Genomic DNA, 105012 nt, shown 5'->3' with positions numbered 1-105012 from the left:
CATGACGAAGTCGATGATCACGCGCATGCCGCGCTGGTGCGCGGCGTCGACGAACTCCACGAAGTCGGCCAGGTCGCCGAACTCGGGCAGCACGGCCGTGTAGTCGGAGACGTCGTAACCGCCGTCCCGCAGCGGGGACTTGAAGAACGGCGGGATCCACAGGCAGTCCACGCCGAGCCACTGCAGGTAGTCCAGCTTGGCGGTCAGGCCCTTCAGGTCTCCGACGCCGTCGCCGTTGGAGTCCTGGAAGGAGCGGACCAGCACCTCGTAGAAGACGGCGCGCTTGAACCACTCGGGGTCGCGGTCGCGGGCCGGCGTGTCCTCGAAGGTGTCCGGAACGGGGTCGTTGACGGTCATGGCGCCGTGGTCCCTCCGGCCTGGGTGTGGACGCCCTCCACGTGGAAGACGTGGGCAGGCCGGACGCCGGGCTCGAGGCGCACGTAGTCGGCGCCGCTCCAGCGGTACGTCTCGCCCGTCAGTTCGTCCCGGAGGGACACCTGCCCGTGCGGGTCCACGCCGAGCAGCGCCGGATCCACGCGGACCGTCGCCTCCTGGGTGTGGTGCGGGTCCAGGTTGGCGACGACCAGGACCGTGTCGTCGCCCTCGCGCTTGCTGTACGCGATCACGGCGTCGTTGTCGGTGGGATGGAACCGGAGGTTGCGCAGCCGTTGCAGCGCCGGATGGTGCCGGCGGATCTCGTTGAGCCGGGTGATCAGCGGGGCGATGGTGCGGCCCTCGCGTTCGGCGTCCTCCCAGTCGCGGGGGCGGAGCTGGTACTTCTCCGAGTCCAGGTACTCCTCGCTGCCCTCCCGGACCGGGGTGTTCTCGCACAGCTCGAAGCCGGCGTAGAGGCCCCAGGTGGGGGAGAGGGTGGCGGCCAGCACAGCGCGGACCTCGAAGGCCGGACGGCCGCCGCGCTGCAGGTAGGCGTGCAGGATGTCCGGGGTGTTCACGAAGAGGTTGGGCCGCAGGTAGTGCGCCGTCTCCCCGCTGAGCTCCGTCAGGTACTCGGTGAGCTCGTGCTTGGAGTTGCGCCAGGTGAAGTACGTGTAGGACTGCTGGAAGCCGACCTGGGCCAGCGTCTCCATCATGGCGGGGCGGGTGAAGGCCTCGGCCAGGAAGATGACGTCCGGGTCGCCGGCGTTGATCTCGCCGATCACCTTCTCCCAGAAGACGACCGGCTTGGTGTGCGGGTTGTCGACGCGGAAGATCCGGACACCGTGCTCCATCCAGAAGCGCAGGACGCGGACGGTCTCCTCGACCAGACCGGGCATGTCCTGGTCGAAGGCGATCGGGTAGATGTCCTGGTACTTCTTCGGCGGGTTCTCCGCGTAGGCGATCGACCCGTCCGGGCGGTGATGGAACCAGTCCGGGTGCTTCTCCACCCACGGGTGGTCGGGGGAGCACTGGAGGGCGAAATCGAGGGCGATCTCCAGGCCGTGCTCGGCGGCCTTCGCCACGAACGCGTCGAAGTCCTCCAGCGTCCCGAGGTCCGGGTGGACGGCGTCGTGCCCGCCCTCCTGCGACCCGATCGCCCACGGCACCCCGACGTCCCACGGCCCGGCCGTCAGCGTGTTGTTGCGGCCCTTGCGATGGGTGCGGCCGATCGGGTGAATCGGCGGAAGGTATACGACGTCGAAACCCATCGCGGCGACGGCCGGGAGCCGCTCGGCCGCCGTGCGGAAGGTCCCGCTGACCGGTGGCCCGTCCTGCGGGACCACGGCGCCCTCCGAGCGGGGGAAGAACTCGTACCAGGCGCCGTACAGGGCCCGTTCGCGCTCCACCAGCAACGGCATCGGCCGCGAGGCGGACACCAGCTCCCGCAGCGGATGCCGGTCCAGCGCCTCCTCGGCCGCCGGGTCGAAGGCGGCGGCGAACCGCTCGTCCACGTCGAGGGAGTCGTCGCCCAGCGCCCGCGCCGCCGCCCGGACCGCGTCCCGCGCCGGCCCCTTGGGAACCCGGCGGGCGGCCCGCGCGAACAGCTCGGCGCCCTCCTCCAGCACCAGCCCGACGTCGATCCTGGCCGGGATCTTGATGCGGGCGTTGCGCCGCCAGGTGGACACCGGGTCGCTCCACGCCTCCACGGTGTACGTCCACGAACCCGTCCGACGCGGTGTCACCAGGGCGCCCCACCGGTCGGTCCCCGGGGACAGCTCGCGCATCGGCGTCCACGGGCCCGGCCGCCCGTCCGGATCCCTCAGCACCACATTGGCCCCGACCGCGTCATGGCCCTCGCGGAAAACCGTCGCCGTGACCTCGAAGGTCTCGCCGACTACGGCCTTCGCGGGACGTCTGCCGCACTCGACCGCGGGACGGACGTCGCGGACGGGGATGCGGCCGATGGTCTGGGGTCGCTTCATGGTTCTGCCTTCGACGTGATCGGAATGCCGGGAGGGGAACGGGGCGGGGCCGGCGGTGCCTACCGGCCCGCGGGCGAACGGCGGCCGTTCGGCGGCCCCCGCCGTCCCGGCCGGGCGGAGGACCGCCGTCCGCCGAGCGGCGGCGGCGCCTTCCGCCGTTCCTCCCGCAGGTAGGAGACGAGACCGGAGCGCAGATACCGCTCGGCGGCGTCCGCCGCCTCGCGCGCACAGCGCTTCCGCATCAGGGCGCACAAGGTGTAGCCCGAGTCCTCGAAGCGGTCGCGCACCGTGGGGTCGGCGGGAGATGCGAGCATCACCCGCTCCCAGGCCCGGTACCGGCTGAGATGCCGGGCCACTTCGGCCTTGGCCGGGAGCAGCATGGGGCGGGCCCCCTCTCGGTGCTTCGGACGTTTCCTGGGCAGGCTTGTCACCCATGGTGCACATGTGACCACGCAGCGTCTTGTTGGGGGTTCAACGACCGCTGGAGTCGTCCCGGGTTGCACGAACGGCGTAAGACTCTCACCCTGAAGGTGACTCAGAAGCGAACAACGCTCACGCTTCGTGTTCGGGGCTCGTGTCCGCCAAGTGGCACGAGGAGGCGGGGAGCTTCGCCGGTGAGGAGCCAACGACGATGAAGACCGCAGTGCCCTGCTACTACCACCTCGACGTGGAGGTCGGTCCGCAACGGGTCGACCAGGTCGGCCGGATCCTGGCCGCCCACCTCCGGTTCTGGAGCCTGGACAACCTCGTCGATCCCGTCCGCCGCGGCGCCGAGGTGCTGCTGCGCGCCATCGACGAGCACGCCATCGACAAGAAGACCTCCATCGAGATGTGGTGGAACGGTCAGCACCTGATCACCGCTGTCGGCCAGAACGACCGCAACCTCCGGCCCGACCTCGAGCTGCGTCCCTGCCTGACCCACATCGCCGCGCACAGCGACGGGTGGGGCTGCTGCGACACGGGCGCCGGCCGGATCATCTGGTTCACCCGGCGCGCCCGCTCCGGGGAACGCGTCCCGCTGGTGCCGACGGGCCCCGACCCGCTGGTCAACGAGGCCCTCGACCTGCCGCGGGAGAGGGAACGCGTGCCGGCCCTGGCCGGCTCCGTGCCACCGCCCGAGGTGGCCGTTGCCGCGGTGTGCGAGAGCGCGGTGACGCGGTGACGGCGCGAAGGACCGAGAGCGCCGGGGCGCCCGTGTGGAGCGGGCGCCCCAGTCCGCTGGGCGCCACCTACGACGGGCAGGGCACCAACTTCGCGCTCTTCAGCGAAGTGGCCGAGCGCGTGGAGCTCGTCCTGGTCGACGACGACGGGGCGTACCGCACGGTGACCCTCCACGAGGTCGACGGCTTCGTCTGGCACTGCTACCTGCCCGGCGTGGGCCCCGGCCAACGCTACGGCTACCGGGTCCACGGCCCCTGGGACCCGTCGATGGGCCACCGCTGCAACCCCCGGAAGCTGCTGCTCGACCCGTACGCCCGGGCCGTGGACGGCATGCCCGACGACCACCCCTCGCTCTACGAACGCGCCCCCCGCGGCCGCTCCTCGGCCGACAGCGCGGGGCACACCATGCTCGGCGTGGTCACCGATCCGTACTTCGACTGGGGCGACGACCGCTCACCCGGACGGCCGTACGCGGACTCCGTGATCTACGAGACCCACGTCCGCGGCCTCACCCGCACCCACCCCGAGGTCCCGGCCCGCCTGCGCGGCACCTACGCCGGCCTGGCCCACCCCGCGGTGATCGAGCACCTCACCTCGCTCGGGGTGACGGCCGTCGAGCTGATGCCGGTGCACCAGTTCGTCCAGGACGGCGTGCTGCTCGGCAGGGGGCTGACCAACTACTGGGGCTACAACACGATCGGCTTCTTCGCCCCGCACAACGAGTACGCCGCCCGCGGCACCCGCGGCGAACAGGTGAACGAGTTCAAGGCGATGGTGAAGGCCCTCCACGCGGCCGGCCTCGAGGTCATCCTCGACGTGGTCTACAACCACACCGCCGAGGGCAACGAGAAGGGCCCCACCCTCTCCTTCCGCGGCATCGACAACGCCTCCTACTACCGCCTGGTCGACGGCGACTGGGGGCACTACTACGACACCACCGGCACCGGCAACAGCCTGCTGATGCGCCACCCCTACGTGCTGCAGCTCATCATGGACTCGCTGCGCTACTGGGTGACCGAGATGCACGTCGACGGCTTCCGATTCGACCTGGCGGCCACCCTGGCCCGCCAGTTCCACGAGGTGGACCGGCTGTCGGCGTTCTTCGACCTGATCCAGCAGGACCCGGTGATCAGCCGCGTCAAGCTGATCGCCGAGCCCTGGGACCTCGGCGACGGCGGCTACCAGGTGGGCAACTTCCCGCCGCTGTGGTCCGAGTGGAACGGCCTCTACCGCGACGCGGTCCGCGACTTCTGGCGCGCCGAGGACCACAGCCTCGCCGAGTTCGCCTCCCGGCTGACCGGCTCCTCCGACCTGTACGAACGCGACCGCCGCCGGCCCCGCGCCAGCATCAACTTCGTCACCGCGCACGACGGCTTCACCCTGCGCGACCTGGTCTCGTACAACGACAAGCACAACGAGGCCAACGGCGAGGACAACCGCGACGGCGAGAACCACAACCGCTCCTGGAACTGCGGCGTCGAGGGCCCGACCGACGACGAGGGCGTCCTCGAGCTGCGGTCCCGGCAGCAGCGCAACTTCCTGGCCACCCTGCTGCTCTCGCAGGGCATCCCGATGCTCTGCCACGGCGACGAACTGGGCCGCACCCAGCAGGGCAACAACAACGCCTACTGCCAGGACAACGAGATCTCCTGGATCGACTGGCGCGGGCTCGGCGAGGAGCAGCGCGAGCTCGTCGACTACACCGGCCGCCTGATCACCCTGCGCCGCGAGCACCCCGTGCTGCGGCGGAGGCGCTTCTTCCGCGGCGACACCCCGGTCCACGAGGCGCAGCCGCTGCCCGACCTGGTGTGGCTGCTGCCCGACGCCACCGAGATGGCCGACGAGGACTGGCACCGCTCCGACGCCCACGCCATCGGGGTCTTCCTCAACGGCGACGCCATCGCGGAGCGGGACTCCTACGGGCAGCGGGTGGTGGACGACTCGTTCCTGCTGCTCCTCAACAGCTACTGGGAGCCGATGACCTTCCGGCTCCCGTCGGCCGCCTACGGCGAACGGTGGACGGCCCTGATCGACACGGCCGACCCGCAGGGCGTCCCCGACGAGGCCGAGCACAAGGCCGGCACCGAGCTGGTCGTCGAGTCCCGCAGCCTGGTGGTGCTGTCCCGGCCCCCGCTCACCGGCTGACGGACCGCGCACGAGGCGAAGAACCGAGAAACACGGGAAGAACCGAGAACACGAGGAGGCGGCGGCGACCCGGACGGGGTCGCCGCCGCCTCCCCGTCGCGCTGGGCCGGCCGGACGGGCCTCAGCCGCCGCGGCCGCCCAGCGGGCCGGTCGGCCGGTGGAAGACGGTGAACAGGGCGCCCTCCGGATCGCGCAGCACCGCCTCCCGGTCGCCCGAACGCAGGACCGAGCCGCCGTGCGCCTCGGTGGCGCGGACGCACTCCAGGACGTCCTGGACCGCGAACTGGACCTGCCAGTGCGGCCGGATCGTGGGGTCGGGGGCGGCGCCGAGCGCGCCGGACTCGATCCGCGCCACCTCCTCCCCGTGGCTCACCACGACCACCTCCGCGCCGTCGTAGCGGACCTCGCAGCTGCCGGGCCGGCCGGAGGCCCAGTCGAGGACCTCCCCGTAGAAGATCGCGGCGTCGAAGGCGTCCCGGGTGCGCAGGCGGATGACCACCGGGGCGGCCTTGCGCCAGGTCTCCCAGGTGGACGAGAGCTCACCCTCCCAGATGCCGAAGGTGGCGCCGTCCCGGTCGGCGAGCAGGGCGGTGCGGCCGATCGGCAGGGAGAGCGGCCCGACCGCGAGGGTGCCGCCGCGCTCCTGGATCCGGGAGGCCGTCTCGTCGGCGCTCTCCACCGCGAAGTACGCCGTCCAGCTCACCGCCATCCGCCACTGCCCGGCGACCGCGGCGACGCCCGCCACCGGCACGCCGTCCACCTCGGCCACCCGGAACGGGTCCCCGAGCTTGATCGTGCGCCAGCCCCAGCCCAGGACGGCCGTGTAGAACTCCTGGGTGAGCGCGAGGTCGTGGCTGGTCAGGCTCACCCAGCCCGGGGCGCCCGAGACGGCCTGGGTGGTGCGCGCCCCGCCGGTGCGGGTGCCCGGGGGCGTGCTGTCGTCGTTCATGGCAGTCATGGCAGTCCACGTCCTGGAGGGGGAGGCGCCCGCGGTGGAGGAGGCGCCCGAGGCGGGGCCGGCGCGCACCGGCCGGACTCCAGTGTCCGGCCGCGCCCGGTCCCGGTGCCTGTCGAGTACCCGGGGCGCTCGGCCGAAACGGTGGCGCCGCGCCGCCCGGTTCCCCCGGTGGCAGGCGGCCGGACGAATGGCGACGATGTAGGTGAGCCCCAGGAGCCCGCGGGAGCCCGTGACGGGAGCCCGGGGAGCCTACGACGGACGCCGGAGGTCACCATGCACACGGAGGGCCGTCCGGGTGGCAGCGGGGAGGACGCGACGCCCGCGGCGCCGCCGCCGGGAACCGTCGCCGGCGCCGAGGCCGACCGCGTCTTCGCCCTGCAGACCGAGGTCGCGCAGCTCAAGGAGGCGGTCACCTCCCACGCGGTGGTCGACCAGGCGATCGGCAGCGTGGTGGCGCTCGGACGGGTGACGCCCGATCAGGGCTGGGCGATCCTCAAGGAGGTCTCCCAGCACACCAACACCAAGCTGCGCCTGGTCGCCGAGATGGTCCTGCTCTGGGCGCGGACCGGCGATCTGCCCGAGGAGATCCGCACGGCCCTGCAGCAGGCTCTGGAACGCCGCCGCCCGGCGGGCCGCCCCGCCGCCGCCCGCCCGCGTTTCAGCGGCGCCGGGCCCGGTCACTCCGGTCACTGAGCTCGCTTTCGAACGGCTCCCGGGACGGTTCGGCAGTGAGCCCGTCCCAGCCGCCCGGCCGCCAGGCCGGGCGACTGCCGTACGGGCGGTGGTCACCAGCCCTCCTCCCCGGACGCGTCCAGCTCCGCCCGCAGCCGGTCGAAGCAGCCGCTGAGCAGCCGTGACACGTGCATCTGCGAGATGCCCAGCTGCTGCGCTATCCGGCTCTGCGTCATCCCGCGGAAGAACCGCAGGTAGAGGATGACCCGGTCGCGCTCGGAGAGCGCCTCCAGACAGGGACGCACCGCCACCCGGTCGACGACCAGGTCGTAGCCGGTCTCCACGGTCCCGAGCGCGTCCTCCAGCGCGTAGCCCTCGGTGCCGGGCAGCTCCGCCTCCAGGGACAGGGCGTGGAAGCACTCCAGGGCCTCCATGCCGGTCCGCACCTCGTCCTCGGTGAGGCCGGTGTACGCGGCGATCTCACCGACGGTGGGCGCACGGCCCTGGGTGGTCTGGGAGAGCTCCTTGGCGGCCCGCCGGACCCGGTTGCGCAGGTCCTGGACCCGCCGGGGCACGTGCAGGGTCCACAGGTGGTCGCGGAAGTGGCGTTTGATCTCGCCGGTGACCGTCGGGACCGCGTACGACTCGAAGGCGCAGCCGCGGGCCGGGTCGTAGTGGTCGACGGCCTTCACCAGGCCGAGGGCCGCCACCTGGTAGAGGTCCTCGAGGGCCTCGCCGCGGCCGCGGAAGTTGACGGCGATGCGTTCGGCCATGGGAAGCCAGGCGCGCACGAGGTCGTCGCGCAGAGCCCGGCGTTCGGGTCCCTCGGGGAGGGAGGCCAGGCGCGCGAAGTCCGCCGCGGTGTCCGGGGCGTCGTCGTGCGGATGGCCGCGGGACCGGGTGGTCCGGGTGCGGGTGGTGCTGGTTGCCGGCATGGGCACCTCCCTCGGCAGGGGCCGGCAGGGCGGTCACCGCGGGAGGGGCGCGCACACGGACAGGTCCGGAACGCCGGGGGTCGTGGCGGACCCGTACCCGCGGACGTGCCTCCTGTCCGAAGCACTGGTGGAGGAATTCCCTCCGATGGAGGAACCGAAACAAATCGGGCGAACAATGCCCCATGTGTTTCGCGAGGGCCGGGATGCCGCCGGGAAGCGGGTGTCGCCGGGGGAGAGGCGCCGCCGGGGAAGGGGCGCCGCCGGTCAGTGCTCGATCGAGTCGATCAGGTCGCGGGCCCCCTGGCGGAGCAGGGTGACGGCGACCGAGGTGCCGAGCGTGGCCGGGTCGAGCGGTCCCGCCCACTCGTGGGCGTTCAGCCGGGTCTTGCCGTCCGGGGTGAAGACGCAGGCGCGCAGCGAGAGCTCGCCGGTGCGGTCGACCCGGGCGACACCGGCGATCGGGCTGTTGCAGTGGCCCTGGAGCACGTGGAGGAACATCCGCTCCGCGGTGGCCTCGCGGTGGGTGTCCGGGTCGCCGAGCGCGCTGACGGCCTCGATCAGCGCGGTGTCCTCCTCACGGCACTGGAGGGCCAGGATGCCCGCGCCGATCGGCGGCATCATCGTCTCGGTCGAGAGCACCTCGGTGATCGTGTCGGTCCGGCCGATCCGCTCCAGGCCCGCCAGCGCCAGCAGCAGCGCGTCGGCCTCGCCCGCCGCCAGCTTCTCCAGCCGCCGGTTGGCGTTACCGCGCATCGGCACGCAGGTCAGGTGCGGGTACGAGGCGGCGAGCTGGGCCACCCGCCGCACCGAGGAGGTGCCGACGCGGGTGCCGGGGGGAAGCTCGTCCAGGGTGAGTCCGCCGGGGTGGATCAGCGCGTCGCGGACGTCGTCGCGCCGCAGGAAGGCGGCGAAGACCGTGCCGGCGGGCAGCGGGCGGTCGGCGGGGATGTCCTTCACGCAGTGGACGGCCAGGTCCGCCTCGCCCGCCAGCAGCGCGGCGTCCACCTCCTTGGTGAACGCCCCCTTGCCCTCGACCTGCGACAGGTCGCCCATCCACTTGTCGCCGGTCGTCCTCACCGGGACGACCTCGGTGCGCGTGCCGGGATGGTGCTCCGCCAGTTCGGCGCGGACGCGTTCCACCTGGGCGAGCGCCATCGGGGAGTCGCGGGAGACGATGCGTACGATCTCGGGAGCCGACATGCCGCCACGATAGCGGCCCGCGGGGGCCGTGGCGCCGGTGCGGCGGGCAATTCGTGGGCCCCGTGCGGTCCGTGGCGCCCTCCGCGCGCCTATCCGCCGTGCGGGCCCGGCGCGCCGGGAGGGGGCGCCGGGCCGGACGGGAGACGGGCCGAGGACTCCTCCGGGGCCAGGTCGGGCCGCAGCCGGAGCCAGGAGGGCTGGCGCAGCATGCCCGCGCGGGTCCGGGTGCTGTAGCGGACCTCGCCGACCAGCCGCGGCACCACCCATCGCGCCGCGGCGGCCTTCGGGGCCGGCGTGAACGGGCAGACGTCCGTCGCCGCGGCGGCCAGCAGCCGCGCCAGATCCTCCCGCTCCGACTCGCTCCACCCGGTGCCGACGCTGCCCACGTAGCGCAGCAGCCCGTCCGCGTCGCGCTGGCCCATCAGCACCGCGCCCGGCAGTCCGGACAGCCGCCCCCTGCCCGGCAGCCAGCCCCCCACCACCACGTCGACCCCGGTCATGTGCCGGATCTTGACCCAGGCGCGGGAGCGCACGCCCGGTTCGTAGACCGAGTCCAGCCGCTTGCGGACCAGGCCCTCGAGGCCGTGCTCCCGGGTGAGGGCCAGCGCCTGCTCCCCGTGCCCGACGACCGCCGAGGGCGTGGACCAGAACGGCCCGGACAGGCCCAGCGCCTCCAGCTCCCGGCGGCGCCGCGCGTACGGGAGCCGGAGCAGGGACCGGTCGTCGCGGTGCATCACGTCGAACAGCACCAGGTGGGCGGGGGCCGTCGCGGCGCGGCGGGCCGCCACGGCGGGGGAGCCGGCCAGGCCCATCCGGGACTGGAGCAGCTGGAAGTCGGCGCGGCCCTGGCCGTCGAGGACCAGGATCTCGCCGTCCAGCACGGCCGCGGACGCGCCCAGGGCGGCGCCCAGCGGGGCCAGCTCGGGGTAGGCGGCCGTGATGTCCTCGCCGGAGCGGGCCCTGAGGGTCAGGCTGCCGTCGCCGGGGAGGTAGACCACGGCGCGCTGGCCGTCCTGCTTGGTCTCGTAGGCCCACCGGTCGTCCTCGGCCGCCGGGGGCAGGCGGCCGGGGGTCGCGAGCATGGGGGAGATCCGGGGCAGCGTCACGGGCGTCACGGGCGTCACGGCAGAGTTCTCCACCACCGGGCGGGCCGCCACGCGGGAGCGCGGGCCGCTTCCCCCGGCCGGCCCACGCCCTCCCGCGCCCGTCAGCCGAGCCGCTCCCGCGCGTAGGCGGCCATGGCGGCGGACAGGAAGTCCGCGAGCTCCGGGTGCTTGGCGTCGTAGCGGGCCCGGAACTCCGGCGAGTCGGCGTACATCCGGCCCAGCCCGGTGAAGGACTCCCGGTCCGGCGTCCAGAAGGCGGCCACCGCGCGGTACTGCCGGTCCATGAGCTCGACGGCGCGCGGGTCGCCGGGAGCGACGCCCGCCTCGATCAGCCCGACCGCGGCGTCCTCCACCGCCTCGTACTCGGCGACGGCGCGGCCGGCCCGGTCGCGGTCCCAGCCGGCCGTGCGGCGGCGGCTCTCCTCGATGTGGTGCCGGGCCTCCTCGCCGAACCGGTCGACCAGCTCGGCCTCGTGCACCGCCTGACGTGCCGGATCGATCCCGTCGAACAGATCCTCGAGTGCCATGTCTCTCTCCCCTTCCAGATGTGCGATGGTCGCCGCCACCGTCTCCACCAGCCGGTCCATCCGCCGCCGCTCGGCGAGCAGACCGGTCAGATGGGACCGCAGCGCCTCGGCGGCGTCCTTCTCCTCGTCGACGATCGCGGCGATCTCGGCCAGACCGAGCCCGAGATCACGGAGCAGGAGGATCCGCTGCAGCCGGAGGGCCGAGGCGGCGCTGTAGTGCCGGACGCCGCCCGGACCCTGGTGGTCGGCGGGCAGGAGGCCGATGGCGTCGTAGTGCCGCAGGGTCCGTACGGTCACGCCGGAGGCCTTCGCCAGCCGGGCGATCGGCCATTCCTCGGGCATGGTGCGCCTCGTCCTTCCTCGCCGGTGGTGTGCCGCGGGTGGCGGCGTGCGTCACGCTAGGCGCTGCCGTTACGTCACCGGCAAGCCCGCTCGGCGCCCCGCCGCGTGGAGGTCAGGGGACGCGGGTCAGGGAGTCGTGCGGGGCGGTGCGGGGGGACGGGAACAGCGGGGGCGCCGTGGGCGTGGACGCGGGCGTGTTCGCCTGCGGGGAAGTCTCCGTCGAAGTGCGCGTGGGCTGCGGCGTCGGCGCGGACGTGGTCGCGGACGTCGGCGTGGCCGGGGGAGGAGCGGGCGCGGCGCGGCGGGCGTGGAGGAGGGCGCCCGCGAGCACGGCACCGGCGATGACGGCCCCGCCGACGACGAGGGCGCCGCGCACCCCCGCCCACTCGATGAGCAGGCCGAGCAGCGGAGGCCCCGCGAGCCCCCAGCCCGTGCTCACGCTGCGCCACACGCCCAGCACCCGCCCCCGCATCCGCGGCGGCGGATCCGTCTGCAGCACCGTCGTCCCCGCCGTGTCGGAGACCGACTCCACGATCGCCATCGGCACCAGCAGCACCAGCAGGACCAGCAGGCTCGGCGACAGCCCCGCCGCGACCTGCAGCACACCCCCCGCCGCCGCCATCGTGCCGACCAGCCGGACCGTCGGCGCCGTGAGCCGCCCGGCCAGCACCGCGCCGACCACGCCGCCGACCGCCAGCACCGTGGAGACCGCGCCGAACTCCGCCGCCCCGCCGGCCAGCGGCCCGGTCACCAGGACCGCCAGGGTCAGCGTGTAGTTGCGGCCGAAGACGCTGCTCAGCGCGGTGATGCCGGCCAGCGCGACCAGGCGGGGGCGCCGCAGGAAGAAGACCAGGCCGTCGCGCGCCCCGGTGCCGCGCCGCCGGGCCGGGGCCGGGGGCGCGCCCGCGACCTTGCCCGCCGCCCGGCCCGGCGGGGAGACCGGTTCGACCGTCACCGCCCCCGCCGCGGGGCGCAGGAACGGGATCACCGCGGCGACGAACAGGAAGGAGAGCCCGTTGGCCGCGTACGCCGCCCCCGCGCCCCACCAGCTGACCAGCACACCCGCCGCCGCGGCCCCGCCGAGACGCCCCACGCTGTGCACCAGCGAGCCCACCGCGATGGCCGAGGGGACGTCGCGCGGCGGCACCAGGTCGTTGCCGAGGAGGGCGCAGGCGGGAGCGTCGACCGTGGCGATCAGCCCGGTGACCACCGCCAGCGCCATCAGCACGCCGACGTTCAGCTGGCCGAGGGCGATCAGCACGGCGGTGACGACCGCGACCACGCCCAGCAACGCCTGGCTGACCGCGGCGGTGAGCCTGCGCGGCCAGGCGTCGACCGCGGCGCCCCCGGCCAGGCCCAGCAGCAGGCCGGGCGCCGCCTGGAGGGAGACCGACAGGCCGGTCATGGCCGCCGAGCCGGTGATCTCCAGCACCAGCAGGTTCTGCGCGGTGAGCTGCATCCAGGTGCCGACGTTGGAGACCAGGTTGGCCAGGGACCACCAGCGCATGGACCGGTGGCGCAGCGACCGCCAGGGGCCACGGCCGCCGGAGGGGCCGCGACCGCGGGAGGGGCGGCGGCCGCTCAGGACGGCGGGGCGGAGGGCGCGAGGACGGCCGGCCGGAGAGGGCCGGCCGGCCGGGGGAGAGGTGAGCACGGGAGGGAACGCCTTGAGGACGGGGCAGGGGAGACCGCCCTGGCGGACGGCGACGGGTAATGATGGCCCGGCGGACCCCGCAGTGCTTTCCGCACGGGTGTCCAGGCAGGCCCCTTTCGGGTCAACTCGCCCGCGGGTCAGGCCGATCCACCGGCGGGTGGCGTTTCTCACAAGGGTGGTCAGGGACCCGGATGAAGGGTCCGGCGGCAGGAGGGGGACGATACTGGGGCACCCCCGCACCGCAGCACTGCACGGAAGGCCCTCGCGCACCCATCCCATGAGCGACTCCCCCACCGCCCACCCGGCGCCCTCGAACGGCGGCCCGGCCCCCACGGCCGTCTGGTACGCCCGCGGCCGGTGCACCCGGCCGCTCGCCGACGAAGCCGTGCGCCTTCACCTGCGCCGCATGCAGGACGCGGCCGTCGTCGACGCCCACCTGGAGCTGGACCCCGCGGAGATCCCGTCCCTGACCCACCCGTCGTCGCCCGCGCCCTCCGCGGGGGAGCGGGCCCCGTCCGGCGGTCCGGCCGCCGACCCCGCGGCGCCCGGACCGGCGGACCACGGCGTCCACTCGTTCGAGGCGCGCTGGCGCGCTCCCGGCGGAGTGACCGTCCGCTCCCGGCTCACCGTGGGACCGGAGGGCGGCTTCCTGCCCGGCGCCGCGCCCGGACTCACCCTGGCCCCGGCCGGTCTGGCGCACGCCCTCGGCCGCGCCCCCGAGGGCCGCGAGTGGCTGCTGGTCGCCGAGGCGGAGACCGTCTGGGACCCGCGGTGGCCCTCGCCCGCCGACATGTTCTGGCCGCGGGAGGACGCCGACGCCTGGGACTGCGTCCACGTGGGGGGACTGCGCGGCGCGGACCTCAGGACCCTGGAGCTCAACCGGCTGCCCGACGACGACAAGGAACTGCGCAGACTCCTCAAGGACTGCGCGCGGGACGGCTGGAACGTCCACGTGGTCGTGCACGAGGCGATGACCCCCGACGCCCGGGGCCTGCGCCCCCTGGTGCGGCGGCTCCCGGCCGGGCTGCGGCACCGGGTGATCGAGCACCGGGCCGCCCCTGAGCAGTACCGCGCGGTCAACTGGGCGCTCAAGGACCACGGCATCGAGGTGCCGCGCGGCGGCGCGGTGATCCTGCCGGGCGACCCGGTCCGCCCCGGCTACGACCGCGCGGACCACACGGTGCGCACCGTCTTCCTGGACGGCTCCGAGCCCACCGCGCTGATCGACGCGCTGCACCGCTTCGTGGCGCTGCCCGCGCCGCTTCCGGAGGGCGCCGCCGAGGGCGTGCGGGTGATGCGGGAGCAGTGGCACCTGGTCACCCTCCAGGAACGCCTCGCCCACGCCGAGCAGCTCGTCGTCATGTACCGGGAGGCGCTGGACGCGATGACCCGCTCCAGGGACCTCTACCGGGAGGCGGCGGAACAGGCCCACGAGGCCCTCGCCGCCCTGCGCGCCTCGGCCGGCCCCCCGGCGCTGCCCGCCCCGCGCGCCGACGCCCCGGCGGACGGCGACGACACGGCGCGGCAGCAGGGCTCCGCCGGTTTCTCGCTCCGCCAGTTCACCCGGTCGCTGGAACGGATGAAGGACGCCCAGAAGGCGCGCCGCGAACGCCCGTAGACGGCCGGCCCGGTCCCCCTCCCCGGGGGACCGGCCCTAAGCTCGTCGAATGGCCAAGTACTTCGACGTTCACCCCGACAACCCCCAGCCGCGCACCATCGCCCAGGTGGCGCAGAGCCTCCGGGAGGACGCGCTGATCGTCTATCCCACCGACTCCTGCTTCGCACTGGGGTGCCGGCCGGGCAGCAAGGACGGCGTCGACCGGATCCGCGCGATCCGGCAGCTCGACGACCGGCACCACTTCACCCTGGTCTGCCGAGACTTCGCCCAGCTCGGCCAGTACGCGCAGATCGACAACGACGTGTTCCGGTCGGTGAAGGCCGCGACGCCGGGCCGGTACACCTTCATCCTCCCCGCCACCCGCGAGGTGCCCCGGAAGCTGGCCCACCCCAAGAAGCGGACCGTGGGCGTGCGCATCCCCGAGCACCCGGTGGTGCGGGCGCTGCTGGAGGAACTCGGTGAGCCGCTGCTCTCCAGCACCCTGCTCCTGCCGGGCGACGAGGAGCCCATGACCATCGGCTGGGAGATCAAGGAACGGCTCGACCACGTGGTCGACGCGGTGCTGGACTCCGGCGAGTGCGGCACCACCCCCACCACCGTGGTCGACTTCTCCGAGGGGTACCCCGAGATCGTCCGCCGGGGCGCGGGCGACCCGACGCCGTTCGAGTAGCCGCCGGGGCCGCCGGTGTCCCCGGCGGCCCGGTCACCACACGCCCGGGGCGCTTCCGGTGAGCGCCTCGGAGGGGCGGCCGTCCACACCCACCGGCACCTCGCCGGCCAGCATCACCCGGTGCATGATCCGCGGGGCGCCGGAGAGGGTGTGGTCCGAGGGGGCCAGGTGGACGGTGGACCGGTTGTCCCAGAAGGCCACGCTGCCCGGCTCCCAGCGGAACCGGACCGTGTACTCGAGGCGTACCGCCTGCTCCAGCAGCATCTCCAGCACGCGCGCGCCCTCCGCCCGGGACAGCTCCCGGATCCGCTCCAGGTAGTAGCCGTTCACGAACAGGGACCGCTCGCCGGACTCCGGGTGGACCCGCACCAGCGGATGCACGCTCGCCACCTGGCGGTCCAGCAGGTGACGCACGTAGGCGTCCTCGCCCGGGCGGGGCTGGTAGCCCACCCCGAGGCGGTGCTCGGCGCGCAGCCCGTCCACGAAGGCGCGCACCGGGGCGGAGAGACCGGCGTAGGCGGCGGCCAGGTTCGCCCAGGTGGTGTCGCCGCCGTACGGCGGGACCCGCTCCGCGCGCAGGACGGTCGCCGCCGGCGGGTCGACCCGCGCCCCGTGGTCGCAGTGCCAGCCCCGCAGCAGGCTGTGGCGGCGTCGGTCCAGCCACTCGTCGTGGTCCATGCCGAACCTGCCGCCGAGCTCCAGCCGGTCCGCCGTGGTCTCCACCTCCGGGTGGCCGGGCGGGGAGGCGCTGCCGCGCCGGGGGAGCACCACCGGTTCGCCGAACCGCCGAGCCAGCGCCACATGGGCGGCGTGGTCGAGGTCCTGGCCGCGGAAGAACAGCACCTTCCACCGCAGCAGCGCCGCCCGGATCCCGGCGACCGCGGACGCGGAGAGTTCGCCCGCCAGGTCCACCCCCCTCACCTCGGCGCCGATGTGACCGGCCACCGGGGTGATCTCGGGCGTTCCCCGCGAGGCGGCTGCCGTACGTGTCGTCACCATGACCTCAGCCTCGGCCGTGCCGGAAAGGCGGCGCAAGAGGGCCTTCCGGCCCCGGAACCTCGGGGTCGGAGCCGGCCGGTCAGACGCCGAACGCCGCGGCGTAGCGGACAGTGCCCGCGGGCAGGGGGTGCTGCGGGTCGAGGGTGAGGGCCATCAGCGCCTCGTCGGGGACGTCGAAGCCCACCCGGATGCCGTACAGGGAGGCGCGCGAGAAGCCGAAGCGCGGGTAGTACGACGGGTGCCCGAGCACGACCACGTGGTGTTCGCCGCGCCGCCCCGCCGCGGCCAGCGCCGCCCGGACCAGGGCCGCGCCCACCCCCTGGTCCTGATGGCCGGGCAGCACCGCGACCGGCGCCAGCGCGAGCGCCGGGGCCGCGTCGATGTGGCAGCGGGTCAGCACGGTGTGGCCCACGACCGCGCCCCGCCCGTCCTCCGCCACCAGGGCCAGGTCGCCGAACCAGGCTCCGGGGTCGGCGCGCAGCGCCTCCACCAGGTCGGCCTCCTCGGCGGTGGGGAAGGCCGCCAGGTCGACCGTGCGGACGGCCGCCGCGTCCGCCTCCGTCTCCGCGCGGACCAGCCAGGGGTGGGTCATGGGGGTGGGGCCTTCCGTAGTGCCGTCGGGTTGTCGGGATGCCGCCAGGGCAGCGTACGGTGCACGCCAACGACACGGCGAAGGGATTGATGGCGCGTGGACGACGTCCTCGGTCCGGTCGTCGCCCTGGCGGCGGAGCTGGTGCGCACACCCAGCAGGGGCGGCGTCGACGACTACGGTCCGGTGCTGGCCGTCCTGGAACGGTGGCTCACGCGCCGGGAACTGCCCCACCGGCGGCTGCGCGAGGCGGACGGGTCCACGGTGGGGCTGCTGGTGGAGATCCGCGGCGGCCGGCCGGGGCCCTGGTGGACGCTCGACGCCTGCGTGGACACCGCGCCCTTCGGCGACGAGCGGGCCTGGTCGTTCCCGCCGACCGCCGCGGACGTGGTGGACGGATGGCTGCGCGGGCGGGGCGCGGCCGACTCCAAGACCGCGGCCGCCATGTTCTGCCGGCTGGCCGGAGAACTGGCCCCGCGTGCCCAGGAGCTGAGCGGCGGTCTGGCCGTGCTGCTGGACGTGGACGAGCACACCGGGCGCTTCGGCGGGGCCCGGGCCTACCTCGCCGACCCCCGGGCGCCCCGGCCGGCGGGCGTGCTGATCGGCTACCCCGGCATCGAGGACGTCGTGGTGGGCGGCCGGGGGCTGTGGCGTGCCGTGCTCACGGTGCACGCCGTCGCCGGCCACTCCGGGGCGCGACGCGAGGTGGCCGGTGCCGTCTCCCGGGCGGCGCGTCTGGTGCGGTCGCTGGACGAGGCCCCGCTGCCGCGCGACGACTTCCCGGTGCCGCCACGGCTCACCGTGACCGCGATCGGCGGCGGCGAGGGCTTCTCGGTGGTGCCGGACCGCTGCGAGGTCGGCGTCGACGTGCGGACCACCCCCGGCTTCGGCCCCGCCGACGCGGAACGCCTGGTGCGGCGGCTGGTCGGGGAGTTCGACGCCGGCTTCCCGGGCCCGCGGCCCACCGAGGTGACCCCGGTGGCCTCCTGGCCCGCCTACCGGCTGCACCGGGACCGGCAGCCCGCCGCCGCCCTGCTGGACGCCGCCGCGGAGGCCGGACTCGCGGTGCGCGCGAAGGTGGCGGGGCCCTCCAACATCGGCAACCTGCTGGCCGGGGAGGGCGTGCCCGCCACCGCCGGTTTCGGGCTCCCCCACGAAGGGCTGCACGGCACCGACGAGCGGGTCCACCTCGCCGAACTGCCCCGCGTGTACCGCGTGTACCGGCAGGCGGTGCTCCGGCTGCTGGGCGCGGCATGAGCTTCGCCGACGACTACCCGGAGCTGTCCGCCCTGCGTGTCGCCTCGCTGGTGCGCGACGGGCGGGTACGGCCCGGCGAGGTGGTGGCCGCGGCGTTCGCCCGGATCGAGCGGGAGGAGCCGCGCACCCGCGCCTTCACCGAACTCTGGCCGCGCCGCGCCGCCGAGGCCGCGGCGGAGGTGGAGCGGCGGCTGCGGGCCGGCCAGGCGCCGCCCCTGGCCGGGGTGCCGATCGGGGTGAAGGCCACCGAAGGGCTCACCGCCTTCCAGACCGTCCGTCTGGTCGCCGCCGGCTGCGTCCCGGTCGGGGCCACGGCCACCCCCGGCCCCGGCACCCCGTGGAGGACCTGGGGCTCCACACCGCACGGACCGACCCTGAACCCGCACGACCCCGGCCGCAGCCCCGGCGGCTCCTCCGCCGGCTCGGCGGCGGCCGTGGCCCGCGGCATGGTGCCGCTCGCCACCGGGAGCGACGGCGCCGGCTCGGTCCGCGTCCCCGCGGCCTGGTGCTCCGTGATCGGCCTCAAACCCACCAACGGCCGGCTGCCCGCGCGTGACCGGGCGGGCCTCAACACGCCGGGCCCGCTGACCCGTTGCGCCGCGGACGCCGCCGCCGTGCTGGACGTCCTGACCGGCACCGGGGCCTTCGGGGGAGTGACGCCCCCCGCCCGTCCGTGGCGCGCCCTGTGGTCGCCCACCCTCGGCCTCGCGGACACCGACCCGGCGGTGGCCGCGACGGCCCGGGCGGCCCTGGACCGGCTCGCGCGGGCCGGGGCGGTCGACGTCCGGGAGGCCGAGGTGCGGCTTCCCGACCCGGCCCCCTGCTGGACGGCGCTGCGCGGCGGCGACCCGGAGGCCGCCGAGCCGCTCCGCCGGGCGCTGACCCGGGCCGTGGACGACCTGTTCGCCCGCCACGACCTGCTGGCCACCCCGACCACGCCGAACCCGCCGCACGGCCACCAGGGACCCGGCGAGATCCTCAGCGTGGCGCTCACCTGGGCGTTCAACATCACCGGCCACCCCGCCCTCAGCCTGCCCGCGGGCACGACGCCGGCCGGCGACCCGGTGGGGCTCCACCTGGTCGCCCGCCCCGGACGGGAGGCGGATCTGCTGGGCGCCGCCGCGTTCGCCGGACGGCGGGCGTGACGGCATGCAGAATGGGCGCCATGCTGAAGATCGGATCGCTGGTCCTGGGCGTCGACGACCTGCGAAGGGCCCTCGCCTTCTGGACCGAGGCGCTGGGGTACGTACCGCGCGAGGAACCCGACGACGACTGGGCGGTGCTGGTACCCGCGGACGGCGCCCCCGGACCCCAGCTGGCCCTCATGTCGAGCGGCACCCCGGTCCAGCCCCACCCCCGGATCCACCTCGACCTGTACGCCGGCGACGCCGAGGACCAGGCCGCCGAGGTGGAGCGGCTGGTGGCCCTCGGCGCCCGGCGGGCCGACTGGGACCGCTACCCGCAGGACCCCGACTTCGTCGTCCTCGAGGACCCGGACGGCAACCGGTTCTGCGTCATCGACACGTCGCGGGACGACTGACCGGGCGCAGCGGATCGTGGCGTGCGGGGGCGGTCACCACGTTCCCGTGGCGCGGGCCGGAACCGGCCGTCAGGGGGCGGCCGGTCCGAGAATCCGGTCCAGGTGGTACGTCAGCACCGCCTCGGCCTCGGCGAGCCGCCGCCGGCCGTGCAGCACGTCGATGCCCAGACCGGTGGCCCCCGCCATCAGCAGGTCCGCCTCGTGGGCCGGGTCCGTGCCCGGCGCCGTGCGGCCCGCGGCCCGTGCCGCCTCCAGCAGGGAGGCGACCAGCTCCTCCAGCGGGTGCTCACCGGGCAGGAACACCGCCGCGAGGGCGGGGTCGGTGAGGCTGCGCGCGTAGTACGCGTTCAGCACGCGCAGCGCGAAGGCCCGTTCCGGGTCGACGGGCAGGAACTCGTGCAGCACGGCGGTCACCAGGGCCCGCGGATCGGCGGTGCCCGAGGGGATCCGCCGCCGGGCCAGCCGCTCGTTCCGCGCGTGCAGCCTGCGCAGCGCGTCCACCAGCAGGGCGGGCTTGGAGGGGTACTGGTACTGCACCATCCGCAGCGACATCCCCGCCGTGTCCGCGATCCGGCGCATGGACGCGGCGTCCAGCCCATGCTCCGCCGCGATCCGCCAGACCGCCTCGGCGACGCGCTGCCGCTTCGCCGACCGGGCCTCGGCCCGCGACACCGCCGGAGCCGCCGCGGGCTCCGTGGCCGCCGCCCTGCGCAGCCGGTAGGCCCTGGCCCGGCAGCCGCGCGAACAGTACAGGGCGGGCCGCCCGCGCCCGGTCACCGTGACGGGAGCGCGGCAGACCTCACAGGGGCGTAGCTCCCCGTCCCGCTTCTCTTCCCGCTTTTCGTCACGCTTTTCGTCACGCACGGCCGGCGCTGCCTCCGGGGAAGGATGTGTGACGAAAGGCCTTCCGTCATGGCTTTCGTCCGCTGTCTCATGGATACGTTCGTAACGTACAGGACATGAGTGACGAGGAGGGACCCGGTGAAGTACGACCTTCTGCAGGTCGCGGGCATGGTGATGACGGTCGTCGGAGGCCAGGGGCTCGTCAGGCTCCTGGTGGACCACCAGGACCTGGGAGTCATGGGCGGGCTCCCCGGCGGTTTCGCCCCGGCGCTCGCCGCCCACGCCGTGCTCACGACGGCCGGGATCCTGCTGACCGGCCTGGCCCACGCGCGCGCCAAGGCGCTCGGCCGCCGCGGCCGGACCGGGGCGCCCTGAGGGCGGATCAGGTCCCCGGAGGCCCGACCGTGGCATCCAGGTCGCCCGCGTAGAAGGCGAGCGCCCGCCGGTAGGCCCGCACCGAGGGGTCCTCGCTGGTGGCGGCCAGGAGCCGGAGCAGCAGGGCCGTCGACTCGTGGTGCTCCCCGGTGTTGTACAGCGCCATGGCGAGGAAGGCGCCCAGCGCGCCGTCGTCCGGGAACTCCCCGATGCCCTGGCGCAGGGTGCGGACGGCGTCGGCGTACCGTCCGAGCACCCGGTAGGTGCTGCCCAGGCCCAGGAGCGCGCCGCGCCGGTCCTCGCCGGGCAGACCGGGCAGGGCGACGGCCCGCTCGTAGAAGGGCACGGCCTCCGCCTCCAGGCCCAGAACGTCGTGCGCCCAGGCGGTCTGGTACGCCACCCGGGCGTCGCCGGGGAACTCGGCGGCCAGGGCGAGCAGCAGCGGCCGCGCCTTCTCCGGCTCGCCCGCCTCGCGCAGCCCGACCGCCTCCGCGAGACGGGAGGCGGCCCACGTCCCCGTGACGACCGCCTCCGCGGCGACCGCTCCCGCGGTGGACACCGCCTTGCGCATCGCGACCCGGGGCCACCGGTCCAGCCCGTGCGCCGCCTCCTGCCGCCGGACCTCCCGCAGCCCGGGGCCCCGGTCCCGCTCGGGGAGCACGGTGAAGCCGAGGCGCGCGTAGTAGGGGGCGTTCCACGGCACCTCGGCGTAGGTCGTCAGGGTCAGCGCGGTCACGCCCTCGGCGGCCGCGTACCGCTCCAGATGCTCGACGAGGGCCCGGCCGATGCCGCGGCGGGCGCTGTCGGGACGGACGGTGACCTGCTCGATGTGGAGCGCGCCGTCCAGGTGGTCGGCCACCAGGTAGGCGACGGGCACGTCCGCCGCGTCCACGGCCACCCAGGCGAGCCCGGCCGTCCGGTACCGGTCGAGACGGTCCAGGGGCAGCGGCTCGTCCTCCGCCACGGACCGCATGCCGGCCTCGGCGAACCAGCGCCCGGCGGCGCGCTCGATGTCCTGCAGCAGGGGGAGTTCGTCCGGGCGGACGGGTCTGATCGTCACCGCGCGATTCTCCTCGAAGAGGCGTGGCGGCTCCACCGGCTTTCCGGGCGCGGCCGGTGATTCCGCCGATGTCCCCCGGAGCCCGCCCGGTCCATCCTGGGCGGGCGGGCGTCCGGCCCGCACAGGACGGACCGGAGAGGAGCCGGACGCGGATGAGCGCACGGCGCAGAACGTCGCGGATCCTGGTGGCCGCGCTGGTGGTGGCCGCGCTGGCCGGGGTGCCGGCCCAGGCGGCCCCGCAGGCGGAGGGGGAGGCGGCCACCGCGGGGGCGGGGACGCCGTCCGTCCGGGTCATCCCCGGCACCGTCCCCGGTGACCCCGCGGCCCCCGACGTCGAGGACACCTACCCGTGGATGTCCACCGTCACGGACCTGGCCTCCGCCGGCTACGTCGAGGAGGAGTTCGAGCTCTCCGGCGAGGCCGACGCCTACAGCACCACCGGCGAACTCCTCGCCGAGGACGTGCCCTACCGCACCCGGATGATCGTCCGCCGCCCCGCGCGGCAGCAGGACTTCAACGGGACGGTCCTCACCGAGTGGCAGAACGTCACCGCCGGGTACGACCTGGACGCGCTGTGGAACCCGGACCAGATCCTGCGCGAGGGCTACGCCTGGGTCGGCGTCTCCGCCCAGCGCGTCGGCGTCGACCAGCTCCGCGGCTGGAGCCCCGCCCGGTACGGCGGCCTGGACGTCACCGGCGGCGGCCGGTTCACCACCGACCAGCTGTCCTACGACGTCTTCGCGCAGGCCGCCCGCGCCCTGGACGGCCGGGCGGGCCGGACGGATCCGCTGGGACCGCTGCGCGCCAGGACCGTGCTCGGCGTGGGCGCCTCCCAGTCCGCGATGCGGATGACCGTCTACCACGACCACGTCCTGCCGCGCACCGCACCGGTCTTCGACGGCTTCGCCTTCGTCGTGGGCAACGCGCCGACCCGCAAGGGCGCCGAACCGGTCTTCCAGATCCTCTCCGAGACCGACGTCCGTACTCCCGCCCGCCGGGCCGACGACGACCGGTTCCGCCGCTGGGAGGTGGCCGGCAGCGCCCACTCCGGCTGCAGCGGCCAGGAGTACCGCCGCCCCGTGCTCACCCGCGACCTCGGCGCCGCGCCCGCCTACCGGTGCGAGCGGCCCCCGTTCAGCCGCGTCCCGCTGCACCACGTGATCGCCGCGGCCTACGGACACCTGACCCGGTGGGCCGAGCGGGGCGTGCTCCCGCCGTCCGCGCCGCCGCTGGAGTTCGCCCCCGACGGCACCAAGGCCCGCGACGCGCTGGGGCTGGCGCGCGGCGGCATCCGGCTCTCGCAGGTGGAGGCGCCCACCGCCCTGAACACCGGTGACAACGCGGGCGAGACCTTCTGCTTCCTCTTCGGACGCCACGAGCCGTTCGGCGAGGAGCGGCTGGCCGAGCTGTACCCGACGCACGGCGGCTACGTCGCCGGCGTGGCCCGCACCGACGCCCGCAACGTCCGCGCCGGCTACCTCCTCGCGGGCGACGCCCGCGACAACCTCCGCGAGGCGGCCACCTCCGGGGTCGGCCGCCGCTGACCCCTCCCGAAACCGCCCCGTGGGCCGGAGGCCGAGGCTCGACTCCGGCCCACGGGGCTTCCACGCGGGGTACGGCCCCGGGTTCAGGGCGTCACGGCCGCCGGGCGACGACCACCGCGGCCCACCCCACCGCGGCGCCCACGGCGTACCAGAACAGGTCGGGCGCGTGGAAGGTCGACCCGAGCACCAGCCGGGCGAGCACGCTGCGCCCCGAGAGCTCGGCGGGGACACCGGTGAGCTGGAAGAACTCCACCGCCCAACTCGCCGCCAGCGCCACCGAGGCGGCCCGCGCCGCGGACGACGCGGGCGCCGCCACCAGGTACAGCACCATCACCATCAGCGTGTACAACGCCACGCCCCCGTACTTGGCGACGTCGCCCCCGGCCACGGCCCGCAGGCCCAGCCCCGCGCAGACGACCACCACCGCCGCGCCGGCCGCCAGGAGGCGGGAGCGTGTCCGACGGGTCGTCACGCGGTCGTCGGGCGGGCACGGCGCGGTCGAGGTCACCGGGCCATCATGCCCGCACGCCGGGACCGGACCGGCCCGCCCCCGATTCCGGAGCGGGCACGGCTCTTCTCAAGCGCGCACCCGCACCGGACAATGGCGGAGTTACCGGCCCTGCCGGTCATTTCGGGCCGCCCCCGTGCGGCCGGGACCCAGGAGAGGACACACGGCGTGGCACACGAGGAGTACGGCGACGGACCCCACACGGTCATCGCCCTGCACGGCTGGCTCGGCTCGGCGGCGGCATGGCGGCCGCTGCACCGGCATCTCGACGGCGCCGCGTTCCGCTACGTCTTCCCCGACTACCGCGGCTACGGGTCGCGGCTGGAGGAGACCGGCGCGTACACGCTCGCCGAGGCGTCGGCCGACGTGCTGGCGCTGGCCGACCGGCTCGGCGTGGAGCGGTTCTCGCTGCTCGGGCACTCGATGGGCGGCACGGTCATGCAGCGGGTGCTGGCCGACGCGCCGCACCGGGTGCGCGCCATGGCCGGCGTCTCCCCGGTGCCGGCCGCCGGGGTGCCGTTCGACGAGCAGGCCTGGGCGCTCTTCTCCGGCGCGGCCGACGAACCCGCCAACCGGCGGGCCATCGTGGACCTCACCACCGGCGGCCGGCTGACCGGGGTCTGGCTGGACGCCGTTGTCGGGCACTCGGTGCGCAACTCCACCCGCGCCGCCGTGGCCGGATACCTCGAGGCATGGGCGAACACCGACTTCCACACCGAGATCAAGGGCAGCGAGGTGGCCGTCAAGGCGATCGTCGGCGAGCACGACCCGGCGCTCGGAGCGGGGGTCATGGAGGCCACCTTCCGGCAGTGGTACCCGCGTTGCGAGGTCGAGGTACTGGCCAACGCCGGGCACTACGCCATGGACGAGACGCCCGTCGCGCTCGCGACCTCGGTGGAACGGTTCCTGACACAGTGGTGAGGGCGCGCCCGGCCCGAGTACGCGCGCCCCCGCGGACGCGTGTCCGGCCGGGCGCGCGGGGCCCGCCCGCCGGTGCGGAGTCGCGGCATGAACACAGCAGTCCCGTCTTCGCCGCCCCCGGTTCGCCCGGCCGGAACGCGCGACCGCACCCGGGCACGGCGCCCGGGCGCCGCCCGTCACGCGGACACGGCTCCCGCGCCGCCGGTCACGCGGGCGCGGCGCCGGCGTCCGTCTCCCCGGGGCCGTCGTGGCTCTCGAACCGGTGCTCGTGGCGGTGCCGGGCGGTGGAGAAGGGGTGCAGCGGGTCGGTGAGGACGCGGTACACGAACTCCGCGGTCGTACAGGCGAACCGCTGCCACGAACCGGGGGTGTCGCCCCGGGCCAGGACGGGCCACCGGTCGGGGTCGGAGTCCTCGGTGAGCCAGAAGAACTCCGCGTCCGCCTCGAACATCCCCCACTGCAGCAGCCCGCCGGGCGCCGGGTGGACGGCGTACGGCTCCCACAGGTCTCCGCCGCCCCGCCCGGCCCACCCGCCCAGCCACCGCGCGCTGCGGACGACGTCTCCCTCGGCGTCACCCGCGCCGGGCACCAGAAGGTGGAGGAGACCGTCGAAGGCGCCGTGCCCGAAGGTCTCGGCGAGCCGCCGGTAGTCGCCGGGGAGCGGGGTCGCGAGCCGGGCCTCCACCGTCGGCCAGTCGATCGCGCGAGCACGCTCGGTGTCCCACCGGGTGACGGCGACGACCCGGTCCACCCAGGACGTCACCCCCGCCAGGTCCACCAGCGGGTCGTCCCGCTCCGCGACGACCACGACGGTGCGCACACCGCCGTCGAGGCGGGCGGCGCCGCAGCCGATCCACCGGCCCGCGTCCGTCCACGCCCGCATCTCCACGATGCGCTCGCCGAACGGCGCCAGCAGGGGGAGCCCGGTCCGGTCGGTCGCCCACGGGTCGGCGTACCCGCCCATCGCGAGACTGCGGGACCGCCCGAACCGGGCGGTGAGCGCCTCGTAGAGCGCCCGCCGCAGCGCCGGAAGGCCGCTCCCGCCCGCCACCAGGCAGGTGTGGCCCGCGGGATGCCCGGCCACCTCGCACCGCAGACCCCCCGCGTCCGTCCGGGTGAGGCGGTCGACGGCGGAGAGGAGCGCTTCGCGTTGATCCATGCCGGCAGTGAAGCGGACACGACCGACAACCCAGGGGCGCATCACGCGGTCAGCCCGCGAGACCGAGGGCGAAGACCGCGAAACCCGCCGCGAGGACGCCGGCCGCAGCGCGCGGCCACACCGCACCGCGGCCGGTGGGCCACGGCGCCTCGAACCGGCGCGCGTACCGCGCGATCGCCACCAGGAGCATGGCGAACACCGGCAGCCAGAGCAGCCGCGCCGCGATCCACGGCAGGGAGTCGGGCGCCTCCGTCAGGCCCGGGACCGTGCCCAGGACGGAGCGCGCGAGTGATCCCGAGGCCGCCACCGTGAACATCGCGGTCTGGTGCCAGCAGAGGATCGTCATCGCGGACAGGTTGATCACGACCACCGGAGCCCAGACCGCGGGCCGCCGCAGGACGCGTCCGATGCGGTCGCGGAGCAGGATCGCCGCACCGCTCTGCGCCGCCGCGAGCGCCAGGACCAGCAGCGACGGCGGGTGCGAGTTGGTGCGGGACTCCCCGGGGACGCCCACCATGGACGCCGGGTAGTCGAAGACGAGCAGGAGCGTCGCGAACAGCGCCGCGCCGCCGATCAGGAGCACCCGGGCGTGACGCTCGGTCAGCCGGTTCCCGCCCCAGCAGACGCCCAGCTGGTAGGCGAACATCCAGCCCGGCAGGATGTTCAGGACGCTCAGCCAGGACGGCACGGCCTCCGCGTACGGGCCGTAGCGCAGGAGGTCGACGACGGCGACCGTGGCCGCAAGCGGGAGCGCGGCCCAGGCGCCCAGGCGTTCCGCGGCGCGGACGCAGTACGGCGTGAGCGCGGTGATCAACGTGTACACGCCGACGAACCAGAGGGGCTGGATCACCAGCGTCGAGCCGGTCCGCAGCGTCGTGACCGGCACGCCGAGGACGTACAGCAGCGGGACCAGCGCGCCCCACACGGCGGTCACGCCGAGCACCGGCCTGCCCAGCCGGGCCACCCGGCCGCGCAGCCACGCGCCCCGGGAGCGTCCGCGCTCCAGCGACCGGCGGTAGGAGACGACCGAGGCGTAGCCGCCCACCAGGAAGAAGACGCCGAGCATCTGCAGCACCCAGCTCGCCGGCGCCAGGAAACCGAACGCCGAGAGCGGGCTGGCGTTGCGCAGGGCGCCGTCCGGGTCGTGCGTGAAGCCGCCGAGCAGCCAGTGGCCCGTCGGCACGGCGAGCAGCGCCAGGGCGCGCAGACCGTCGACCGCGCGGTCCCGGTGGGCGGGCGTGCGGGCCTCGACGGCGGCGGCCGCCCGGGCCGCCCTGCCCCGCAGGCCGGCGGGTGCGGTGCGCGACGTGTCCGACGGCGCCGACGGGGTGGGGAACGTCGTCATGCCGCCACCCCCAGGGCGATCCGGGCGAAGGCCCGCAGCGAGTCCGTGCCGGGCGCGAAGTAACCGGTGTGGCCGACGGCCAGGTCGGCGGGCACCGGTCGCGCGCCGAAGGCCGGGTCGGCCGGGTCGGCGCCGTGGCCGAGGCCCAGGAACTCGACGTGAGGCACGTCGTCGATCCAGTCCCCGGGGGCCTTCGCCGCCCACACCCGCGCCCCCGTCCGCAGCTCCGCGACGGTGTCGGCGCGCATGCCGGGCGACCCGGCGACGACCAGGTCGGCCGCGGGCATCCGGTGCGCCGCCAGCCCGCAGACCACGGATCCGTAGCTGTGGCAGAACACGGCGGGCCGCGGCGAGCCGGAGGCCACCAGGCCCCGCACGAACCGCGCCAGGCGGGGCGCGCCCGCCTCCGCCAGACGGCCGGTGGCGGCGTCGGGCCCGAGCCCCACCGGCGTGGTGTACCCGGCCCAGGCGACGACGGCGGTGCGCGGCCCGGTGGCGGCGTGCAGGGCGCCGGCCATGCCGGCGGGCGTGCCGTACCGGTCGCCGGCCCGGTCGAAGGAGTCCAGATCGATGTCGGAGCCCGGCACGATCACGGCGACGTTCTCGGCGCGGTCCAGATCGCCGAACACCTCGGCCACCTGGCCGCGTCCGCGCGGGTCGAAGGCGAGGATCCGGCGCCCGTCCCGCTCCCCGCCGAGCAGCCGCGCGCAGCGCTCGGCGCGGGCACGCGCCGCCTCCCGCTCCCGCGGGCCGGCCGCCGGGTCCTGGGCAAGGGCCAGTTGCCGGTCCCGTTCCCGCGCCAGGGCCAGGGCGTTCGCCTCGTACCGCAGCGACAGCGGAGCGCCGTCGAGATTGCCCACCACCAGGGCGTGCCGGCGGACGAGTGCCCGCCGCCGCTCGTCGTCGAGACCGGCGAAGAACGCGGCCACCTCGGCGGGCGTCGCCGTCGCCGGATCGGGCAGCGGCACCGGGCCGCCTTCGGCACGCCAGGCGGCGGCGCCCGGGACGGTGCCGGTGACCGCCCGCTGCTCGGTGCCGGCCGCCCACCCGGTGGTGCCGGCCACCACCGCGGCCGTGATCACGGCCGCGACCAGCGTCCTCCTGCCGCGCCTCTTCCACACCTCGGCCCGTGGCCCCATGACCCGTCCCCCTGTCCCGTCCGTTCCGCGTGATGACGGAGGGAAGGTAGGAAGGGGTCCTGCCGCGGGGCGTCACACCGGGGAGCCAAGTCGGGCGTCGTACCAGGGTCTGCCGGGGCGGCGCGGATGCTACCCGGGTAGGGGGTGGGCCGACCGCCGACCGCCGACCGCCGACCGCCGACCGCGGGGGCGGGACGCGGCCGCGTCGCGACCGCCCGGTGTCCGCCGTCAGGCGGTGTCGCCCGGCGCGACCAGCCCCGACTCGTAGGCGAAGATCACCGCCTGGGCCCGGTCCCGCAGGTCCAGCTTGGCGAGCACCCGCCCCACATGGGTCTTGACGGTCTGTTCGGCGAGGACCAGCCGCCCCGCGATCTCCTGGTTGGAGAGCCCGCGGGCCATCAGCTCCAGGACCTCGGTCTCCCGCGGCGTCAGCCCGTTGAGGCGCAGTGAAGGCTTCCCGCGGGACGGGGCGGGGCGCTGCCGCGCGAAGTCCGCGATGAGGCGGCGCGTCACCGACGGGGCGAGGAGGGCGTCGCCGGAGGCCACCACCCGGACCGCGGAGATCAGGTCGGCGGGCGGCGCGTCCTTCAGCAGGAAGCCGGAGGCCCCCGCGCGCAGCGCCTCGTAGACGTAGTCGTCGATGTCGAAGGTGGTCAGCATCAGGACCCTCGGCCGGTGGACGATACCCGGCGGGGGATCGAGCAGCTCCCGGGCCGCCGTGAGTCCGTCCATCTCCGGCATCCGCACGTCCATCAGCACGACGTCGGGGTGGGCCGACCGGCTGACCTCGACGCCCTCTCGCCCGTTCGCCGCCTCGCCGACCACGTCGATGTCGGCCTGTGCGGCGAGCAGGGCGGCGAAGCCCGCCCGGACCATGGCCTGGTCGTCGACGATGATCACACGGATGGTCACGAGGAGCCCTTCGGGAGGTCGCGGGGGTTGCCGGGATCGCCGGGATCGCCGGGGTCGCCGGGGTCCTGGGGTGCGTCCCGGTCGTCGGGTCCGCCCGGGTCGCCGGGTCCGTCGGCGGGGTCGGGACCCAGCGGGATACGGGCCGCGACGCGGAACCCGCCGTCGGGCAGCGGTCCCACGTCGAGCGTGCCGCCGGTGAGACGCACCCGCTCGCGCATCCCGACCAGGCCGTGGCCGGTGCCGCCGTGCTCGAGCGGCGTCACCGCCTCGGCGGCGGGGCCGTTGACGACCAGCACCGTCAGGTCGGTGCTGTCCCCGCGCACCGACACCGTGGTCGGCGCCCCGGGCGCGTGCCGCACCACGTTGGAGAGGGCCTCCTGCACGATGCGGTAGGCCGACAGGCCCACCGCCTGCCCCACCTCGCCCACGTCCGCGGCGAGGGACAACCGGGCGGGTACCCCGGCCCGCACGGTGGCCTCGACGAGCTGCTGCAGCTTCTCGAGGCCCGGCTGCGGGGCCCGTTCGCCCCCGGACTCCTCGTTGCGGAGGACGACGAGCAGGCGCCGCATCTCCGCGAGCGACTCACGCGCCGCCGCGGCGATGCTGCCGAACTCCTCCACCGCCTCGGGCGGCAGCCCCTGGACACGGTACGGAGCCGAGTCCGCCTGCACGGTGATCACCGACATGTGGTGCGCCACCACGTCGTGCAACTCCCGCGCTATCCGCGCCCGTTCCTCGAGCAGTGTGCGCCGGGCGCGCTCGGCCTCGCTGATCGTCTCCTGCTCGGCCAGCCGTTGCCGCGCCTCGCCGCGGGACCGCAGGGCGTAGGTGAGGACCAGCGTGACGCCACTGAGCACGAACAGCAGGAGGTGTATCCCGCCGCCCAGCTCCCGCCTCACGCCCTCGAACGCCAGCCCGGCCGCGCCGGTGGCCAGCCAGACGGCGGTCAGGGTCCGGCGCGACTCACGGAGCGCGAGCAGCACCATCAGCAGCGGGTAGCCCACCACGACCATGGGCGTCCAGGGCCAGGGGCGGCCCTCGGTGCCGGGCGCCGCCATCAGCGCGAGGGCGCCCAGGACGTCCGCGGTGAAGATCACCCACCAGGCCGGCAGCGGCCGGGTCAGGGCGAGGAGCAGCGGCGCGGTCTGCGCCGTGGCGAGCGCGCCCGCGGTCATGCCGTTCACCCCGTAGTCCTGGACCAGGACGGTGACCGTGACGGGCAGCAGGGACGCCACGAACGCGAGGGCCACCAGGTACGGCACGGCACGGACCCACTGCCGGCGGGCCCCGGAGAGCGGAGGCGCACCGGGGGCGGAGGGGGTGACGAGTGCCTGCCCGAACTCCCGGAGACCCTCGCGCAGCGCGCGCCACCAGCCTTCCCCGGGCGGGGGTTGCGGGGAGAGCGGTCGCGATTCCATGGGGTGATCAGGGTAGGCGGACCGGGGGAGAGGTGTCACCTCCACCACCGCGGCCGGGCGGGGGCTCCGCGGCCGGGCCCGGCGGGCGCCCTGCCGTCGGGGGACGCCGGCCCCGTGCCCCGCCGGATCGCCGCTCCGCCGCTACTCCCCGGTCGCCCCGTCGGCCAGTTCCCGCACGACGTCCAGGTGCCCGACGTGCCGGGCGTACTCCTGCAGCACGTGGAAGGCGATCCACGACAGGGTGGGCGTGGGAGCCGTGGTGAACCGGCCGCCGAGCGCGCCCCGCGCCTCCAGCGGATGCGCGGCGAGGATCTCCCGGGTGCGCTCCCCGCCCGCGTGCAGCCGTGCGACCAGTTCCCCGGCCGTCACGCCCTCCGCAACCGCCCAGCGCCCGCCGTCCCGACCGCCCTCGTGATCGCCCCAGGGGTCCTCCACGGGCTCGGCGAGGAACCCCCAGACGAACCACCGCCGCTCCATGTGCACCAGATGGGCGAGCAGTTCGAGCGGCGTCCAGCCGGAGGGCAGCACGGAGGACCGCAGCCGCTCCTCGGGGAGGCCGTCGAGCTTCCGCGCCGCGGCGGCGCGGTAGTAGTCGAGGTACGCGACGAACTGGGCGGACGGGTCGGGGGTGTCGAGCCGGGGCTCGGCGTCGGAGACGGCCATGCCGCCACGCTACGACATCGCGCCGCCGCGCTTGACCTCAACCTTGCTCGAGGTCGCACGCTCGTCCCATGACCACCACGACCGCACACGCGCACCGCCGCACCTACGCCGACCTGCCCCGCCTGATGGGCCTGATGACCGGGGACGAGAAGCACGGCCCTGCCGCCACCTCCACCCTGGACGTCCTGTGGGTGCTCTACGACCGCGTCCTGCGGGTCTCGCCCGAACGGGCCGAGGACCCCGACCGGGACCGGTTCCTGCTCTCCAAGGGCCACGGCCCGATGGCCTACTACGCGGTCCTCGCCGCCAAGGGCTTCCTCCCCGAGGAGTGGCTACCCGGCTTCGGCGCGTACGACTCGCCGCTGGGCCACCACCCCGACCGCACCCTGCTGCCCGGCGTCGAGATCGGCAGCGGATCGCTCGGCCACGGCCTGCCCATCGCCGTCGGGGAGGCCCTGGGCCTGCGCGCCCAGGGACTGACCGGCCCGGCCGTCTGGGCGCTGATCGGCGACGCCGAACTCGACGAGGGCAGCAACCACGAGGCCGTCGCCTTCGCGGGCCCCGCGGCCCTGGACCGGCTGCACGTGGTCGTCGTCGACAACGCCTCGGCCAGCCACGCCCGACCCGGCGGCATCGCCGCCCGCTTCGAGGCGGCCGGCTGGTCCGTGACCACGGCGGACGGCCACGACCACGAGGCGCTCCACGCGGCCCTCACGCGGCCCCACCCCGGCCGTCCGCACGCCGTCGTGGCGCGCGTGCGGCCCCGCGACGCCTGACAACCCATCCGCACGCACGCGGCGGACGCACGCGGCGGACGCACGCCGCAAGCGCACGCACGCCGCAAGCGCACGCACGCCCAACGCACGCCGCGGACGCACGCCTTGAGCGCACGCACGGCCCGAGCACCGGAACGAGAACGGGAGAACCTCAGATGGACACCATGCGCGACCGCTTCAGCCAGGTGACGACGAACCTGCTCGCCGAGGACCCACGCGTCGCCGTCGTCCTCGCGGAGATCGGCCGGGACGGCTTCGCCGAGGCCGCCCGCCGCCACCCCGACCGGGTGATCAACGTCGGCATCCGGGAGCAGTTGCTGATCGGCGCGGGAGCGGGCCTGGCCCTCACCGGCATGCGGCCCGTCCTGCACAGCTTCGGCAGCTTCCTCGTCGAGCGGCCCTTCGAGCAGGTCAAGCTGGACCTGGGACACCAGGGCGCGGGCGCCGTCCTGGTGAGCGCCCTCGGCTCCTACGACTGGCCGGCCGGCGGCCTCACCCACATGTCGCCCGGCGACGTGGCGCTGCTCGGCACCCTCGACGGCTGGACCGTGCACGTCCCCGGACACCCCGACGAGGCCGAGACCCTGCTGCGGCACGCGGTCGCGGCCGGCGACGACAAGGTGTACGTCCGGCTGTCCGCCCAGTCCAACGCCGTTGCCCGCCCCGTGGACGGCGCCCGCTTCCTGCCCGTGCGCCGGGGCCGCGCGGGCGTGGTCGTCGCCGTGGGGCCGATGCTCGAGGCGGTGACGGAGGCCACCGAGGGACTGGACGTCACCGTCCTGTACGCCACCACCGTGCGGCCCTTCGACGCGCGGGCCCTGCGCGAGGCCACCGGGGCCGCGGGATCCGACGTCGTCCTGGTCGAGCCCTACCTGGCCGGCACCTCGACCGCCGCCGCGGCCGAGGCCCTCGCCGACACCCCGCACCGGATCCTCGGTCTGGGCGTGGGCCGCCGGGAACTGCGGCGCTACGGCACGATGGCGGAACACATCGCCGCCCACGGCCTCGACGCCCGCGGACTCCGCGGCCGGATCACCGGATTCCTCGACGGGAACCACTCCCGGCGATCATGACGGACGGAAGACCGGCGGCCCCGGCGGCCCGGGCGGGCCTGTCGAGCGGCGGGCCAGGTGGTCGCCGCCGCCGGGGCGACCGGACCGTGTCGAGACGGCCCGCGGCACCGCGCCCGCGTCGGCCGGCCCTGCCTGACGGCGGCCGGTGGGACGGGCGCCGGGCGTCAGCCGGCGTACTCCTCCAGCAGGCGCCGCTCCCGCTCCGCGCCGAGCCCCGCGCGCCGGGGGCGGTCCAGGCCCGACTCCCGCTCCCAGGCCAGGGTGTCCGCCAGCAGTTCGGCGTACGGGCGGTGCCGCAGGCCGGCCGCCCGCGCCGCCGAGCCGTCGCGGGCCATCCAGCCCTCCCAGCCCTCCTCGACCAGCCACAGCGGCAGCGAGTCCTCGCCCGCCCACTCGGCGACGCCGTGCTCCAGCAGCCACGCGGACGGGGCGCTCACCACCGGACCGGTGTGACCACCGGCCGCCCGTGCCAGCTCGACCCACTCGGCGAAGGTGATCACGGGGCCCACGCTGTCGTAGATCCCGGTCAGGCCGCGCTCCGCCGACTCCACCAGCCACAGGGCCAGGTCCCGGACGTCGACCACCTGCACCGGGCTGCGCGGCACGTCGGGCACCAGCATCGGCTCCCGCGGTGCCCGCGCGGCACGCGCCACCCAGTAGCCGGCCCGGTCGCTGGCGTCCCCCGGACCGCCGATCAGCCCGGCCCGGGCCACCAGCAGCCGGTCCCCGACGGCCTCACGGCACGCCGCCTCGCAGGCCACCTTGGCCTCCCCGTACAGCTCCCGGTCGACCTCCTCCCGGTCGGTGGGGGCCAGGAGTTCGGCCGACTCGTCGTCGCCGAGCGCGGCGTGCGAGGCGTAGACGTTCCCCGTGGAGACGTACGACCAGTACCGCGAACGGTCGCCCAGTGCCTTCAACGCCCCCCGCACGAAGGCGGGTTGCCAGGACACGTCGAAGACCGCGTCCCACTCCCGGTCCAGCAGCCCCTCGTACGCCGACGCCTCCCCGCGGTCGGCCGCCACCAGCCGCGCGCCCTCGGCGACCTCGCCGCTCCTCCCGCGCGCCAGGCAGGTCACGCGGTGTCCCCGCCCCAGCGCCTGCCGCGCGATCTCGCGGCCCAGCCATGCGGTCCCACCCAGAACAAGAATCTCCATGTCCCCCACCCAAGCAGGCGGTTCGGGGCGGGCCAAGGGGAATCTGCCCAGGGCAGACGGCTTGCCGCCCTAGCCGGCGTCGCCCGCCGCGGGGGCGTAGAGGGAGCCCACCGCGGGCTGCCCGGTGCACCCCGGCCCCACGTCCGGATCCGCGCCCAGGTAACGGAACGCGAGCACGGGCCGCCGGGAGCCCTCCAGGGTGAGCAGCGAGCGCGCAGGGGAGTAGGCGAAGCCGGCCGCCCGCAACGCCGCGAGCGCCGCACGCCCGGCCGGCGAGCCGTCGGCCCACCGGATCAGCCCGGGATCGAAGTGGGCGAGCAGCAGACCGTCCGGCGCCAGCCAGGCCGCCGCCCGTGCCAGCAGCCCCAACTGGTCGCCCACGTAATGCAGTCCGTGCACGCACGTGATCAGGTGGTAGGTCCTGTCCGGCGCCCACGCGGACACGGAGGCGGTCACCAGCTCCAGCCCGGGCGGCAGGGGGGCCGGGACCGTCGGGCCCACCAGGTCCACCCCGGTGAGCACCGCGTCCGGCGGCAGTACCGCGGCGGCCGCCCGCAGCGCACGGCCCTCTCCGCTGCACAGGTCCAGCCAGGAGGGCGCGGGCCGCCCGGCCAGGGTCTCCAGGGGGTCCCTGCCGAGCTCGCGCGCGTAGCTGTTCACCCCGGACAGCCCGCGCTCCCGGTTCATGGCGTTGTTGGCGACCACCCACGTGCGCTCCAGCTCGGCGGCGGGGATCGTTCGAGGCGTTCTCATCCGCCCATGGTGTCCGCCGCGAGCCCGGATCCGCCGGGCGGGGTGGTCAGGAGGGCGAGGTCCAGGTGGTCGCCTGGCGCACCAGACGCCGGACCGGGCGGCGCAGTTGGGAGGGCAGCCGGCGGACCAGCGCACCGCCGCCCCGGCGGACCAGCGGGTGGGCCGCCGCGTGCCACACCACCCGGCGATGCGCCCCAGGACCGGGTGAACGGCCGACCAGCAGCCGCAGCTGCCCTCCCGTGCCGGTCCACGCCGGGGCCACGGCGCGCGAGGGGGAGCCCACGAGCGCGGGGGGCAGCACCGGGCCGCGGCCGCCCGCGGTGAGGCGGGGCCGCCGCCCCACGCCCAGCAACTGCCCGTAGGCCCACACCTCGTAGACCCCGGGCTCCAGGCACGGTTCGGTGGTCAGCGTCAGCGGGTCGACGGCGGTCTCGCCCGAGACGACCACCCGGTGCCGGCCGCCGCCGACCGGCTCCGTGCGGGGGCTCATGTCGGCGTCGGGGAACCACCAGCGGTCCCGCGCCGTGTCGTGGACCAGCAACTCGCCCCGGGCGTAGGCCAGCGGGTGCGGGACCTCCCAGTCGCCCGCCCCCTCGACGCCCTCGAGCAGCTCGGGATCCATCACCAGGCGCCCGTGCCGCTCCACCAGGGTCAGCGGCTCGCCGTCGGGGCGGAGCATGGCGATCGTGGTGGACAGCAGCAGCCTGCCGTCCCGCCACCGCATGCCGTCCACCGTGACCTGCGGGCGGATTCCCCTGACCCGGCGGGCCAGTGCGACCAGCGAGTCCAGCCGGCCCTCCTCCAACAGGGTGGCGCGCAGACGGGTCAGCGCGGGCAGCCCCTCGCGCACGCCCGGCGGGTAGCACTCGAGCGCCATCCGCCGCACCACCTCGAAGTGGCGCTCCAGGTCCGCGCCGGTCCGCTGCAGCACCCGCGGTTCGGTCACCGGCCGGAGCAGCTCGACCCGGTAGGAGCGGCGCAGCAGGAAGTCCTGGAGCGGCCCCGGCTCCGTGCCCTGCCTGATCGCCTCCACCACGGAACGGAGATGGCCGTAGTACACCTCCGGGGTGGTCGCGCCGCCGCTGTTGTTCCCGCCGTCCTCACGGCGGTTCCACACGTAGCAGGGGTACGAGCCGAGGATGGAGACCGTCTTCGCCCGCACGTAGGCGCGGGCCATGAAGAGCTGGTCCTCCAGGCGGACCCGTCCCTCGGGGAACTCGATGCCGTGCTCCAGGAGGAAGGCCCGCCGGAACATCTTGTGCGGCGTCAGGCTCTCCATCAGCGGCATGTCCTCGGCCGAGCAGCGCTCGACGTCCCGCTTGTAGAGGCTGTGCGGGCCCTGCATGGTGCCGATGGTCCGACCCATCACGATGTCGGAGCCGTTGCGGACCCCCATGCGGTGGAGCCGGTCCAGCGCCCCGGGCGTCAACTCGTCGTCCTGGTCGACGAACTGGACGTACTCGCCGCGCGCCGCCCGCACCCCGACGTTGCGCGGCCTGCCGGGCCAGCCGGAGTTCTCCTGGTGGATCACCCGCACGTGCGCGTACTTGGAGGCCAGGCGCTCCAGGCGCTCGGCGGAGTCGTCGGTCGACCCGTCGTTCACGTAGATCACTTCGTACGACTCGGGACCGAGGCTCTGGTGGAGCAGGCTGGGGGCGGTGCGTTCGACGTACGGACCCGCGTTGTAGACGGGAACCACGACGCTGACCTTGATCATGTGACGTCCAGGCGGAGTACGGAGGCGTGGGGCGGCGTCATCGTAGGGCCGCACGGGTCGGATGTCCGGTTCCGTCCGGGTGATCCGGCGTGTCGGGAGTGTCCGGTGCGTGGGGGTTGCCCGCGTGCGACCCGTCACCGCGCCCACCTGATGCGCCAGGGCGCACCACCGGCGCGTGCCACGTCCCTCGCGCCGTACGGCGCGAGGGGGAGCGCGCGGGGTGGGTCGGTGGAGAGGGGCGGGCACGCGGGTGCGTGGGGCGGCGCGGGGCGCGTGGGGCGGTCAGTCGCCGTGGACGCGGCCGGGGGGATCGATCCGCAGGGTGATCTCGCGGAGCAACTCCGCCAGCCGGGCGCGTTCCGCCGCGGGGAGGGAGGCGACGACCTCCCGTTCCGCCCGGCCGCGGAGCGTCACCGCCCTGCGCCAGACGTGCTCACCGGCCTCCGTGATCTCCACGTGGACCCGGCGCCGGTCGGTGGCCGCCGGAGTGCGCCGGACCCAGCCGGACCTCTCCAGGGCGTCCAGGCGCCCCGTCATGCCGGCGCCGCTGACGCCGAGGCCGGCCGCGAGCGCGGAGGGCGTGGCCCGGCCGGGGGTGTCCCGCACCATCAGCTCGTGCAGCGTCTCGAACTCGCAGTTCTGGAGGCCCACCTCCTCGAGCGCGAGCCGGGTGGCCCGCCGGAGATGCCGCACGATGCGGACCACCCGGACGGTGATGGCCTCCACCTCCTCGTCGAAGGGAACGCCGAGCTCTCGGCCCCGCCGCCGGGTGAGGTGCCGGTCCACCCAGTCCTCGCGACCGTCGCCCACGGTCTCCGGCGTTCCCATGGCGCGATCCTAGAGGGAGTAGGTGGTTGGCCTGATAAATTATTGACCGGTAATTAGATGGCGAACTAGCTTCCCGGCGTGAGCAGCAGACACGTCCTCCAGCATCGCGACTTCCGGCTCCTGGTCACCGGAGTGTCGGTGAGCGCCCTGGGCAACGCCATCACCCCCGTCGCGCTCGCCTTCGCGGTGCTCGACCTCGGCGGCTCGCTCACCGCCCTCGGTCTGGTCGAGGCCGTCTTCGCGACCTGCCAGGTGGTCACCATGCTCGCCGGCGGCGTCCTGGGCGACCGCTTCTCGCGCAAGCTGATGATGGAGGGGGCCTCCGCCGTCAGCGCGGTGGTGATGGCGGTCCTCGCCGCGTCCGTGCTGCTGGACGTCGACTCGATCGGGCTGATCGCCCTCCTCGGCGGCATCGGCGGCGTGGTCACGGCGCTCAGCCGCCCCTCGTCCAAGGCCATGACCCGGGTGGTCGTCCCGCTGGACGATCTCGCCGACGCGGTCGCGCTGCGCTCCCTGCTGGACAGCCTCTGCCGGACCCTCGGCTACGCGGTGGCCGGTGTCCTCGTGGCCGTGGTGGGCCCGGGTTGGGCCGTGATGGTGGACGCCGCCACCTTCGCCGTCGCCGCCGTCGCCTTCGGCCGGCTCGGCGTGCCCGACGCCCGCGCACCCCGCACCACGTCCCCGCTCGCGGACCTCGGCGAGGGCTTCGCCGAGGTGATGCGGCACAGCTGGCTGTGGCTGCTGATCCTCCAGGCGCTGCTCTACCACCTGTTCTACGGCGGGGCGCAGGCCGTCCTCGGCCCGGTGGTCGTGGGCGAGGGGGTCGGGCGGTCGGCCTGGGGCTTCGCCCTCTCCGCCCTGATGGCCGGCTTCGTGGTGGGCGGACTGCTCGCCCTGCGGGTCAGGCTCCGGCGGCCCCTGGCGGGCGGCGCGGTGCTGCTCGCCCTCACCGGTGTCTTCCCGTTGGCCATGGCCCTCTCGGACAGCCTGTGGCCGGTGATGCTGGGCGCGTTCGTGCACGGCGTGGGCCTGCAGATGTTCAGCGTGTACTGGGACCAGTCCATCCAGACCCACGTGCCGGAGGACCGGCTGGCCCGGGTGTACGCCTTCGACTCGGTCGGGTCCTTCGTGGCCAGGCCGCTCGGCCTGGCCCTGACCGGGCCGGTCGCCGCGGCGGTGGGCGTCGACGCGTGGCTGCTGGTGGTCGCCGCGGTCATCTCCGGGTCGTCCCTGGCGGCCGTCGCCTCCCGCGGCGTCCGCGCCCTCGAGGCGCCGGTGCCGACGAAGGTCGCCTGACGCCGCGCCCCGGCCGGCCTGTCGGCCCTGTCCGCCCTGTCCGCCCGGACCTGTCTCCGCGGCGGAACGGCCAGGGGCGCCCCCGGAGTGCTACGGGGGCGCCCGAGGGGCGGCGGGGGAGGGGTCAGCCCATGGGGTTGGTCGTGTCGCGGAGCAGTTCCAGCGCCCGGCCGTACATCCGCGACTTGATCGTGCCGACCGTCTCGCTCGCCTTGCCGGTCAGCTCGCCCGCCAGCTCCAGCGCCGTGGCGCGGACGGCGTCCTCCGGGACCGCCCGGTCCACGATGCCCGCGGCCAGCGCCTGCTCGCCGCCGAAGCGGCGTGCCGTCACCATCGCCTCGTGCGCGGTCTGCGGCGCGAGACGCGCCTGGATGAGCGCGGACATGCCGGGGGTGAACGGGATGTGGATGTCCGCCTCGGGCAGGCACCAGAAACCGCGGTCCGCGCGCATCACGCGGAAGTCGTGGGCCAGCGAGAGCATCGCACCGGCGGCGAAGGTGTGGCCCTGCAGCGCCGCCACCGTCACCACCGGCAGCGACAGCATCCGGGCGAACAGCGCGTGGACCGACACGACGTACTCCTGGTGCTGCTCGGCGTGGGCGAACAGCCAGTCCAGGTCGAGGCCGTTGGACCAGAACTTCCCCGTCGCGGCGGTCACCAGGGCCCGCGGACCCTCCGCCTTCTCCACCTCGTCCAGGGCGGTGTTCACCGAGGCGATCCAGTCCGGGTGGAACCGGTTCTCGCCGTCTCCGAGATCCAGGACGAAAACGTCGCCCTGACGGTCGAGCGTGGGCATGCGTGCTCCTTTGCGCGGGTTCGAGGCGGTGAGACCAACCTACTAGTCAGTAACTTATGGGGTCGCGGCCGGGCCTGGCAAGACACCCGCCGGCCGTGCGGGGAGGAAAACCGGTGGTGTGCCGTGCGCGCGGCCTGATAGGCATACGCGGCCCGGAGACCACCGGGCCGCGTCCACGGCCCGCTGCCGAGAGGAGGGGTACGGCATGTCCTCGCCCCGCACCGCCCCCGCGCTCGTCCACCCCCGGAAGGCCCGACCGGTCTGATCCCGGCCCAGGACGGCCGAGCGCCCCTCGACAGAGAGACCCGACCGTGAACACCGCATCCCTGTCCCTCCCGTCCGTCACCGTCCGCCCCCTCGCCGGGCCGGACGAACTCGGCCTCTTCCTCGGCCTGTCGTACGCGCTCGACGCGGAACTCGGCGCCGACCTCGAGCAGGGGCGCCGCCGCCCCGGCTGGCTGTGGGTCGCCGTCCAGGGGGACCGGCTCCTCGCCCGGCTCGCCTGGTGGAGCCGCCCCGGCGCCGCGGAACCGCTGCTGCTCGACATCCTCGACGTCGACGGCACCCTCCCCGCCGAGGACCGCCTCGCCGTCGGCGAACACCTGCTGCGCACCGCCATGTCCGCCGTGCTGCGCGACGGCGCGCCGATCCCGGAGTACACCCGGTTCGTGCCCTCGGGCTGGCGTGACAGGCCGGAGGTCCGGCGCGCGGTGGAGGACCGCATGGCGATCGCCGGACGCACCGGCGCCCGCCTCTTCGTCGAACGGCTCCGGCTGAACCGTTCTCCCGGCCTCCCCGTCCCCGCCCCCACGGGCCGCCTGGTCTTCCGCACGCCCCGCGGCGAGGAGGAGCTGACCGGACTCATGGCCCGCGTGCTCGAGGGAACCCTCGACGCCCACAGCGTGCACGACCTCACCACCATGACGGCCCAGGAGGCGGCGGCCGCCCAGTACGCCGACGAACTGGCCCGCTACCGCAGTCCACGGGACTGGTGGCGGGTCGCCACGCTGCCGGACGGAGACCCGGTCGGCTTCGTCGTGCCGGCGCACAACGGCTACAACCCGATCATCGCCTACCTCGCCGTGCTCCCCGAGCACCGGGGCAGGGGATACGTCGACGAGATCCTGGCCGAGGGAACCCGTGTCCTCACCGCGCAGAACGTCCCGCGCATCCGTGCCTCCACGGACCTCGGCAACGCCCCCATGGCCGCCGCCTTCGCCCGGGCCGGATACGTCGACTTCGAACGGGAGATCAACATGACCTGGAGCTGAGCCGTCACGCCGCCGGTGCCGGCCCCTCCGACTTCCGCCGTGCGGCGGGCGAGGACCGGCCTCCGGCGCCCGCGTCGAGGCGGGGGGCACCGCCGGTTGCCCCGTCCCGCCCACCGCGTCATGATCACCGCCATGACGACCGCCTTCGACGTACCCGTCCTCGACACCGGCGAGGGGTTCCTGCTCCGCCCCTGGCGGCTCGACGACGGCGACCTCGCCCTCGTCCGCGAGGCATCGGCGGATCCGCTGATCCCCCTGATCACCACCGTGCCCGCCACCTGGTCCGCGGCCGAGGGAGAGGCGTTCGTCCGGCGTCAGTGGAGCCGGGCCGCCGACCGGACCGGCTACCCGCTGGTGATCGAACGGGCCGCCGACGCGCGGCCGTTGGGCGCCATCGGACTGTGGCCCGTCGCCGACGACCCGCACCGGGCCTCGCTCGGCTACTGGACCGCCGCCTCCGGCCGGGGCCAGGGCGCCGCCGGAGCCGCCCTGCGGACGCTCACCCGGTGGGCGTCGGCCACGCTGCGGCCGGCCCGCCTGGAGCTGTACATCGAGCCCTGGAACACCGCCTCGCTGCGCACGGCCGAGCAGGCCGGGTTCACGCGCGAGGGACTGCTCCGCTCGTGGCAGCGGGTGGGCGACCAGCGGCGGGACATGTACATGTACGCCCTGGTCGCCCACCCGTAGGCGGGCCTACCGCCACCCGTACCGTTCACGCAGGCGGTGCACCACCAGGTTGAAGCGCATCCGGTCCAGCGCGCACGCCTCGCGCCGCATGCCGCCGTCGTGCACGCGCAGGACACGGTCCACCGCCACCCACGAGGGGCGCCCGGAACGGTCCCAGGGACCGCTGCCGATGGGGACCCAGTCGCGGTCGCCGTCGTGGTCCTTGCTGGAGAGCTGCACCGCGAGGAGCGTGCCGCCCGGCTCACGGGCCACCACCAGCACGGGGCGGTCCTTGCCCCGGCCGTCGTTCTCCTCGTAGGGCACCCACGTCCACACGACCTCACCCGGATCCGGGTCGCCGTCGTGGGCCGGGGAGTACTCGGTGCGGACCCTGCCGACGGAACGCGGGTCCGCCTCGGTGGTCGCCGACGGGCCGGTACGGCCCGGGACTTCGTCGATGGGAACGGTCATCGCCCCACCGTAGAAGGGCCGTTGACCAGCGGCGGCGGCGGGGTCGGCGCGGCGGCCGGACCGCCGGCCGCGCAGCAGACCGCCCAGCCGGCGCACCGCGCCGAACACGCCGGATCCTTCGCCCCGGCCGCCCCGGCGGGGCACCCGGCTCAGACCGTCCCGCCGGCCTGGTCCCCGGCGCCGCCGCCCTGCTCCTCCTTGGCCTGCTGCGCGGCCACCGAGCGGCGGACCTCCTCCATGTCCAGCCCGCGCGCCTGGCCGATCAGGTCCTCGAGCACCGGACCCGGCAGCGCCCCGGGCTGGGCGAACACGGCCACCTGGTCCCGCACGATCATCAGCGTCGGGATCGACTGGATGCCGAAGGCCTGGGCGAGCTCCGGCTGCGCCTCCGTGTCCACCTTGGCGAACAGCAGGTCGGGGTTGTCCTGTGCGGCCTTCTCGTACACCGGCGCGAACTGCTTGCACGGCCCGCACCAGTCGGCCCAGAAGTCGATGAGAATGAACTCGTTCTCGCTGACCGTCCGGTCGAAGTTCTCCTTGGTGAGCTCCACGGTGCTGCTCATGAGCTGAATTCCTCTTCCTGGTGTCGGTGCGGCTGTCTCCGTCCGGCCATCGACGACAACGGCACGGCCCGGCGGGGTATTCCGTTCGCCCCATTCGGCCGACTCCGTGCCGCCGCCGCGACCGGGCGGACCCGTCCGGCCCAGCGGACGGTCCGGCGCGCCTACCCGGGTGGCCAGGACCCACACCACCCGGAAGACTGACGCCATGACCGAGAACTTCTCCTACGACGTCGTGGTGATCGGCGCCGGACCCGTCGGCGAGAACGTCGCCGACCGCACGCTCGCCGCCGGACTCTCCACCGCCGTGGTGGAGAGCGAACTCGTCGGCGGCGAGTGCTCCTACTGGGCGTGCATGCCCAGCAAGGCGCTGCTGCGCCCGGTGATCGCCCACGCCGACGCCCGCCGCACCCCCGGCCTGCGGGCCGCCGCCCGCGGACCCCTCGACGTCGCCGAGGTGCTCGCCCACCGCGACGAGTACGCGGCGCACTGGAAGGACGACGGGCAGGTCGAGTGGCTCGAGGGCGTCGGGGCCCGCCTGCACCGGGGCCACGGCCGTCTCGCCGGCCCCCGCACCGTCACCGTCACCACGCCCGACGGCCGCACCGAGACCCTGACGGCGCGGCACGCGGTCGCCGTCTGCACCGGCAGCGCCGCCGCGCTGCCCGGCCTGCCGGGGCTGCGCGACGGCGCCGTCGCCCCCTGGACCAGCCGGGAGGCGACCTCCGCACGCGAGGCCCCGGGCCGGCTGCTCGTGGTCGGCGGGGGAGTGGTCGCCACCGAGATGGCCACCGCCTGGCAGGCGCTCGGCAGCAAGGTGACCGTGCTGGTGCGCGGCGGCGGGCTGCTGGAGCGGATGGAGCCGTTCGCCGGGGAGCTCGTCGCCGAGACGCTGCGCGAGGCCGGGGCCGAGGTGCGCACCGGTGTCTCCGTCACCGAGGTGACCAGGGAGGACGGCACGGTGGTCGCCACCACCGACGCCGGTGACCGGCTGGAGGCGGACGAGATCCTCTTCGCCACCGGACGCCGGCCCCGCACCGACGACCTCGGACTGGAGACGGTCGGCATCGACCCCGGCTCCTGGCTCCGGGTCGACGACACGCTGCGCGTCGTCGGCAGCGACTGGCTGTACGCGGCGGGCGACGCCAACCACCGCGCGCTCCTCACCCACCAGGGGAAGTACCAGGCACGGATCGCAGGCGACGCGATCGCCGCCCGCTCCCGCGGCGAGGCGCCGCCGACCGCCGCCACCGCCGACGACGGCGCCGTGCCGCAGGTGGTCTTCACCGACCCCGAGGTGGCCTCCGTGGGACTCACCCTCGCCGAGGCCGAGCGGGCCGGCCACCGGGTGCGCGCGGTGGACGTCGACCTCGCCACCGTGGCGGGCGCCGGACTCTACGTCGACGGCTACCGGGGGCGGGCCCGGATGGTCGTCGACCTCGACAAGGAGACGCTCCGGGGCGTCACCTTCGTCGGCCCCGGCGTGGCCGAACTGCTGCACTCGGCGACCGTCGCCGTGGTGGGACAGGTGCCGGTGCCCCGGCTCTGGCACGCCGTCCCGGCCTACCCGACGATCAGCGAGGTGTGGCTGCGCCTCCTGGAGGCCTACCGAGGCTGACCGCCGGGCGCCCGGCGCGGGCGCCCGGTGCGGGCGGCCGGTGCGGGCGCCCGGGCCGCGGCCGACCGCCGGGCGTCCACCGCGGCCGACCGCCGGGCGCCGCCCCGGACGGGTGCGCGCGAGCCGTTCCCGTCCGGGGCGGGGACGGCTCACACGTCCTCGAACTCCCCGGCCATCGCCGCGGCCAGCCGCAGGTGGGGCCGCGCCTCCTCGTGACGGCCCTGCCGCTCCAGGGTGCGCCCGAGGAGCAGCCGCGCGTACCGCTCCACCGGGTCGCGCTCCACCAGCCGGCGGCACTCCGCCTCCGCCCGCCGCAGCTGCGCCGAGTGGTAGTAGGCCCGTGCCAGCAGCAGCCTCGGGCCGCTCTGCTCCGGGACCTCCTCCACCAGCGGGCCGAGCACCCTCGCCGCGCCCGCGTAGTTCTTCCGGTCGAAGTACTTCCGGGCCCTCTCCCAGCGCTCGGCCGGCGTTCCGTAGTCGTAGTACGACCTGCTCGTCTCCACGTCGACCTCCCTTCGCCCGCCTGAACCCCGCGCGGCGGCGGGCTATTCCGGCCCGTCCTCACGGCGGCTCCCGGGGCCCCGGAGCCGCGGTCACGACGCCCGTCGAACTTTTTGTCACGACGAGACACGTCCAGATTGTTGACAAGTCCCTGTCAGGGCCGGAGATTACGAGCGAGTAACCACCGCATGTGCCACCAGAGCCGCCACCGTTCGCCGCCCGCACGCGTCCACGGCACGGCACCACCGTGCCGTCTTCCAGGAGGAACCGATGCCGCACCCCGCCCGCCGCCTGCGCAGAACCCTCGCCGCCGCCGTCGCGGCGAGCGCCGTCGCCCTCGGGCTCGCCGTCCAGCCCGCCCAGGCCGCCGACCCGCTCGACTACGTCGCCCTCGGCGACAGCTACAGCGCCGGATCGGGCGTCTCGCCCACCGACTTCAGCAGCCCGCTCTGCCTGCGCTCCCAGGTGAACTACCCCAAGGTGATCGCCGGCCGGACCGGCGCCCGGCTCACGGACGTCACCTGCGGCGCCGCCCAGACCAAGCACTTCACCCAGGCCCAGTACCCGCTGGTCCCGCCGCAGGTGAACGCGGTCACCGCGGACACCGACCTGATCACGCTGACCATCGGCGGCAACGACAACAGCACCTTCATCGGCGCGCTGCTCGCCTGCGGCTCCGCCGGCGTGGTCACCGGCGGCTACGGCAACCCCTGCGAGGCCCTGCACGGCAGCCGGTTCACCGACGCCGTCGACGAGAGCACCTACCCGGCGCTGAAGAGCGCCCTCGCGGCCGTCCGGGCCAAGGCGCCGAACGCGCGGATCGCCGTCCTCGGCTACCCCTGGATCACCCCCGCGACCTTCGACCCCAGCTGCTTCTCCAAGCTGCCCATCGCCCGCGGCGACATCCCCTACCTGCGGAACCTCCAGGGGCACCTCAACGACACCATCGCCCGCGCCGCCCGCGAGTCGGGCGCCGTGTACGTCGACTTCGCCCAGGCGTCCGAGGGCCACGACGCCTGCAAGCCGGCCGGAACCCGCTGGATCGAGCCGGTCCTCGGCGGCAACAGCCTCGTGCCCGTCCACCCCAACGCGCTCGGCGAGAGCCGGATGGCCGACCGCACCATGGCGGTGCTCGGCCTCGACTGATCCGGAAATGGCGAAGCCCGCCCCTTCGGCGCCTCGGCGCGGGAGGGGCGGGCGTTCGCGCGGTCCGGCGGTGTCAGGACCGGGAGTAGACGCTCTCCACGAAGTCGGCGAGCTTGTCGTCCGTGAGGTGGTGCGCCAGGTCCGACTCGCTGATCATGCCGACCAGCTTCTTGTTCTCGATCACCGGCAGCCGCTTGATCTGGTGCCCCCGCATCTCCTCGAGCACCTCGTCGACGTCGGCCGAGGCGTCCACCCAGCGCGGCGTGCCCTCGGTGAGGTCGGCACAGGTGACCTTGGAGGGGTCCTTGCCCGCGGCGACGCACTTCACCACGATGTCGCGGTCGGTGATGATGCCCTGCATCCGCTCGTCGTCGCCCGCCACCGGCAGCGCCCCCACGTCGAGCTCCCGCATCAGCTGGGCGGCCCGGTCCAGCGTCTCCCCCGCGGGGATCCACCGGGCGCCCGGGTGCATGATGTCCTTCGCCGTCGTCATGTCGTCACTCCTCCTCGAAGGGTTCGTGCGCGATTGCCGTTCCTCGGGTTTCCGGACCGCGCAGAACAAACCGGAGTTCCGGGTTCCGATCGTCGCCGGTCACCGTGGGCCCGCGGACGTCACGCCCGGTCGTCGCCCTCCATGCGGCGACGGTCGTCCTCGTCCCAGGCGGTGGTGTCCCGGGGCTGGGTGTACGGCTCCTCCTCCGGCGGGTGACCGCCCGCGACGGCCCGCTGCCGGACCGTCTCCGCGTCGAACTCCAGGCCCAGCAGGATGGCCAGGTTGGTGATCCAGAGCCAGATCAGGAAGATCACCACACCGGCCATCGTCCCGTAGGTCTTGTTGTACGAGCCGAAGTTCGCCACGTAGAACGCGAAGCCGGCCGAGGCGATCATCCAGAGGAACAGGGCCAGGAAACTGCCCGGGGTGATCCACCGGAACCCCTTCACCTTGGCGTTCGGGGCCGCCCAGTAGAGGAGCGCGATCATCAGCGTCACCAGGACGATCAGCACCGGCCACTTGGCGAACGACCACACCGTCAGGGCCGTGTCCCCGATGCCGAGGGTGGTGCCCACCTGGCGGGCCAGACCGCCGGTGAAGACCACGATGATCGCGCTGGCCGCGGTCATCACCATCAGCACCACGGTGATCCCGACCCGCACCGGCAAGACCTTCCACACCGGACGGCCCTCCGGGATGTCGTAGACGGCGTTGGCCGCGCGGATGAACGCCGCGACGTACCCGGACGCCGACCAGACCGCGAGCACCAGACCGGCGATCGCCACGATCGAACCGACCCCGGCGCTGCCCTGCAACTGGTCCACCGCCCGGGTCAGGACGTCCCGGGCGGGCCCGGGCGCCAGCTTGGTGACGTTGTCCATCACCCGGTCGGTGGCACTCTGGCCCATGATGCCCAGCAGGGAGACCAGGACCAGCAGGGCGGGGAAGAGCGAGAGCACCGCGTAGTAGGTCAGCGCCGCCGCCCGGTCGGTGAGTTCGTCGTCCTTGAACTCCTTCAGGGCGCCCTTGAAGACCTTGCCCCAGCGGGGTTTGGGCAGGTCGGTCGGGCTGTCGGGGGCGTTGCGCTCCACCGCCTCGGAAGGCCCGAACTCCTGCGCGCCGGAGCCTCCGCCGCCGTGACGCCGCTCCTGGCCGGCATCGGCCGGCCCTACGGGGCGCCCGCCGCGGTCGGCGTCGCCCTCGCCGTGGTCGCCACTTCCTGGAAGATGCATTTTCGCCATGCACGCCGGGTATCCTGCGCGCCTCCGGATACGCACGGGGGTACGGGGAGCCATCCGGGCGGGGGACTCCCGCCGCGCGGACAGGCCCCGGACGGCCCCGGACTGCCCCGGACGGGCCTGGGTGGGGCAGCTCCCGGCCCTTCTCCGGCCCGCGGACCGCGGCCGAAAAAAACGCTTGGACGAGGCGAAGCGCCCCACGGAAGACTTCCGGCTCCGGGTTCATCCCAATTGTCCTGCCCGGACGCACCACGACCCCTAGGCGCACACATGGACTCGCCTGAGAAACCGCAGGGCCCTCGCCGAGGGCCCGTCCTTCTGGCACTCCGCCACTACGGCCGGGAACTCGCCCGGCTACGGCGCTTCACCGTCCCCGCCCTGCTCCTCCCGGCGCTGGGCAACATCGGCCTCTACTACGTCGCGCCGCTGATCGTCGCCAAGCTCATCGGCCACGTCGCCGGTGACGACGACGCTGGCGGCACCGCCGGATCCGGCTCCCCGCTCCCCTACGTCCTCGGCTTCGCCGGCGTGCTGCTGTTCGCCGAGGCGCTCTGGCGGCTGGGCCTGCACTGCCTGAACCGCCTCGACGCCTACGGCATCGAACACCTCTACGTCGTCGGCATGGACGAGCTCTACGCCAAGGACTCGGCCTTCTTCCACGACAACTTCGCCGGCTCCCTCACCAAACGGGTCCTCAGCTTCGCCACCCGCTTCGAGGAGTTCGCCGACACGCTGACCTTCAACATCATGGGCAGCTTCGTGCCGCTCGCCTTCGGTTCCGTGGTCCTGTGGAACTACGACCCGCTGCTCGTCGTCGGGCTGCTGACCATGCTCGCCGTGACCGCCGTCTGCGTGGTCCCGCTGATCCGCCGTCGGCAGAGGCTGGTCGCCCGGCGGGAGGAGGCCATCGCCCGCGTCTCCGGACACGTCGCCGACAGCCTGATGAACATGGAGACCGTCCGCGCCTTCGCCGCCGAGCGGCGCGAAGCCGCCGAACACCGTTCCCGGGTGGCCGAGTCACGACGGCTCACCCTGCGGTCCTGGGACTACGGCAACCTGCGCATCGACACGCTGATCGCCCCCATGTCCGTCCTCACCAACCTCCTGGGACTGACGCTGGCGGTGTCGCTCGGGGGCGGCTCCCACAGCGTGGAGGCCGTCGTCGTGGCCTTCACCTACTACACCAACGCCACCCGCATCATGTTCGAGTTCAACCAGATCTACCGCCGTCTGGAGAGCTCGATGACCGAGGCGGCCCAGTTCACCGAACTGCTCCTGGAGCCCCCGACGGTGCTCGACCCGCCGGAGCCCGAGCCGCTGCGCCCCGACGGGTCCGACGTCCGCTTCGAGCGGGTGACGTTCGCGCACGGGGGCGGCAAGCCGCTCTTCGAGGACCTGGACCTCGCGGTCCCCGGCGGGTCCAAGATCGGGCTGGTCGGCCGTTCCGGCGGAGGCAAGACCACGCTGACCCGGCTGCTGCTGCGGATGACCGACATCGACCGGGGCCGCATCCTGATCGGCGGACAGGACATCAGCAAGCTGCGCCAGGCCGACCTGCGCAGCATGATCGCCTACGTCCCGCAGGAACCGGCGATGTTCCACCGCACCCTGAAGGAGAACATCGCCTTCGCCAGACCGGACGCCACGGACGCGGAGATCCGCCGCGCGGCCGAGGCCGCGCACGTCACCGAGTTCGCCGACGCCCTGCCCGACGGCTTCGACACCATGGTCGGCGAACGCGGCGTCAAGCTCTCCGGGGGCCAGCGCCAGCGGGTGGCGCTCGCCCGGGCCATCCTGCGCGACGCGCCGGTGCTGCTCCTCGACGAGGCCACCAGCGCGCTCGACTCGGAGAGCGAGATCCTCATCCAGGAGGCGCTCTGGCGGCTGATGGAGGGCCGCACGGCACTGGTGGTGGCCCACCGGCTCAGCACGGTGGCCGGCATGGACCGCCTGGTGGTCCTGGACCGGGGGCGGATCATCGAGCAGGGCGCCCACCAGGAACTGCTCACCGCGGGCGGCGTCTACGCCAAGCTGTGGGAGCACCAGTCCGGCGGCTTCCTCGAGGACGACGACCCGGTCTGGGCCGACGACCCGGCCTGACCCGACCGGCGTCCGCCGCGCCCCGGCACACGGGGGCGCGGCGGACGCCGTCGGAGGTCTGGTCCGCCGCCGCCCCCGTGTTCTAGGTTGCGCGCATGTCAGATCTGCCGGGCCGGACCACGGCCGACGTCCTCGCCCGCCTCGACGCGCTGCGCGCCGCCGACCTGCCGGTGCGCGGCGGCCGGACCATGGCCTACGTCTACGACTCCGGACTCGACGAGGCCGAGGAGCTGGCGCTCGCGGCCCAGGCCCGGGCGGCCGGCGTCAACGGGCTGGACATGACCGTGTTCCCCAGCGTCGTCGCCCTGGAGAACGAGGTGGTCGCCCGGGCGGCCCGGCTGCTCGGCGGCGACGCGCGCACCGCGGGCGTGTTCACCAGCGGCGGGACCGAGAGCTGCCTGCTCGCCGTCCTCACGGCGCGGGAGCACGCCCGCCGCACGCGCGGGCTGCGGGGCGGCGCCGAACTGGTCCTGCCCACCACCGCGCACGCCGCCTTCCACAAGGCCGCTCACCTCTTCGGTCTGGACGTCGTGGAAGTGCCCGTCGACCCGGTGACCTGCCAGGCGAGGGCCGAGGACATGGCCGCCGCGATCACCGGCCGCACCGCCCTGGTGGTGGTCTCCGCCCCGTCCTACCCGCACGGCGTGATCGACCCCGTCGCCGAGGTCGCCGCCGAGGCCGCCGCGCGCGGGGCGCTCTGCCACGTCGACGCCTGCATCGGCGGCTGGTACCTCGGCCATCTCCGGCTCGCGCATGACGCCCCCGAGCTGCCCGTCTTCGACCTCTCCGTCCCCGGCGTCACCTCGCTCTCGGTGGACCTGCACAAGTACGGGTACACCCCCAAGGGGGCCTCGGTTCTCCTGTTCCAGGACGCCGGCCTCCGGCGCCACGGCTGGTTCGCCCACGCCGGATGGCCGGGCTACCCGGTGGTCAACCCCACGCTGCAGGGCACCCGTTCGGCCGCGCCGCTGGCCGGCGCCTGGGCGGTGCTGGAACACATCGGCACGGACGGGTACACCGCGCTCGCCCGGCGGGTCCACGCGGCCACGGCCCGGCTCGCCGAGGGCATCGCCGCCGTGGACGGCCTGCGGGTGCTGGGGCGGCCCCGCGCATCCCTGCTCGCCGTGGCCTCCGACGACCCGGCGCTGGACCCGTTCGTGCTGGCCGACGAGATGAGGACGGCCGGCTGGTACCTCCAGCCCCAGCCGGCCCGCGGCTCCTCCCCGGCCAACCTGCACCTGACCGTCACCGCGGCCGCCGCCGACGAGTCCCGGACGGGTGAACTGCTGGCCGAACTGGAGAAGGCGGCCTCGCGGGCACGGGCGGTGGGGCCCGCGGTGGTGGACCCGGAGATCGCCGCCCTCGCGGCCGCCCTCGACCCGGACACGCTCGGTCCCGAGGAGGTCGCCGCCGCCCTCGCGATCGCCGGGGTCGCCGACGACGGCACCCTGCCCGGGCGGACGGCGCCGGTCCTCGCCGTGCTCCAGGCCATGCCACCCGCTCTGGCGGAGCGGCTGCTGCCGGAGGTGATCGGGCGGCTCTACCGCTCCGGGTCCGACCACTGAGAGGATCGGATCCGTCCGTCCCCGTCCCCGTCCCCGTGCCCGGAGGAGCCCAGGTGCAGCACGCCCCGCTCGCGTACCACGACGTCAAGACCGCCGCCGACCGGATCGCCGGGCGGGTGAGGCCGGTCGCCGTGGCCCCCACGGAGCCGGGCGCGTTCGGCGACGTCGAGGTCCGTCTGGCCCTGGAACTGCTGCAGTTCACCGGCACTTTCAAGGCGCGGGGCGCGCTCAACTTCGTCGAGGCGCACCGGGAGGCCGGCACGCTGCCCGAGGCCGGGGTGACCATCGCCTCCGGCGGCAACGCCGGGGTGGCCTGCGCCTGGGCGGCCCGCCGGGCCGGGGCACGCTCCACCGTCTTCCTCCCGGCCACCGCCCCCGACGTCAAGGTGCGCCGGCTGCGCGAACTGGGCGCCGACGTGCGCCTGGTGGGCTCCGAGTACGCCGAGGCGGCGGCCGCCTGCGAGGAGTTCGCCGCCCGGAGCGGCGCGCTCGCCTCCCACGCCTACGACCACCCGCTGATCGCCGCGGGCGCGGGGACGCTGTTCGAGGAGATCCACCGGCGCGTTCCCGGCCTGGACACCGTGGTCGTGGCGGTGGGCGGTGGCGGACTCCTCGCCGGCGTCGCCACGGCCGCCCGCGCGCACGGGGTGCGGACCGTGGCGGTGGAGCCGGAGAACTGCCGCGCGCTGCACGCCGCGCTGGAGGCGGGACGCCCGGTGGACGTCCCGGTCCGCTCGGTGGCCGCGGACTCGCTCGGCGCCCGCAGGGTGTCCGCCGACGCGCTGGCGGTGGCCCAGGACGACTCGGTGCGCCCGGTGCTGGTGCCCGACGCGGCGATCGTCCGCACCCGCCGGCTGCTGTGGGAGGAGCGCCGGCTGGCCGTGGAACACGGCGCCGCGGCCGCCCTCGCCGCGGTCCTGCCCCCGGAGGGCCCCGGTCACGGCTACCGTGCCGAGCCGGGGGAGAAGATCTGCGTGGTCCTGTGCGGGGCCAACACCGACCCCGCCGACCTGGCCGCCTGACGGGAGCCCGCACCGCTCATCCGCGGCGTTGCCGCCGGGCGCGTCGGCCGGACCGCGGGGCGGTGCCGCCGCGTTCCGCCGTGCGGGCGATGTTGCGGGCCATGCCGCCGAAGACCACCGCGTGGAAGGGCGACACCCCCCACCAGTAGGCGTGGCCCAGCAGGCCGTGCGGGTGGAACAGGGCCCGCTGCCGGTACCGGGTGCGGCCGTCCGGCCCGGTGTCCACGGACATCTCCAGCCAGGCGAGCCCCGGCAGCCGCATCTCCGCCCGCAGCCGCAGCGACCGGCCGCGGTCGATCTCCTCGACCCGCCAGAAGTCGAGGGAGTCCCCGGCCCGCAGCCGCGTCGCGTCCCGGCGGCCACGGCGCAGGCCGACACCGCCCGCCAGCCGGTCGAGCAGGCCCCGCACCGACCAGGCCAGCGGGAACGAGTACCAGCCGTTCTCGCCGCCGATGCCCTCCACGACCCGCCACAACGCCTCCGGCGAGGCGTCCACCGTCCGCTCCCGTTCGTCCGTGTACAGGCTGCCGCCCGCCCAGTCCGGGTCCGTGGGCAGCGGGTCGCTGGGCGCGCCCGGCACCGCGGCGTTCGACCAGCGGGTGTCCACCCGCGCCTCCCGGACGTTGCGCAGCGCCAGCCGTACCGCCTGCTCGAAGCTCAGCATGCCGCCGGGCGGGTCCGGCACGTAGCGGGTGATGTCCTGCTCCCGGCACACCACCTCGTGCCGCAGCGACTCGGTCAGCGGCTTGGCGATCGAGGCCGGCACCGGCGTCACCAGGCCCACCCAGTGGCTGGACAGGCGCGGTGTGAGCACCGGGACCGGCACGATCACCCGGTGCGGCAGGCCCGCCACCTCCGCGTAGCCCCGCATCATGTCCCGGTACGTGAGGATGTCCGGCCCGCCGACGTCGAAGGTCCGGTTGACGTCCTCGGGCAGCCGGGCGCAGCCGACCAGCAGCCGCAGGACGTCGCGGACCGCGACGGGCTGGATCCGCGTGCGCACCCAGCTCGGGGTGACCATCACCGGCAGCCGCTCGGTCAGGTACCGCAGCATCTCGAAGGAGGCCGAGCCGGAGCCGATGATCACGGCGGCGCGCAGCACCGCCGTCGGCACGCCCGAGGCCAGCAGGACCCGGCCCACCTCCGCACGGGACCGCAGGTGCGGCGACAACCGCTCCTCCGGCACGCCCGTCGGCGTGAGGCCGCCCAGATACACGATCCGGCGCACACCGGCGGCGCGGGCCCGCTCGCCGAAGATCGTCGCGGCCCGCCGGTCGGTGTCCTCGAAGCCCCGGCCGGTCCCCAGGGCGTGGACCAGGTAGTACGCCACGTCGACGTCCCGCAGGGCCTCCGCCGTGGAGGCGGCGTCGGTGACGTCACCGCGGACCACCTCCACCCGGCCGGCCCACGGATGGTCGCGGAGCTTGCCGGGGGAGCGCGCCAGGCAGCGCACCCGGTACCCGGCGGCCAGCAGTTCGGGGACCAGACGCCCCCCGATGTAACCGGTCGCACCGGTGACCAGGCAGCGCGGCGGCGCCGCGCCGCCCAGGGGCTCCTCGCTCATCGGTCCGCTCCCGTCGTCGTCCTCACGCACGTCACCGCGCACACGGCCCGTTCCAGGATCGTCCAGCCCCGCACGCCGCGCATCGCGAGGGGCGGCGGTGCGTCACCGGGGAGAGGGGCGGGCGGACAACGCGGTGACCGGCGTGCCGCGGCGCGGATCGCGCCGGGACACGCCGGTCACCGGTGGGGTCAGGCGGCCTGCCGCAGACCCAGCCGCTCGGTCGGCACCTGGGCCGTCTCCCGCGCGGTGAGCCCCGCCAGCAGCGGGCCGAGGCACAGGGCGGCGGTGAACAGGGCCACGGCGAACCAGTCGTCGCCCTTCGGCCCGGCGAACTCCGCCGCGAAGGTGACCGCGAAGCCGGAGATCGCGAAGCCGATCTGGGTGCCGATCGCCATGCCGGACAGGCGCACCCGGGTGGAGAACATCTCGCCGTAGAAGGCCGGCCAGATGCCGTTCGCCGCGCTGTAGACCACGCCGAAGAGCAGGATGCCGAGCACCAGTACCAGCGGGAACGAGCCGGTGGAGATGGCCCACAGGTAGGCGAACATCAGCACCGGGCTGCCCACCGCGCCGATCAGGTACACCGGCCGCCGCCCGATCCGGTCGGACAGCGAGGCCCACAGCGGAATCGCCGCCAGCGCCACGGCGTTGGCGAGCGCCGCCACCCACAGCATCCCGGTCCGGGACATGCCCACCGCGTCGCTGGTGGCGTACGAGAGAGCCCACACCGTGAAGATCGTGGACACCGAGGCGACCAGCGCGCCGGCCACCACCCGCAGCACGTCCTGCCAGTGCTCGCGCATCAGCACCACCAGCGGGAGCTTCACCACGCCCTCGGTGGCGGCCTGCTCGGCGAATGCGGGGGTCTCGTCCAGGCGGCGACGGATCACGTAACCCACCACCATCACCGCGACGCTCAGCCAGAACGGCACCCGCCAGCCCCAGCTCATCAGGTGCTCCTCGGGAAGCGCCGCGACCGGGATGAAGACCAGCGTGGCGATCAGCTGACCGCCCTGGGTGCCGCTGAGGGTGAAGCTGGTGAAGAACCCGCGCCTGCCCGGCGGCGCGTGCTCGAGCGTCATCGAACTCGCGCTGGCCTGCTCACCGGCCGCGGATATGCCCTGCAGGACGCGGCAGAACACCAGCAGCGTCGGGGCGAGCACGCCGACCTGGTCGTACGTCGGCAGACACCCGATCAGGAAGGTGGAGATGCCCATGAGGAACAGGGTGAACACCATGATCTTCTTGCGGCCCAGCCGGTCGCCGTAGTGGCCCAGGAAGAGCGCGCCCAGCGGCCGTGCCGCGTAGGCGACACCGAAGGAGCCCAGCGAGAGCAGCGTCGCGGTCGCCGGATCGGACTCGTCGAAGAAGATCTGCGGGAAGATCAGGGCCGCCGCGCTGCCGTAGATGAAGAAGTCGTAGTACTCCAGCGCGCTGCCGATCCAGGCCGCGGCGGCGGCCTTTCTCGGCTGGGCCGTCGGCGTCTCGGGCGGTGCGGCGGGGACGGACACGGGCGTGCTCCTTCGGCGAACTCCGGCATGAGGCGGAGAAAGGGGGAGGGGACGGGGAGCCGGAACCCTGTGGTGCTGGGCGGCCGGACCGGGGTCCCGGTGCGACCCCGGCTAATTAACCCACTGGATAGTTACTAGGGGTTGGGCAGTGATGTTGCGCCGAGGTGTCGCGGGTGTCAAGGGGGTGTGTTCCGTCCTCCGGCGGTGCGGCCCCGGCCGGTCAGGCGGCCGTCAGGCGGCGGTCAGATAGGCGACGACCGTCTCGCAGAGCATGTTCCGGTAGTGCTCGCGCCGCTCCTCGGCCACCAGGTCCCGCCCGAACAGGGTGCCGAACGTATGCCGGTTGGAGACCCGGAAGAAGCAGAACGCGCTGATCATGGCGTGCAGGTCCACGGCGTCCACGTCGTCCCGGAAGACCCCGGCCGCCCGGCCCGACGCGAGGATGCGCCCGATCACGTCCAGCGCTGGGGAACCCATCCGCGACAGGCGCTCGGACGAGGCGATGTGCTCGGCCTCGTGGATGTTCTCGATGCTCACCAGCCGGATGAAGTCCGGGTGCCGCTCGTGGTGGTCGAAGGTGACCTCGCACAGCCGGCGGATCGCCGACACCGGGTCGAGGTGGTCGACGTCCAGGTCCTGTTCGGCCTCGCGGATCACCGCGTAGGCGCGCTCCAGCACCGCGGTGAAGAGCTGCTCCTTGCCGCCGAAGTAGTAGTAGATCATCCGCTTGGTGGTGCGGGTGCGGGCGGCGATCTCGTCCACCCGCGCCCCCGCGTATCCCGCGCGGGCGAACTCCTCGGTGGCCACCTCGAGGATCTCGGCCCGGGTGCGGGCGGCGTCCCGTACCCGGCCGCCGGTCTTCCCCGCCGGCTTGTCGACGCTGGTCATGCGGATCCTCGCAGGGCTCGGTGCTGCCGGCCGCTCGGCGGCCGGACGGGGGTCAGCGTGATTCTAGGAAACGCCCCCAGGCTTCCGGTCGGGCAGGCGCAGCTGATATGAGTAACGTACTAGTTCGTACATTAGGAGGCGCAGTGGCCGAGGACTCGTACCTGGTGGGACTGATCGGATCGGGGATCGGGCCGTCGTTGAGTCCCGCGCTCCACGAGCGGGAGGCCGACCGTCAGGGGCTGCGCTGCCTCTACCGCCTGATCGACATCGACGTGCTCGGGGTCGCCCCCGAGGAGGTCGGCCGCCTGGTGCGCGCCGCGCGGGAGCTCGGCTTCGACGGGCTCAACATCACCCACCCCTGCAAGCAGCTCGTCGTCGAACACCTCGACGCGCTGTCGCCCCAGGCCGAGGCGCTCGGCGCGGTCAACACCGTGGTGTTCCGGGACGGACGGGCCACCGGTCACAACACCGACGTCACCGGGTTCGCCGCCTCCTTCGCCCGCGGCCTGCCCGACGCGCCGCTGGACCACGTGGTCCAGCTCGGTGCCGGGGGCGCGGGCGCCGCCGTCGCGCACGCCCTGCTCACCCTCGGCGCGGGGCGGATCACCGTGGTGGACGCCCTGCCCGGCCGCGCCGAAACCCTCGCCGCCGCGCTGACCGCGCACTTCGGCGACGGCCGCGCCGCCGCGGCGCCCGCCGGCCCGGACACGCTGGCCGTCCTGGCGGCGCGGGCCGACGGCGTCGTCCACGCCACCCCCACCGGCATGGCCCACCACCCCGGTCTGCCGTTCCCCGCCGAACTCCTCGACCCGCGCCTGTGGGTGGCCGAGGTGGTCTACCGCCCGCTGGAGACCGAACTGCTGCGGGCCGCCCGCGCGGCCGGCTGCGCCACCCTCGACGGCGGGGGGATGGCGGTCTTCCAGGCCGTCGACGCGTTCCGCCTCTTCACCGGCCGGGAACCGGACGCCGAGCGGATGCTCGCGGACTTCGCCGCCCTGGCCGGCGCGGCGGGCACCCGCGGCTGAACAGCCCGCCCCCGGTGCCGGGCCCGCCCGGCCGTCAACCGCGCCCGCCCACCCGCCGCAGCGCCTGCCCCGCGCCTGGCCCTGCCTGTCCACGCCTGTCCCCAGGACCTCCTTCCTGTCTGTCCAGGCCTGTCACCCCGCCCGTCGCCGTGCAAGGAGCACCCCGTGCGCACCTCCATCGCCACCGTCTCGCTCAGCGGCTCGCTCACCGAGAAGCTGACCGCCGCATCCCGCGCCGGATTCGACGGTGTGGAGATCTTCGAGAACGACCTGCTGGCCGGCCCGCTCACCCCCGAGGAGATCCGGGTCCGGTGCGCCGACCTCGGTCTGCGGATCGAGCTGTACCAGCCGATGCGCGACATCGAGGCGGTGCCGCCCGAGGAGTTCGAGCGCAACCTGCGCCGCGCCCGCCACAAGTTCGCCCTGATGCGCCGCCTGGGGGCCGACACCGTGCTGGTCTGCTCCAGCGTCTCGCCGCTCGCCGTGGACGACGACGCGCTGGCCGCCGAGCAGCTCCACCGACTGGCCGGCGCCGCCGAGGAGCACGGCGTCCGGGTCGCCTACGAGGCCCTGGCCTGGGGACGGCACGTCAACACCTACGACCACGCCTGGCGGATCGTCGAGGCCGCCGGCCACCCGGCCCTCGGCACCTGCCTGGACAGCTTCCACATCCTCTCCCGGGGCTCCGACCCGGCGGGCATCGAGGACATACCGGGGGAGAAGATCTTCTTCCTCCAGCTCGCGGACGCCCCGCTGCTCGCCATGGACGTCCTCCAGTGGAGCCGTCACTACCGCTGCTTCCCGGGGCAGGGCGGCTTCGACGTCGCCGGGCTGGTCCGCCACGTGGTGCGGGCCGGATACCGGGGGCCCCTCTCCCTGGAGGTCTTCAACGACGTGTTCCGGCAGGCCGAGGCCGGCCCCACCGCCGTGGACGCCCGCCGCTCGCTGCTGGTCCTCCAGGAACAGGCGGGCATCGACGAACTCCCGCCCCCGGTGGTGCCCACCGGCGTGGCCTTCGCCGAACTGGTCACCCCGGACGCGGAACCGCTCGGCGCGACCCTCGCCGCGCTGGGGTTCGCGCGCACCGCCCGCCACCGGTCGAAGCCGGTGGACCTCTGGGAGCAGGGCGAGGCGCGGATCCTGCTGAACACCGGGCCGGCGGTGCCGCGCGGCGGCACCCGGATCGCCGCCGTGGGGCTGGAGTCCCCCGACCCCGAGGGCGCCGCCCGCCGGGCCGAGGCGCTGCTGGCCCCCGTGCTGCCCCGCCGCCGTGCGGCCCGCGACGCGGAGCTGGACGCGGTGGCCGCCCCGGACGGCACCGAGCTGTTCTTCTGCGCCACCGGCCGACCGGGACTCCCCGACTGGCGGGGCGACTTCGCGCCCGGGCCGGGAGAGCCGGCCGAGGGCGACCGGCGGCGCATCGACCACCTGGCCCTCACCCAGCCCTGGCACCAGTTCGACGAGGCGGCGCTGTTCCACCGCAGCGTGCTGGGGCTCCACGCCCAGGAGAGCGTGGACGTGGCGGAGCCCTACGGACTGTTCCGCAGCCGCGCCGTCACGAACGGGGACGGCAGCGTGCGCGTCGCCCTCGGCGTCGGTCCGGCCCCCACCGACGACGACGCCCGCCCCCAGCACATCGCGCTGGCCACCGCCGACGTGGTCCTGGCGGCCCGCCGGTTCCGGGACGCCGGCGGCGAGCTGCTGCCCATCCCCGGCAACTACTACGACGACCTCGCCGCCCGGTTCGACCTGCCCGAGGAGGAACTGGCGGCCTTCCGCGAGCTCGGCGTCCTCTACGACCGCGACGAGCACGGCGCGTTCCGGCACTGCTACACCCGCACCGTGGGCCGGGTCTTCTTCGAGCTGGTCCAGCGCGACGGCGACTACCGGGGCTACGGCGCGCAGAACGCCCCCGTACGGATGGCCGCCCAGCGGGGTGGCCGCGGCTGACGGCCGGCCGCACGACAGACACGACGGGTGTGCCCCGGACGACGGGACGTCGTCCGGGGCACACCCGTCGTGGTGCGGCGGATCAGGCCGCCGGAGCCGGGAAGGTCGGGTACTCCACGCCGGAGACGTGCTGCACCACCCGGACGACCTGGCACGAGTAGCCGAACTCGTTGTCGTACCAGAGGTAGAGGATCGCGTTGTCGCCCTCCACCTTGGTCGCGCCGGCGTCGACGATCGAGGCGTGACGCGAGCCGATGAAGTCGCTGGAGACCGCGTCGGGGGCGCTGATGAAGTCGATCTGCCGCTTCAGCGGCGAGGTCAGCGACACCTCACGCAGGTACTCGAGGACCTCGGCGCGGGAGGTCTCCCGCTTGAGCTGCAGGTTGAGGATGGCGATCGACACGTCCGGGGTGGGGACGCGGATCGAGCTGCCCGTGATGGTCGCCTTGAGGTCCGGCAGGGCCTTCGCCACGGCGGAGGCGGCGCCGGTCTCGGTGATGACCATGTTCAGCGGCGCGGAGCGGCCACGACGGTCGCCCTTGTGGTAGTTGTCCAGCAGGTTCTGGTCGTTGGTGAACGAGTGGATGGTCTCCACGTGACCGCGCAGGACGCCGTACTCGTCCTCCATCGCCTTCAGCGGCGGCACGATCGCGTTGGTCGTGCAGGAGGCGCAGGAGATGATGTCCTCGTCCGGCTTGATCATGTCGTGGTTGACGCCGTGGACGATGTTCGGGACGTCGCCCTTGCCCGGAGCCGTCAGCACGACCTTGTCGATGCCGGGGCGCAGGTGCTGGGAGAGGCCCTCGCGGTCGCGCCACTTGCCGGTGTTGTCGATGAGGATGGCGTTCTTGATGCCGTACTCGGTGTAGTCGACCGACCGGGGCGAGTCCGAGTAGATCACCTGGATCGTGTGGCCGTTGGCGACGATCCGGTTGTTCGCCTCGTCGACGGTGATGGTGCCCTGGAACTGGCCGTGGATCGAGTCGCGGCGCAGCAGCGAGGCGCGCTTGACCAGGTCCCCGTCCCCGCCGTTGCGGACCACGATGGCCTTCAGGCGCAGCCCGTTGCCGGAGCCGGCCTTCTCGATGAGCAGGCGGGCCAGCAGGCGGCCGATGCGGCCGAAACCGTAGAGGACGACGTCGCGGCCGTCGCGGCGCTCGATCTTGTTCGCGCCGGTGGCGCCGGCGACGGCCTCGGCGGTGAACTCCTCGACCGACAGGCCGCGGTCGTCGGCCTTGTGGGCCACGGCCAGCATGCCGATGTCGATCTGCGAGGGGCCGAGGTCCAGCTGGGTCAGGGCCTGAAGGAACGGCATCGTCTCGTCGACCGACAGCTCGCCGCCGACGATCTGCCGGGCGAAGCGGTGGGTCTTGAGGATGCTGATGACCGACTTGTTCACCAGGGAGCGGCTGTGGACCAGGACCGTGACGTCCCGCTCGCGGTGCAGCTTCCCGATGATCGGGATCATCGACTCCGCGATCTCCTCGCGGTTCTTCCAGTTGGTGAACGAGTCCTCGGTGGCAGTCACAAGTTCATCTTTCGAGCTAGGCGGCGCTCACATGTTAACCATCTCGCAGTATGGTCGCTCAAGCCGGGGCCGAGTGGGGCGTGCGGGTGGCGTGCGGGCGGGGTGCGGGTATGCCGGTTCGCCCGGTTTCGCTGTCTTTGTGGTGCCGGTGCGCGGCGTCGCGTGTGCGCATGATCACGCGGGGGTCCCCGGACAGGGGGAAGGCCAAGGGGGAGGGGGACCGCACGCGGCCGAGAGGGGAGGGGCGGCTGCCCCGGCCGGGCGCGGACCGCAGTGCTTCGTGGTGCCCCTGCGCGGAACGCGGCGGGCCCGGGCCCGCGGCATGCGCGGGCTGGGGCGGCGTGCGGGCCGCGTCGTCCGGCGGAGGCGCCGCATTCCCGGTGGCCGCCGGGTCACGGGCGGCGCGATCCACGCCGCCGGGCGACACCGCCGTGCGTCACCGTGACGCACGGCGTGGGCGACAACCGGCGCCGCGAACGGCCCGCGGCGCGGTGGCCCACCGGCGCTGCCTGCCGTCCCGGTGGCCGGTGCCGTACCCGCCGTACCGGCGGGTGCTCGTCGTACCGGCGGTGCCAGGCGTACGGCGGGCGGTGCCGTGCCGACGGTGCCTTGTCGGCGGTGCCTGCCGTGCCCGCGGTGGATGTCGGGCCGGCGGAGCCGGAGGGGGCCGAGGGCCGGGGGTCAGGCCGTGAGGGTCATGAAGCCGCCCCGCGTGGGGCCGCCGTTCATCAGCGCCGGGACGTCGACGACCTCGGGCAGCCGCTCCACGGAGAGCACCACCGCGCCGCCCGCCCGCGCGGCGTCCCCGCACCAGGCGTTCATGTCGGACTCGCCCAGCACCAGCGCCGCGATCGACGGGATGACCGCGCCCTGGTCCCCGGGGCCGTCCACCACGCACGCCGTGTGCTTGGGGAAGATGCTCCACCCCTCACAGGTGGGCAGCGACCGGTCCTCGGTCTCGAGCGGGGGCAGGGCCTCGTGGAACGGCGCACCGCTGAGCAGCAGCAGCGGCGTTGCGCCGGGCACGAACATCGCCTTTTCCGGATCCAGAAGCATCCGCCAACTCTGGCAGGTGGACACCCCGGTTGACCAGCCGCCTCGGGCAACGAACACGGATCAGCCCTCGGCCGGGCGCCCGCCGAGCAGCTCGACCGCCCCGGTTCCCCGCTCACGTGCCGCCAGACACTCCCGTACCCGCGCCGCGTCCCGCTCCGGCAGCGCGGCGTCGAGCTCCGCGGCCGGAACCGCCCGCCAGGACCCCGGGCCGGAACCCCGGACCCCGTCCGTCCCGCCGAGCACCCCGCCGTCGTACACGTGCAGGACCTCGGCCGGGAGGCGGGCGCCGTCCGCGCAGGGCGCTTCGGGGAGCCAGTCGACGGCCAGCAGTCCGCCCACCGGCGTGGCGGGCCCGAGGTGTTCCCGGACGGCACGCAGGGCGGCCTCGCGCGGGGTCCCGCCGGCCTCCACGACGGCGCGGGGCAGCCCCCAGTCCCCGTCCGGCGTGGCGCGCACCAGCACCACACGGCCCGCGGGATCCGTGACCAGCACGGCGGCCCCGGTGAACGCCTTGGCCCGCAGCGCCCTCAGGTCGCACGGCGCCGGGCGGTCCGGCTCCCCGGCCCGGCCGCGGCGGGGCGAAGGGAGACCGACGGCGGAGCCGGACTGGGGCAGGCCGCCCTCCAGGTGCGCGACCGTGCCCTCGGCCAGGGCCCGCAGCCCGTAGCGGAGCCGGTTGCCGATCTGGGCGGGGAGCACGGCGAGGGCCTCCCGCGGCTCCAGCCAGTGGACCGCGAGGATCTCCCCGTCGGGGAAGCGGATCGCCGCGGCCTGCTCCTCGGTGAGCGGACCCACCGTGAAGACGTGCACGTCCAGCGCCCGGCCGTAGTCGCGGGCCGGGGTGCTGTCCACCGCGACCAGCCGGCCCACCGGCACCTCCGTCAGCCCCAGCTCCTCGGCCAGCTCACGGGCCGCCCCCCGGCGCGGCGACTCCTGGGCGAGGACCGTCCCGCCGGGCAGGCCGTAGGGGGAGCCGCCGCCGTGGTCGTAGGAGTGCTCGGCCACCAGCACCCGGCCCCGCGCGTCGGAGACCAGCGCGGCGGCCGCCATCATCGGCGAGGGCAGCAGCGCGAAGCGGTCCCGCGGATCCGTCGGCACCGCACGCCCCTGCCGCAACTGGGCGGTGTGCGACCCCAGGGAGGCCCGCAGCGCCGCCGTCACCCGGCGCCGCAACGGGTCGGGCAGCCTGCGCAGCGCCTCCCGCTCCGGCACGTACTCGACGGCCCGCAGCTCCTCGTGCTGGAGGGACATCCTCTCCACCGGCACCGGCCGGCGCGGGTGCACGGCGTAGACGCAGGCGACCTGGGAGCGGCCGTAGACCTCCTTGGGCATGCTGTCGACCGCCAGCAGGCGGCCCACCCGCGCGCCCCGGATGCCGAGCTCCTCCTCGAGCTCGCGCTCGAGGGCGGTCACCGGCTCCTCGTCGTCGACCATGCCGCCGGGCAGGTCCCAGCCGTCCTTGTACGAGGGGTCGACGAGCAGGATGCGGCCGTCCTCGTCGCGGATCAGCGCGTCCGCGGCCATCACGGGGGCCGGGTGCACCGCCAGGTAGGCCGCGAGATCGGCCGGATCGGCCGCGGAATGGGTCACCGTCATAGAGAGTCCTCCACCGGGCGCCGCATGCCGCCTCCTCCCGTCGAACGAATGTGTGCTCGTCAGGGGCAACGAGTGGAGGTGACCGTGCGTAACGGCTGGTTTCGGACGTTCTCGCCGGATCCGGCCCTGATCAGGGCGGGCCCCGCCCTCACCGGCCGTCGGCGAACCCGGGACGGGCCCCGCCTCACCAGGTGTCGACGAACCGGGCCTCCCCGTCCGCGTCCGGCCCGTCCGCGTCCCGCCCCACCACGCTGCCGTCCAGCGCGGAGACGATCCACGCGCGGGAGGAGGCCGGGTCGATCACCGCGTCGATCTCCAGCGCCGCCGCCGCGTTCACCGCCTTGCCCTGCTCGTGGAGTTCGGCCACCCGCGCCTCGAAGGCGCGCTGCCGCTCGGCCGGGTCCTCGATCGCCTCCAGCTCGCGGCGGAAGCCCAGCCGCACCGCGCCCTCGAGCCCCATGCCGCCGAACTCCCCGCTGGGCCAGGCCGCGGTGGCCACCGGAGCCCGGGTCGAACCGCCGAGCATGGCCATCGCGCCCAGCCCGTACGCCTTGCGCAGCACCAGACCGACCAGCGGCACCCGCAGGTTGGCGCCGGTGACGAAGAGCCGGGAGAAGTGCCGCACCGTGGCCGTGCGTTCGGCGTCCGGACCCACCATGAAGCCGGGGGTGTCGCAGAGCGAGACCACCGGCAGCCCGAAGGCGTCGCACAGGTGCAGGAAACGCGCCGCCTTGTCGGCCGCGTCCCGGTCGATCGCCCCGCCCAGATGTCCCGGATTGCTGGCGAGCAGACCCAGCGGCCGCCCCTCGACCCGCACCAGGCAGGTCAGGATCCCCACCCCGAACTCCGGCCGCAGTTCCAGCACCGAGCCGGTGTCCGCCAGGCCCCGCACCGCCGCGCGCACGTCGTAGGCGCGGCGCCGGTTCTCCGGCACGACCCGCCGCAGCAGCCGCGGGTCCGGGGCCTCCCAGCCGTCGACCGGGCCGTGGAAGTAGGACAGGTACCGCCGCGCCACCCGGACCGCCTCGGCCTCGTCGGCGACCGCGACGTCCACCACCCCGTTCGGCACCTGGACCGACAGCGGACCGACCTCCTCCGGCCGGTACACACCGAGCCCGCCGCCCTCGATCATCGCCGGGCCGCCCATGCCGATGGTGGCCTCGGGCGTGGCGATCACCACGTCGCAGCAGCCCAGCAGGGCCGCGTTGCCGGCGAAGCAGCGCCCCGAGGCGATGCCCACCAGCGGCACCCGGCCGCTGAGCCGCCCCATGCTGTGGAAGGTGGTGACGTTCAGCCCCGCCACCGCCGTCGAGTCGGTGTCGCCCGGCCTGCCGCCGCCCCCCTCGGCGAACAGCACGACCGGCAGCCGCCGCCTGCGCGCCATCTCCAGCACGCGGTCGGTCTTGCGGTGGTTGTTCATCCCCTGCGTCCCGGCCAGCACCGTGTAGTCGTACGACATGACCACGCAGGGCCGGCCGTCGATCCGCCCGGTGCCGGTGACCATGCCGTCCGCCGGGGTGGAGCGCATCAGGTCGTCCAGGGAACGCCTCCGCCGCTGCGCCGCCAGGGCCAGCGCGCCGAACTCGGTGAAGGAGTCCTCGTCGCACAGGTCGGCGATGTTCTCCCGCGCCGTCCGCCGTCCCCCCGCGTGCCGCCTCGCCACCGCCTCCGGCCGGTTCTCGTCCAGGCCGAAGGCGTGCCGGGCGATCGCCTCCGCCAGGTCGGCGCGCACCTCGTCCGGATCGACCCGCTCCTCGGCCACCGCCTCGCCGGTCCCGACGTCCGACGGGTCCAGCAGAGCGAGGACGTCGCCCTCGGCCACCGTCACGCCCGGCCGCACCCGCAGCGCGTGCAGCCGCCCCGAGCAGGGGGCGGTGACCAGGTGCTCCATCTTCATCGCCTCCAGGACCAGCACCTGCCGCCCCGCCCGTACCTCCTCGCCCGGCGCGACGTCGACCTGCACCACCGTGCCGCTCATCGGAGCCGTCACCACGCCCGCACCGCCCGGGCCCGCCGCCGGCCCCTCCGCCTGAGGCTCCGTCTCCGCCGGCGCCACGGCCCGCGCGCACCGCTCCACGGTGTCCGGCAGCGTCCAGAACTCCGGCTGCGCCAGGACGGCCCGCAGCAGCGCGATGTTGGTGCGCACCCCCGCCACGCCGAACTCGCCCAGCGCCCGCCGGGCCCGCGCGCAGGCCGCTGCCACGCTCCCCGACGGGACGTGCGCCACCACCTTGGCCAGCAGCGCGTCGTACCGCACGCCGACCTCCGCGCCGGCCCGCGAGGCCGTGTCCACCCGGACACCCGGCCCGGACGGCAGGTCGAAGCGGGTGATCCGGCCCGCCGAGGGCCGCGTCGTGCCGTCCGGGGCGGTCACCTCCGCGTACACCCGCGCCTGCACGGCGAACCCGCGCGGGGCCGGCGGCGTGGACAGTCCCAGACCGGCCAGGGTCTCCCCGGCCGCCAGCCGCAACTGCGCGGCCACCAGGTCCACGCCGGTCACCTCCTCGGTGACCGTGTGCTCCACCTGGAGACGGGGATTGGCCTCGATGAAACGGAACTCCCCGTCCCGCACCAGGAACTCGAAGGTGACCAGCCCCGTGCACCCGGTGGCGCGGGCCAGGCACAGCGCGGCGTTCCGCATCGACTCCCGCAGCGCGGACGGGAGTCCGGGAGCGGGAGCCGTCTCGACCAGCTTCTGGCGGCGGCGCTGGGTGGTGCAGTCCCGGTCCCACAGGTGGGAGGCCTCACCGGCCGCGTCCCCGACCACCTGCACCTCGACGTGCCGGGCCCCCTCCAGCAGCCGCTCCGCGTACAGCTCCTCCCGCCCGAAGCCCTGGCGGGCCTCCGAACGGCACCGCCGCCAGGCCTCGTCCAGCTCCCCGGCGTGACGCACCACCCGCATGCCGCGCCCGCCGCCCCCGCCGACCGCCTTGACCATCACCGGGCCGCCCGCCAGCAGGGCCCGCGCCGCCTCGAGCGCTTCCGGGCCCGACCCGCCCTCCGTGCCCGGCAGGACCGGTACCCCGGCCGCCGAGGCCAGCCGCCGCGCACGGGCCTTGTCGCCGAACACCTCCAGCACCTCGGGGGAGGGCCCCACGAACACCAGGCCCGCCGCGGCGCAGCGACGGGCGAACTCCGCGTCCTCGCTGAGGAATCCGTAACCGGGGTGGACGAAACCGCAGCCGGTGCGCAGCGCCGCCTCCACCAGCCCCGCCGCGTCCAGGTAGCCCCCGGACACCGCCACCGCCTCGTCGGCCGCCCCCAGGTGCGCCTCGTCCCCCTCGGCGTACGCAGCCACGGTCCGCCACCCGAGCTCCGAGGCCGCGCGCAGCACCCGCACCGCGATCTCCCCGCGGTTGGCGACCAGTACGGCGGCAGAACCCATGAACGCGCTCCCAGGAACGGCGCGGTCACCCGCGCGACGAACGACACCGTCAGCCGGCTCCGCCATGCTCCCCGGGCGCCGGGCGAGGGGTCAATGTGCGGCCGTACAGCGTGCCCCGCCGAACGACGTCATTCATCACACCGGCATGCGGACAGGAACCGTCCGCCGCGGACGGCAGGCTGGCCGCATGACGGAACGCCTCACCCGCCGACGCCTCAACCGGGCCACCCTCGCCCGCCAGTTGCTCACCGCCCGGGCCGAACTCTCCGCCGAGGCGGTGATCGAGCAGGTCGCCGGGGTCCAGGCGCAGGACCCCGAACCCCCGTACATCGGGCTCTGGAACAGGATCGACGGCTTCCGCAAGGAGGACCTGGCCACCCTGCTGGAGGTCCGCAGCGTGGTGCGCGCCACCCTCCACCGGGGCACCCAGCACCTGGTGACCGCCGAGGACTACCTGTGGCTGCGGCCCACCCTGGAACCGATGCTGCGGGTGTGGCGCAAGGGGGCCTTCGGGCGGCTCACCGCCGGCGTCGACCTGGAGGACCTGGCGGAGGACGCCCGGAGCGAACTGTCCGGACGGATCGTCCCCCGCCCCGAACTGGGCCGGGCGCTGGCCGCCCGCCGGCCCGGACACGACCCGGTGGCCCTGGCGCGCTCGGTCCAGGCCCTGCTGCCGGTGCTGCACCCCCCGCCGGACGGACTGTGGGGGCGGCGCGGACCCACCCCGTTCGCCCTGGCCCAGGACTGGCTGGGCCGTGCCCCCGCGGACGCGCCCGACCCGGCCCGGCTGGTCCGGCGCCACCTCGCCGCCTTCGGACCGGCCACCGTCAAGGACGTCCAGGCATGGAGCGGGGCCACCCGGCTGCGCGAGGTCGTCGAGGAACTGAGGCCCGGACTGCGGGAGTTCCGCGGGGAGGACGGCGAGGAACTGTTCGACCTCCCCGACGCGCCGCTGCCCGCCGAGGACCTGCCCGCCCCGGTGCGCTTCCTCGCTCTGCTGGACGACGTGGTCCTGGCCCACGCCGACCGCTCTCGGCTGATGACCGCCGAGCGGCGCCGGCACCTGGTCGTCGAACCGGCACTGCTGGTCGACGGTTTCGTGCGCGGCCTGTGGTCGCTGGCCCGGGAGCCGGACGGGAGGGCGGAGCTCACCGTGCGGCTGTTCTCCCCGCTCTCCCGCCGCGAACGCGAGGAGACGGCCGAGGAGGGCGCCGCCCTGCTCCGGTTCGCCGCGCCGGAGGCGGACCGCCACGCCATCCGGTTCACCCCCGCCGGGTGACGGCCGGCCGCCCTGCCGCGGATGAGCCGCGCCGGGTATTACCGGCGGTCGCCGCGTGTCCTGGGAGCCCGGCCGGCGTTACCGGGGCGGAAGAACATCGGCCGAGGAGAGGGCTGACCATGGCAGACGGGAACCCGCGCGGCGGCGCGCCGGGCACGGCGGGACGCGGCGACCTCACGGTGGGCGTGGTCGTCGCCCGGACAGGACGGCTGGCGAGCCTCGGGGATCCGCTGGACTTCGCGCTCGAGCGCCTCGGGCCGAGGCTCGCGGCGGCCGGGCCTGCCGGCCGCCGGATCCGCGTGGCGGGCCGGGACAGCCGGTCCACCGCCGAGGGCGCCCGGCAGGCCGTCGCCGAGCTGATCCGGGACGAGGGCGCCGTCCTGGTCCTCACCCTGGCGGGCACCGAGGTGCTGCCGGCCGTCGCCGACGCCTGCGAGGCGGCCGGGACGCCGTGCGTCTCCAGCACCTTCCCCTGGCAGGTCTACTACTACGGCCGCGGCGGGGACGACGGCCGCCCGTTCGCGCGGACCTTCCACTTCTGCTGGGGCCTGGACGACATCGCCGGGACCTTCGCCGACCTCTGGGAGCTGGCCGGCGGCCCCGGACGCACCGTCGGCTGCCTCTGGAACGACGGCCCGCAGGGCTCCTGGTCGCGCCACGAGCGCCACGGCTTCGCCCCCGCCGCCCGCGCTCGGGGCCACCGACTGGTCGACCCCCCGGCGTACGCCGAGCCCGCCGCCGCGTTCGACGGCCACCTGACGGCCTTCCGGGAGGCGGGCGCCGACATCGTCACCAGCGCCGCCACCGCCCGGGACCTCGGCCGCTTCCGTGAGCTGGCGGCCCGCGCCGGGCTTACGCCCCGGCTGATCACCTGCTCCCGCTGGCTCGCCTACCCGCCCACCACCTCGGGGACCTACGGCCCGCCGGCCCAGACCGGCGTGGGCACCCTGGTCTACTGGTCGCCCGCCCACCCCTACCGCTCCTCCCTGGACGGCACGACCGCGGCCGAGCTCGCCGAGGCGTACGAGCAGCGCACCGGACGCCAGTGCCCCCAGCCGCTCGGTCTCGCCCACGCCCTGTTCGAGGTCGCCGCCCACGCGCTGCGCACGGCGGACGACCCCGAGGACCCGGAGGCGGTCGCCGCCGCCCTGCGGCGCACGGACCTGGAGACCATGGCCGGACGGCTCGACTGGACGTCGGGGCCGGTTCCCAACGTGGCCGGGGTCGCGCTCGCCGGCGGGCAGTGGCAGCCCGGTGAGCGGCACGGCCTCGAACTGGCGGTCGTGACCCCCGGCCGGGTCGACGGGCTGCGGCCCACGGCGGACCTGCTCCCGGCCACCGCCGGCGCCCTCGCCCGGTAGGACGCCGGCGGCCGGGGCGGGGCGGTCTCAGGCCGGGAGGACGCGCACGAACACCCCGCGCCGCGGCTCGCCGCCGCCGGTCCAGCCGGCGACGACCCCCGCGGACGCCCCGTGCGCGTCCCCGTCCGCGTTTCCTGCCACGCCCCCTGCCGCGCCCCCTTCCGTCGACCTTCCGCCGGCCGCGGTCCCGTCGGCCGCGAGCCCTTCGAGCACCCGGAGCACCCGCAGGGTCACGCCGTCCAGCAGGACGTCCGTCCAGCCGTCGCCGTCCTGCGCCGACGCCCGCCCGTGGACCCCGCCCGGGAGCGGCCCGCCGTACGAGGCAACCACCGAGGGGTCCGGCGTGTCGCTCAGACTCTGCGCCTGCGGCACCGCGCGCCCGGCCAGCAGCGCGACGATCTGCTCCACGGCCACCGGGTCACGGGTCGCGTCGTAGACCCAGCGGGTGCCCAGCACACCGTGCTCGGAGGTGCCGATCAGGGCCTCCTCGGCCCCCTCCGACGGAGCCGCGCGATAGGTCATCGGCTGGTGGTAGACGGTGCCGTCGGCGTCCTCGAACACCGCGAACTCGATCCCCACCTCGCCCGCCGGGTCGTCCAGGCGGAAGCCGCCCGCCCGCTCCAGCCGAGGTGTCCCGGAACCCCGGTACCAGGGGCGGCCGGGCAGCCACGCGGTCACCAGCTCCAGCTTGGTGGGAGCCATGGTCGTTCGATGAATGACTGACATGGCGTCATCATTCCAGGCGCTCCGTGGTGCCGCGCGGCAGGAGCTGTGGACGTTTCGCGGTGCGGCCGCCCCGCGGGCCCGGCCCGGCGGACCGGCACCGGCCCTCCGTCAGCCCTCCAGCTTCCCCATGACCCGTGCCGCGGCCTCGCTCTCGGCCGCCGGGACGGAGAGCTCGCTCAACGTGTCCAGGTCGTGGTCCTCGGCGAGCTCCGCCTCCCATGCCTCGGCGAGCCGCTCCTGCTCCTCGCGGGGGCGCCGCTCCACGTCCCGGCGGTGCTCCGGACTCAGGGCGTTCAGGAACCGTCCGACGGTGTCGGTCGTCATTCGTCCTCCTCGGTCACTCGGCTCCGGGCCGCACCGGTCCGCGGCGGCGGCCCGCGAGGCGATCGTGCCCCCACCCGGCGCCGGGCGCGGCGGCGGCGCGCCGACGGCCCACGCCCCCAGGACCGATCACCGGACGGACGGCCCTCGGAAGGGGCACCATGGCAGGGTGACCACCGTTCCCGGCATCGACCCCCGCGGCACCCGGCACTGCGAGACCTCGGCCCTCGGCGTGCTGCTGCGCCACCGGGGGACCGACCTGTCCGAGCCCATGCTGTTCGGACTCGGCTCCGGGCTGTCCTTCGTCTACTGGGACAGCAGGAACATGGGTTTCCCCTTCCTCGGCGGACGCGTCAGACCCTTCGAGCTCACCCGGAACCTCGCCGCCAACCTCGGTCTGGAACTCGACGTCCGGGAGACGAGCTCCCCCCGCAGGGCGTGGCAGAACGTCGTGACCGCCGTCGACGCCGGTCACCCGGTGGGCCTCCAGCTGGACAGCCACCACCTCGATCACTTCACCAGCCGCGCGCACTTCGGCGGGCACGTCGTCGCCCTGTACGGCTACGACGACCACCGCGCCCTGCTGGTCGACACCGACCAGCAGGGCGGCGCCGTCTCCACCTCGCTGGACAGCCTCGCCGCCGCCCGGGCCGCGCGCGGTCCGATGACCGCCCGGCACCGGTCGTTCACCCTCACCGTCCCCGAGGACGCCCCCTCGCCGGAGAGCCGGATCGTGCCCGCCGTCACGGCCTGTGCCGAGGCCTTCCTCGACCCGCCCATCGCCAACCTCGGCCACCGCGGGATCGCCAAGGCCGGAAAGCTGGTGCGCACCTGGCTGCGGCGCACCGACCACCCGGAGCGGGACCTGCCCCAGGCCGCCCTGCTGATGGAACGGGCCGGCACCGGCGGCGCCCTCTTCCGCAACCTCTACCGGGACTTCCTCGCCGAATGCGCCCGGACGCTCGACAGCCCCCGGCTCGACGCGGGGCTCGCCCGGTACACCGAGGCGGCCGCCCTCTGGACACGCGTCGCCGAACTGATCGCCGAGGCGGGGCGGACGCGCGACGAGCGGCTCCTGGCCGAGGCGGGGGACCTGCTTCTCGAGCTCTCCGGCCTGGAGCGGGCGGCCATGGAGGACCTGAGCCGCCTGCCCTGACGGCGTCCGGGCAGGCGGCCCGCCGCGGGTGCCGACGGTCTTCCCCGCCGCGCGATCAGTCCCGTTCCCGCGTCCACCCGTCGGCGCTCACCCGGGCCAGGTCGGCCGGCCGGGCGTCGGCGTACAGCAGGGAGTTCCCGGCCGTGACCTTCTGCGCGCCCACGTAGACGCCGCGGCCCACGTAGCGCGCGTCGGTGGTGTACCGCCAGCGCACGACCGTGGAGCGGGCGGACGGCAGATCGGCGGCGAAGCGGTGCCAGAGGCGGCCGTTGAACCCCGACACCCGGCCGTCGGCGCGTTCGACGTCCTCCCCGCGCGGGGCGCGGGTGGTGAACGGCAGCGGGTTCCAGGTGGCGCCGGCGTCCGTGGAGACCTCGGCGCGCAGCACGTCCCAGGTCGCCTCGGTGTCCCACCACAGGTCGCCGGTGAGCCGCGCGCCCGCCGAGGTGTCGAGGGCGGGCAGCGTCAGCACGGACGTCGAGGCCGTGGCCATACCGCCGAACCACGCGGCGTTCCCGTGCGCCGGCCGCACCGGGACCGCGCGCGCCATCCGCTCGCCCGCCGCCTGCCGGGGCGCCGACCCGGAACGCCAGGTGCGCACCGGGTGCACCGAGTTGCCCAGCAGGATCAGGAACGAGTCCGTCGTGGGGTCGAGCACGATGCAGGTGCCGGTGAACCCGGTGTGCCCGGCGGTGCGCGGGGTGGCCATGGCGCCCATGTACCAGCGCTGGTCCAGCTCGAAGCCCAGCCCGTGGCTGTTGCCGGGGAACGCGGTGTTGAAGTCGGTGAACAGCAGCTCCACCGACTCCTCCGACAGCACCCGGACCCGTCCGTACACGCCCCCGTTCAGGAGCGTCCGGGCCAGCACCGCCAGGTCCCAGGCGCAGGAGAAGACACCGGCGTGACCGGCCACGCCGCCCATCGCGAAGGCGTTCTCGTCGTGCACCTCGCCCCACACCAGGCCCCGGTCGAGACCCGCCCACGGCGGCCGGGAGACCTCGGTCGCGGCGATCCGCGGCCGCCAGTCGGCGGGCGGGTTGTAGCGGGTGCGGGTCAGTCCCAGCGGGCCGGTGACCTCCTCCGCGAGCAGCACGTCCAGCGGCCTGCCGGTGACCCGCTCCAGCACCAGCTGGAGGGTGATCAGACTGAGGTCCGAGTACCGGTAGACGGTCCCCGGCGGGTCGGTCGGCGTCACCGCCCACAGCGCCTTCAGCATCGACTCGCGGTCGGGGTGCCGGTAGAGGGCGATCCAGGCGGGCATGCCCGAGGTGTGGGTGAGCAGGTGACGGATGGTGACGTCCTGCTTGCCGCCGCCCGCGAACTCCGGGACGTAGCGCGCGGCGGGCGCCTCCAGCTCGATCCGGCCCCGCTCGATCTGCTGCACGACCAGCAGCGAGGTGAAGAGCTTGGAGAGGGAGGCCAGGTCGTGGACGGTGTCCGGGGTGGCGTCGATCTGCTCCTCGGGCGGGAACTCCACGGCCTCACCGGTGGCCGCGTCGTAGTCGGCGTACCGGACCGCCTTGCCGACCGCGGTCTCCAGCGCGACCGTGCCGCCGCGGCCGGCGAGGACCACGGCGCCGGACCAGTAGGGGCGGGTGGGGGAGGGGCCGAGGTACCGCTCGGCCACCGCGGTGATCTCCGCGAGGCGGCCCTCGAGGAGCCCGGCCCGGGCGGCGGAACCACGCCGCAGCGTCGGCCGGCGGGAGGCCGTGCCCGCCGCCGCGTCGTCCTTCCCGCCGCCGGCCGCCGAGGCCGTGCCACCTCCCAGGGGCGCCACCACCACCGCACCTCCCAGGGCCAGGGCCCCTGCTCCGAACCCGCGTCTGCTGATCCATCTGCGCTGCACAGGACCTCCGAAAGAATCTTTCACCACGACCCTCGGGCGCTGAAACCTTCCTTCTGTGTCCGTGAGCTGTCAATAGGGCGTGCCGCGGGGCCGGTGGGGCCGGGGGAATACGGCCGCGGCCCGCCCGGAGGAGTCCGGACGGGCCGCGGCGCGCAGGGGCCGAGCCGGTGCCTACTTGCGGCCCTTCTTGACGTCGATGCGCACGATCTGCGGGTCGTGGTCGCTCGCCTGGTCGGCGAACTCCGCGTTCAGGTGCACGATGTCGTAGTCGTAGGCGACCACCGACGGGCTGACCAGGGTCTGGTCCAGCGTCTGCGAGTTGCCGTCGAAGACGTACGTGTAGCGCTCCTCCTCCGGCAGCGTGTTCACCAGCGGCGTCAGCAGGGAGCCGTCGCCGGTCATGATCTCCGTGGTCCTCGAGAACTGGAAGTCGTTGATGTCGCCGAGGACGACCACCTTCGCCTTCGGGTCGGCCTCCAGCAGCTCCGCGACGAACGCCCGGACCTCCTCCGCCTGCTGGTGGCGCTGCGTCTCCGAGGAGCGGGAGGGCTCCTGGTAGCGGCCGTGCAGCGGGGCGTCGCCGCCCTTGGAGGCGAAGTGGTTGGCGATCACGAAGACCCGCTCGCCGTGGAACTTGAACTCGCCGACCAGCGGCTTGCGGCTGTTCGCCCAGGCGGCGCTCGCCGGGGCGATGCGGCCCGGGGAGACGCTGAGCGCGGCGCCCTTGCGGGTGTCGACGACCTCGGTGGCGGTGGTCGCGTCGCCGCCGGGACGGTCGGTGAACGCGATGCGCTCCTCGTTCAGGAGGAACACCTGACGGATGTTGCCGCCGGGCTCACCGCCGTCGGCCTTGTCCTCGGGGGCGACGTAGCGCCAGGTGTAGCGCGGGCCGCCGGCCGCGACGATCGCGTCGGTGAAGCGGGTCAGGGTCTGCTCGGAGGTGACCGTGCCGTCGTCCGTGGCGCCGTTGTCGTCCTGGATCTCCTCCAGCGCGACGACGTCCGGGGCGGCCAGGTTGACCGCGATGCCCTCGGCCAGGCGGTCGAACTTCTCCTGCGGGTCCAGCGCGTCGAGGTTCTCCACGTTGTACGTGGCGATCGCCAGCTCCTTGCCGAGCTGCGGGCGGGTCACCTCGCGCTCCAGTCCGCCGGAGACGTGCGCGCCCAGGGTGGTGGCCATCAGGGTGTAGCCGCCGTAGGAGTCGTAGTCCAGCGGGCCGGTGGTGGCACCCTCCAGCTCGTCGCCGACGTTGGCCTCCGGGACCTCGGGGCCGAGCGACTCGACCTTGACGCGGCCGGAGTTCTGGCCGTCGTAGCCCAGGTAGACCGTGCCGCCGCGCACCGAGGGGTTCTCCTCGGGCTTGGCGGTGACCCACACCTCGGCGTACTCGGTGGTCGCGCCGACGACCCGGGCGTCGTTCACCTGGACCCGCATGCCCTCGGCGGACTCGAAGAAGTCCAGGGCGTACACGGCCGGCTCGAGCGGCAGGTTCTCGATGGAGCCGCCGCCGGCCTCCGGGGTGTAGTCGTCGGGCAGGTTGGCCGGGCCGAGCACGATCGGCGCCGGCAGCGCGTTGCCGGAGGAGACCACCGAGGTCTTCGGACCGGAGATCTGGGTGATCGACTGGGTGGTGCTGCTCGGCGCGTACTCGGCGACCTTGCCGCTGACCAGCACGCTGTCGCCCGTCCGCACGGCGGGGGCGGCGGAGCCGGTGTAGACGAAGACCGCCTCGCTGGTGCGGGCGTCGGCGTCGGCCTGCGGGTCCTGGATCCAGAAGCCCCTGGAGCCGGTGTCGCGCACGCCGATCACGATGCCGGGCACGTTGGTGACCGTGGCGCCGGTCATCGGCGAACGGCGGGTGGTGCCCTGGATGTCGTGGACGCGGACGGCGCCGGGCTCGCCCGGACCGCCCGGCTCCTCGCCGCCGCCACCGGTGCCCGGCGTCTGGCCCGCGGCGTTGACCGGGGTGGGCGAACCGGCCGTGAGGTCGGCGGAGTTGTCGTCGGTGTCCGCCAGCGAGGCGGCGCGGGCCACCGAGGCGGTGTTGGAGGCGCCCGTGACCGGGCTGCCCTCGCGGACCGCGGCGGTGCCGAAGCCGACCAGGTCGACGATGCGTTCGTCGGCCGCGCACTCCGCGGCCGTCCGGCAGTCCAGTTCCTCCGTGCCGGCCACCAGGGCGACGGTGCCGCTCGTGCCGCTCATGGCGATCGAACCGGAGGCGTCGGGGGCGGGCAGGGCCGTCGTGCCGCCGGCGCCCTGCGCCTGGGCGATCAGGTAACGGCCGCCGGGGGCTATGGAACCGGCGATCCGGGTGATGCTCCAGCGCGAGGTGGCCGAGGGGGAGCCCGGCAGGTACTGGACGCTGTAGCCGGACAGGTCGACCGCCGTCGAGCCGGCGTTGCCCAGCTCGACGAAGTCCCGGGTGAGCGTGGCGCCGGAGTTGCCGCCGCCGCCGTACACCTCGGCGATCACCGCGCCGCCGGAGGGCGTCGCGAAGGCCTGCGGCAGCGGGGTCAACACGAAGGCGCCGGCCGCTCCCGTCGCCATGAAGGCCTGCGCGGCATGGCGCCAACGCGCTCTCTTGTCACCGGACTTGGGCACGATTCGAACTCCTCGGAAGGAACCCGCCGCGAAGAGCCGCGAACGGGCGGAAATGACACAACGGGAAAGTCGACTCAAGTTACGCGCGTAGAAATCGTGCTGCCAAGAGGTAGCGCGTTAATTTTCTGGTATCGCGGGATGAACTGTAGCCGGGGAGGCCACCACCCGGCAGCGGGGGCCGCCACCGGCGTGAACGGCCGTTCGCACCCTGGCCGGACCGGGAGCCGTGTCGTAGCGTACGGCTCCCGGAAGGCCCGACGGCGTGGGAGGTGCGCGCGATGCGCGGCAACAGGGCGGTGGCCGGAGCACGGAAGATCTCGCGGCCGGGGGCGCGCGCGGAACCGGCGGCGGACGCCTGCCCCGTGGGCCGGGGGCCCGACGGCGTCTGGCGGGTGACGGGTGTCCAGGAGGCGCGCGCGGTCCTGCGGTCCCACGACACCGTGCAGGCCGGTCTCGGCGTCGAGACCACGGAGAAGCTGCCCTCGTTCTACCGCCGCCCGGTCCTCTACCGGGACGGCCCGGAGCACCGCGAGGACCGGCGGCAGACCGCCCGGTTCTTCACGCCCCGCCGGGTGGGCGAGCACTACCGGCCGGTCATGGAACGCGTCGCCGAAGCCCAGTTGACGCGGCTGCGCACGGCCGGCGAGGCCGACCTCACCCACCTCGCCTTCCGCCTCGCCATCGCGGTGGCCGCCGAGGTGATCGGGCTGACCGACTCCCGTCCCGGCATCCAGCGGCGGCTGGAGGCGTTCTTCCCCGACCGGCCGTTCGGCAGGGCCGGCTTCACCAGCGCCGAAGGACTGCGGACGCTCGCCCGCCAGAACCGCAACTGGCTGCGCATCTACGCCGGCGACGTGCGCCCCGCCGTCCGGGCCCGGCGCCACCGGCGGCGCGACGACCTGATCTCCCACCTCCTCGACGAGGGCTGCTCGGCAGGGGAGATCCTCGGCGAGTGCATCACCTTCGCCGCCGCCGGCATGGTCACCACCCGCGAGTTCGTCTCCGTGGCCGCCTGGCACCTGTTCACCGACGCCGACCTGCTGGCCGTCTACCGCGCCGCCGAGGAGCCGGAACGGCTGGCGCTGCTGCGGGAGATCCTGCGCCTGGAGCCGGTGATAGCGACCCTCCGGCGCCGGGCCACCGCGGACCTGGAACTCGGCGGCGCGGCGCGGATCCCGGCGGGCGCGGTGGTGGAGATCGACGTCGAGGCGGCCAACCTGGACGCTCGCGCGGTGGGGCCCGACCCGGAACGCGTCCGCCCCGCCCGGGCCGGGCAGGTGGCCCGGGGCGCGGACGCGCCGCCGGTGCTCTCGTTCGGCGACGGGCCGCACCGCTGTCCCGGAGCGGACATCGCGGTGCTGGAGGCCGACGTCTTCCTCCGCCGCCTCTTCGCCGAGCCCGGCGTGCGGATGCGCACCGCTCCCCGGGTCTCCTTCCAGCCCGCCCTGGGCAGTTACGAACTGCGGGAGTTCCACGTGGAGATCGCGGACTGACGCGCACGGTCCCGCCTCCCCCGTGGCGTGGGTGGCGGGACCGCCGGAACCGGCGTCAGCAGGTGCCGTTGACCGCCCCGTTGTACCCCGTCCACAGGTACGCGTCGGAGATCCAGGTGCCGTCGCTCAGCCGGTTCCACAGCGAGGTGGAGCCGAAACGGCCCTGGTGCGTGGTGCCGTTGCGTGAGCAGGAGACGGTGACGAACGCCCCGTCGGCCACCGAGCCGACCACCGCGTACCCGGTGCCGGGGCCGGACCGCTTGTTCACCGAGCCGCCGCCGTTGGCGTCCACGATGCCCTGGTTCAGGCCCATGGCGCCGTAGTTGTGGAGGGTGGAGCCGTTGTTGCGGACCGTCGAGCCGTGCATCGCGTAGCCCTGGTACCAGCCGGTCGCGTAGAAGACCCAGCCGCCGAGACCGTGGTCGGCGATCGGCACGTACGCGTTGTTCTGGCGCAGTCCGAAGTGCACGTGGCGCCCGCTCGCGGAACCGCCGCAGGCCACGTTGGTGCCGGTGTACCCGAGGAAGGTGCCCTGGGAGACGGCGGCCCCGTCCGCGTTGACGTGCCCGGTGAGGTGGTAGTAGTCGGAGGCGTAGCCGCGGTCGTGGACGACCCGGACGAAGCCGGAACACAGGGTGTAGGCGGCGCCCGCGCGGGTGGCCCGGACGGCCTGGTCGCCGCCGGCGAAGTCCACGGAACTGTACGGGCCGCTGGCTCCGTCCCACTGGTGCGGACCGCCGGTCATCGTCCAGGCGGCGCCGGTGGACCAGGGGAGCGCCATGCCGGTTCGGTAGTCGCCGTTGGCCAGCGGCCGCACGAAGTCGGCGGGGGAGAGGTCGCCGGCGGCGGCGTCCGCGGCGGCGGTGGGGGAGGCGGTGGTCTCGGCGGAGGCGGCGTTCTCGGCGGTGTCGGCGTTCTCGGCGGTGTCGGCGGAGGCGAAGAGTTTCTTCTCCTCGGCGGTCACCACCGGCGAGTCGGCGGCCAGGCGGGCGAAGCCGGGCTCGCCGTCGAAGGCGACCTTCCAGTCGCCGCCCTCCGCCCGGGCCACGAAGATCGCGCCGGTGGGAGCGGCTCCCTCCTTCTTCGGCGCCGTCACGACGGCGGTCCCGAAGGCCCAGGTGCCGCCCTTCTCGCGGTTGACCCGGACCAGGGTCCGGTCGGCGGTGGCGGCGCGGCCGGCGAGAGCGGCCTGGCCGAGGAGCTTGTCGGTCACCGCCTCGGTGACCGTGGAGCGGGGTGCGGCCTGTGCGGTTCCGGGTATCGCGAGTCCGGCGGAGGCCAGCGCGAGGACGGCGGTCAGGAACCCCGCCGCGCGTCTGCGATGGAACACGACGTCTCTCCCTACGTCAGGTGGGGGTGGTGCGCCCGGAGGGCCTACCGAGGGTAGGAAGCCGGAACTCCGTCGTCCAGACCGCGACTCCGCCTGCGCTTACGGCAACAGGCTTTATCGGCACGCCAGTCGGGCTTGCTGCCCGCGAGCGGAGTCCGGGAACGCCGAGGGCCCGCCGCACCGGGGTGCGACGGGCCCTGTGGGGCGGGAGGGTCAGCAGCAGCGGCCGCCCTCGCGCGGATCGGCGTCACGCCGGTCCACACGGCGGTTCTCGAACTCCCGCCGGGACAGCACCCGGACATGGGGGTCGTGCGAGCGGGCGTGGGCCACGTAGCGGTCGTACGCGTGCTCGCCGTTGAGCTCGCGCACGTACCACCAGGCGCGGGAGCCCGCCCGCCGCAGCATCCCCAGGGCGGCGGCCATCACTCGGCCCCGGCGCCGACCAGCTCCTTCTCGTCCGACTGCGGCTTGCGCAGGGAGAAGGAAGGAACCACCATCTCGGACTTCACGTACGGGTCCTCCTGGAGCGGCAGCTTGCTCTTCCCGCGCAGGTGCGCCACCGACACGCACACGCAGGAGAAGAAGACCACCAGGGTCAGACCGGCGAAGACCGCCATCAGGGTGCCGGTCACCGTCGAGTTGGTGATGACCGTCGACATCTGCTCCAGGCTCTTCGCCGGGGCGAGGACCTCACCGGCCTCCAGGGCGTCCGCGTAGGCGGAGCGCTGGGCCCAGAAACCGATCTTCGGGTTGTCGGAGAACAGCTTCTGGTAGCTGGCGGTCATGGTCACGGCGAGCGCCCAGGCGAGCGGAACCGCGGTGACCCAGGCCCACTTCAGGCGACCCGACTTGATCAGCAGCGTGGTGGAGATGGTCAGCGCGATCGAGGCCAGCAACTGGTTGGCGATGCCGAAGAGCGGGTAGAGCTGGTTGATTCCGCCCAGCGGGTCGCTGACGCCGACCCACAGGAAGTAGCCCCAGCTGAGGACGACGACCGCGGAGCAGAACCAGATGGCCGGCTTCCAGTTCTTGTCACGGAAGCGCGGGACCACGTTGCCGATGGTGTCCTGCAGCATGAAGCGGCCCACCCGGGTCGCGGCGTCCACCGCGGTCAGGATGAAGAGCGCCTCGAACATGAGGGCGAAGTGGTACCAGAAGGACATCATTCCGGTGGAGCCGAACGCCTCGGCCAGGACCACCGACATGCCGACCGCCAGGGTCGGGGCCCCGCCGGTGCGGGCGATCAGGCTCTCCTCGCCGACCTGGTCGGCGGCCTGCTGCAGCGCCTCGGGGGTGATGGTGAAACCGAAGTTCGCCACCGCCTGCGAGGCCGACTGGACGGTGTCGCCCAGCACGCCGGCCGGGGCGTTCATCGCGTAGTACAGGCCCGGGTCCAGGACGCAGGCGCAGACCAGCGCCATCACGGCGACGAAGGACTCCATCAGCATCGAGCCGTAGCCGATGGCCGCGACCTGGCTCTCCTTCTGGATCATCTTCGGCGTGGTGCCGGCCGAGATCAGGGAGTGGAAGCCGGACAGGGCGCCGCAGGCGATGGTGATGAAGGCGAACGGGAAGAGCGCGCCGGCGAAGACCGGGCCGGTCCCGCTGCTCGCGAACTCCGAGACGGCCGGGACGTTGACCTCCGGGTTGGCGACCAGCACACCCACGGCGAGCAGCACGACGGTGCCGATCTTCATGAAGGTCGACAGGTAGTCACGCGGGGCCAGCAGCATCCACACCGGCAGCACGGCGGCCACGAAGCCGTAGACCACCAGGCAGATCACCAGGGTCTTGGGGCTGAGGATGAACGCGTCCGCGAAGGAGGACTCGGCGACCCAGCGGCCGCCCATGATGGCCGCCAGCAGCAGCACCACACCGATCAGGCTGACCTCGGTGACCCGGCCGGGGCGCAGGAAGCGCAGGTAGCCGCCCATGAAGAGGGCGATCGGGATGGTCATGCCGATCGAGAACGTGCCCCACGCGGAGTGGGCGAGCGCCTGGACCACGACCAGGGCCAGAACGGCCAGGATGATGATCATGATCGCGAAGACCGCGATCAGTGCCGCGATGCCGCCGATCCGCCCGATCTCGTCGCGGGCCATCTGGCCGAGGGACTTGCCGTTGCGGCGGGTCGAGAAGAACAGCACGACCATGTCCTGGACCGCGCCGGCGAAGATCACGCCGACGATGATCCAGATGGTGCCGGGCAGGTAGCCCATCTGCGCCGCCAGCACGGGGCCCACCAGCGGACCGGCGCCGGCGATGGCGGCGAAGTGGTGGCCGAAAAGGACCCGCTTGTCCGTCGGGTGGTAGTCCACGCCGTCGTTGTGCCGCTCCGCCGGGGTCGCGCGCGTGTCGTCGACGCGGAGCACCTTGCGGGCGATGAAGCGGGCGTAGAACCGCTGGGCGATCAGGTAGGAGCCGACCGCCGCGGCGACGATCCAGATGGCTGAAATCTTCTCACCGCGAGCGAGCGCGATGACTGTCCAACCGGTGGCGCCGAGGGCGGCCACCAGCAGCCATACGGCGATGCTGCGGGGACTGGTGCGGGACACGGTGACGTGCCTTTCGTTCGATACTTCCAGGCGCTTGCGCCGAGGTTAGCGAGGGTGACGCGCGTCTCGGGGGTGCTGTTACTGATCTCACTTTTCCTCGGGGAACTCGGCGGACGCCGACCTGACGACGGAGACAACCGGCCACCCGTAGAAGACACGGCGGTGGCCCGCGGCCGGTTCAGTCCGACCACGGGCCACCGGTGGGAAGGGGTGGAAGCGGCCGGCCCCCGCGGACCGTGCCCCCTGCCGGGCAGGTGTGCCGCGGCGGTCGGGGCGAGCGGCCCGGACCCACAGGGCCCCCCTGATCCACCCCCTGTCCTGCCGGCGCGGTGAGGAGGTCACCCCGCGTCCCGACGCCCTGGTGAACGCGTCGGAACGGTGGCCGACGGGGCGTCAGGGGGTGGCGGACGGACCGCCGTCGCTTGCGAATTATTGGCATGCACACTTCCGGTTGATGCGCGTAGCTGTCACAGTTCCCCCGTCTGTTCCGCCGTCTGTTCCGAACATGGAGAACCCCCCCATGAGACGTGTCCGTAGATCCTCACTCGTCAGCTCGTTCCTGCTCGCCGTGGCCCTGGTCCTCACCGGTGTCGGCCAGGCGCAGGCGGCCCCCACCTCCTACGTCGCCCTCGGTGACTCCTACGCCTCCGGTGTCGGGGCCGGCAGCTACCAGAGCGCCAGCGGCACCTGCAAGCGCAGCAACCTCGCCTACCCGCAGCTGTGGGCCAACGCCAACGCCTCCGCCGCCTTCTCCTTCATGGCGTGCTCCGGCGCGACCACCAGTTCGGTGCGCAGCACGCAGATGGGGCCGCTGACCACCGGAACGCAGCTCGTCTCGGTCACCGCCGGCGGCAACGACGCCGGGTTCGCGGACGTCATGCAGACCTGCGTCCTCGGCACCGACACGACCTGTCTCAACCGGATCAACACTGCGCGCTCGTACATCAGCAACACGCTGCCCGGGAACCTCAACGCCCTCTACGCCGACATCAGGAACCGCGCCCCGAACGCCCGTGTCGTCGTCCTCGGCTACCCCAAGTTCTACAACGTGGCGGCGATCTGCGCCGGGCTCTCGGACACCAAGCGGACCGCGATCAACTCGGCCTCCGACCTTCTGAACTCCACCATCTCCGGGCGCGCCGCGGCGTACGGCTTCCGCTTCGGCGACGTCCGCCCCTACTTCGCCGGACACGAGCTCTGCTCCGGCAGCTCCTGGCTGCACAGCCTCAGCGTCAACATCGGCGACTCCTACCACCCGAAGGCCGCGGGCCAGTCGGGCGGCTACCTCCCCGCGCTGAACGCCAACGACTGACCCCCTGCCGGAACTCGGGATCGGCGCCCGCGCGCCCGGCCGCGGCCCGGCGCGCGGAAGGCCCGCCGCACACGCGACGCGACGGGCCTCCGTGGCCGACGGAACGGCCGGCGTCCCGGTGCGAGCCCTCACGGGCCCGCACCGGGATCAGCGCCCCCGGCGCAGGGCCAGGTCCGCGACCACCGGCCGGTGGTCCGAGGCGAGCGTCTCCGGCACGGTGACCCGCTCGACGTCGACCGCGCCCCGGGAGACCGCGACGTAGTCGATCCTCGTCCGCGGGGTCGGTGCGGGATACGTCGGCGTCTCCACGCCGGCCGCCGCCGAGGCGTCGGCCAGGCGCTCCCAGAGCGGCCCCAGCTCCGGTGCCGTGGGGACGGCGTTGAAGTCGCCGGTGAGCACCTGGCGGGGACAGCGGCCGTGCGCGTCGCAGTCCTCGCCCATGATCCGCAGCGTGTCGGCGACCTGCGCCGCCCGCACCGACGGGTCGGCCCGGTAGTCGAGGTGCGTGGTGTAGACGTGCACCGGCACACCCCTCACCCGGATCCGCACCTCGGGGAAACCGGGAGCGGGAGCCGGGACCGGCTGCGCCTCCTGGGTGGAGAGCCGGGTGATGTCGTGGTTCTCGGCCGCCAGGATCGGGTACCGCGACAGGACCGCCACCCCGAACTCCCGGCGCGGGGCGTCCGCCGTCACCGGGTCGAGGCTGTATATCGGGGCGAAGTACACCTCCATGCCGAGTCTCGCGCCCAGTTCCGTCGCCAGGTCGCGCCAGGCGCTCCGGGCGCCCCAGTGGACGTCCACCTCCTGCAGGCCGACGACGTCCGCGTCCATCGCGCGGAGCTCCTCGACCTGCCGGTCCAGGTCGAAGACGTTGTCCGCCCCCGCGCCCGCGTGGATGTTGTACGAGGCGACCCGCAGCGGCACCGTCGCCGCCCCGGCCGGCGGGTCCGCGTACGCCCCCGCCGGAGCGGCACCGGGCAGCGCGAACGCCCCCAGCAGTCCCGCCGTGACCAGAAAACGTGCCGTACGACGACGCCGCATCACGCAGCCCCCTCAAGTCCGGTGCGGATCTTGGCACTTGCGCGCAGTACGGTACCGGCGCCGGGGAGCCGGGGGAACGCCGCCGCGCGGTGCGGAGCCTCAGTCGTCCTCGGGGTCGATCAGCCGCATCGCCTGCTCCACCGCGACCAGGGCGTCCTCGCTCCCGGTGCGGGCCGCCACGTCCAGCGCGGTGTCCGCCAGCTTGATGACGTGCTCGTCACCGTGCACGGCGGCGCGCGCGAAGTACTCCTCGACCGTGCCCGAGGCCCTCGGCACCGCCGCGGCGGGCGTCGCGTAGGCGGCGGTCACCGCCGCGGAGGCGGCCCACGCCGCCTCCACGCTCGGCACCCACAGCTCGCGCGGCAGGGCCGGAAGGGTGCGCAGCACGGCGTTCGGGGCGGTCACCGCGTGGACCAGCATCACCGCGTCGCCGTGGGCGTGGGCGGCGAACCGGGTGGTCGCCGCCGTCACCAGGTCCGTGAGCAGGACACGGGCGTCGTCCGGCCCGACGGGGGCGCGCAGCGCGCCGGTGGCGGCGGTCCAGCCCGCCGTCGACCCCAGCAGTGCCAGCCGCTCCCGGATGCCGCCCTCCTGCGCCGCCACCGGCGGCACCGCCTCCAGCGCCTCGGCGGGGGAGGCCGTGCCGGAGGGCCGGGACACCGCGGCCAGCGGCTGGTGACGGCCCGCCCAGTACGCCAGCCCGTGCGCGAGTTCGGCGGTCCGCACCGCGCCGTCACCGTCCTCCAGCAGAGCCCGGACCGCGTGCCCGACCCGGATCACCGGATGCGTCGCCCCCGCCGCGATCCCCGGCAGCAGCCGGGGCCACCAGCGCTCCAGCACCGTCCGCCACCCCTCCTCGGCGACGGCCCGGCCGAAGTACACCGTCCAGTCCGCGAGCCGGCGCGGGTCGCCCAGCGCCTCACGCCACCGGGCCTCGACGACCGGGTCCGTGGAGCGCGGCATGTCCTCCAGCTTGGCCAGCGCGTACCGCTCCAGCCAGCGGTGCGCGCCCGCCCCGTGCCCGTGCCGCACCAGCGCCTCCACCGCCATCGGCGCGTGGTTGGAGAGCCATCCCCGGCGCTCCGGCCCCGCCCGGTGGATCCGCTCCAGCGCCTCGTCCAGCACCCCGGCGTCCGTGCCCCGCATACGCGTCAACTCCCCTGCTCCCGACGGCTCCCCGCCACCGTACGAGGGCAGCGGGGGCGGCGGACACGGACCGCGGACCGGGTCCCGGCGGCCTGCGGACCTAGGCCCCGGGTCCCGGCGGCCCTCCGCCCCGCGACGAGGCGGACCGGGGGACTGTGCTGAACTGGGAGGACCTTCCTCCGACCGCCCCGGGAGATCCGTTGACCCTCCGCTACCGCCAGCCCGGCGTCGTCCTGACCGACCACCGCTTCACCGTGCCCCTCGACCACGCCGACCCCGGTGGCGAGACCATCGAGCTGTACGCCCGCGAGGTCGTGGCGAGCGACAAGGCGGACCAGGACCTGCCCTGGCTGCTGTACCTGCAGGGCGGCCCGGGCATGCCCGCCCACCGCTTCGTCGGACGGCAGGCCTGGCTGGACCGGGCGCTGCGCGAGTTCCGGGTGCTGTTCCTGGACCAGCGGGGCACCGGAGCCTCCACCCCGGCCAACCGGCAGACGCTTCCCCTGCGCGGCGGCCCGGCGGAGCAGGCCCGGTACCTCACCCACTTCCGCGCCGACTCCATCGTCCGCGACTGCGAGGCGATCCGGCCCCTGCTCACCGGCGGCGCGCCCTGGACGGTGCTCGGCCAGAGCTTCGGCGGCTTCTGCACCGTCACCTACCTCTCCCTCGCCCCCGAAGGACTGGCCGCCGCCCTGATCACCGGCGGGCTGCCCTCCCTCACCGCGCGCGCCGACGAGGTGTACCGCGCCGCCTATCCGCGCATGGAGCGCAAGGTCGCCGCCCACTACGCCCGCTACCCCCAGGACGTCGAACGGGTCCGCCGGATCGCCGAGCACCTGCTGCGCCACGAGGTCGAACTGCCCGGCGGACACCGGCTCACCGCCGAGGCGTTCCAGTCCCTCGGCGCCCTGCTCGGCTCCGGGGACGGCAGCCACCGGCTCCACTTCCTGCTGGAGGACGCCTTCGTCCTCCCCACGCCCGACGGGCTCCAGCTCTCCGACGCCTTCCTGGAACAGGTCCGGCAGACCCTCTCCTACGCGAGCCACCCGTTGTACGCGGTCCTCCACGAGGCCATCTACGCCCAGGACGCGCACCCCACCGGCTGGGCCGCCGAGCGGGTGCGCGCCGAGTTCCCGCAGTTCGACGCCGCCAAGGCGCTCGAGTCCGGAGAGGCCGTGCTCCTCACCGGCGAGACCGTGCACCCGTGGCTGTTCGACTGCGACCCGGCACTGCGCCCGCTGCGGGAGACCGCAGAACTGCTCGCCGCCCGCACCGACTGGACCCCGCTCTACGACCCGAGCCGGCTCGCCGCCAACGAGGTCCCGGTGGCGGCGGCGGTCTACCACGACGACCTGTACGTCGACACCGCGCACTCGCTGGAGACCGCGCGGGCCGTCCGGGGGCTGCGCACCTGGGTCACCGACGAGTTCGAGCACGACGGCGTCCGCGCGGGCGGGAACCGCGTCCTCGACCGGCTCCTCGCCCTGGTCCGCGACGAGGCCTGAGCGGGCACGGCGGCCCTCCCGCGCCGCGTTACCGCGCCGCGTGACCGCACCGCGTGACCGCGCCGCGCGGCACGCGGGAGGGCCGCCGCCCGCGCCTCAGCGCCCGACCGTGACCGCCTCGTCGTCCGGCGCGGACCGCGGCGCGCGGCGGCGCAGCCCCAGCCGCAGGTCCTCCGGCATCAGGGTGAGCCGTTCCGAGACGCTCAGCCGGTACTCCGGCCGCGGCAGGAACTCGTAGCGGCGCAGCAGCAGCCCCAGCACCAGCGTCGCCTCGTGCAGCGCGAACTGACGGCCGATGCAGGCCCGGGCGCCGGTGCCGAACGGCTTGAAGACGTGCGGCGGCCTGGCCCGCACCGCCGAGGCCTCGAACCGGTCCGGATCGAACCGCTCGGGGTCCGGCCCCCAGACCGACCGGTCGCGGTGCAGCAGCGGAAGCACGACCAGCGCCCAGCCGCCGCGCCGCACGGGATGCGTGCCGCCCAGCACGGTGTCGTCCAGCGCCACCCGGGCGAAGGCCGGAGCGGTCGGCCACAGCCGCAGCGACTCGTCCAGCACCCGCCGGACGTACCGCAGTTTCGCCACCTGCTCGTACCCGGGGGAGGCCACGTCGCCCCAGACCCGGTCCACCTCCTCGCGGGCCCGGGCCGCGATCTCCGGATGCAGCGACAGGTAGTGCAGCGCGAACGACAGGGCCCCGGAGGTCGTCTCGTGCCCCGCGACCAGGAACGTGATCACCTGGCGGCGGACGTTGTCCAGCGACAGGCGCTCACCGGTCACGGGGTGCGAGGTCTCCAGCATCCGGTCCAGCAGATCGCCGTCCCCGGGCCGGCCGTCCGCCACCCGGGCCCGGATCACCTCGTCCACCGTCTCGTTGAGGAGCGCCAGGTCCCGCTCGCCGCGCCGGTCGGCGGCCCGGCCGCCCACCAGCGCGGCCAGCGGACCCGGCAGGGCCGTGCGCCGCTGGGCATAGCTCAGGTAGCCCACCATCGCGTCGACGAAGGGGTGCGGCCGCGGGCGTTCGAAGGAGCCGAAGTCGTGGCCGAAGCCGGTGCGGGCGATGGTCTCCAGGGTCAGCTTGGTCATGTCGCCGGGCACGTCCACCGTCCGCCCCGCCGCCAGCTCGGAGTCCCAGCGGTCGGTGAGCCGGTCCGCCACGTCCAGCATCGCCCGGTGGTACCCGGACATCGCCTCCCGGCTGAACCCCGGCGCCAGCACGTCGTGCGCCAGCTGCCAGTTGGGCTCGTGGTTGTGCGCCGTGAACAGCCCGTCCTTGGCCAGCGGACGCAGCGCGGCGATCCCCGGCGCGACGTGCTTCGCGAACCGGGACTCGTCCGACAGCTCGCCCGCCAGGTCGGCGCCCCCGACGAAGACGATCTCGAAGGAGAGCACCTTCCGGCGGAAGATCGGCCCCAGCGCCTGCCCGCGGCGCACGGTGTCCTGCAGCGGCCGGGCCCGGTCGGTGCCCAGGACGTCGCCCAGCAGCGGCACCCGGCGCGGCGGGTGGGGGATCAGGTCCAGCCGCGGCCAGGCCTCCCGCACGCTCGGTACCGGTGGAACCTTCCGGACCGGACTGCTGCTCGCCATGGACCCTCCCGATCGAACCGCCGTGTCACCCGGCCGCCGCCGCGCGGAGGCGGGGAGCGGCCGGACGACCATCGTGCCTTCCGCGCACGGTCCGTCACCAGTCCCCGTCGTCCACCGGCCTTCCGGGCGCGTCGCCGAGTTGCACCACCTGGTGCGGGGTCGGCGGCGACCACGGGGCGTGGTCGTCGCCCAGCCAGTCGCCGACCGGCTTCACCCCCGCCAGGGTCCCGGACGGGTCCAGGTCGGCCGCCTGCTCGTCGTAGTGCTCGAACCACGGCAGCCCCGCCCGCGTGTAGGCGTCGCGGTCGACGGGGGAGGGCGGCGGGGCCTCGCCGGTGATCCGGCGCCACTCGGGCGGCGTCACCAGGTGGACGAAGACCCGCCCGGACGGCTCGGTGGACCAGTCGGAGAGCGGACGGGTGTCCCGGTGCACCTGCTGGCGCATCGAACCCCCCGCCCCCAGGCCCATCGCCGCGGCGCGCGGAGCCGCGCTCCCCGGCGCGGGCGGCGCGGCCCCCGGCGCCGGCGGAGGCACCGCCCCCGCAGCCGCCCCCGGCGCCGGCGGCGCGGCGAAGTCCGCCCCGTACGACGGCATCGGCGGAGGCATGGACACCGGCGTCCCGGAGTACGGAGTCGGGGGCGGCACCGGGCCGGGCGGGGGCGTGGCCGGCCAGACCGGCGGGGCGGGCGCGGCGGCCCGGCGGGCGGTCCACTCGGCCAGCTTCCGCTCCGTCAGCCCGAACGCCTGGAGCTGGATCCCGCCCCAGGTCTCCTCGCCGGTGACCTGCCCCTCCACGGTGGCCCCCAGCCCGAGCGGCACCGCCACGAACTGACGGACCATACCGCGCCCGGAGTTGATGCCGTCCAGCCAGGGCTGGTCGGGCAACGGCAGGTAGTTCTGCGGCCCGGACGACAGACGCCCGCTCCACGGCTCGCCGGAGACCGCGCAGACCTTGCCGACCCCGACCTGCAGCGCCGCCGGCCGCGCGGTGCCCCCGAAGTGCAGCCACATGGCCTCACGGAGGTACACCGGCAGCATCACCCCGCCGCGCGCCAGCCACTCGGCGGGAGCCGTGTCGGGGAAGTCCTGCACCCGGCGGAGCGGGAAGGACCCCAGGCCCGGCGGCAGGGGATGGGTGCCCGTCTCGGGCAGCCGCAGGGTGCGCACGAACCGCACCCGCACGCCGCCCGGCAGCAGCAGGCAGTCCCCGTCGATCCGCACGCCGCCCGTTCCGCCCATCGCACGCTCCCCTCGCTCCGGGGCCCTCCGCCCGGTGCCCGCCGGCGAACACGCGCTCAGGACCTCCTGCGGTTCCGCCGCCGGGGCGCCGGCAGCCGCAGGCGGCGGCGCAGCTCCTCCAGCCGGCGCTTGCGCTCCCGCTGCAGACGAGTGTTGCGGTCCAGCTCCTCGAGCAGCCGGCGCGACCGGTGGTCGGTGTCCAGCTCGTCGAGGATGCGCGTGATCTCGGTGAGGAAGGCGCCGACGAGCTGCCAGTCCTTGGGATCCTCCTGCACGTGCTCGAGCAGGATCGCCGCCAGCCGGTCCCGCGTGCCGGACGCCCGCGCCAGCTCCGCGGCGAGCCGCTCCTCCGCCTCCTCCGCGTTGGTGCTGACGTCGGAGATCACCATCACCGCGAAGCTCACCACCGCGTCGCCGACCTCCGCGAGCAGGTCCTCCACGATCGGGCCCGCCTCGGGATGGAACAACGGGTCGGGGTCGCGCCGCTTCGCCAGGTCGGTGAAGCTCCGGGCGATCACCCGCAGCACCACCGTGCAGATCTCCAGGGTGTCCAGACCGGTCCGCAGTACGACCCGGTGCAGCAGCCCCTCCCGGACCCTCGGGTTGAGCCGCAGACTGTCCTCCGCCTGCCGCAGCGCCGCGTCGACGCCGGCGATGTGCTGGTCCAGGGCGCGCGCCTCGTGGAGCCGGGCCGTGGCGTGGGGGACCGGCGTGTGACCGGACGCCTCCTCACCCATGCGGAGCATCAACTGCCGCATCCGCCGGGACAGGTCCGTCAGGGACTCGGCGGCCACGTCCACCCACACCGGCGGGGCGAACAGGAAGTTGAAGGAGAGTCCGACGACGGCGCCGATCAGCGTCTCGACGATCCGCGCCCACGCCGTGTCGCCCACCGTGGTCACGCCCAGCACCAGCATCGCGCTGATCGCCACCTCGGGGAGGAAGTCCCCGGTGCGCGCCAGACGCCCCACGATCAGCGACGCCAGGATGATCAGCGCCAGACTCCACCACGTCAGACCGACGATCCGGCTGAACCCGATGGCGATCAGCACACCGGCGACGACGGCGTTGACGCGCTCGATCCCGGTGGTGAGCGTCGAGTAGAGGGTGACCTGCACCACGAGGAGCGCCGTCAGCGGGGCGGTCAGCGGAACCTTCTCACTGCTCAGGTGCAGCGCGATCACATAGGAGATCGTCGCGGCCGCCGTCGCCCGGAGGGTGTGGACGACGTCCGGTTCCCTCTTCCACCTCCGGTACCTCGTGCCCAGCGCTTTTCCCACACCTCGTACGTCCCGCATGACCTGCGCCTTCCCGCTCCCGGGCACCCTCCACACGTGTGTTCCGCCAGGTGGCGCCCTGTGCGGTCCATGGTCGCGGCCCGTGCCGTGGATCCGCTCCACGACACGGGCCGCAAGGGCGCCGGTCCGGTCCGGCAGGGTGACGCCGGGTGACGCCGGGTCAGCCGGCGGGCTCGTCGGGCACCGGGTGCTCCGGGTTGGGGCTGCCGCCGAGCGGCGCGCCCTGGCGGCCGGTGCCCGCCTCGTCGGTCTCCGGCACCTCCTCGTCCGTGCCGCCCGGCCGGTCGCCGGAACCGGTGGCCTCCGGGTCGGGAGCCGCGTCCCAGCGGTCGTCGTCCTCGCCCGCCTGCTGGTCCTGGGGGTCACGGGGCACCGGCTTCGCCGGCGCCGCCGGACGCTCCGGGTCCTCCCGGCCCCCCGGCTCCTCCCGGGCGGCCGCCGCGGCCTCGTGGGGCGGGCCCGGCTCGTCGTCCGAGGACGAGGAGGCCGCGGGGCCGCCGCCCGCCTGTGCGGTCGCCATGACGTCCCGCTCCGGTGCGTATCCCGGACCGGCCTGCTGGTCCGGCAGGTCACGGGGGACCGGCTGCACGCCTCCCCCGGCTGTCGCCTCGCTCACGTGTGCACTCCCTTTCTCCGGGCCCACCGGCCGGACGACCGGTAACGGGCCGGACCTGCGGGTACCTCCGGCTCCCGCCGCGAAACGCCACGACAGCCGGGAAGCGCGGCGAGACGCCGTGCGGCGCGGCCACACGCCAGCCACGCCACGCCACGTCGCGACGCGTCGCGACCCGCGCGGCACGCCACCCCGCGACCCGCGCGACCTGCCACGCGCCCGGCCGCCCGGGGGGAGCCCCGCCGACCGACCGACCGCCCGCAGCCGTCAGCCCGCCAGGCGGCCGCGCAGCGGGGGCGTCGCCGCGCCCGCGCCCTCGCGCATCCCGCGCACGAACTCCTCGATCACCGACTCGGCGTCACGGGTCGGACGCCACCCCAGGACGTCCCGGGCACGCCGGGTGTCCATCAGCGGAAGCCGCAGCACCGCGTCGAACAGGTGCGGGGAGGCGGGCAGGAGCCGCATCCGCCAGGCCGCCGCCACGGCCGCCCGCACCGCGCCCGCGGGCACCCGCACCGGCCGGGCGTCGAACATCCGCCCGAGCACCCGCGCGTCCAGCGGCGGACCGGCCGCCAGGTTGAACGCGCCCCGCGCGTCGGGGGAGAGGGCCGCGATCCGGTACGCGTCCGCCGCGTCGTCGGTGTGCAACGCCTGCACCCGCAGCCCGGGGATGTCCGGCACCACCGGCAGCAGGCCCGGGCGGGCGACGGCGCCCGGCAGGAACGTGCCGCCGAAGATGCGCCGCTGCTCGCTCGCCGACTCCTTCTTGAAGCAGAACGCCGGCCGCATGCGCGCCACCCGCACCTGGGGGTGCTGCCGCTCGAAGGCGTCCAGCGCCCGTTCCAGGTACGACTTCTCCCGCGTGTAGGCGGCGTCCGGCCAGCCGTGCGTCGGCCAGGACTCGTCCACCTCGCGGTCCTCGGGCCCCGGCGAGTACGCCCCGACCGAGGAGGCGTGCACCAGCGCCGGGACCCCGGCGGCGGCCACCGCCTCGAACACCCGCAGGCTGCCCAGCACGTTGGTCCGCCAGGTCGTCACCGGATCGTGCGTCGGCTGGAACGCCCAGGCCAGGTGCACCACGGCGTCCGCGCCCCGGAACATCTCCACCAGGGCGGGCGCCGACTCCTCCCGCGCCAGGTCGGCCGTCCTCCACTCGGTCCCCTCGGGACGCCACTCGGGCAGCCGCCGGGCGACGCCCGTCACCAGGCTCACCGCCGGGTCCTCCGCGAGGACCCGCACCACGCTGGTGCCCACGTTGCCGGTGGCCCCGGTCACCACGATCCTGCCGCTCACGCCGCGCTCCTCACGTCCGCCGGTCAGGGCCGCCCGGGTACCCGCCCCGGTGCCGCCCTCACCCGCCTCCGCCGTGATCACTCCCGGCGGGCGCCCAGCGCCGTGTCCGCCCAGATGTTCTCGGCGTGCAGCAGCAGCGCGCCCAGCACCGCGGCCTGCGAGGGGTCCTGCGCGGCGTGGTCCCGCAGACTCCGCCGCAGCTCGCCGTGGAGCTCGCTCAGCCGCTCCTCCGAGGGCTCCTCCGCCGTCTCCTCCGCGGCGTCCGTCCGGACCGCCCGCCCGTCCGGCCCGGCCACCGTCGCCCCGCCCGGACCCCGGGCCAGTTGGCGGCTCTCCGCCTCGCAGGCCCGCCCCAGCAGGTCCAGCATCCCGGCGTACAGGTCCAGCGCCTCCGTGTCCGGGGGAGCGGGGGAGCGGCCCGCGTCCGCGGCCACCGACAGCGCCCGGGTCAGGGCCACGACCTGGCCGGTCACCCGGGCCCAGCGCTCGTCCTCCTCGGGCGGCGGGACCTGCAGCGGGATCCGCCGCAGCCGGCGCAGTCGGTCCGCGGTCAGCCGCAGGCTCTCGTCCGACCAGCCGCGCGCCGAGCGCACCCCCTCCAGGAGGCGTTCCAGCCGGTCGCAGGCGTGCGACCAGCGGGAGGCCGCCCCGTCGTCCCACCGCGCCCCGGGCAGCTCCTCCGCCACCCGCCGCAGCACCGCCCCGGCCTCGGCGGCCAGGCCGGACAGGTTGTTCCGCACGTCCCGCAGGTGCACCGGCGGCAGGACCAGCGCGTTGACGGCCACCCCGATCACCGCCCCGAGCACCGCCTGGCCCACCCGGTGCCCCGCCGCCTCCGCGCTCACCGTGCCGGTGGCCAGCGTGAACACCGCGGTGGTGGCCGCGTAGCTGCCCTGGTCCCCGAACCGCGACCAGTGCGAGAGCAGCATCAGCGGCGGCAGGCACACCGCCATCGCCGCCAGGACGTCACCGGTCAGTGCCTGCGCCCCGGTGGCCAGCAGCGTTCCCACGCAGATCGCCGCGCACTGCTGCGCCGCCCGCAGCAGCGACCCGTACACGGTGGCCTGCACCAGGACCAGCGCCGCCCACGGCGCCATCAGCGCCATCGGGTCCTCCAGCCACAGCCGGGCCACCGCCCAGGCCAGCAGCGCCGCCCCGGACGCCTTCAGGGACTGGACCAGCAGATCGCGTTCCCGCCCAGGACCGCGCACCGCGTTCCGGGCCGTCGCGCCGACGGCCCGGAGCTCCCGGCCGATCGCCTCCGTCGCACGGTTCATCCGGCACGGGTTGCCGGTGGACGGCCGCGTAACCGGGACGTCCCGGGCCGGAGGCCGACGCAGGCCGGAGGGCGAGGGAGGCCGGAGGCGGAGCGGGCCGGCGGCCGTCTCAGGCCAGAGGGCTGTCCTCCAGCGACCGCAGGAGGTGCGCCGGATCCTCGTAGACCGCCCGGGCGCCCGCCTCCTCCAGCGCCGCGCGCGGGATACCGCCGCACAGCACCGCCACCGGCGTCACGCCCGCCCGGCTCGCCGCCTTCATGTCCCAGACCGTGTCGCCGACGAACACCGCCCGTTCGGCAGGCACCCCGGCCAGCTCCAGCGCCTGCTCCACCGGCTCGGGGGCGGGCTTGCCCTCCTCCACGTCGTCGGCGCTCGCCGTCGCGGTGATCGCCTCGTCCGCGTCCAGCGCGCGGCGCAGCGCGGTCAGCTCGGAGCCGCCGGCCGAGGTGGCCAGCACCACCCGGCGGCCCGCCTCGTGCAGCCGCCGCAGCAGGTCGCTCGCGCCGGGCAGGGGGTCCAGCCGGTCGAAGTACTGGCCGTAGAGGGTCTTGTGCGCGGAGCTCAGCGCGCCGTCCCGCTCCTCGTCCCGGTCGTCGCCCAGCACCCGGGCGATCAGGTCCATGCCCGGCAGGCCGACCGCGCGGTGGATGTGGTGCATCGGCACCCGGTGCCCGGCCTGGCGGAACGCCTCCCACCACGCGACGGCGTGGAGATGGTTGGTGTCCACCAGGGTTCCGTCGACGTCGAACACCACGGCCCGTTCCATACGCGTCCCGCCTCTCGCTGATCCGTCGCCGGCCTCCGGCGACGGTTCACGGGTACCACCGCGGTCACGCGTTCAGACGCCCTGGCGTCGTTCCGGCCGGAGGCGTCGTCCGGACCCCTCCGTCGTTCACGCGCCCCCGGGGAGCACTCCGTCACGGCTCCAGGCGAGCAGCCGCTCCAGCGGCCAGGTGGTCACCACCCGCTCGGGCGGAACCCCGCACTCCTCGGCCCGGGAGCAGCCGTGGATCTGCCATTCGAGCTGGCCCGGTGCGTGGGCGTCGGTGTCCACCGCGAAGAGCACGCCCGCCTCGACGGCCCGGCCCAGCAGCCGCCGCGGCGGGTCCAGCCGCTCCGGTCGGCTGTTGATCTCCAGCGCGGTGCCCGACTCCGCGCAGGCCGCGAACACCTCGTCGGCGTCGAACTCCGACTCGGGCCGCCCCCGCCCGGTCACCAGCCGCCCCGTGCAGTGGCCCAGCACGTCGGCGTGGGGATCACGGACCGCCGCGACCATCCGGCGGGTCATCGACCGCCGGTCCATGCGGAGCTTGGAGTGCACCGAGACGACCACCACGTCGAGGCGTTCCAGCAGCTCCGGCTCCTGGTCCAGCGAACCGTCCTCGAGGATGTCGCACTCGATCCCGGTGAGCAGCCGGAACGGCGCCCAGGACGCGTTGAGCCGGGCCACCACGTCCAGTTGCTCCCGCAGCCGCTCCGGGGACAGCCCTCGGGCGACGGTCAGCCGGGGGGAGTGGTCGGTCAGCACGGCCCACTCGTGGCCCAGCGCCGCCGCGGCGCGGCCCATCTCCTCGATCGGGCTCCCGCCGTCGGACCAGTCCGAGTGCAGGTGGCAGTCGCCCCGGATCAGCGAGCGCAGGTGCTCGCCGCCCTCGGCGAGCGGCGCCCCGCCCTCCTCCTCGAGCCTGGCCAGGTAGCCGGGGGCCTCCCCCGCCAGCGCCTCGCGCGCCGCCTGCGCGGTCTTCGGGCCCACGCCCTTCAGCGACTCCAGCGAACCGTTCTCCGCCCGCCGCCGGAGCTCCGCCGCGTCCAGTCCCGCCAGCACCCGGGCGGCCGTGCGGAAGGCCCGCACCCGGTAGGTCGGCTCCCGGGACCGCTCCAGCAGGTACGCGATCCGCTCCAGCGCGACGACGGGATCCATCCGAGCCTCCGTTTCCGTACGGCGCCACCGCGGCCGGGGCCGCGCCCGGTTTGCCCGGCGGGCGCCCGGGTACTGCGACGCCCCGGGTACCGGGACGGCCCGAGTACCCATCCCGACGACCACCCCGCCAGGAGGCACCGACATGCCCGAGACCGCAACGCCCGTCGCCGTCGTCACCGGTTCCGACTCCGGCATCGGCCGGGCGGTCGCGGTCCGGCTCGCCGAGCAGGGCATGGACGTCGGCATCACCTGGCACACCGACCGCGAGGGCGCCGAGCGGACCGCCGAGGAGGTACGGGCCCTGGGCCGTCGCGCGGAGGTCGCCCAGGTCGACCTCACCCGGCTGCCCGAGGCAGCCGACACGGTCGACCAGCTGTGCGAACGCCTCGGCCGGGTCGACGTGCTGGTCAACAACTCGGGCACCGGCACCTCCACCCTCTTCCTCGAACTCGGCCTCGACGACCTGCGGCACGTGCTGGACGTGAACCTGGCGGGCCCCTTCCTCTGCTCGCAGCGCGCCGCCCGCCGCATGATCGACCAGGGGAGCGGCGGCCGGATCGTCAACATCACCTCGGTCCACGAGCACCAGCCCAAGGTGGGCGCGGCCCCCTACTGCGCCTCCAAGGGCGGCCTGGGCCTGCTCACCCAGGTGATGGCCCTGGAACTCGCCGAGCACGGCATCACGGTGAACTCGGTCGCCCCCGGGGAGATCTCCACGCCGATGACCGGCCAGGAGGACACCGACCCGCGGACCGAGTCCCGGCCGGGCGTCCCGCTGGGCCGGCCCGGGGACGCCCGGGAGGTCGCCGCCGTGGTCGGCTTCCTGGCGGGACCCGAGTCGTCCTACGTCACCGGCGCCTCCTGGGTCGTCGACGGCGGCATGACGCGGATGGGGCCGATGGCCGGGGCGTCCCTGGAGCGGGACGACTGGCGGCGTCCCTGAGCCGAACTAGGCTCGAAGCCATGACGGAAATCTCGAGCCCCCGTGTCGGCCGGCCCCGGATCACCGTGCTCGGGGTCCAGCCGGACACGCCGCCCTTCCGGATCGTCGAGATCGACGGCCAGTTCGTCGGTGAGGCGCGGGCCGTCACCGACGTCCTGGAGATCGCCGCCGCCTACGGCATCCACGTGCACGACCTCGACGACCCGGACGTCGTCCGCTGGGTCGGCGGCGACAAGTTCACCTGGGGCCCCCACCAGGACACCGGAACGCCCCGGGGCAGCCGCTAGGCCGCCCCGGGGCGAGGGCCCCGTCGTGTGCGGGGACTACACGGCGGGCCGCCGGGACCGGCGGGCGTGCACCGCCCGGCCCAGCCTGCGGCCCAGCAGCAGGTACCCGAGCAGCGCCCCGGTCGTGTTCATGATCACGTCGTCGATGTCGAAGGCCCGCCCGGTCACCAGGGACCCCTGGACCAGCTCCACGCAGAGCATCACCACCGCGGTGAGCGCCAGGATCCGCAGCAGGCCGCGGGCCGCCGGGGCCACCACCGGCACCAGCAGTCCGAACGGCACGCCCAGCAGGACGTTCCCGGCGACCTGCTTGACCGCCTGCAGCGGCTCGTAGGTGGTGAAGTACGTCCGCAGCGAGTCACCGGGACGCAAGTTGCTGTGCGTCAGGTCCGCGGAGGCGGGGGACGGGTTGAGCGTCAGCCGGGCCAGCAGGATCGAGAACCCGACCAGCAGGGCGAAGCCGATCAGCACGGCCAGCGCGCGCAGCGGCCAGGGCAGCGGGCGGGCCACCGGGGCGCCGGAGGCGGCGCGTTCAGTCGCCATAGGTGACCGTCACCTTCTCGAAGCCCAGCGAGTGCAGCAGTCCCTCCAGCATCCCCGTGGTGTTCTCCTCTGCACGTTCGGTCAATTCACTCTCCTTCGCGGCGTCCCCGATGTGCTCGACGGCCAGCTTCTGCACGGCCTGCTCGCTGTTGGGGTTGTCCGAGAAGATGTCGCCCAGGCGGTCCAGCACACCGCGCTGCTTGGAGACCGCGTAGGACCGCTCCGGGTCGAGGGCCGGCCTGCCCAGCTCGGCGTGCGGCAGACGGAGCGTCGCCTCGGTGCGGTCCTCGTTCACCGTGACGTCCTTCCCGCCGACCCTGCCCAGGTCCACGTAGGCGTCGACGGTGCCCGCGCCCACGTACAGGGTGCGGGTGCCGCGGATCGCGTCGGGCAGGAACCTGGTGTCCTTCTCCAGGTCGACCACGACCTGGAAGTTCCCGGTGGCGGCGTCGTAGCGGCTAATGTCCTGGACGGACTCCAGCAGCGCCGGACCGGAGCGGTCGTGCGTGTCGGTGCCGAACCAGTCGCCGGGGCCGGGGACCCCGCTCAGCTTGATCCCCACGGCCAGCGCCAGCAGGACCAGCAGCAGCGCCCCGACCCATGTCCTCACCCGCGGCCTGCGCGCGGTGCCCGTGCCCTTCGTCGTCATCTCGGCTCCCCCTTCCAGCAGACCTCTTCCCGTCATCCGCCGCCTCAGACAGGCGAATCGGCCGGAGGAGAGCCGTCCGGGGACGGCGGGGACCGAGGTGGCGGAAGGGGGGCAGGGGAGGGGCGGCGAGGCGGCACGGAGGGGGCGGCGAGGCGGCACGGAAAGGGGACGGCCAGGTGGCACGGAAAGGGGGTGGCGAGGCGGCGCGGAGAGGGTGCGCGGAGGCGGTCAGGAGGCGCCGGTGGCGGCCCGCGCCCCCGGCGCCCGCAGGGCCTCCTCCAGGTCGGCCGCCGGGGGCACCAGGTCGTGGAGCCCGGTGACGCGCAGGATCCTCAGCACCATGCGGTCGGCGCACACCAGCCGCAGCTCCCCGCCGCGGTCCAGCACCCGCGACCGGGCCCGGTACAGCAGCCGCAGGCCCGAGCAGTCGAAGAACTCCACGGGCGTCAGGTCGATGACGACGTCGGGACGCGGCCGGCCCGTCACGGCGTCCAGATGCGGACGGATCTCCTGGGCGGTGAGGATGTCGATCTCGCCGCGAAACTCGAGGACGGTGCGCCCCCGGTGCTCGCGGACGCGCAGATGCCGGGTCAGGGGCGCGGGTTCCTGCCGCACGACGAGATCGCCTCCATCCGGCCGCAGCCTGCTCGGGTCCGCCCAAGTCCCTTGTCTGGAAAGGAAGTTACCCCGATGGAGTGAATTCCAGCATGGTCAATTGACATATGTCCGGTCTTTGGCTGTAAGGCTTGTGTGAGGACCGCCTCATCCGGGGCACTCCGGAGAACCGGGGCGAAACGCCGTGGCGGCCGGGGCTCAGTCCACGGTGAGCACCAGCTTGCCCGTGGTGCGTCCGGTCTCTCCCGCCGCGTGCGCCCTGGCCGCCTCCGCCAGCGGGAAGGTCTCCGCGATCGTGGCCCGCAGCCGGCCGGTGGCCGCCAGGTCCGCCACGGCCCGCATCCCGGCCTGGTCGTCCTCGACCAGCATCACCGCCGTCCGCACGCCGAGCCGCTCCGCCTCGGCCGGCAGGTCCTGCGGCAGCGGGAGCAGCGACACCAGGGTGCCCCCGGGCCGCAGCACGCGCAGCGATTCCCGGGCGTGCTCCCCGCCGATCGTCTCCAGCACGACGTCCATGCCGGACACCGCCTCGGCGACGTCGGTCTCCCGGTAGTCGATCTGCTCGTCCGCGCCCAGCTCGCGCAGGAAGCCGTGCTTCGCGGAGCTGGCCGTGCCGATGACGTGGGCGCCCCGGGACTTGGCGATCTGCACCGCCACATGGCCCACGCCGCCGGCCGCCGCGTGCACCAGCACCCGCTGCCCGGGCCCCAGCATCGCCGTGTCGACCAGCGCCTGCCAGGCCGTCAGCGACACCAGCGGAAGCGCGCCCGCCTGCAGCACGTCCACGCCCTCCGGCCGGGTCACGAAGGCACGGGCCGGCCCCACCACGTACTCGGCATGGGAACCGTGCCCGAAGGGGTACGGCAACATTCCGAACACCTCATCACCCGAACGGTGGATTGTGACGCCGTATCCGGTCTCCACGACCGTGCCGCACACGTCCCATCCCAGCACGAACGGCGGGGCTTCGAGGAACCCGGAACCGGCCCGGTGCTTCCAGTCCGTGGGGTTCACGCCGGCCGTCCGCACCCGGATCAGCACCTCTCCCGGCCGGGGCGAGGGACGTGCCGTCTCCACCTCCCGCAGCACGTCAGGGCCACCGGTCGCGTCCTGCCGGATCGCACGCATCGTCTTCGAGCCGCTCATGGGATCCAGCCTGCCACCGCGCGCGGAGGGGCGCACGGCGTGCGGCGACGGCGTGCCGCGGCGGAGGGTAGCGCCCCTGGACCATCCCGATGGAATATTCCCGGCCGAATCCCGGGGAGTTGATCCGGCGGACGGAATTCCGGCTAAGCTCCCCCGCAGCGCTGCGAGTTGGAGCTGTCACGCACCGTCATCCCCCTCCCGTGAGCGCCTGCGGGCCCTGCTGCCCGCGGTGCCGGAGGGGCGGTCGGCGGCACGGTCCGCCGCGTGTCCCCCGGTGCGCCTCGCCGCGCTCCCCGTCCATCCGTCCATCCGTCCACCCGTCCGCCCGTCCGCCGTTCCTCCTTCCGACTCCCCACCCGTCCGCCTGTCGCTCCGACGTGTCGTCCCGAAGGATGCAGATGGATCTCGCCACACCACCGGGCAGGCCCTCCGTCGCCCGGTACAGCTGGTGGCTCATGCCCCTGGCGCTGGGCTCCGGTACGGTCGCCTCCGCCTTCCTGAGCCCGGAACCGGTCGTCACCACCCCCGCGGGGGCCGCGGCCACCGCCGCCGGAGCCGTGTGCGTCCGGCTCCTGCTCAAGTCCCAGGACCGGCTCCGGCGCTCCCGCGAGGAGTTCCGGGCCGAGACCCAGGAGACCGAGCGCCGCTGGCGGCAGCGCGCCGCCGGCCTGGAGAGCGAACTCGCCACGCTCCGCACCCAGGCGGAGAGCCGCCTGACCGCCGAGCGGGACGCGCTCGAGCGGCGCCTCGCCGAGCGCGACCAGGCGTGGATCGCCACCCGGGAGCGCGACCTGGCCGTCGTCTCCCGCTTCGCCGACCAGCACCTTCCCCACGCGCTGAAGCGCCTGCGCGAGGGCGAGGCGGTGGAGGACCTCCTGCCGCTGATCGACGCCGAACAGGACGTCACCCCCGAGGTGCGGGCCGAGCTGCGCAAGGTGCTGCGCCTCGCCCTGATCGGCGTGGAGGAGGAGCTCGACCGCTCGACCTCCGCCGAGCAGGCCGTCATCAGCCTCGGCAACCGCATCCACGTCCTGACCAGCAGGCTCCGCGTCCGGCTGCACGAACTCCAGGGCGAGCACGGCCGTCACCCCTCGGTCGCCCAGGGCCTGATGGAACTCGACCAGCAGATCGGTCCCGCGGACTGCCTGGCCGCCTCCATCGGGGTGCTGGGCGGCTCGGCCCGCCCCGGCCGCCAGTGGCAGGAGCCCCAGCGGCTGCTCGGCGTGGTCCGCGGCGGCATCGGCCGGATCAAGGACTTCCACCGGGTGGAGGTCCGCCAGTTGCCCGAACTCGGCGTCGACGGCGGTCTGGTGGACCACCTGACGCTGATCTTCGCCCACCTCCTCGACAACGCGGCGCGCTACTCCCCGCCCAGCGAGCCGGTGATCGTCTCCGGCAAGGAGGTCCCCAACGGCGTCGGCATCGAGATCCAGGACGCCGGCAAGGGCCTGAGCGAGGAGAAGAAGCGCGAGGCGGAGCGGTCGCTGGCCGGCCTGCCGGCCGGCTCGGGGCTCGGCGGCCTCTCCGAGGACGCCCACCTCGGCCTGCGGGTCGTGGGCGCCCTGGCCCGCCGCTACGGCATCCGGGTCACCTTCGCGGACTCGCCCTGGCTGGGCACCTCGGTGGTCGTCGTCGTGCCGCACAAGTACTTCAGCCCGCTGCCCGCGGCGCCCGCCGCCACCGCCGCCGAGCGGCCCGCCACCACGGGCGGCCTCCCCGGCGTGCCGTCCCAGGCCGAGGCCGGGCACGACGCGGACGAGGCCGGGTTCACCGGCGACTCCACCCCCGGAGGCCTGCCCCGCCGCCGCAGCATCCGGCGGAGCGCCCCCGCCGCACAGTGGGAACCCGCGCGCGACCGGACGTCCGCCGCGACCCCGGCCCGGCCGGCCGGCGGGGTCCCCGACGTGCCGCCCGACGCCTCGTTCGCCGGCCTCGCCGCCTTCGCCACCGCCGGCCGTGACGTCGGCGCCCCGGCCCCCCGGGCGGCAGCCGACGACGCCGAGTCCACCGAGCCCCGTACGGAAGAGAGCGACTGGTCCGCATGACGACGCAGCAGGGAACCGATGTCAGCTGGGCGCTCCGCGACCTCGCGGAGAGCATCCCGGAGATCCGCTTCACCCTGGTGGCCTCCAGCGACGGCAAGGCCATCACCTCCTACGGCGCCGAGGACCCGGACGACGTGGACCGCTTCGCCGCCGTGGTCGCCGGCCTCCAGGCCCTCGCCCAGCCCGTCGCCGAGCAGTTCCCGTCGGCGGCCGGCCAGCTCCGGCTGGCCATGATCGAGGTCGACGGGGGCCACCTGTTCGTCGTCCGGGCCGGCCAGGAGACCTACCTCGGCGTGCTCGCCAGGGAAGGGCTCGACCAGGGACTGCTGGGCCATCAGATGCGGGACCTGGCCCGGAGGATGGGTGAGCTGCTCGGCACCACTCCCCGGCTGGAGGAGCACTCTGGATGAGTGCTCCCCGCCGGCCCACCGACCCGACCGGGCTCGAGCGCTACTACGTCCTCACCGGAGGCCGCAGCAAACCGGCCGGCCCGGCCGCGACCCTGGACGTGGCGACCCTGGTGGTCACCCGCACGGGACCGCAGCCGTCGCCGCAGCCCGGACTGCAGCACGAGCACGAGGAGATCCTCCGCCGCTGCCGCGAGCCGCTGTCGGTGGCGGAGCTCGGCGCCCACCTGGGACTGCCCTTCAACATCATCGCGGTGCTCCTGGCCGATCTGCTCGAAGCAGGACGCGTGGAAACCCGTGACCCCGTCCCGGCGAACGCCGCCGGACTCGGGCCCGACCTCGCGCTCCTTGAGGAGGTACTCAGTGGACTTCAAAGGCTTTGACCCCACCGGCCGGGCCACGGCGGCGGACGGCACCCGCTCGGTGAAGGTCATGATCGCCGGGGGCTTCGGCACCGGGAAGACCACGATGGTCCGGTCGGTCAGCGACATCCGCCCGCTCACCACCGAGGAGACCCTCACCGAGGCCAGCGCCGACGTGGACCACCTGGTCGGCATCACGGACAAGCAGCAGACCACCGTGAGCCTGGACTTCGGCAAGATCGGGATCAACGACCAGCTGGTGCTCTACCTGTTCGGCACGCCGGGCCAGGAGCGCTTCTGGTTCCTGTGGAACGGGCTCTTCAAGGGGGCCCTGGGGGCGGTGGTCCTGGTCGACACCCGCCGCCTGGCCTCCAGCTTCCGCGCGATAGAGGAGATGGAGCGCCAGAACGTCCCCTTCGTCATAGCGCTGAACGTCTTCCCCGACAGCCGGGAGCACCCCGTCGAGGAGATCCGCGACGCCCTGGACATCCCGGACGACATCCCGATCGTGGCCTTCGACGCCCGCGACCGCACCGCCGGCCGGGACGTACTCGTCGCCCTCATACGCCATCTGCAGGCACGCGCCCTCGCCCTGGAGCCCCGATGACCGAGCGGACCGCCCCGCCCGCCGCGGCCGGCTGCCCCGTCGCCCACGGGGGAGCCACCCGGCTCTACGGGCCCGACACGACACACGACATGGTGGGCCTCTACGACCGGCTGCGCCACGAGCACGGCACGGTCGCCCCCGTCCTGATCGAGGGCGACGTCCCGGCCTGGCTGGTGCTGGGCTACCGGGAGAACCGGCGGGTGCTCGACAACCCGCTCCAGTTCAGCCGGGACGCCCGGATCTGGCGGGACTGGAAGGAAGGACGCGTCGACGACGACCTGCCGGTGATGCAGATGGTCGGCTGGCGCCCCGACTGCGTCTCCCAGGACGGCGAACCGCACCGCCGGCTGCGCGGCGCGGTCACCGACAGCCTCCAGGCGGTCGCCGGCCGCGGCATCCGCCGCCACGTCGCGCACTTCGCCGAGAGACAGATCGACGCCTTCGCCGACGCGGGCCGCGCCGACCTGGTGACCGACTTCGCCGAGTACCTGCCGATGCTGGTGCTCACCCGGCTGTTCGGCCTCGCGGCGAGCGAGGGGCGGAGCCTCGCCGAGTCCAGCAACCACGTCATCAAGGGCGGGGCGGACGCCCTGGTGCACAACGCCCGGATCATGACGATCCTCGGCGAGCTCGCCGAGCGCAAGCGGCGGGAGCCCGGCGCCGACTTCACCACCGGCCTCCTCGGCCACCCGGCCCGGCTCGACGAGGAGGAGATCCTCCACCACCTGCGGCTGGTGCTGATCACCGCGCACACCACGACCAGCAACCTGCTGGCCCGGGTGCTCCAGGCGATCCTCACCGACGACGCCCGGCTCGCCGCGCTGGTCGGCGGGGAACTCGCGCTGTCCGCCGTGGTGGAGCAGGTCATGTGGAACACCCCGCCGCTCGCCGTGCTCCCCGGCCGCTTCGCCACCGCCGACCTCCAGCTGGGGGAGGCCTCCGTCAAGGAGGGCGACATGCTGCTGCTCGGGCTCGCGGCCGGCAACCTCGACCCGGAGATCCGTGCCGCGAGCGGCGCCTCGATCGAGGGCAACCACTCGCACCTGGCGTTCAGTTCCGGCCCCCACGAGTGCCCGGGGCAGGGCATCGGCCACGCCATCATCGAGATCGCGGTCGACGTCCTGCTGCACCGGCTGCCGGGGCTGCGGCTGGCCGTGCCGGCCCCGTCGCTGACCTCGACCGCCTCCACGTGGGTGGCCCAGCTCGACAGCCTGCCGGTGGAGTTCCCCGTCCGCTGACCGCGCCCCACTCGGCGGCCGTGGTGTCCCTCCCGCACGGGAGGGACCGAACGAGGAGACGCCCGCTCGGCGCGGCCGTCCGGTCTCGGGCCACGGCCGGTTCTC

The 105012-nt window shown here is 74.7% G+C and carries 94 protein-coding genes and 1 pseudogene; 36 read left to right on the top strand and 59 right to left on the bottom strand.

Going from position 1 to position 105012, the window contains the following annotated elements; all coding sequences use genetic code 11:
* The 3 genes from ABZ836_RS23700 to ABZ836_RS23690 form a co-directional block, all read right to left on the bottom strand.
* On the bottom strand, positions 1-357 hold a 357-nt coding region (locus tag ABZ836_RS23700), incomplete at its 3' end, for an alpha-amylase family glycosyl hydrolase (protein WP_361145161.1).
* Positions 354-2360: an alpha-1,4-glucan--maltose-1-phosphate maltosyltransferase gene (locus tag ABZ836_RS23695; RefSeq protein ID WP_361145159.1), complete on the bottom strand. Its 2007-nt coding sequence runs from the start codon at positions 2358-2360 to the stop codon at positions 354-356. The genes ABZ836_RS23700 and ABZ836_RS23695, both read right to left, overlap by 4 nt.
* A 59-nt stretch (positions 2361-2419) precedes the next feature.
* Positions 2420-2740: a DUF5133 domain-containing protein gene (locus ABZ836_RS23690; RefSeq protein WP_356139448.1), complete on the bottom strand. Its 321-nt coding sequence runs from the start codon at positions 2738-2740 to the stop codon at positions 2420-2422.
* Between the two features lie 251 nt (positions 2741-2991).
* Here ABZ836_RS23690 and ABZ836_RS23685 point away from each other — a divergent pair, with 251 nt between their 5' ends.
* The gene (locus ABZ836_RS23685) at positions 2992-3522 is read left to right on the top strand and encodes a pep a2 (RefSeq protein WP_356139450.1); all 531 of its coding nucleotides are present in this window, start codon (positions 2992-2994) and stop codon (positions 3520-3522) included.
* The gene (glgX, locus tag ABZ836_RS23680) at positions 3519-5666 is read left to right on the top strand and encodes a glycogen debranching protein GlgX (RefSeq protein WP_361145155.1); all 2148 of its coding nucleotides are present in this window, start codon (positions 3519-3521) and stop codon (positions 5664-5666) included. Before ABZ836_RS23685 ends, glgX begins: the two co-directional genes overlap by 4 nt.
* A gap of 121 nt (positions 5667-5787) precedes the next feature.
* Here the strand turns inward: glgX and ABZ836_RS23675 are convergent, their stop codons facing one another.
* The gene (locus ABZ836_RS23675; protein ID WP_356133019.1) at positions 5788-6615 is read right to left on the bottom strand and encodes a VOC family protein; all 828 of its coding nucleotides are present in this window, start codon (positions 6613-6615) and stop codon (positions 5788-5790) included.
* Between the two features lie 282 nt (positions 6616-6897).
* On the opposite strand from ABZ836_RS23675, the gene ABZ836_RS23670 reads away from it, so the two are divergent.
* Positions 6898-7317: an ANTAR domain-containing protein gene (locus ABZ836_RS23670; RefSeq protein WP_356133021.1), complete on the top strand. Its 420-nt coding sequence runs from the start codon at positions 6898-6900 to the stop codon at positions 7315-7317.
* Between the two features lie 92 nt (positions 7318-7409).
* Here the strand turns inward: ABZ836_RS23670 and ABZ836_RS23665 are convergent, their stop codons facing one another.
* The 5 genes from ABZ836_RS23665 to ABZ836_RS23645 all read right to left on the bottom strand — a co-directional run bounded on the left by ABZ836_RS23665 (position 7410) and on the right by ABZ836_RS23645 (position 12991).
* Positions 7410-8231, bottom strand: a complete 822-nt coding sequence (locus ABZ836_RS23665) for a SigB/SigF/SigG family RNA polymerase sigma factor (protein WP_356133023.1) — start codon at positions 8229-8231, stop codon at positions 7410-7412.
* Positions 8232-8495: 264 nt separating this feature from the next.
* Entirely contained in the window at positions 8496-9431 is a 936-nt protein-coding gene (gene hemC, locus ABZ836_RS23660; RefSeq protein ID WP_356133025.1) for a hydroxymethylbilane synthase, read from the bottom strand.
* Between the two features lie 89 nt (positions 9432-9520).
* A complete protein-coding gene (locus ABZ836_RS23655; RefSeq protein WP_356133338.1) occupies positions 9521-10537 on the bottom strand; it encodes an ATP-dependent DNA ligase in 1017 nt (338 codons plus the stop codon).
* A 101-nt stretch (positions 10538-10638) separates the two neighbouring features.
* On the bottom strand, positions 10639-11406 hold the full coding sequence (locus tag ABZ836_RS23650) for a TipAS antibiotic-recognition domain-containing protein (RefSeq protein WP_356133027.1): 768 nt from the start codon (positions 11404-11406) through the stop codon (positions 10639-10641).
* A 112-nt stretch (positions 11407-11518) separates the two neighbouring features.
* Entirely contained in the window at positions 11519-12991 is a 1473-nt protein-coding gene (locus ABZ836_RS23645; RefSeq protein ID WP_361145171.1) for an MFS transporter, read from the bottom strand.
* A 346-nt stretch (positions 12992-13337) separates the two neighbouring features.
* On the opposite strand from ABZ836_RS23645, the gene ABZ836_RS23640 reads away from it, so the two are divergent.
* Positions 13338-14678, top strand: coding sequence for a hypothetical protein (locus ABZ836_RS23640; RefSeq protein WP_361145150.1), 1341 nt, complete (start codon positions 13338-13340; stop codon positions 14676-14678).
* Positions 14679-14727: 49 nt separating this feature from the next.
* Positions 14728-15348: an L-threonylcarbamoyladenylate synthase gene (locus ABZ836_RS23635; RefSeq protein ID WP_356133031.1), complete on the top strand. Its 621-nt coding sequence runs from the start codon at positions 14728-14730 to the stop codon at positions 15346-15348.
* A gap of 33 nt (positions 15349-15381) precedes the next feature.
* On the opposite strand, the gene ABZ836_RS23630 is transcribed toward ABZ836_RS23635, so the two are convergent.
* A complete protein-coding gene (locus ABZ836_RS23630) occupies positions 15382-16347 on the bottom strand; it encodes a TauD/TfdA family dioxygenase (RefSeq protein WP_361145147.1) in 966 nt (321 codons plus the stop codon).
* Positions 16348-16426: 79 nt separating this feature from the next.
* Positions 16427-16939, bottom strand: a complete 513-nt coding sequence (locus ABZ836_RS23625) for an N-acetyltransferase (RefSeq protein WP_361145144.1) — start codon at positions 16937-16939, stop codon at positions 16427-16429.
* Between the two features lie 96 nt (positions 16940-17035).
* On the opposite strand from ABZ836_RS23625, the gene ABZ836_RS23620 reads away from it, so the two are divergent.
* The 3 genes from ABZ836_RS23620 to ABZ836_RS23610 are packed head-to-tail and all read left to right on the top strand — an operon-like array spanning position 17036 to position 19733.
* Positions 17036-18193: a M20/M25/M40 family metallo-hydrolase gene (locus tag ABZ836_RS23620; protein WP_356133037.1), complete on the top strand. Its 1158-nt coding sequence runs from the start codon at positions 17036-17038 to the stop codon at positions 18191-18193.
* Entirely contained in the window at positions 18190-19338 is a 1149-nt protein-coding gene (locus ABZ836_RS23615) for an amidase (protein WP_361145141.1), read from the top strand. The genes ABZ836_RS23620 and ABZ836_RS23615 overlap by 4 nt, the downstream gene beginning before the upstream one ends.
* 20 nt (positions 19339-19358) lie before the next feature.
* Positions 19359-19733 carry a VOC family protein gene (locus ABZ836_RS23610; RefSeq protein ID WP_356133041.1) on the top strand — a complete coding sequence of 125 codons (375 nt, stop codon included), beginning with the start codon at positions 19359-19361 and terminating at the stop codon, positions 19731-19733.
* 69 nt (positions 19734-19802) lie between these two features.
* Here the strand turns inward: ABZ836_RS23610 and ABZ836_RS23605 are convergent, their stop codons facing one another.
* Positions 19803-20510 carry a TetR/AcrR family transcriptional regulator gene (locus ABZ836_RS23605; protein WP_361145138.1) on the bottom strand — a complete coding sequence of 236 codons (708 nt, stop codon included), beginning with the start codon at positions 20508-20510 and terminating at the stop codon, positions 19803-19805.
* 204 nt (positions 20511-20714) lie between these two features.
* Here ABZ836_RS23605 and ABZ836_RS23600 point away from each other — a divergent pair, with 204 nt between their 5' ends.
* The gene (locus tag ABZ836_RS23600) at positions 20715-20951 is read left to right on the top strand and encodes a hypothetical protein (RefSeq protein WP_356133045.1); all 237 of its coding nucleotides are present in this window, start codon (positions 20715-20717) and stop codon (positions 20949-20951) included.
* 7 nt (positions 20952-20958) lie between these two features.
* On the opposite strand, the gene ABZ836_RS23595 is transcribed toward ABZ836_RS23600, so the two are convergent.
* On the bottom strand, positions 20959-21510 hold the full coding sequence (locus tag ABZ836_RS23595) for a tetratricopeptide repeat protein (RefSeq protein ID WP_361145168.1): 552 nt from the start codon (positions 21508-21510) through the stop codon (positions 20959-20961).
* Positions 21508-22011 (bottom strand): annotated as a pseudogene (locus ABZ836_RS23590) (GNAT family N-acetyltransferase); the annotation flags it as partial. The gene ABZ836_RS23595 and the pseudogene ABZ836_RS23590, both read right to left, overlap by 3 nt.
* A 152-nt stretch (positions 22012-22163) precedes the next feature.
* Here ABZ836_RS23590 and ABZ836_RS23585 point away from each other — a divergent pair.
* Positions 22164-23555 (top strand): alpha/beta hydrolase domain-containing protein, encoded by a 1392-nt coding sequence (locus ABZ836_RS23585; RefSeq protein WP_361145135.1) that lies wholly within the window; start codon positions 22164-22166, stop codon positions 23553-23555.
* Positions 23556-23646: 91 nt separating this feature from the next.
* Here ABZ836_RS23585 and ABZ836_RS23580 read toward each other — a convergent pair whose 3' ends face one another.
* Positions 23647-24063, bottom strand: a complete 417-nt coding sequence (locus tag ABZ836_RS23580) for a DUF2809 domain-containing protein (protein WP_361145132.1) — start codon at positions 24061-24063, stop codon at positions 23647-23649.
* A gap of 168 nt (positions 24064-24231) precedes the next feature.
* On the opposite strand from ABZ836_RS23580, the gene ABZ836_RS23575 reads away from it, so the two are divergent.
* Positions 24232-24984, top strand: a complete 753-nt coding sequence (locus ABZ836_RS23575; protein ID WP_361145129.1) for an alpha/beta hydrolase — start codon at positions 24232-24234, stop codon at positions 24982-24984.
* A 205-nt stretch (positions 24985-25189) separates the two neighbouring features.
* Here the strand turns inward: ABZ836_RS23575 and ABZ836_RS23570 are convergent, their stop codons facing one another.
* The 6 genes from ABZ836_RS23570 to ABZ836_RS23545 all read right to left on the bottom strand — a co-directional run bounded on the left by ABZ836_RS23570 (position 25190) and on the right by ABZ836_RS23545 (position 31620).
* Positions 25190-26143 (bottom strand): hypothetical protein, encoded by a 954-nt coding sequence (locus tag ABZ836_RS23570; RefSeq protein WP_361145126.1) that lies wholly within the window; start codon positions 26141-26143, stop codon positions 25190-25192.
* Positions 26144-26192: 49 nt separating this feature from the next.
* The gene (locus ABZ836_RS23565; protein WP_361145123.1) at positions 26193-27488 is read right to left on the bottom strand and encodes an acyltransferase; all 1296 of its coding nucleotides are present in this window, start codon (positions 27486-27488) and stop codon (positions 26193-26195) included.
* Positions 27485-28627 carry an alpha/beta hydrolase gene (locus tag ABZ836_RS23560; protein ID WP_356133056.1) on the bottom strand — a complete coding sequence of 381 codons (1143 nt, stop codon included), beginning with the start codon at positions 28625-28627 and terminating at the stop codon, positions 27485-27487. Before ABZ836_RS23560 ends, ABZ836_RS23565 begins: the two co-directional genes overlap by 4 nt.
* 228 nt (positions 28628-28855) lie before the next feature.
* Positions 28856-29539 carry a response regulator transcription factor gene (locus ABZ836_RS23555; RefSeq protein WP_356133057.1) on the bottom strand — a complete coding sequence of 228 codons (684 nt, stop codon included), beginning with the start codon at positions 29537-29539 and terminating at the stop codon, positions 28856-28858.
* Positions 29536-30957 (bottom strand): sensor histidine kinase, encoded by a 1422-nt coding sequence (locus ABZ836_RS23550; RefSeq protein ID WP_361145118.1) that lies wholly within the window; start codon positions 30955-30957, stop codon positions 29536-29538. Before ABZ836_RS23550 ends, ABZ836_RS23555 begins: the two co-directional genes overlap by 4 nt.
* 141 nt (positions 30958-31098) lie before the next feature.
* On the bottom strand, positions 31099-31620 hold the full coding sequence (locus tag ABZ836_RS23545) for a DinB family protein (protein ID WP_356133061.1): 522 nt from the start codon (positions 31618-31620) through the stop codon (positions 31099-31101).
* A gap of 68 nt (positions 31621-31688) precedes the next feature.
* Between ABZ836_RS23545 and ABZ836_RS23540 the strand changes: the two genes are divergently transcribed.
* Positions 31689-32396: a transketolase gene (locus ABZ836_RS23540; protein WP_356133063.1), complete on the top strand. Its 708-nt coding sequence runs from the start codon at positions 31689-31691 to the stop codon at positions 32394-32396.
* Positions 32397-32551: 155 nt separating this feature from the next.
* Complete coding sequence (locus ABZ836_RS23535; protein ID WP_361145114.1) at positions 32552-33469, top strand: transketolase; 918 nt, start codon at positions 32552-32554, stop codon at positions 33467-33469.
* A gap of 164 nt (positions 33470-33633) precedes the next feature.
* Here ABZ836_RS23535 and ABZ836_RS23530 read toward each other — a convergent pair whose 3' ends face one another.
* From ABZ836_RS23530 to ABZ836_RS23515, 4 genes are all read right to left on the bottom strand, one after another.
* Positions 33634-34623, bottom strand: coding sequence for an NAD-dependent epimerase/dehydratase family protein (locus tag ABZ836_RS23530; RefSeq protein WP_361145111.1), 990 nt, complete (start codon positions 34621-34623; stop codon positions 33634-33636).
* Between the two features lie 69 nt (positions 34624-34692).
* On the bottom strand, positions 34693-35376 hold the full coding sequence (locus ABZ836_RS23525; RefSeq protein WP_361145108.1) for a methyltransferase domain-containing protein: 684 nt from the start codon (positions 35374-35376) through the stop codon (positions 34693-34695).
* 46 nt (positions 35377-35422) lie between these two features.
* A complete protein-coding gene (locus ABZ836_RS23520) occupies positions 35423-37093 on the bottom strand; it encodes a glycosyltransferase (protein ID WP_356133069.1) in 1671 nt (556 codons plus the stop codon).
* A 282-nt stretch (positions 37094-37375) separates the two neighbouring features.
* Positions 37376-37921, bottom strand: a complete 546-nt coding sequence (locus ABZ836_RS23515) for a MarR family transcriptional regulator (RefSeq protein WP_361145105.1) — start codon at positions 37919-37921, stop codon at positions 37376-37378.
* 78 nt (positions 37922-37999) lie between these two features.
* On the opposite strand from ABZ836_RS23515, the gene ABZ836_RS23510 reads away from it, so the two are divergent.
* Positions 38000-39217, top strand: a complete 1218-nt coding sequence (locus tag ABZ836_RS23510) for an MFS transporter (protein WP_361145102.1) — start codon at positions 38000-38002, stop codon at positions 39215-39217.
* A 124-nt stretch (positions 39218-39341) separates the two neighbouring features.
* Here the strand turns inward: ABZ836_RS23510 and ABZ836_RS23505 are convergent, their stop codons facing one another.
* Positions 39342-40013 (bottom strand): enoyl-CoA hydratase-related protein, encoded by a 672-nt coding sequence (locus ABZ836_RS23505; protein ID WP_361145099.1) that lies wholly within the window; start codon positions 40011-40013, stop codon positions 39342-39344.
* A gap of 311 nt (positions 40014-40324) precedes the next feature.
* On the opposite strand from ABZ836_RS23505, the gene ABZ836_RS23500 reads away from it, so the two are divergent.
* Both ABZ836_RS23500 and ABZ836_RS23495 read left to right on the top strand, forming a co-directional pair.
* Positions 40325-41284: a GNAT family N-acetyltransferase gene (locus ABZ836_RS23500; RefSeq protein WP_361145096.1), complete on the top strand. Its 960-nt coding sequence runs from the start codon at positions 40325-40327 to the stop codon at positions 41282-41284.
* 132 nt (positions 41285-41416) lie between these two features.
* Positions 41417-41971 (top strand): GNAT family protein, encoded by a 555-nt coding sequence (locus ABZ836_RS23495; RefSeq protein ID WP_356133079.1) that lies wholly within the window; start codon positions 41417-41419, stop codon positions 41969-41971.
* A 6-nt stretch (positions 41972-41977) separates the two neighbouring features.
* On the opposite strand, the gene ABZ836_RS23490 is transcribed toward ABZ836_RS23495, so the two are convergent.
* Together ABZ836_RS23490 and trxA are read right to left on the bottom strand one after the other, a co-directional pair.
* The gene (locus ABZ836_RS23490) at positions 41978-42421 is read right to left on the bottom strand and encodes a type II toxin-antitoxin system PemK/MazF family toxin (RefSeq protein ID WP_361145165.1); all 444 of its coding nucleotides are present in this window, start codon (positions 42419-42421) and stop codon (positions 41978-41980) included.
* A 149-nt stretch (positions 42422-42570) separates the two neighbouring features.
* Complete coding sequence (gene trxA / locus ABZ836_RS23485; protein WP_361145092.1) at positions 42571-42984, bottom strand: thioredoxin; 414 nt, start codon at positions 42982-42984, stop codon at positions 42571-42573.
* A gap of 205 nt (positions 42985-43189) precedes the next feature.
* Between trxA and ABZ836_RS23480 the strand changes: the two genes are divergently transcribed.
* Positions 43190-44599: an NAD(P)/FAD-dependent oxidoreductase gene (locus ABZ836_RS23480; RefSeq protein ID WP_356133084.1), complete on the top strand. Its 1410-nt coding sequence runs from the start codon at positions 43190-43192 to the stop codon at positions 44597-44599.
* Positions 44600-44748: 149 nt separating this feature from the next.
* On the opposite strand, the gene ABZ836_RS23475 is transcribed toward ABZ836_RS23480, so the two are convergent.
* Complete coding sequence (locus tag ABZ836_RS23475; protein ID WP_356133086.1) at positions 44749-45102, bottom strand: tetratricopeptide repeat protein; 354 nt, start codon at positions 45100-45102, stop codon at positions 44749-44751.
* Positions 45103-45370: 268 nt separating this feature from the next.
* Between ABZ836_RS23475 and ABZ836_RS23470 the strand changes: the two genes are divergently transcribed.
* Positions 45371-46246, top strand: coding sequence for an SGNH/GDSL hydrolase family protein (locus tag ABZ836_RS23470; RefSeq protein WP_361145088.1), 876 nt, complete (start codon positions 45371-45373; stop codon positions 46244-46246).
* A 73-nt stretch (positions 46247-46319) separates the two neighbouring features.
* Here the strand turns inward: ABZ836_RS23470 and ABZ836_RS23465 are convergent, their stop codons facing one another.
* The gene (locus tag ABZ836_RS23465; protein WP_361145085.1) at positions 46320-46739 is read right to left on the bottom strand and encodes a CBS domain-containing protein; all 420 of its coding nucleotides are present in this window, start codon (positions 46737-46739) and stop codon (positions 46320-46322) included.
* A gap of 119 nt (positions 46740-46858) precedes the next feature.
* The gene (locus tag ABZ836_RS23460) at positions 46859-47980 is read right to left on the bottom strand and encodes a YihY/virulence factor BrkB family protein (protein WP_356133092.1); all 1122 of its coding nucleotides are present in this window, start codon (positions 47978-47980) and stop codon (positions 46859-46861) included.
* A 267-nt stretch (positions 47981-48247) separates the two neighbouring features.
* Between ABZ836_RS23460 and ABZ836_RS23455 the strand changes: the two genes are divergently transcribed.
* From ABZ836_RS23455 to ABZ836_RS23445, 3 genes are all read left to right on the top strand, one after another.
* Entirely contained in the window at positions 48248-50077 is a 1830-nt protein-coding gene (locus ABZ836_RS23455) for an ABC transporter ATP-binding protein (RefSeq protein ID WP_356133094.1), read from the top strand.
* Between the two features lie 95 nt (positions 50078-50172).
* Positions 50173-51642: an aminotransferase class V-fold PLP-dependent enzyme gene (locus tag ABZ836_RS23450; RefSeq protein ID WP_361145082.1), complete on the top strand. Its 1470-nt coding sequence runs from the start codon at positions 50173-50175 to the stop codon at positions 51640-51642.
* A gap of 53 nt (positions 51643-51695) precedes the next feature.
* The gene (locus ABZ836_RS23445; protein ID WP_361145079.1) at positions 51696-52664 is read left to right on the top strand and encodes a serine/threonine dehydratase; all 969 of its coding nucleotides are present in this window, start codon (positions 51696-51698) and stop codon (positions 52662-52664) included.
* Positions 52665-52680: 16 nt separating this feature from the next.
* Here the strand turns inward: ABZ836_RS23445 and ABZ836_RS23440 are convergent, their stop codons facing one another.
* From ABZ836_RS23440 to ABZ836_RS23430, 3 genes are all read right to left on the bottom strand, one after another.
* Positions 52681-54228 (bottom strand): SDR family oxidoreductase, encoded by a 1548-nt coding sequence (locus ABZ836_RS23440; RefSeq protein ID WP_356133100.1) that lies wholly within the window; start codon positions 54226-54228, stop codon positions 52681-52683.
* A gap of 188 nt (positions 54229-54416) precedes the next feature.
* The gene (locus ABZ836_RS23435; protein ID WP_356133101.1) at positions 54417-55739 is read right to left on the bottom strand and encodes an MFS transporter; all 1323 of its coding nucleotides are present in this window, start codon (positions 55737-55739) and stop codon (positions 54417-54419) included.
* Between the two features lie 231 nt (positions 55740-55970).
* Entirely contained in the window at positions 55971-56627 is a 657-nt protein-coding gene (locus tag ABZ836_RS23430) for a TetR/AcrR family transcriptional regulator (RefSeq protein ID WP_361145075.1), read from the bottom strand.
* Positions 56628-56770: 143 nt separating this feature from the next.
* Between ABZ836_RS23430 and ABZ836_RS23425 the strand changes: the two genes are divergently transcribed.
* Both ABZ836_RS23425 and ABZ836_RS23420 read left to right on the top strand, forming a co-directional pair.
* Positions 56771-57652 (top strand): shikimate dehydrogenase, encoded by an 882-nt coding sequence (locus tag ABZ836_RS23425; RefSeq protein WP_361145073.1) that lies wholly within the window; start codon positions 56771-56773, stop codon positions 57650-57652.
* A 165-nt stretch (positions 57653-57817) separates the two neighbouring features.
* Positions 57818-59602 (top strand): TIM barrel protein, encoded by a 1785-nt coding sequence (locus tag ABZ836_RS23420; RefSeq protein ID WP_361145070.1) that lies wholly within the window; start codon positions 57818-57820, stop codon positions 59600-59602.
* 82 nt (positions 59603-59684) lie between these two features.
* On the opposite strand, the gene ABZ836_RS23415 is transcribed toward ABZ836_RS23420, so the two are convergent.
* From ABZ836_RS23415 to ABZ836_RS23400, 4 genes are all read right to left on the bottom strand, one after another.
* Positions 59685-61130: a glyceraldehyde-3-phosphate dehydrogenase gene (locus ABZ836_RS23415; protein ID WP_361145067.1), complete on the bottom strand. Its 1446-nt coding sequence runs from the start codon at positions 61128-61130 to the stop codon at positions 59685-59687.
* 681 nt (positions 61131-61811) lie between these two features.
* Positions 61812-62186, bottom strand: a complete 375-nt coding sequence (locus ABZ836_RS23410) for a hypothetical protein (protein WP_356133110.1) — start codon at positions 62184-62186, stop codon at positions 61812-61814.
* A 60-nt stretch (positions 62187-62246) separates the two neighbouring features.
* Positions 62247-63782 carry an NUDIX domain-containing protein gene (locus ABZ836_RS23405; RefSeq protein ID WP_361145063.1) on the bottom strand — a complete coding sequence of 512 codons (1536 nt, stop codon included), beginning with the start codon at positions 63780-63782 and terminating at the stop codon, positions 62247-62249.
* A 184-nt stretch (positions 63783-63966) separates the two neighbouring features.
* The gene (locus tag ABZ836_RS23400) at positions 63967-67167 is read right to left on the bottom strand and encodes a carboxyl transferase domain-containing protein (RefSeq protein ID WP_361145060.1); all 3201 of its coding nucleotides are present in this window, start codon (positions 67165-67167) and stop codon (positions 63967-63969) included.
* Positions 67168-67354: 187 nt separating this feature from the next.
* Here ABZ836_RS23400 and ABZ836_RS23395 point away from each other — a divergent pair, with 187 nt between their 5' ends.
* Together ABZ836_RS23395 and ABZ836_RS23390 are read left to right on the top strand one after the other, a co-directional pair.
* Positions 67355-68446 carry a winged helix DNA-binding domain-containing protein gene (locus ABZ836_RS23395; protein WP_361145057.1) on the top strand — a complete coding sequence of 364 codons (1092 nt, stop codon included), beginning with the start codon at positions 67355-67357 and terminating at the stop codon, positions 68444-68446.
* A 119-nt stretch (positions 68447-68565) separates the two neighbouring features.
* Positions 68566-69807: an ABC transporter substrate-binding protein gene (locus tag ABZ836_RS23390; RefSeq protein WP_361145054.1), complete on the top strand. Its 1242-nt coding sequence runs from the start codon at positions 68566-68568 to the stop codon at positions 69805-69807.
* Positions 69808-69834: 27 nt separating this feature from the next.
* On the opposite strand, the gene ABZ836_RS23385 is transcribed toward ABZ836_RS23390, so the two are convergent.
* Both ABZ836_RS23385 and ABZ836_RS23380 read right to left on the bottom strand, forming a co-directional pair.
* On the bottom strand, positions 69835-70533 hold the full coding sequence (locus tag ABZ836_RS23385; RefSeq protein ID WP_361145051.1) for a 1,4-alpha-glucan branching protein: 699 nt from the start codon (positions 70531-70533) through the stop codon (positions 69835-69837).
* Between the two features lie 108 nt (positions 70534-70641).
* Complete coding sequence (locus tag ABZ836_RS23380) at positions 70642-70857, bottom strand: hypothetical protein (protein WP_356133119.1); 216 nt, start codon at positions 70855-70857, stop codon at positions 70642-70644.
* Positions 70858-71023: 166 nt separating this feature from the next.
* On the opposite strand from ABZ836_RS23380, the gene ABZ836_RS23375 reads away from it, so the two are divergent.
* A complete protein-coding gene (locus ABZ836_RS23375) occupies positions 71024-72010 on the top strand; it encodes a BtrH N-terminal domain-containing protein (RefSeq protein WP_361145048.1) in 987 nt (328 codons plus the stop codon).
* Between the two features lie 55 nt (positions 72011-72065).
* Here ABZ836_RS23375 and ABZ836_RS23370 read toward each other — a convergent pair whose 3' ends face one another.
* Both ABZ836_RS23370 and ABZ836_RS23365 read right to left on the bottom strand, forming a co-directional pair.
* Positions 72066-73790, bottom strand: a complete 1725-nt coding sequence (locus ABZ836_RS23370) for a serine hydrolase (protein ID WP_361145045.1) — start codon at positions 73788-73790, stop codon at positions 72066-72068.
* A 237-nt stretch (positions 73791-74027) separates the two neighbouring features.
* A complete protein-coding gene (locus tag ABZ836_RS23365) occupies positions 74028-76403 on the bottom strand; it encodes a lamin tail domain-containing protein (protein ID WP_361145163.1) in 2376 nt (791 codons plus the stop codon).
* Positions 76404-76735: 332 nt separating this feature from the next.
* Between ABZ836_RS23365 and ABZ836_RS23360 the strand changes: the two genes are divergently transcribed.
* Entirely contained in the window at positions 76736-77950 is a 1215-nt protein-coding gene (locus tag ABZ836_RS23360; RefSeq protein WP_361145042.1) for a cytochrome P450, read from the top strand.
* A gap of 55 nt (positions 77951-78005) precedes the next feature.
* Here the strand turns inward: ABZ836_RS23360 and ABZ836_RS23355 are convergent, their stop codons facing one another.
* The 3 genes from ABZ836_RS23355 to ABZ836_RS23345 form a co-directional block, all read right to left on the bottom strand.
* Entirely contained in the window at positions 78006-79280 is a 1275-nt protein-coding gene (locus ABZ836_RS23355) for a peptidoglycan DD-metalloendopeptidase family protein (RefSeq protein WP_356133127.1), read from the bottom strand.
* Positions 79281-79493: 213 nt separating this feature from the next.
* Positions 79494-79703 (bottom strand): YbdD/YjiX family protein, encoded by a 210-nt coding sequence (locus ABZ836_RS23350; protein ID WP_361145040.1) that lies wholly within the window; start codon positions 79701-79703, stop codon positions 79494-79496.
* A complete protein-coding gene (locus tag ABZ836_RS23345; protein ID WP_361145037.1) occupies positions 79703-81835 on the bottom strand; it encodes a carbon starvation CstA family protein in 2133 nt (710 codons plus the stop codon). Before ABZ836_RS23345 ends, ABZ836_RS23350 begins: the two co-directional genes overlap by 1 nt.
* A 520-nt stretch (positions 81836-82355) precedes the next feature.
* Between ABZ836_RS23345 and ABZ836_RS23340 the strand changes: the two genes are divergently transcribed.
* Entirely contained in the window at positions 82356-83147 is a 792-nt protein-coding gene (locus tag ABZ836_RS23340) for an SGNH/GDSL hydrolase family protein (protein ID WP_356133132.1), read from the top strand.
* Between the two features lie 147 nt (positions 83148-83294).
* Here the strand turns inward: ABZ836_RS23340 and ABZ836_RS23335 are convergent, their stop codons facing one another.
* The gene (locus tag ABZ836_RS23335; RefSeq protein WP_356133134.1) at positions 83295-84188 is read right to left on the bottom strand and encodes an endonuclease/exonuclease/phosphatase family protein; all 894 of its coding nucleotides are present in this window, start codon (positions 84186-84188) and stop codon (positions 83295-83297) included.
* 99 nt (positions 84189-84287) lie between these two features.
* Complete coding sequence (locus ABZ836_RS23330) at positions 84288-85334, bottom strand: questin oxidase family protein (RefSeq protein ID WP_361145034.1); 1047 nt, start codon at positions 85332-85334, stop codon at positions 84288-84290.
* A gap of 200 nt (positions 85335-85534) precedes the next feature.
* On the opposite strand from ABZ836_RS23330, the gene ABZ836_RS23325 reads away from it, so the two are divergent.
* Positions 85535-86839: an alpha/beta fold hydrolase gene (locus ABZ836_RS23325; protein WP_361145031.1), complete on the top strand. Its 1305-nt coding sequence runs from the start codon at positions 85535-85537 to the stop codon at positions 86837-86839.
* A gap of 96 nt (positions 86840-86935) precedes the next feature.
* Here the strand turns inward: ABZ836_RS23325 and ABZ836_RS23320 are convergent, their stop codons facing one another.
* From ABZ836_RS23320 to ABZ836_RS23285, 8 genes are all read right to left on the bottom strand, one after another.
* Complete coding sequence (locus tag ABZ836_RS23320) at positions 86936-88423, bottom strand: cytochrome P450 (protein WP_361145028.1); 1488 nt, start codon at positions 88421-88423, stop codon at positions 86936-86938.
* A 94-nt stretch (positions 88424-88517) separates the two neighbouring features.
* Positions 88518-89663, bottom strand: a complete 1146-nt coding sequence (locus tag ABZ836_RS23315; protein ID WP_361145025.1) for a hypothetical protein — start codon at positions 89661-89663, stop codon at positions 88518-88520.
* 56 nt (positions 89664-89719) lie between these two features.
* Positions 89720-90961 carry an FUSC family protein gene (locus ABZ836_RS23310; RefSeq protein ID WP_361145022.1) on the bottom strand — a complete coding sequence of 414 codons (1242 nt, stop codon included), beginning with the start codon at positions 90959-90961 and terminating at the stop codon, positions 89720-89722.
* 160 nt (positions 90962-91121) lie between these two features.
* Entirely contained in the window at positions 91122-91577 is a 456-nt protein-coding gene (locus ABZ836_RS23305; RefSeq protein ID WP_356133146.1) for a hypothetical protein, read from the bottom strand.
* 264 nt (positions 91578-91841) lie between these two features.
* Positions 91842-92867 carry an NAD-dependent epimerase/dehydratase family protein gene (locus tag ABZ836_RS23300; RefSeq protein ID WP_361145019.1) on the bottom strand — a complete coding sequence of 342 codons (1026 nt, stop codon included), beginning with the start codon at positions 92865-92867 and terminating at the stop codon, positions 91842-91844.
* A gap of 77 nt (positions 92868-92944) precedes the next feature.
* On the bottom strand, positions 92945-94144 hold the full coding sequence (locus tag ABZ836_RS23295) for an FUSC family protein (protein WP_361145016.1): 1200 nt from the start codon (positions 94142-94144) through the stop codon (positions 92945-92947).
* A 109-nt stretch (positions 94145-94253) separates the two neighbouring features.
* Entirely contained in the window at positions 94254-94910 is a 657-nt protein-coding gene (locus tag ABZ836_RS23290) for an HAD family hydrolase (protein ID WP_356133152.1), read from the bottom strand.
* A gap of 126 nt (positions 94911-95036) precedes the next feature.
* Positions 95037-96065, bottom strand: coding sequence for a PHP domain-containing protein (locus ABZ836_RS23285; RefSeq protein ID WP_361145013.1), 1029 nt, complete (start codon positions 96063-96065; stop codon positions 95037-95039).
* 142 nt (positions 96066-96207) lie between these two features.
* Between ABZ836_RS23285 and ABZ836_RS23280 the strand changes: the two genes are divergently transcribed.
* Entirely contained in the window at positions 96208-97008 is an 801-nt protein-coding gene (locus tag ABZ836_RS23280) for an SDR family oxidoreductase (protein WP_356133156.1), read from the top strand.
* A 20-nt stretch (positions 97009-97028) separates the two neighbouring features.
* Positions 97029-97295: a hypothetical protein gene (locus ABZ836_RS23275; protein ID WP_356133158.1), complete on the top strand. Its 267-nt coding sequence runs from the start codon at positions 97029-97031 to the stop codon at positions 97293-97295.
* A 36-nt stretch (positions 97296-97331) separates the two neighbouring features.
* Here ABZ836_RS23275 and ABZ836_RS23270 read toward each other — a convergent pair whose 3' ends face one another.
* From ABZ836_RS23270 to ABZ836_RS23255, 4 genes are all read right to left on the bottom strand, one after another.
* Complete coding sequence (locus tag ABZ836_RS23270) at positions 97332-97838, bottom strand: VanZ family protein (protein ID WP_356133160.1); 507 nt, start codon at positions 97836-97838, stop codon at positions 97332-97334.
* On the bottom strand, positions 97828-98487 hold the full coding sequence (locus ABZ836_RS23265; protein WP_356133162.1) for a DUF4230 domain-containing protein: 660 nt from the start codon (positions 98485-98487) through the stop codon (positions 97828-97830). The genes ABZ836_RS23270 and ABZ836_RS23265 overlap by 11 nt, the downstream gene beginning before the upstream one ends.
* A 228-nt stretch (positions 98488-98715) precedes the next feature.
* Entirely contained in the window at positions 98716-99102 is a 387-nt protein-coding gene (locus tag ABZ836_RS23260; RefSeq protein ID WP_356133164.1) for an anti-sigma factor antagonist, read from the bottom strand.
* A gap of 198 nt (positions 99103-99300) precedes the next feature.
* Entirely contained in the window at positions 99301-100248 is a 948-nt protein-coding gene (locus ABZ836_RS23255) for an NADP-dependent oxidoreductase (RefSeq protein ID WP_356133166.1), read from the bottom strand.
* 398 nt (positions 100249-100646) lie between these two features.
* Here ABZ836_RS23255 and ABZ836_RS23250 point away from each other — a divergent pair, with 398 nt between their 5' ends.
* Genes ABZ836_RS23250 through ABZ836_RS23230 form a run of 5 tightly spaced genes read left to right on the top strand, consistent with a single transcriptional unit; the run spans position 100647 to position 104907 of the window.
* Positions 100647-102293 carry an ATP-binding protein gene (locus tag ABZ836_RS23250; RefSeq protein WP_361145008.1) on the top strand — a complete coding sequence of 549 codons (1647 nt, stop codon included), beginning with the start codon at positions 100647-100649 and terminating at the stop codon, positions 102291-102293.
* A complete protein-coding gene (locus ABZ836_RS23245; protein WP_356133170.1) occupies positions 102290-102703 on the top strand; it encodes a roadblock/LC7 domain-containing protein in 414 nt (137 codons plus the stop codon). Before ABZ836_RS23250 ends, ABZ836_RS23245 begins: the two co-directional genes overlap by 4 nt.
* Positions 102700-103083, top strand: a complete 384-nt coding sequence (locus ABZ836_RS23240; RefSeq protein ID WP_356133172.1) for a DUF742 domain-containing protein — start codon at positions 102700-102702, stop codon at positions 103081-103083. The genes ABZ836_RS23245 and ABZ836_RS23240 overlap by 4 nt, the downstream gene beginning before the upstream one ends.
* Entirely contained in the window at positions 103064-103669 is a 606-nt protein-coding gene (locus ABZ836_RS23235) for an ATP/GTP-binding protein (RefSeq protein ID WP_356133174.1), read from the top strand. Before ABZ836_RS23240 ends, ABZ836_RS23235 begins: the two co-directional genes overlap by 20 nt.
* A complete protein-coding gene (locus ABZ836_RS23230; RefSeq protein WP_361145004.1) occupies positions 103666-104907 on the top strand; it encodes a cytochrome P450 in 1242 nt (413 codons plus the stop codon). The genes ABZ836_RS23235 and ABZ836_RS23230 overlap by 4 nt, the downstream gene beginning before the upstream one ends.
* Positions 104908-105012: the final 105 nt, after the last annotated feature.

Source organism: Streptomyces sp. NPDC047130, assembly GCF_040643475.1.
Lineage (GTDB): Bacteria > Actinomycetota > Actinomycetes > Streptomycetales > Streptomycetaceae > Streptomyces.
The sequence above is the reverse complement of the archived record's forward strand: the minus strand, read 5'-3'. Positions and strand labels throughout refer to the sequence as shown.

What these genes read in the sequence shown, in the direction of transcription:
- ABZ836_RS23465 (WP_361145085.1), bottom strand. Translation starts at nt 46,739, where the DNA reads ATGACGACGGCGAAGGACATCATGCACCCGGGCGCCCGGTGGATCCCC.
- ABZ836_RS23615 (WP_361145141.1), top strand. Translation starts at nt 18,190, where the DNA reads ATGAGCTTCGCCGACGACTACCCGGAGCTGTCCGCCCTGCGTGTCGCC.
- ABZ836_RS23640 (WP_361145150.1), top strand. Translation starts at nt 13,338, where the DNA reads ATGAGCGACTCCCCCACCGCCCACCCGGCGCCCTCGAACGGCGGCCCG.
- ABZ836_RS23440 (WP_356133100.1), bottom strand. Translation starts at nt 54,228, where the DNA reads ATGAGCGAGGAGCCCCTGGGCGGCGCGGCGCCGCCGCGCTGCCTGGTC.
- ABZ836_RS23635 (WP_356133031.1), top strand. Translation starts at nt 14,728, where the DNA reads ATGGCCAAGTACTTCGACGTTCACCCCGACAACCCCCAGCCGCGCACC.
- ABZ836_RS23380 (WP_356133119.1), bottom strand. Translation starts at nt 70,857, where the DNA reads ATGACGACCGACACCGTCGGACGGTTCCTGAACGCCCTGAGTCCGGAG.
- ABZ836_RS23390 (WP_361145054.1), top strand. Translation starts at nt 68,566, where the DNA reads ATGGCAGACGGGAACCCGCGCGGCGGCGCGCCGGGCACGGCGGGACGC.
- ABZ836_RS23360 (WP_361145042.1), top strand. Translation starts at nt 76,736, where the DNA reads ATGCGCGGCAACAGGGCGGTGGCCGGAGCACGGAAGATCTCGCGGCCG.
- ABZ836_RS23530 (WP_361145111.1), bottom strand. Translation starts at nt 34,623, where the DNA reads ATGGAGATTCTTGTTCTGGGTGGGACCGCATGGCTGGGCCGCGAGATC.
- ABZ836_RS23520 (WP_356133069.1), bottom strand. Translation starts at nt 37,093, where the DNA reads ATGATCAAGGTCAGCGTCGTGGTTCCCGTCTACAACGCGGGTCCGTAC.
- ABZ836_RS23335 (WP_356133134.1), bottom strand. Translation starts at nt 84,188, where the DNA reads ATGCGGCGTCGTCGTACGGCACGTTTTCTGGTCACGGCGGGACTGCTG.
- ABZ836_RS23505 (WP_361145099.1), bottom strand. Translation starts at nt 40,013, where the DNA reads ATGCCCACGCTCGACCGTCAGGGCGACGTTTTCGTCCTGGATCTCGGA.
- ABZ836_RS23610 (WP_356133041.1), top strand. Translation starts at nt 19,359, where the DNA reads ATGCTGAAGATCGGATCGCTGGTCCTGGGCGTCGACGACCTGCGAAGG.
- ABZ836_RS23310 (WP_361145022.1), bottom strand. Translation starts at nt 90,961, where the DNA reads ATGCGGGACGTACGAGGTGTGGGAAAAGCGCTGGGCACGAGGTACCGG.
- ABZ836_RS23285 (WP_361145013.1), bottom strand. Translation starts at nt 96,065, where the DNA reads ATGGATCCCGTCGTCGCGCTGGAGCGGATCGCGTACCTGCTGGAGCGG.
- ABZ836_RS23320 (WP_361145028.1), bottom strand. Translation starts at nt 88,423, where the DNA reads ATGGCGAGCAGCAGTCCGGTCCGGAAGGTTCCACCGGTACCGAGCGTG.
- ABZ836_RS23650 (WP_356133027.1), bottom strand. Translation starts at nt 11,406, where the DNA reads ATGCCCGAGGAATGGCCGATCGCCCGGCTGGCGAAGGCCTCCGGCGTG.
- ABZ836_RS23455 (WP_356133094.1), top strand. Translation starts at nt 48,248, where the DNA reads ATGGACTCGCCTGAGAAACCGCAGGGCCCTCGCCGAGGGCCCGTCCTT.
- hemC (WP_356133025.1), bottom strand. Translation starts at nt 9,431, where the DNA reads ATGTCGGCTCCCGAGATCGTACGCATCGTCTCCCGCGACTCCCCGATG.
- ABZ836_RS23295 (WP_361145016.1), bottom strand. Translation starts at nt 94,144, where the DNA reads ATGAACCGTGCGACGGAGGCGATCGGCCGGGAGCTCCGGGCCGTCGGC.
- ABZ836_RS23495 (WP_356133079.1), top strand. Translation starts at nt 41,417, where the DNA reads ATGACGACCGCCTTCGACGTACCCGTCCTCGACACCGGCGAGGGGTTC.
- ABZ836_RS23460 (WP_356133092.1), bottom strand. Translation starts at nt 47,980, where the DNA reads ATGGCGAAAATGCATCTTCCAGGAAGTGGCGACCACGGCGAGGGCGAC.
- ABZ836_RS23350 (WP_361145040.1), bottom strand. Translation starts at nt 79,703, where the DNA reads ATGGCCGCCGCCCTGGGGATGCTGCGGCGGGCGGGCTCCCGCGCCTGG.
- ABZ836_RS23240 (WP_356133172.1), top strand. Translation starts at nt 102,700, where the DNA reads ATGAGTGCTCCCCGCCGGCCCACCGACCCGACCGGGCTCGAGCGCTAC.
- ABZ836_RS23230 (WP_361145004.1), top strand. Translation starts at nt 103,666, where the DNA reads ATGACCGAGCGGACCGCCCCGCCCGCCGCGGCCGGCTGCCCCGTCGCC.
- ABZ836_RS23690 (WP_356139448.1), bottom strand. Translation starts at nt 2,740, where the DNA reads ATGCTGCTCCCGGCCAAGGCCGAAGTGGCCCGGCATCTCAGCCGGTAC.
- trxA (WP_361145092.1), bottom strand. Translation starts at nt 42,984, where the DNA reads ATGAGCAGCACCGTGGAGCTCACCAAGGAGAACTTCGACCGGACGGTC.
- ABZ836_RS23570 (WP_361145126.1), bottom strand. Translation starts at nt 26,143, where the DNA reads ATGGATCAACGCGAAGCGCTCCTCTCCGCCGTCGACCGCCTCACCCGG.
- ABZ836_RS23480 (WP_356133084.1), top strand. Translation starts at nt 43,190, where the DNA reads ATGACCGAGAACTTCTCCTACGACGTCGTGGTGATCGGCGCCGGACCC.
- ABZ836_RS23265 (WP_356133162.1), bottom strand. Translation starts at nt 98,487, where the DNA reads ATGACGACGAAGGGCACGGGCACCGCGCGCAGGCCGCGGGTGAGGACA.
- ABZ836_RS23470 (WP_361145088.1), top strand. Translation starts at nt 45,371, where the DNA reads ATGCCGCACCCCGCCCGCCGCCTGCGCAGAACCCTCGCCGCCGCCGTC.
- ABZ836_RS23330 (WP_361145034.1), bottom strand. Translation starts at nt 85,334, where the DNA reads ATGCGGGGCACGGACGCCGGGGTGCTGGACGAGGCGCTGGAGCGGATC.
- ABZ836_RS23245 (WP_356133170.1), top strand. Translation starts at nt 102,290, where the DNA reads ATGACGACGCAGCAGGGAACCGATGTCAGCTGGGCGCTCCGCGACCTC.
- ABZ836_RS23695 (WP_361145159.1), bottom strand. Translation starts at nt 2,360, where the DNA reads ATGAAGCGACCCCAGACCATCGGCCGCATCCCCGTCCGCGACGTCCGT.
- ABZ836_RS23665 (WP_356133023.1), bottom strand. Translation starts at nt 8,231, where the DNA reads ATGCCGGCAACCAGCACCACCCGCACCCGGACCACCCGGTCCCGCGGC.
- ABZ836_RS23560 (WP_356133056.1), bottom strand. Translation starts at nt 28,627, where the DNA reads ATGGGGCCACGGGCCGAGGTGTGGAAGAGGCGCGGCAGGAGGACGCTG.
- ABZ836_RS23675 (WP_356133019.1), bottom strand. Translation starts at nt 6,615, where the DNA reads ATGAACGACGACAGCACGCCCCCGGGCACCCGCACCGGCGGGGCGCGC.
- ABZ836_RS23340 (WP_356133132.1), top strand. Translation starts at nt 82,356, where the DNA reads ATGAGACGTGTCCGTAGATCCTCACTCGTCAGCTCGTTCCTGCTCGCC.
- ABZ836_RS23410 (WP_356133110.1), bottom strand. Translation starts at nt 62,186, where the DNA reads ATGCTTCTGGATCCGGAAAAGGCGATGTTCGTGCCCGGCGCAACGCCG.
- ABZ836_RS23670 (WP_356133021.1), top strand. Translation starts at nt 6,898, where the DNA reads ATGCACACGGAGGGCCGTCCGGGTGGCAGCGGGGAGGACGCGACGCCC.
- ABZ836_RS23545 (WP_356133061.1), bottom strand. Translation starts at nt 31,620, where the DNA reads ATGGCCGTCTCCGACGCCGAGCCCCGGCTCGACACCCCCGACCCGTCC.
- ABZ836_RS23385 (WP_361145051.1), bottom strand. Translation starts at nt 70,533, where the DNA reads ATGTCAGTCATTCATCGAACGACCATGGCTCCCACCAAGCTGGAGCTG.
- ABZ836_RS23515 (WP_361145105.1), bottom strand. Translation starts at nt 37,921, where the DNA reads ATGGGAACGCCGGAGACCGTGGGCGACGGTCGCGAGGACTGGGTGGAC.
- ABZ836_RS23290 (WP_356133152.1), bottom strand. Translation starts at nt 94,910, where the DNA reads ATGGAACGGGCCGTGGTGTTCGACGTCGACGGAACCCTGGTGGACACC.
- ABZ836_RS23275 (WP_356133158.1), top strand. Translation starts at nt 97,029, where the DNA reads ATGACGGAAATCTCGAGCCCCCGTGTCGGCCGGCCCCGGATCACCGTG.
- ABZ836_RS23365 (WP_361145163.1), bottom strand. Translation starts at nt 76,403, where the DNA reads ATGGCGACGGGAGCGGCCGGCGCCTTCGTGTTGACCCCGCTGCCGCAG.
- ABZ836_RS23685 (WP_356139450.1), top strand. Translation starts at nt 2,992, where the DNA reads ATGAAGACCGCAGTGCCCTGCTACTACCACCTCGACGTGGAGGTCGGT.
- ABZ836_RS23625 (WP_361145144.1), bottom strand. Translation starts at nt 16,939, where the DNA reads ATGACCCACCCCTGGCTGGTCCGCGCGGAGACGGAGGCGGACGCGGCG.
- ABZ836_RS23565 (WP_361145123.1), bottom strand. Translation starts at nt 27,488, where the DNA reads ATGACGACGTTCCCCACCCCGTCGGCGCCGTCGGACACGTCGCGCACC.
- ABZ836_RS23525 (WP_361145108.1), bottom strand. Translation starts at nt 35,376, where the DNA reads ATGAGAACGCCTCGAACGATCCCCGCCGCCGAGCTGGAGCGCACGTGG.
- ABZ836_RS23490 (WP_361145165.1), bottom strand. Translation starts at nt 42,421, where the DNA reads ATGACCGTTCCCATCGACGAAGTCCCGGGCCGTACCGGCCCGTCGGCG.
- ABZ836_RS23250 (WP_361145008.1), top strand. Translation starts at nt 100,647, where the DNA reads ATGGATCTCGCCACACCACCGGGCAGGCCCTCCGTCGCCCGGTACAGC.
- ABZ836_RS23255 (WP_356133166.1), bottom strand. Translation starts at nt 100,248, where the DNA reads ATGAGCGGCTCGAAGACGATGCGTGCGATCCGGCAGGACGCGACCGGT.
- ABZ836_RS23430 (WP_361145075.1), bottom strand. Translation starts at nt 56,627, where the DNA reads ATGACCAGCGTCGACAAGCCGGCGGGGAAGACCGGCGGCCGGGTACGG.
- ABZ836_RS23535 (WP_361145114.1), top strand. Translation starts at nt 32,552, where the DNA reads ATGGACACCATGCGCGACCGCTTCAGCCAGGTGACGACGAACCTGCTC.
- ABZ836_RS23270 (WP_356133160.1), bottom strand. Translation starts at nt 97,838, where the DNA reads ATGGCGACTGAACGCGCCGCCTCCGGCGCCCCGGTGGCCCGCCCGCTG.
- ABZ836_RS23315 (WP_361145025.1), bottom strand. Translation starts at nt 89,663, where the DNA reads ATGGGCGGAACGGGCGGCGTGCGGATCGACGGGGACTGCCTGCTGCTG.
- ABZ836_RS23450 (WP_361145082.1), top strand. Translation starts at nt 50,173, where the DNA reads ATGTCAGATCTGCCGGGCCGGACCACGGCCGACGTCCTCGCCCGCCTC.
- ABZ836_RS23400 (WP_361145060.1), bottom strand. Translation starts at nt 67,167, where the DNA reads ATGGGTTCTGCCGCCGTACTGGTCGCCAACCGCGGGGAGATCGCGGTG.
- ABZ836_RS23550 (WP_361145118.1), bottom strand. Translation starts at nt 30,957, where the DNA reads ATGGAATCGCGACCGCTCTCCCCGCAACCCCCGCCCGGGGAAGGCTGG.
- ABZ836_RS23585 (WP_361145135.1), top strand. Translation starts at nt 22,164, where the DNA reads ATGAGCGCACGGCGCAGAACGTCGCGGATCCTGGTGGCCGCGCTGGTG.
- ABZ836_RS23630 (WP_361145147.1), bottom strand. Translation starts at nt 16,347, where the DNA reads ATGGTGACGACACGTACGGCAGCCGCCTCGCGGGGAACGCCCGAGATC.
- ABZ836_RS23405 (WP_361145063.1), bottom strand. Translation starts at nt 63,782, where the DNA reads ATGACGGTGACCCATTCCGCGGCCGATCCGGCCGATCTCGCGGCCTAC.
- ABZ836_RS23280 (WP_356133156.1), top strand. Translation starts at nt 96,208, where the DNA reads ATGCCCGAGACCGCAACGCCCGTCGCCGTCGTCACCGGTTCCGACTCC.
- ABZ836_RS23395 (WP_361145057.1), top strand. Translation starts at nt 67,355, where the DNA reads ATGACGGAACGCCTCACCCGCCGACGCCTCAACCGGGCCACCCTCGCC.
- ABZ836_RS23540 (WP_356133063.1), top strand. Translation starts at nt 31,689, where the DNA reads ATGACCACCACGACCGCACACGCGCACCGCCGCACCTACGCCGACCTG.